Source organism: Glaciimonas immobilis, from assembly GCF_011947285.1.
Lineage (GTDB): Bacteria > Pseudomonadota > Gammaproteobacteria > Burkholderiales > Burkholderiaceae_D > Glaciimonas > Glaciimonas immobilis.
In genome coordinates this window covers 57,672-173,014 of the sequence record NZ_JAAOZT010000002.1, presented here as the reverse complement: position 1 = coordinate 173,014, position 115,343 = coordinate 57,672, and the positions used below count along the sequence as shown (strand labels likewise).

Sequence of the window (115,343 nt, the reverse complement as noted above, 5' to 3'; positions counted from 1 at the left end):
TGCGTGCCAAAACTAAACTGACCGACGTCACAGACACCCATGCAACGATCGCTTTGGGCGGCAACACTCTGGATGCCGTTTTATTACCCTGGTTTGCCGAGTTGCCTTCTGCACCGTATGCCAAAATCGAAAATGACGCTGGCACCCTGATACGCTGCGCCGACGCAAATGGCATCGCCCGGTATCAATGGATCACCACACCGGAGACTGCCATGCGTGCGTGGCCGACGCTATCCCAAGCTTTGCCGGTAGTCCACGCTCGGGTGTGGCGTCTGGGTCAGATTCAAGCGGGCGTTGCGCAAATCACGCTGCCTACGCAAGAGCAGTTTGTGCCGCAAATGATTAATTACGAGGTCGTCGGTGGCGTCAATTTTAAGAAAGGCTGCTATCCCGGACAGGAAATTGTCGCGCGCAGTCAGTATCTGGGTAAGCTCAAGCGCCGTGCGGTATTGGCGAACGTGGACGCGCTTGATGTAGTTGCGGGAACCGAGGTCTTTTCCAGCATCGACCCGTTGCAACCGTGCGGCATGATCGTCAATGCAGAGCGACTTAATGACGGCGAGAGCACTACCTCTTGCTTGCTGGAGATTAAACTGGCTGCATTGGAAAATGGCACGGTACATCTTGGCTCGGCCAGCGGACCGCAATTGCATTTTTTACCGCTGCCCTACGACATGCCGGACCCGGTAGAGCCTATCGCCAGGATTAAATAACCGTCGCTCTGACACCCCGTATTTATTGAACTCAACCACGCCAGCGATGAAGGTGTATGGATCTTTATATTTATTATCGCGTCGCCACTGAACGTGCTCCGCAACTGGCGCACACCGTGACGGCGATGCAAGCTGAACTATCGCGTCGACATCAGGTTGCCAGCGCGTTAAAACGACGCCCGGAAGTCAAGGACGGACATCACACCTGGATGGAAGTCTATCTGGACATTCCTGATGATTTTACGACGCACGTCGCGCAAGCGGCGCTGAAAAGTGGCGCAGATACCTTGATCGAAGGGCAGCGTCACGCCGAGCTTTTTATCTCTGAATCTTCTACTAGTGGTTCATCATGTGCTTAATCGTTTTTTCCTGGAAAGTAGTCCCCGGCCTGCCGTTTATTGCCGCCGCTAACCGTGACGAATTTTATGCGCGTCCCAGCGCCCCTGCCGATTGGTGGGAGGACCATCCGGATATTTATGCCGGACGCGATCTTCAGGATGGCGGGACCTGGATTGGGATCAGTAGAACCGGGCGCTTTGCCGCGATTACAAATGTGCGTGCACCTTCTGAACGAAATGAAAATGCGCCCAGTCGTGGCGCTCTGGTCGCAAACTTCTTGAGCGACAAAACAACGTCGGCAGAATATATCGCAAAGATCAGCGCAGACGCCGATGCATACAATGGCTTTAACTTGCTTATTCACGATGGCCGCGATTTGATTTGGTACTCCAACAAAGGTCAGGCCGACCCACGTAACGGGCTACCGTTGGTACCTGGGATTTACGGCCTGTCAAACGCGTTGCTAGATGTCTGTTGGCCGAAGGTGGTCAGGACCAAAGCACAGTTTGCGAGCTTGTTGTGCCAAAGCGCACCGGATGAAACTTACTTCGATATGCTGACAGATACGACGACCGCTGGAGATTGCCGGTTACCATCAACCGGCGTCGGAATAGAAAGAGAGCGCCTGCTGTCGTCGGTGTTCATCTCGTCGCCAGATTACGGCACCCGTACTTCCACACTGGTCAAGTTACACGCCTGCGGAACCGCGGTGCTGGACGAGCGCGCTGTGCGTTAACCGAATCAGGCGCATTATCCGAACCTTATCCGAACCCATTGCCTTGGTTTTATGCGTCTGAAATGATGCGGACACCTCATAAATAGCTTTAGCAAGTAAGCCGTCCTAACGGTCAGCGACGGTCAGCGACGGTCAACGCGCCAACCCACAACACAATCAGGCATCCGCCGCGCTATCGGAGACGCTCTGAGCCTTGCGACTTGCTGGCGTACTTTTCATATACTTGAAAGTACCGAGCGACTTGGCGACTAATTTATCACCGTTCCATAGCTCGGCTTCGCAAAAACACATGGTCGCAGAACGATGAAAGGCCTTCCCTTTCGCAATGATATGACCGCCGAGTTGGCCGCCCGGTTGCAAAAAACTGGTTTTCATTTCGACGGTAACAGCACCGGTCGCTTGCGGGTTAAGAGTACGTCCGGCTAAGGCCATCACGACATCGAGCATGGTCATTGACACCCCGCCATGCGTTACCTGACCGCCGTTCATGTGGTGCGCCTGCAACTCGAGGGAGAGAGTAGCCGCGCCCTCGCCCATTTCTACAAACTCTACGCCTAGATACTTCAAGAAGGGATTATCCAGCGGAAAAACGTGTGTTGGAAACATAGGTACTAACTATAAAATAAGCAAACGCAGGCATGCCGCGTAGGATAATGCCTGCAATAAGATGCGTCGCGCATATTGATGCAGGGTCCATAATACAGGGTCTTTAATACAGGGTCTTTAAACAGGGTTTGTTCAGCAGGATTTTAAAGCTGCGCCGCTATCAGCTTTGGTAATCAAAGCATTGTCGTGCTTCACGGACTGCACCGACAAATGGTTTGATCGCAATGTGCGTGGGATGATTTTGGTAGGCTTCCAATACTGCGAGTGAAGCAAACTCTGCATTGAGCAACACATCGTAGCTCGCCTCCAGACCGGTCTGTGCAATCACGGCTTCAAACTTGATAATGCCCGGAACAACTGTCGCGCAACTATCGAGCAATGCTTTTAGCTTTACGGCATTAGTCGCCTTGTCTGCCCCTTCTGCGTACTCTTTAAGCTTCCAGATAACGATATGTTTAAGGGTAACTGTCATGATGACTTTTCCAAAATAAAAATACAGAATCAATAATTTACAAATTCACAAATTCAAGAAGTTTACAAAATCAGTGTAATTTTTCGACCGCTACCAAGACGCCATCTCCGTCTGCATAAATCCAGTTGCCGGGCCCGACCGCGACACCTGCAATCGTGACGCGAATACCCTGTTCGCCCAGACCCTTTCGAATGCTGCGTTGAGGGTGCAAGGCCAATGCACGAATACCTACGTCGCACGCATTCAACTCGCTCACGTCACGCGCGCAACCGTTAACCACTATACCTGCCCAGCCGTTTTTCTCTGCCAGCTTACCAAGATTTCCACCGACTAACGCGCACCGCAAGCTACCACCGCCATCGACTACTAATACCTGACCGTTACCGGGGGTTTCCAGTGCTGCGCGAACGAGCACGTTATCCTCGAAAACTTTAAGTGTCCGGGCCTGACCAAAAAAACTGGTTTGTTTTCCGAACGCCAAAAACACTGGCGGTAAGACGTGCAGTTGACCATTGCCAAGCTTGTCCTCATTGGCATCACAAATATCGCAGGTTGAAAACTTCATAGTATTCTCCGTGCACAGGGGGATAAAAAGGGGGATAGTAAACCATCAATAGTAGACGATCGACAGGTGGCTATCCATTATGGGACTTACCCTATCGCATACATGAAAATCGCATTATCTCGGATGAATCGGCTTAAAGCAGCAAATCCTGACCAGATTCGCCCACTAAATTACGCGCAGCGCCGACAAAAACAGCGCTCAAAGCTGCGCGATCATCATACATGGCAATTGCCATTTGAAGGAACGTGAAGCCGTTTGAATGCATCGCACCCGCCGTTGCTGCGTTAATCGCCCTATGCTAAAGCAAGCATGTCACACCACAAGGCCAATAAAAAAGCCACTCGGTTCCCCTTGTGGCTTTTTAATATAACTGAAATAAACAAAAATACGAACAAGCGGCAGGCGCTGCTTGATCGCTTGATCAGGCTTCTTTATCAAAAGCTAATTCGTTATTATTGACCGTAATATGTACCACATCTTTCGGACCAAACTTTCCTTCTAAAATCAGCCGGGATAACGGATTCTCTATCTGCTGCTGAATCGCGCGTTTTAGTGGGCGCGCACCGTAGATCGGATCAAATCCGGCTTCCGCGATTTTATGCAAGGCGCTTTCGGAAATCTCAAGATGCATTTCTAACTTGCCGAGACGCTGCTCCAAAATTTTTAACTGAATCTTGGCAATAGCACCGATATTCTTCTCATCCAAACCATGAAAGACCACAATTTCATCGATGCGGTTGATGAATTCGGGGCGGAAATGAATCCTTACCTCCGCCATAACTTCCTGCTTCACCTCTAGCGGATCGCTGCCTTCCATCGCCTGAATCCGATGCGAACCCAGATTTGATGTCATGACGATCACGGTATTTTTGAAATCCACAGTACGACCCTGACCATCCGTCATGCGCCCATCATCCAGCACTTGCAACAAAACATTAAACACGTCTGGATGCGCTTTCTCGATTTCGTCCAGCAATATCACGCTATAGGGTTTGCGTCGCACCGCCTCGGTCAGATAACCGCCTTCTTCGTAACCCACGTAACCAGGAGGCGCACCGATCAAGCGCGAGACGGAATGCTTTTCCATAAACTCGCTCATGTCGATACGTATCATCGCGTCCTGCGTGTCGAACAAAAATCCCGCCAGCGCTTTACACAGCTCCGTCTTTCCTACGCCGGTTGGCCCCAGAAACATAAACGATCCGTATGGCCGGTCAGGGTCGCTCAAACCCGCCCGCGATCGACGAATCGCATCCGAGACGGCGACAATCGCCTCATCCTGCCCCACCACCCGTCGATGCAATTCATCTTCCATCCTGAGCAATTTTTCGCGTTCGCCCTGCATCATTTTAGAAACAGGTATACCGGTAGAGCGAGAAACAATTTCCGCGATTTCTTCCGCGCCGACCTGCGTGCGCACCAATCGTGGCTTGGCGCCGAGATCAGGATGCGCTTCGTTTATATCATCTTGCTGTTGCTGTAATACCAGCGCTTTCTCAAGTTCATTAAGCTTGCCGTATTTTAGCTCTGACACTTTCTGCCAGTCACTATTGCGGGTCGCCTCATCGATTTGCAGGCGTAATTTCTCGATTTCTTCCTTCAGGTGCTGACTTCCCAGAGCGCTGGCTTTTTCCGACTTCCAGATTTCTTCAAGATCGCCATATTCGCGCGCCAGTTTTTGAATTTCCTGCTCTATCAGGCTTAAGCGTTTTTGGGACGCCTCATCTTTTTCTTTTTTTACCGCCTCACGCTCAATCTTGAGTTGAATCAAGCGGCGGTCGAGTTTGTCCATCACTTCCGGCTTAGAATCAATCTCAATCTTGATCTTGGCTGCAGCCTCATCAATCAGATCAATCGCCTTGTCCGGCAAAAAACGATCTGTAATATACCGATGCGACAACTCGGCCGCAGCAACGATAGCGGGATCGGTGATTTGCACGCCGTGGTGGACTTCGTACTTTTCTTGCAGGCCGCGCAAGATGGCAATCGTGGCTTCCACCGATGGCTCATCGACCAGAATTTTTTGAAAACGTCGCTCCAGCGCAGCATCTTTTTCAATGTATTTACGGTATTCGTCCAACGTCGTCGCGCCGACGCAATGCAATTCCCCCCGCGCCAAGGCTGGCTTGAGCATATTGCCGGCATCCATCGCACCTTCTGCTTTGCCAGCCCCTACCATGGTGTGAAGCTCATCAATAAAGACGATTGTTTGCCCTTCATCTTGCGCAATTTCTTTTAAAACTGCTTTGAGCCGCTCTTCAAACTCGCCGCGGAATTTTGCGCCCGCCAGCAAAGACGCCATGTCCAGCGACAATACCCGTTTGGATTTCAGACTATCCGGCACCTCGCCGTTGACAATCCGTTGCGCCAGGCCTTCAACGATTGCCGTTTTCCCCACGCCAGGCTCACCAATTAACACAGGGTTATTTTTGCTGCGACGTTGCAAAACCTGAATCGCTCGCCGGATTTCATCATCGCGGCCAATCACCGGATCAAGTTTGCCCATGCGCGCACGTTCCGTCAGGTCAAGCGTGTATTTTTTTAGCGCTTCACGTTGGCCGTCGCCATCTTGCGATGCGACATTGTCGCCGCCACGCACGGCGCTAATCCCCGCCTCCAAGGCTTTACGGGTCAAACCATGTTGACGCGCAAGCGTGCCGGCCTCGGATTTATCGTCCAGCAAGCCCAGCAGCAACATTTCGCTGGCGATAAATTGGTCGCCATGTTTTTGCGCTTCTTTATCGGCCAGATTAAGCAATCCAAGTAACTCTCGACCAATCTGTACTTCGCCCCCGTGACCAGAGACCTTAGGCAAACGGTCCAACGCGACCTTTAGGGCGCTGGAAAGCGCCGCAATGTTAACCCCCGCCCGCTGTAACAATGACCGGGTGCTGCCATCATCCTGCTTCAGCAAGGCGATCAATGCATGGACCGGATCGATGTATTGATTGTCATTGCCGACGGCCTCACTCTGGGCGTCCGCGATAGCTTCCTGCAATTTTGTTGTGAGTTTATCGAAGCGCATGATTTCTCCTAAATATTCGACTCGTCAATCTTCTACTGTGAAAATTGGGACTTGGCGAAAAATTTCAAGAACATTGAGATCGGATAACATCATTTATCCTGGTTTCTACGTTTCTTCATTTTATTTCCCCGCTATCCCAAAAGGCCTTCCGGCGGCCGAGACTCGGAAGTTTACATCGATTGCAAAATTATTTCCATTGGGAAATTATATGGAATTAGCGTGACGTAAATGCGTCAAAAGTTTGTGCGCCACGGAAAGTCCGCGTCGGTGTATATCTTTGTACAAAATCTACAGGAGCTTATTGTGAAACGAACTATGATTTTATTCTCTCTCTCGGTCAGCTTGCTGGCCGGATTTGCAAACCAGGCACAAGCATGCCGTAGGCAACCGAGTTGTGTCGCAAACTGTACCAAAGCTTATCCCTATGATGATTGGAAGAGTCTAGGCCTGCGCGGCCTGTGTGAAATCGGTACTTCGCAGTATCCTGCTAATGGTCTCGACACCCAGAGGGATGATGGTTCTGAAAAATCGCAGCTAGGCAACATGATGGGTCCGATCACGGCCCGATATTAATAGCGCGCGCGATCAATATTGATAAGGGTCCATTCGCACGTTGATGCTGGGCGCATAGTGTGCGGGACGCATGTTATGGCATATGAATTAATGCAAAGGCTCTTAGCGCCATTTATTTAGTGCGGCATCGTCGCCATCACGCGCGTCAACCCATCGTGCACCGTCGGGCGTTTGCTCTTTTTTCCAGAATGGCGCTTCGGTTTTGAGATAGTCTATGATAAATTCGCACGCGGCAAAAGCCTCACCACGGTGCGCTGAAGCCACCGCGACCAGCACAATTTGATCTAACGGTTGTAAAGGACCGATGCGATGAATCACTAAAGCATCGACAATATTCCAACGTTGTTGCGCCTGTTCGATGATCGCGATTAACGCGCTTTCGGTCATGCCGGGGTAATGCTCGAGCGTCATTTCTGCAACGACACTGCCATCGTTGACGTCGCGTACAGCGCCCACAAAACTGACCACCGCACCAATTTTGGGATTGCTCCGGCGCAAAGCTAATAACTCGGTGGAGAGATCAAAATCGTCGGTTTGAACACGTACAGACATAATGCTATCTTTCAGTACATTGCGTGAGGTTGGCACAATAAGGGTTGCGCAATGAGGTGGCCTCATAAGGTAGAGCAACAGAGTTGCGCAATGCGGTCATTTAGTGCTGTGTTTAACAGTAGCTAACGCCACACCGGCACCAACAAAAACAGATCCTGAAATACGGTTGAACAGGCGTGCTCTTCCCTGCATGCGCAACCATGGTGCGGCTTTAACCGCAAAGCTGGAATAGAACGTCAAACCAATCAATTCGCAGCAAATAAAGGTTATACCTAAAATCAGGAATTGTGGGATTTGTGGCGCTTGTGGATCAAGAAACTGCGGAAACAGCGCGGTAAAGAATATGAGCGCTTTGGGATTACTGGCACCGACCAAAAAACCGTTCAGATATAGGCGCAATAACACGTGCGACGCTGCGGGCTTGGCCTGCGCGATGCCTGTATCGACATCAAAACTGGTTTGCCCGGAACAGAAAGCTTTAATGCCGATATAAATTAAATACGCTGCACCACACCATTTAATCGTCAGGAATATTTTTTCTGAAGATGTTAACACTGCGCCGATTCCAAAGGCCGAGACCGTCATTATCAGGCATACGGCAGTCAGGCTACCGCACGCTCCTATCAGCGCCCGACGCACGCCATGATTGACCGCATTAGTTACCGCGCTCAGCACTGTAGGGCCAGGGGTTGCGACTAATACGGCGACGGCGGCGAGATAAAACAGCCAGGTTTGAAGTTGCATAGCATCCTTTAAATGTCACAGTAAGGGATAGTCGCAGAGTCGCGTCGTTACCGCGCCGTTCCCGTCCCGCACTATCCGCCCGTCACCGGCGGAAAAAATGCGACTTCACAATCAACGCTCAACGGTTGTTCTGGCGTTGTCATGATTTGATTATAGGCCATGCGTAACGCGCGCCCTTCACCTAAAACCTGTTCCCATACACCACCACGGGCGCGCAAATAGGTGCGGACATCGCCAACGGTCAGCACGGTGTCGGGTAACTCCACCGTCTCCTGCGTCAAGTTGAGCGCTTCGCGAACGCTGGCAAAAAAACGTATTTGAATCTTCATAGGACTTCCTGAGCAAGACCATGCAATCCGAAATCTGGAGGGATCGATTTATTGCGTTATTAAATGAGTGCTTTGCGCCGTTAGCAACGCAAGCCGGTTTTGGTAGCAAAGATCGCTATCGTATCAACCCCGAAAATGGGTAAAAACGCACGACATCGCCAGCCGCGATGGTTTTTCCAGCGGGATTGTCGACCAGTCCGTCCCCCCAGACGGTTGAGGTCAGCACGCCAGAACCCTGATGCGGGAACAAATTCAGACCACCGCTCTCATTGATTCTGGCACGTAAAAATTCCTGACGACGGTCAGCTTTGGGCCATTCAAAATCTGCACGCATAGAATAGAAATGCGGACTAACGTTAGTACAACCTTGTAGTCGCAAAAGAAACGGCCGTACAAATAACAAAAAGGTAACCAAACTAGACACCGGATTGCCCGGCAAACCGACAAAAAATGCCGCACCTTCAAGCCCAAAACGATTAACTTCACCGAAGGCTAGCGGCTTACCCGGCTTCATGGCGATTTGCCACATGTTAATGCGGCCCTCTGCCTCTACCGCTGGCTTCACGTGATCTTCCTCACCGACTGACACGCCGCCAGAAGTAATAATCAGATCGTGTTGCCGGGCAGCAAGTCGCAATGTCTCGCGCGTAGCGGCGAGCGAGTCAGGCACAATGCCATAATCGGTAAACTCACACCCGAAATTCTCCATCAATGCGCGCAACACGAATCTATTTGAATTATAAATTGCACCCGCCTTCAGAGATTCCCCGGGCATTGTTAACTCATCACCGGTAAAAAAGATTGCGACGCGCAACTTACGCAATACCGGCAACGTAGCCAATCCCACCGAGGCCGCAAGACCAAGGTGCTGGGCCTGCAATCGAGTGCCCGCGGACAGAATATCCCGGCCAATCTGGATGTCCTCGCCAGCACGTCGAATCCATTCACCAGGTTTAGGCGCATGTCGGATAACTACCGCATCGTCGCCTGCCTCACACATTTCCTGCATCACGACCGCATCCGCACCCGGCGGGATCATTGCCCCGGTAAATATGCGGGCGGCAGTACCGGGGTGCAATGGTTGACCAACGTGACCAGCGGGAATACGTTGCGACACCGGCAAACGCGCGGTGCCACTCATGCAATCAGCTGCACGAACAGCATAACCATCCATCTGCGTATTGTCGGCGGGCGGTACATTCAATTGTGAAATCTGGGCAGTAGCGAGGACGCGCCCATTGGCCGACAGCGTGGGTATTATCTCAATCTCTGTTACGGGCCTGGCAGCCGTTAAAAGAACCTCCAGCGCGTCAGTGACCGATAACATCGGTGAGGATAGTGGTGGTTTTAGCATCTCTCGGCCTCCATCACAAACCAGTATGCCCGGCAATGTAGGCTTTAACCTTCGCCACATCGACTGCCATAACGTCGAACCGCTGCGGCAAGGCTTCAATGTTCTCAAAACCGTCTGGCCGCTCTGCATCGCGGCCTAGTGCTTCCCGGATCGTTTCATTAAACTTTGCCGGCAAAGCCGTCTCCAGCACAATCATCGTTACCCCCGGCGTAACATAATCGCGTGCGACTTTGACCCCATCGGCGGTATGCGTATCGATGGTCACGCCGTAGCGCTTTTCTACATCGCGAATAGTATCCAGACGATCTTGATGCGTCGACCTGCCGGACTGAAAACCATACTCTGCGATTTTGCGGAATTCATCGCCGTCGCTCCCAGGATTGCCCGATAAATCGAAACCACCTGCGGTCTCTACCTTATGGAACAAAGCGCTCAGGCGCGCATCATCGCGGCCTATCAAATCATACACAAACCGCTCAAAATTGGACGCTTTGCTGATATCCATGCTTGGACTGCTGGTATGGTATGTCTCAGCCGATTTCCGTACCCGGTAGATACCAGTCCGAAAAAACTCATCCAAAACGTCATTTTCGTTAGTCGCCGCCACCAGCTTATCGATAGGCAATCCCATCATGCGCGCAATATGTCCGGCGCAAATATTTCCAAAATTACCGGACGGCACGGTAAATGACACCTTTTGATCGTTGCTGGTAGTAGCGCTCAGATAACCCCGGAAGTAATACACCACTTGCGCGACGACACGCGCCCAGTTGATCGAATTGACGGTGCCAATTTTTTGCGCTGCCTTGAAGGCATGGTCGTTCGACACGGCTTTAACCATATCCTGACAGTCATCAAAAACACCTTCAACCGCGATATTAAAGATGTTCGGGTCTTGCAGGCTAAACATTTGCGCCGACTGAAACGCGCTCATTTTCTTATGCGGAGACAACATAAAAACCCGAATACCTTTCTTGCCGCGCATGGCGTACTCTGCCGCACTGCCAGTATCGCCAGATGTCGCGCCAAATATATTCAGCGCTGCATTATTTTTGGCCAAGGTGTATTCAAACAAGTTGCCTAACAATTGCATCGCCATATCTTTGAACGCCAGCGTCGGACCGTTTGACAGCGCCTGCAATACGAGCTTGCAGCCCGCCTTTTCTTCCAATACCCGCAACGGCGTAATTTGTTCGACGTCTTCGCCTGCTCGCCCATTGCGATACACGTCTGCGGTATAGGTTTTGTGCGTTAGCGCCTTCAAGTCGGCATCAGGAATATCGGTGGCAAATTTGCGTAGCACCTCAAATGCCAGATCGGCGTAAGACAGCGCACGCCAACGGTTCAACTCTGCATCGCTGACCTGCGGATATTCTGCTGGCAGATATAAGCCACCATCTGGTGCCAGACCGCCCAGCAAGATGTGCGAAAAGGTTTGTGCCGTAGCGTGGCCGCGCGTAGAAACGTATTGCATAGAGTTATATGTAGGTATAAGTCTGCAAAATGCAGATGGGAGATAAAATTTGGCTTAAATGGCTGGAGCACCCAATAACCAAATGTCCGGGTTAGCAACATTATAGCTGCCGATTACGACATATGGCTTAGCTATACTGAAGAGGGAGGGAATAAGTGGAATTTCCGCGTGCAGAAAAGCGTTAGGATGCGCCTAAGTAATTGCCATTATTAAATAAATGTTAGTAGGAGAGAAAACTTTGCCATGTGACGATTTGAACGTTAAAGATGTGTTCATTCAAAATTGTGGAGTGAATTTTATTGGTTGAGGTCGCCGCTATCATGTCAATCACCTAAGATGCTTTTTTTAGAAGGCTCCTGTTACTTTCAGCAGAATGGCTGGCCCATATCGAAAACGCGGTCAAATGATCGTTTTTTCCGTACAACGCCGCGCGATTTATCACCTTGAGCATGGCTGGAGCCTCGCCTGGAAATATTTTGTTCATTCTCACAAAAGCGATTTCTGCTTCTTTATTGTTTCCAGCCATCGCCCAATAAATACTTTGCCGCACAATTACGTTATTATCAATAAGGCTATTTAATAAGCGCTGGTTAAGAGCCGTATTTACTGACAAATCGCCGCTATTAAACTCACGACCAGTGCTATCGATAAAGTCAACGTACGGCTTCAGGAAGAAATTGCTCGGCATGCGCGCGATTTCGTTCACTTCTTCCACGCGCATGGTGGGCGACGGGAAATTTGATCTTCGGGCGTATAAATCAGTTACATATAAGGCCTCAAAAAACGAATAAAACAATACCGCCATCGCTAGAATCGAAGCCCCTTTAATAATTATGTCGGTCAAAAATCCAGGTACTTTTAATCGAATTCCCTCGGCCTCAAACATTCCTACAAGAACGCCAACGGGGAGTAAAAAATAGGCATACCAAAGTGGATATTCGAACAGACTATGCAGGCCAATTACAATAATTACACTAAATACAAATTGTTTTTCGCGAGATGAAGGAAATTTTATGAATGTTCTTAGCCATAAAAAAAATATCGCAAGAACTATTACCGTACAAAAAATTCCTGTTTCCGCCATTAGTTGTATGACGATGTTATGCAAATGATTGGCAGGCAACGTGGGCAATACATCTGCTTTCAAGAACTGATATGAGGGCAGTCGCCCCCATCCTATTCCAAACACTGGCGCATTCTTAAATAATGACCAACCAATGTGTAGCATATTAAAACGGACATCCCACCCCGTACCTAAACGTTGCGTGGCGGTAACCAGCTGGGCGCCATCGACCCGCGCCAGAATTGGCAGAATATAGCTTAGCAACAGATACGTCGCCGGCATGCACGAAATCCAGAAAGAACGGTGTAGGATGCGATCTGCATGGATTGTCAGCGCAGAACACCAAAACAAGAAACTTAAACTAACTACATAAATAAAGCCACTGCGCTGACCAGACATCACAAGTCCGCAGAATAACAGCAACGAAAAAGGCAGGTAGACTCTTAATTTAATCTTGCCACGCGCTAATAAATAATGCGTTGACGCCCAGCCTATCGCCAAATAGGACACCAAGTGGTTAGTCTGGGCAATATTGCCGTAGGGATTGTATCCAGCCATTTTGGGAGTAATAAAGGGCAGAAACGAAAAACCAGTCCAGTGGAGTTGCAAAAATTGCACTGCCACCGTGTACGCCCCCCCCACAACAAAATATATTGCAACCCATAAAGTGCAGCGCTTAACCAAGTCCATCTGGCGTAACCAAAATCCCAATTGAATCGCGCCGTACAAACTAACGAAATAACATAACGGCAAAACCACTTGCTGCGCGTATTCTGGGGGCTTAAAAGCCACGCTTATTACAACAAAAAAGAAAAGAAAGATTGCAGAGCATCCAATCTTTGGAATTAAGATTTCGCCCCTGCGTTTGCCATGAAAGCAGGCAATAAAGACGGCCGTCCAGAGCAAAAAAAATGCTTGCCATTCGGCGAATAAAGACGAAATTGGCGTTGGATGATAGGGCTGAACGAAGGGTACTAGGCATAACAGCCCTACCAAGGTCAATATCCAGCTCGTGGTGTCAATTTGTTTCAATTATTTATCCCTGTGCTTTTTAGATACGTTCCGTACGGGGAGGGATTAAGAATGGATTTTAGAATAATTTCCAAATAAAGATGTGCCCTACTCATCAACGATCCTAGGACTCAATGTCGAGACTGGTCGAAAACACGGCACCCTCAAGGAAATTGTCATCGCCTTTGCCTCAAACCCGTCCGCTTTGATAGCGGGTGATAGGCACTGACCGGACAAATGCGAAATTGGTACCTACCGCCATAAAATGGAGAGCAAAATCTGGTCGCCATCAAATATGTGAGCGCCGCACAAAAGAAAAACACCTCACTTCTTTTGAAGTAGAGGTGTTGATAATTCAAGTAATAGTTAAGCGTTGTTTAAGAACCATTCAACTTGGTAGATACATAATTGGCTGCGGCGCCTGTCATATTTGTCTGAGTTGCGCCCCAACTAATTGTTGAAGCGCCTGTGGCAGGAGTTGCAGTAAGGATCAAAGTAGCGGTGTTAGGAACGGTAGCGCCCAAGGCAGTAGTGAAGGCGGTTGTAATAATACCGCTCGACGCGGTGCTCGAAATTGTAATAGTTGTATTTGGTGCGGGAACAACGTTGACGCCAATAGACGCAAGCGCAGCGTTAGTCGCGGGGAATGCGCCGGTAGTTTGAAATTGCTCTGCCATCGCTGTCTTAATCGAATCTGTGGCAGTCGCAACTGCTGCAAGCTTCGAACGGACAACATAGTCCTGATATTGCGGAATTGCAATCGCAGCCAAAATACCGATAATCGCGACAACGATCATCAGCTCAATCAGCGTGAAACCCTTTTGCGCTTTTGTCGACATGCGACGGATAGATTTATTCATTTTGGAAAACTCCTGTAAATTCGGTTGGACTTCCCACCCTTTAAAGCAGGGAACGTGCCATGTATAAATTTTGTTACCTGACGGCAAGTCAATAGATTTATCTTAAATAGTTGTTGTCGCAAGCGCGACAAAAAAGGTCTTATCCCACTTAAACATGACCAAAACCGTCACTTAATGCAAATTTGCGTTTGGGTAAGCCACCGCGTCACATCGAGACCGAATAAGGGTGGAAATATGTTTTTGGCATGGCCTAATGCGCTCAGGCCGGTATTCATGCGTGCAGCCTGTCCTTATAAAGCGTTCGCTGTGGGTACCAGGCATCAGGGCTGTGGTACAAATTAAACATTTCACTGCACGCATCGGATCCCTCCGCAGCGCAAGCCCGCCACTGCTACAATGCTGCAATATCTGCCCAGCCATCTTAAGCGTCGCCCAAACGTTGATTGCCGCGCCTCCCCTATTTGCTAAGCACCCGAACCGACATGACACCGCCACTTTCACCATTATCACCAAACGAACTATTAAATGTAGCAGCGATGCCCGACGAACACCCGATGTCCGGAAGCTTATTTATGGTGGTCGCCCCGTCGGGAGCCGGTAAATCGACACTGGTCAACGCGTTACTGGCGCAAGAACCAGAGATTAAACTATCAATTTCTTATACAACGCGACCGCCTCGTACTAAAGAAATGAATGGGCGCGAATATCATTTTACCTCTGTCGAAGATTTCCGCGCGCGGCATAAGCAAGGTGAATTTCTGGAGTGGGCTGAGGTGCATGGCAACTATTACGGCACCTCACGCCTGGCGATTGGTGAGCAGATGCAGGCTGGAACTGACGTGCTGCTCGAGATTGACTGGCAAGGCGCGCAACAGGTCAAAAAACAATTTCCCCATGCAGTCGGTATTTTTATACTCCCACCGTCGATTGCCGCACTGGAAGATCGTCTGAAAAAGCGCGGTCAGGACGAGCCATCCGTGATAACGCGCAGGATTCTGGCCGCTGGTGGGGAAATCGCCCATGCCCCCGAGTCCGAGTATGTTATTATTAACCAAGAATTTGCTGCTGCCTTGTCAGAACTGACGGCCATTGTCAAAGCGACACGTTGTCGTTTTGCGCAACAGGCAGTACGCAACGCATACTTATTTGCGCAACTTGGCATTCATGCCAACCTAAGCTAACAACCAGTTAATCTTGACGGCAACGACGATAAAACGGCATTGCGGCGAGACTGATTTTGACATTGTATGAAACTGTTTTCGGAGAAAATATGGCCCGTATTACCATTGAAGATTGCATTAAGCACATTCCTAATCGCTTTCAATTGACTCTTTCTGCAACTTACCGCGCACGCCAGCTCCTGCAGGGTCATACCCCTAAAGTTGACGCAAAAGACAAGCCAACTGTTATTGCTTTGCGTGAAATCGCAGCTGGCAAAGTCGGTATTGAAATGCTAAAGAAGGTACCGGGTTAATCGTTCACTTCTTGCGGCTGTACCTATAGTATGAACCTGACTCCTCCAGATTCGACCTTACCATCAGCCGCTCCTGTTAAACGAGTCGCTCCATCGCGCCTGAAAAAAACTGTTTCATCTGAAGTTTCTAAAGATCATCCAGCGCCGCCAAATGGCGTTGCATCGATCACGCATCTTACTAATAAGCTCGCAGAATACCTTACCCCTTCGGAATTAAAGAAGGTCAAGGAAGCCTATCGCTTTTCTGATGAAATGCATCTGGGACAGATGCGTAAATCGGGCGAACCGTACATCTCCCACCCAATCGCTGTCGCTGAAATTTGCGCCGAATGGAAGCTTGACGCGCAAGCGATCATGGCGGCGTTGTTGCACGACGTTATGGAAGATCAGGACGTCAAAAAGGATGAGTTAATTGAGCGCTTCGGCGCGCCCGTGGCCAGTTTGGTGGATGGACTGTCTAAGCTAGACAAAATTGAATTCCAGAGTCAAATAGAAGCGCAGGCGGAAAATTTCCGCAAAATGTTATTAGCAATGGCCCGGGACGTGCGCGTAATCTTGATCAAGCTTGCCGATCGATTGCACAATATGCGTACGCTGGGTGTCATGATTCCAGAAAAAAAGCGTCGTATCGCGCGCGAAACGATGGAAGTGTACGTCCCGATCGCGCATCGGCTCGGCCTCAACAATATTTACCGCGAGTTGCAAGAACTATCGTTCTCACATTTGCACCCTATCCGCCATCGCACGCTGCAAAAAGCAGTGCGGGCAGCGCGCGGTAACCGCCGCGAAGTCGTCAGCAAGATTCTTGACTCTGTGAACACCACACTGTCCGCAACCGGAGTACCGACGCAAATCGATGGCCGTGAAAAGACCCTTTACGGCATTTATCGCAAGATGCGGAACAAGCATCTGTCGTTCTCGCAAGTTCTGGATGTATACGGGTTTCGCATCGTAGTAGACACGTTCGCCAACTGCTACGTCACGCTAGGCACGTTGCATGCGCTCTATAAGCCGATGCCGGGCAAATTTAAAGATTACATCGCAATCCCCAAACTCAACGGTTATCAGTCGTTGCACACCACACTGATTGGGCCATACGGTACGCCGGTAGAGTTTCAGATCAGAACGCAAGATATGCATCGCGTTGCCGAATCCGGCGTAGCTGCGCATTGGCTGTATAAAGACGAGGATGGCGACTTGAGCGAACTGCAGCAACGCACGCATGCGTGGCTGCAATCGTTGCTAGACATCCAGAAACAGACTGGCGATTCGGCCGAATTTCTTGAACATGTCAAAGTCGATCTTTTCCCCGACTCTGTATATGTCTTTACGCCCAAATCAAAAATTATCGCCCTGCCGCGCGGTGCAACGGCGCTTGATTTTGCTTACACGATTCATACCGACGTCGGCGACCAAACTGTGGCGGCCAAGATCAATCACGAGCCCGCACCGCTGCGCTCAGAATTACACAATGGCGATATCGTCGAAATCATTACGTCGAGCAGTTCACGACCCAGTCCAAACTGGCTCAGCTTTGTACGCACAGGTAAAGCCCGCTCCGCGATACGTCATCATCTGCGAACGATCAACTTAAATGAGTCGGTTGAGCTTGGTAAGCGCCTGTTGTCGCAAGCACTAGCAATGCTGAATCTGAATCCGGCATTGGCACCGGTCGTCGTCGAGCGTTTGCTCAACGAATCGAGTGCCAATTCGATGGAAGAAATTTACGCAGATATTGGGGTCGGTAAGCGCATGGCTGCTCTCGTGGCACGCCACATTATGGGCTTACTCGAAAATCAGCCGCTTTCCCTGCCTTTGCTGGATATGGAAGGTTCAGCGCTACCGGTTAAAGCGGAACCGGTAACCATTAACGGCAACGAAGGCATTTCAATTCAGTTGTCTCCGTGTTGCTTGCCGATTCCTGGCGATCTGCTGATCGGCCAACTTAAGCGGGATCAGGGTCTGATCGTCCACACTGAAGATTGCAATATTGCAAAAAGGCAACGTAGCAAAGATCCCGAACGCTGGATTGAAGTGCGTTGGGCGCAAGGTTTAAATCGTCGCTTTGATTGCCGCATCAAGGTGCTGGTGCATAACGGTAAAGGCATTCTGGCAAGACTAGCTGCCGACATTGGTGAGTCTGACGCTAACATCACTTACGTTAATATGGATGACGACAAAGACCTGATGATGACGCAACTGGTCTTTACTATTCAGATTGAAGACCGTGTGCATCTGGCCCGGTTAATGCGCAATGTGCGCAGGATTCATGGGGTCACCCGGATCTTGCGAGAGCGTAGTTAGTGCGCGACTGCATTTGAGAAATCGACATAACCGCCATTTGATGGCACCCGTCAGCATGGCCTCATACCTCGTGTAGCGTATTATTTCAAAGAGTGATTCTCAGTACGCCAATGAAGTACTGAAAGTAAAACAAAGCTGGATTTTCAGGGGATCGCTAGTGTCTCGATTCTTTTGCGCTCTAGTCAGCGACACTACTGTAGCGATTGCTTAGACCGTATTGGCAGCGGCAGTTCAACCACGTCAATACCCTCCTCCGTCAATGCTTCGCGCTGGCTGGCACTGGCTGTCCCACGTATGGCGTGATGGGGAACCTCGTTGTAGTGCATCCTTCGTGCTTCTTCCGTAAAACGCTCGCCCACATCTTCGGTATTTTTTAAAACATATTGTGCCATTTTGATGAACGCCGATTCCCGCGTCATCGCCATCTCACTACTTGCCGCAGGGGCCGCCGGTACGCTGGGTCCTCCTTGTGAAAGGTTCAGATGCGGTGCCGATGGCAATTTAGTTATCTGAAGACTTTCACAGGTCGGGCACGCAATCTGAAGTCGCTCGGATTGCGCTAAAAAATCCTGCTCCGAAGAGAACCATCCTTCAAAACAATGATGCTTGTCGCAACCTAAATTATAAACTTTCATCGCTTTGAGGCATCCATAGGAGTACGTGAACCATACCTGATAATGTATGCCAATTAATTGACATTCCCTCATTGAGGGCAATAAGTTAATTTCGACAAAATTGTATTAATCGATAGACTACAGTAAAGGTCTGCAGTAAAGGTCTGCAGAAAGTCAAAAATTTAAAAGTCTTTACGGGTCTATGGACCTAAAACGAACTTGCCTCATTACATTGATTTAGCGGCGAGGGAAAACAATAGCGGGATCAATCGGCTTTCCATTGCGCCGAATCTCAAAATATAATTTAACGGTATTGCTATCGGATTTACCCATTTCAGCGATCTTTTGGCCTTTGCTGACCATCTGCCCTTCTTTTGCAAGAATCACATTATTATGCGCGTAGACGGATAACAGCGAACCTGTGTGCTTTACTATGATTAAATTGCCGTAACCGCGTATCCCTGCGCCGGCATACATCACCTTGCCACTTGCAGTAGCCAATATCGGCTGACCGCTTTTACCAGCAATCTCAATACCTTTTTTGGCTAAAGAATAACTGCTCGTTTTAGTGCCTTCGGTAGGCCAGAGCCAGTCCAGACTGCTTTCGTCGCCATTGGCTGGCGACAGCGTTGCGGGCGGGGATTCTGTGGGCGCTCCCACATTTTGTGAAGCAAAAACAGGCTTTTTTGTCGATGCGGCAGTTACTGCATCCGTTGGGACAACGCGTAGCACTTGACCGATCTCAATGCCGTTTAAGTCTTCCAGCTTGTTCCACTGACCGATCTGTCGATGGTCTTGCTTAAACTTGCGCCCAATACTGTACAAGGTGTCGCCCTTTTGGACGGTGTAATACCCGGGGCCGCTATTAATGTCAGTGCTATTGCTATTACTTGAACTATTGCGTGCGCCGGGGCTGTCGCGCTTACTGCCACTGGTTGTACTACAGGCTGCAATCATTACGATTAGAAATACTAATAACGTCAGGCGAATTTTATGCATTCTCTCGTTTCACTATGTAGATTCGCGCTACCGGAATCCCTTGGGAAACGTGATGTACCGCTTTTCATTAATTTCGATCGTTACGCTTTCCTAAGACGTTCAACCCGACTATAAACTGTACTCTTAATCGCACTTATGACTAATTGACCTTTAACTTTCAGCTTCGTTCACAAGCCGTGGTGCACCTATATTTTTTTATCGCAAGCCACAAAACTTCAGACACATTATTTATCCGATGCTATGCGGTTTGGTAGAACCAACGCTGCGTCGCCCGGGCATAAATGCGCAATCGACGTTGCAGTCCGATCGGACGAGTTTGCGCTTGGGTTCATATTCGCGTGTCCGTCGACCTCGCAGTAAGCATCAACCGAATTGACTGAGGCTGGGGTCGAGGTGATCGCCATCGACTTTACCAGCACATTGAGAACCAGTCCACTAAGGCCCATGAATACGATAGTCCCCATTTGCCAGATCCACTTGCGACGCTGCCACTCGCGATCGGCGGCAATAGCAACGTCGCTAGCAGGAGAGATTTGCTTTGCCTCGGCTCCAGCCCCGGGAACGGCTCTAGCCACGGGAATAAATGCGTGCGCATTAATGCTCCCTTCCAGCCCGACAGCATAGGCTGTACTTTGGCCCTGATTCCCATTTGCGACATTCGTTGTCGTCTCATCTTTTACTCTTTTAACGCCCATATCCGCTCAATTTCTTTTGGCCTGATTATTAATAAAATTGTCAACAGATTCTCAAAACCCGATTACGATCTGCGCAGTCAGATTGTGAACAGATTACTGTTCCAGCGCAGTTATCACGCCATCTAAAAAACCATTCAAACTCGGATTATCAGTACTACTGCGCAGCTCCAGAGCTAATTCATTTAAGTCGGCTAAGGCGGTAAAAAGCTGTGCCTTGCGGTCCGGCTTAAGCGAGAGTCCTACTTCATAGCCGATATCGCGGCAAACCACCACGAACTCGGGATGTAAACTATCGGTCGGTAAAGGTGGGAGTGGCTCCGGTTTGGTGTCATCGGTCATGCTAGTTCCTTCATTAAAGCGGGGAGTTTATCAAACTGGCGCCCGCACAGGGTATTTTGCTGATGGTTTATCCGTGAAACCCATCAATTTAGTCAAACCTGCCACAAGGAGGTAAAACTGATGCGAACCAATACGTTGCGATGAACAAAAATTCGCGCTTAAAAATTCTGCAGGTTCTTGGAGGGATTGTTTCCCAGTAACAACATTGCATTTAGGACGTAATAACCTCGTGAAAATACGCGTTTGGTAAGCCCGTGCTACGATCCCACTCCACGGTAGAGGTACCGTAAAAATAGCCCATAAAGGAGTCCACATGACTAATCGTAGAATATTTTTGAAAAACTTGTCCCATATCGCAGCTGCCTCTGCAATAGGTATCTCTCTTAATGCGCGTGCGGAGCCCGCAAAGTTAGATGAAAAAGATCCCCAGGCCGTCGGGCTCGGTTATGTCCATGACTCTAGCAAAGCCGATAAAGCCAAGTATCCAAATCATACCGCGGCGCAGCAATGTAAAAACTGCCAGTTGTTTCAGGGTAAAGCCACCGACCCAATGGGCGGTTGCCCGCTGTTTGCTGGAAAACTAGTCGCTGCAGGCGGCTGGTGCAGTGCCTATAGCAAGAAGGCGGCATAATCGGATTAAAAAAATTAGTTCCATGATCGATGCATAAAGCCCAGCCCGCGCGCTGGGCTTTTGCGTTGCGTCGTTGATAGTGCCAACTGAGGGCTGGTCAAACCTCCATCAAGTGCGGGTCTGTCCCATTTTTCCCCGAGGAGGTACTAAGTAATAATGGACCCTCTATAAATGAGCGCCAGAAAATTATTCAAATCTGCTATTGTTACTACGGATATTTAATCCACGACCACTAGGAGACTTCCATGGATTTGGTAGATAAATTCGACGCCAAAGGCGCATCCGGTAACAGCTATCACGTGCACGTGTATCACGATCCGATTACAGCATCGTCCACAAGCGGTGAAGTGAGCGAATTACCCGGTCCCAAAAGTTATCAACTTTCTGATGGGAGAGCGCTACACCAATTGTCCGATACGAAATTTGAAATCGTACACACCAACGAAAAAATCTTCAGGGTTTGACTTCACCCTTACCTCAACACAGTCGTAATTCAGCACTGATACAGGGTAACAACGGCAGCACATAATGTGCAGGTAACGTGGATCCAATTCAAAAAAGCCCGCATGCTTTCTGTGCGGGCTAATTATTTTATCCAATGACTCTACCGAAGTTATAGTGCCTGATATCAAAGCGATTAGAGTGGGCAAAAACCGATGGACTTTCGACCCATCAACGTGTGCGCATCAAGCAGTGATATTCGCCCCCAGGGAGCGAATAGAGCCGCCTCTACCTTTTATTTAGTATAAAAAGGCGGTTACGGAACAGATAATTCCTACCGCTGCCGAAAGCACCGAGCCCCAAATCAGCCAGCGCCTTCTGGTCAACACCGTTATCGCAGCCAGGGCGACGGCAATCTGAATGAATGTCATGCCAAGGGCCAGACGCTCGTGCGGTCGCAGCTTGGCGTCTGACTCTTCGCCAAGTTTGCGCGACTCCGCCTGAAGGCCTTCGGCTACCGCTTTGATCTCTAGCTTCTGGCGCTCCTGTTTGTCTCTGTCCGCAAGATAGCGGGCCTTCTGTTCCGGCTTTTCGACCAGAGTCGCGACTGCTTCGTCGAGGTGGCTTTTAGTCGACTTTGATTGATAAAATGCCCACTGATCACTAGCTTCCGCTTGTTTTAAAATACTTTGATTTTTTAAAAACATGGCTTCGTTTTGCGCGGCACCGCTTTGGTAACTCACTAGGGCGCCTATCGTTGCCAAAATCGCCGTCATCAGCGCCACTTTTTGCGCTAATCCATCCCGCTCTTTTTCCACTGCCTCTTCAAGTGCGTGCTCGTGAGGACTAGGCACTTCGAATTCTTCTTCCATTATTTTCTCTTGGTTGAGGCTAACATTTGCAAAGGTTTTAAGGCTTCTTCGAGCGATGCGCCGCTTCGTGGCTTTTATACATCATTACCATGATCAAGTGAGAAAAATAAACAAATAATTTATCTGTAGGCTTTTTCTGGAAAAGGGCACGGTTGCCGAAAGGAAATATCACCCGTTTTTCTTGGATTTTATTTGATTTTTTTATCTATATTTAGCATATTCTGAAGCCCATTACAGATGGTAAAAGCAGCTTGCCCCCGCCCTGAACTTCTTCTTACTGGCGACGTCTGTCATTTTCAGGCATTATTAAATTATCAATAAAATATTTCAGCCAAACGCACAGTCTTTTTTCAACGATGCGCAAACCCGGAGAAACCAATGAAAAAAATTTCAGCGATCATCGTCCTGAATTATTTTCTGCTGGCATCGGCTTTTGCGCAAACATCCTCCGAGCCAGTCCTGACCGCGCGCTCCTGGCTATTGCTCGACACTAACAGCGATCAAATACTGACGGCGCACGATCAGGATAAGCGCGTCGAGCCAGCGTCGTTAGTAAAATTGATGACCGGTTATTTAGCCTGTGCGGCGATTGCGGAAAAAAAAATTAGCATGCTGCAGATGGTCAATGTATCCAACCGCGCCTGGAAGGTCGATCACGCCGGTTCGCGGATGTTTTTAGAACCCGACAAACCGGTAAGCGTTCAGGATTTGCTGTATGGTTTGATCGTGCAGTCCGGCAACGACGCTGCGGTCGCGTTGGCCGAGGCTATTTCCGGGACCGAAGAGACTTTTGTTGCGCAAATGAATAGCACAGCTAAAATCTGGGGCTTGAAGGACACGCATTTCGCCAATTCACATGGACTGCCAGACCCTGGTAACTATTCCACCGCCCGCGACTTGGGAAATTTAGCCACACACGTGGTTCAAGACTATCCCGAATGCTACAAAATTTACGCAACCAAATCTTTTACATACAATAAAATCACGCAACCCAACCGCAATCAGTTGTTGTCTGCTGATGGCGAAATTGATGGGATTAAAACCGGACATACTGCCGCCTCCGGCTATAGCCTTATAGCCTCTGCCAATCGATCCAACGGAAGCAGCGGGACCCGACGTCTGATCGCAGTCGTCCTCGGGGCCACGTCAGGGAGCGCCCGAGCACAAGAAAGCCACAAGTTATTGCAGTGGGGCTACCAGAATTTTGATACCGTCAAATTGTATGGACATGATGCGGCTCTGGTCACGCCAAAAGTCTGGAAAGGCAAACAAAACGAGGTGAAAGCAGGCTTCAATGAAGATATTTACGTCACCGTGCGGAAAGGCCAGTCAAAGAAAATAAAACAGACGATTGCGATTAATAATCCCCTGCTTGCGCCCATTGCTGAAGGTAGCAGAATCGGACAACTCAAAGTGTTGGTGGGCGATACTGTGATTCTATCAGTGCCGATTATTGCGCTGGCGAACGTTGAGCAGGCGAATCTATTTTCACGACTGATAGATAGTGGACGGCTCTGGGTGGGCGCTACTATTGATCATTTTATTAAGCACTAATTAAAGACTAGTCAAGCCCTAACTTCTCAGCAGCTGGTCGCTAATCACGTACTAAAGGAACGCGAGTCGAGGTTACTAAGGTTCTGCCCCTTGCCGCTAAAGTTTAAGATACGTTTATTATTTACAGATACCTTGATGGGGTCCTGAATCGCCTGTCATGCATGCTGATCGCATGCATGACACTGTTTAACGCTACAGGTTTTCAGCTAAGAAGGTCAATGTGCGTCCTTCTGCCAACGCAGCGGCACGCTGGTTATACATGGCGGGGCGACCCCAGCAATTGAACCCATGATCCGTATTGGGATAATCTCGGAAGGTGGCGTTATCCTTACCAGAAAACGCTGCCTTTACCGCTGCCACTTTGTCTTGCGAGATATGACTATCCTGAGCGGCGTAATGAAATAAGATCGGCTGCGTGATCTGGTCAGCGATATCCAGATGCTGTTCAATACCGCCGCCGTAAAAGCACACTGCAGCGTCTGCATGGCTCAGCGCCGCAGCCCGGTAGGCCAGTTGCCCCCCAAAACAAAAGCCGAGGGTCGCGACCTTACCGTTTAACTCAGGGAGTGTCCGCAAGGTTGCCACGGCATCGGCCACATCTTTTGCAGCTTGCGCGGTATCCATTTTTTGATAGAAACTAAACGCTTGCGCATTTCCCTCGTCGTCGTAATTCAAATCCAACCGAGGCGACATGCGCCAGAAGACGTCCGGGGCAAGCACAACGTAACCTGCCAGAGCGTATTGATCCGCGACAGTGCGGATATGCGAGTTCACGCCCCAAATTTCTTGCAACATTACAATGCCGGGGCCTTTGCCGGCCGGTGGTAAAGATAAATAACCACTAAAACCGGTTGCACCAGCGGTCGGGATGTCAATCCAATGTCCATTCATCGTGTAAACCTTTCAAATCGCGATCAGTTAATTTTGGAAATAACGCATAAATTAACGCTAATTTATGCGAGCACCAACGAAGGCACTTACCACTATTCATATTAGCAGATGTCCGATTTGCTAGCTTCACGGTCGCAAAAATCGCAAAAATACCCGGCTTACTTTGTTTGCAATCAAGCCGCTCACAGCTTTATCGTAAGCTTGAAACAAACTTCACCGTCCGGGTACGAACCAGGAACGGCCTCTATTGGATAGATTTCCATCGGGGAAGTATCACGGTAAATACGGTACCTGACGTTTCGTTCGACTCCACCGTTATCGTACCACCGTGCGCCTCCGTGATTTGACGCGCTATGAATAAACCCAGTCCCAAGCTCGTGGACGGACGACTGTGCGTTTGCCCCTCTACTGTCAGTTGGACCAGCGGCGTAAAAATCGCCGCCAATGATTTAGGCGGAATAACAGGACCAAGGTTCATCACCGTAACAACGATTGCATCGGAGCCCCCTTCTGCAAAAACAGTCACAGGCTGAGCAACGGTACGATATTGCGCAGCATTATTCAACAAATTAGAAAAAACCTGTTGCAATCGATCGCGATCAAAACAATCGACCAGATTGCCAGAGGTCGCCAGTTTGAACACGCAATCAGGGTGTGCAGCGCCAGCGTCCTCAAGAGCCGACTTACAAATTTCTTCAATACTCACCGCCGCACGCATCATCGGCATTTTTCCGCCAAGCTGGGTTCTTGCGTACTCAAGCAAATCGTTCACCATCGCATTCATAGTGGCCGCGCTCCGGACCACGCGGGCACCGATCTGTCGCACGCTATCTTTGGGTTGCCCCAATCGCGATAAAGAATCCCCTGCCATCGCCATTGTAGCTAAAGGACTTCTTAGATCGTGTCCAAGAATTGCCAGAAAAGTATCCCGTGTACGCGTTTCCTGATCTGAAAACGTAGTCACTGACTCGGCTAACGCGTGATCAATCGCCTCATTGAAACGCACCATATCGTAAGTAGTTTCCTCAGTAACCCGGCCAATTTTCGGCAACCACAAACGTAACACAATCGCTCTCAAAGCGCGGTATTCCGCAGTCAGTTGCGCTAGAGAAAAACCGCTAAGTTGGCGCAAAACACCATGCGTTGCAGCTGCGCTTCCGTCATCTGCCACCATCCCGGCAGCGCCTTCAATCTTGTCATTTTGTTGCTTTACACTTTGAACAGTCACAATATCAAGCGCTATTTCTTGTAATATTATTTTCACATGGTCACGCAGCGCGGTAGTCGAAAGCTGGTTCGCAGGGGCGCCGAGTGTGCGTGCAACAGATTCCCATTCTTTGATAATCTGCTCGGTGTGGCTGTTGATAAAACCAGATAGTTTCATAATGAGCGTTGTACCCTGAAGGTACAGTCCTTTATCGAAAACACCAAAAATCCCATAATATTTACAGGTGGCAACGCGATCAGGCGTACTACCAATCAAGTAAATAAAATACAACGAGTCGTTATAAAATAGATAATAATCTTAAAAGTAGAGACGCGCGAGATACGTTTAAAATATACGGCGCCGTGCCGCAAATGCGCACATCGCCCGCACATTAATATGAAGTCCCCATTTATGTGCAATCGCTGTGCTTAATTACCAGAACACAAGAACGCGCGTGCATGCGTATCTCGGAGTGAATTATATAAAATTCGCCACAGGTAAGCTATAAACGTGTGCAAGGAAAATTGGGAGACGCTAGTAGAATAAGGCTTCGCTACTGGCTATACACGCCAGCTTTGAAGAGCGCGTTCATGGCCGCAGCATTGCTTATCCAGGGGCCTGTAATGTGCCAGCAGCTTTTTGCAACGCGCCAATTAGTTGCGCTTCATCCTCTGCACTGGTCAGACCTATAAAGACAATTAATGAGAATTGATCCGCTAACCCGGCAAAGGGAATGAGCATAATGCGCAACCCAACCATGTTCAGCTCATAAGGTGACTTATCGTGCGTGAGCCAGACGATCCCTTTGGCACGCAGTATTTTTCCCGAGAAGGTCGAGAGTATTTCTTTTAGTTTTTTCTTCTCGAAACGACAGTCGAATTTAAAATTAAAACTACGTATTTCTACACCGTGAGCAGTATTTTTATGCATCACCGAAGCCGACTTGCCGTCGCAGCCCGAACCAATCACGGCGTCTATTGAAGAGTCAAACAGCAGCGCCAGCGCAATCTTTCCCTTTTTCGCGTCAACGATGGGTATCGCCCTGGTGATAAGGGAAATCTGGCGATGGACAACAGCTTTCTTCTGTTCCGAAATCAAATCGACCTTAGTCATTATTAACACGCTGGCCCCCATAATTTGACGTCGGGAAATATCCCCGACATAGGGGTCACGCAGGGTATTATGGATATGCTCCGCGTCGATTAAAACAGCGATCGCACATAATCGAAACGCTTTATCCAACAGGCCAATTTGCGCAATCCTTGCCGGGTCCGAAACACCACTGGCTTCGATCAGCAGGATATCGGGCCGCGTTTCGCGCGCGCTTATGTTGATCAACGCCTCAGTCAAACTGTCGCCAATAGAGCAACAGATACAGCCATTTTCTAAAAGTATGACATCGTCTGTTTTTGAGCGAATAAGCGCACCATCAACGTTGATACTGCCGAAGTCATTGACCAGCACGGCGATTGTTTTGCCTGTCCGTGCAGATAAAACCGCATTGAGCAAAGTGGTCTTACCCGCCCCTAGATAACCGCCAATTACCACCAGATCGATGGGTTTACGTCTATCGGGGGCGGCGGATAGCCTGTCTAAGTGTGATAAGGCGGTGGGCGTCATTTTGGAGATTTGAATATCTTGCCACCTAACACTGTGCCCCACACGGGAATATCTTTTAAGTGGTCTGGATCAATCTGCGTCGGGTCTTGTTCCAGCACTGCAAAATCAGCAAACTTTCCCACTTCAATGCTGCCCACCAAATGGTCCATCTTCAATGTATAAGCCGCACCCAGCGTGATCGCATGTAAAGCCTGCGCGACCGAAATACGCTCGTTTTCACCCAGTACGTGACCGGAAGATGTTTTTCGCTGCACCGCACACCAGGCTGTGAAAAGCGGGCTGAGTTGCGTAATCGGCGCGTCAGAATGGAACGCAATCGGGATGCCCAGGCGAAGTGCTGAAGCTGCCGCGTTCATTCTGTGGGCGCGGTCCGGTCCCATGGTTTGGGTGTAATGGGCATCGCCCCAATAGTAAATATGATTGGAGAAAAAGTTGATACAAAGTCCGAGGGCGGCAATGCGGCGCAATTGCGCCGCGTCGGCCATCTGGCAATGCTGCAGTGTATGACGATGATCCCTACGCGGATGCTTTGCCAATATTTTTTCAAATGCATTGAGGACCAGTTCTACGGCCTCATCGCCATTGGTATGAATATGAAGTTGCAGGCCATGGATATGAAATGGTGTAAACAACTCTACGAATTGACTGGGTGGGATAATCCATAAGCCATTCTCCTTTCCGTTAAAATAGCCGGGCCATTTCACGCGTGCGGTGAACCCTTGTATCGAGCCATCGACGATTACTTTTACCGCGCCATAATGTAGTTTTTGGCTATTTTCTGCGATGGCATCCTGCAATCTTTTTAGTCCATTTTCCGCGCTTCGTTGCGGTCCATAGGCGGGAACAATCCGCACGGGATAATTTTCATCCGAGGTTATCTTACGCAAATTTTCTGTGCCAGTTGCGGATAAATCATTAAGCAGATCAGTGGCCGTAGTCACCCCGGCCAGCTGCGCAACTTTTCCAAAATTCCAGATTGTATTTTCTTTTTCGCTGGAAGAAATCGCCAATTGTTTTCCAATGAGTCTGTAGACCGGAAACATTGCGGCGAATTCCTGCAGTTCACCGGATGGCCGACCATCTGCATCTTTATGAATACCGTCAATCTCGCTATCTTCGTCGATACCGGCTAGCGATAACATGGCCGAGTTTACGTTCATCAGATGGACGCTGGCATGCAAGATAGCAATTGGGCGGACCGCAGATACAGTATCCAATTCTTTCGCCGAGAGCCGTGCGGTGCCAAAGAAAATTGGATCAAATCCCCATCCCAGCAATTCGGCACAAGCGTCGGTCATTACCTTTTCGGCTTCTGTCAAACGTTGGATGACTTGATCTAAGGTAGTCAGTCCTTTCCAGCATTTTCCATCCGGTCCGCGTCTGTCGTAAAAGCCGACGTAGACGGCGTCCCACATCGCTCCTTCCATCAAGTGGCTATGTCCTTCCACTAATCCGGGCATTAAAATCTTGTCCCGGAAAGTAATATCAACGTCAACCTCACCCCATAGACTGACTTCTTCCAGCGACCCGACCGAAAGAATTTTTCCTTCGCGCACGGCAACACAGGTTGCCTCCGGCTGACTGCTATTCATAGTAAGAATTTTGCTCGCAACGAAAACTTGAATAACCGGATTTTTTATACCAGGAAAACTCACACGGACTCCACAAAATTAAGTAATGGCTGACAACGCTTCACGACAACACCGGCTGGATTTTTTTAGAAAATAATTTCATCAAAAAATTAGCGACAAAAAGGACGATGATGTTGCACACCAAACAAATCAGACCAATATTGATACCGCCCAAATCAACTTTATTGACATACATCACTATCGCCATGACTTGCCCGACGATTATTCCTAATGCCACGGCATTGGCTTTCACGCCTCTAAAAAACAGGATGATCATCATTCCCGGAAAAAATTGCGTGATCCCATAATAGGCGGTGTTAATAATCGTCAGCATCAAGTTAGGCGTAAACAACGTCAGGACGATGGAGGTGGCAAGGTACAGGACGATCACAAACATGGTGCTGGTCTTCTGCTTGCTTTCAGGAATATGCGGTGCCAGATTCCGCGTCACCAACGGCCCGATCGAAAGGCAGATACCCGCTAACACCAATAATCCCGATAGCGCGGCACCGGCGGTTACCAGGCCCAGTAACCATCCGGGCAACAAATTCACCGCAGCGGCGAAGAAGGCTTCATTTGGATTTTCAAGTTTTAAATTTGCACTGATGGCATAGTACGAGGCGACAATCAGAAACGGATACATCAACATATATAGTGGCATCGCAATTTGGGTTTTGCGTATCGTGTTGGCACTTTTTGCGGTGAAGAAATTTTGTACCGCAAAAGGAAACACGTAAAAACCTAGCGATTGGAAGAACATGGTGCTCATCGAAAACGTGAGCTGCTCCGTATCCATAGTGTTGCTGACATGTGCGCTGGCCGCACGAAAAACTTCAGTTACGCCGAACTCCCAAGAGACGGCCACCCCGACGATCACTATCGCTGCAACCATCAAAATATCTTTGAGGATAGCGATGTAAGCCGTGGCTCTTACCCCAGAAATAGCGATGTAAATAAATGCTAAAACCGCGGAAATGAAAATGAGATAAATTGGCTCCAGATTCCACCCTAAACTTTTTAAGGCGGCGACCAAACCGGTAAATTGCAACTGCCCCCAAGGAATCAAAAATAGAATCGCTGAGACGGCAACCACAACTTCCAGAAAGCGACTCTGGTAGTATCCCTTGAACAAATCAGGGAGCGTAATGGCGTTATATTTTTTGCCCGCCTCCCATATTTTTGGACCGATAAAGTAGCCTATCGGATAGGCTAATAAAATATAGCCCAGGAACCATACACCATAGGTTGCACCCTTGGCGTAAATCCCGCCCGGCAGACCGACCATGGTGCCGATGCTATAAATCTCTCCGGCAGCCAGAAAAAATACAAGGTAGACGCCAAACTGGCGCGAGGCGACAAAAAAATCATGAACGCTTTGGCCGCTATGGCCCTTTTTTGAACGAATTGCTAAATAGATTGAAAAGGCGATGAAGCCTAGAAAGACGACGGTGGACATAACAGCTTTCTGGTGGTTTGGTGGTTACCGAACGGGTGAACTTTAATCGTCGGCGTCGACGTTCTTACTGTCAAAAAAAATCCAGCAAGCGAGCATGCAAACCGATGTCAATATCATCCATATAAATATCCAGAAATAAATAAATGGAACGCCAAACACATTGGTATTAACGGCATTAACCCAAGGGAGCAATGCGATTACAGCGATATAAGGTATCCCTATACCGATCAAAAATTTCACCATTTTGCCTCCAGACATTTGATATTTTTTTCCAATATGCTGCAAAATTATGGGTCTTGCAAAATAATTATTCTTATCCCAATTACTTTTAGTTATACCGAGAGCGCGGGACGCATCTGATTCTGTGAGCGCACTCCTGCCCGACCGATGCCGAATCCGCTCAACTGATTTGGTAAAAATTGCTCCTTGCCTGAAATATCGGCAATAAGTCACAAGAGTGCGGGCGAACCTTTGAGCTGCACCGGGATGCGTTAGGGGGTAGTGTTGCAAAGATTGGGGAGCAACTACAACCTGCCACTCATCACTACACCACCGCGCTAAACCAGCCAGACGCTGGCGGTGCAAGCGGCGGCTTAACTATTTTCGGATCGAAAAAGTTGAACCTAGCCGACCAGCAATGGTTGCAGTTTTAACGCGGCGACCTTTAAGTTTGGAATGTATTCCATCAGTTGATCCAGCGATTGGCGGGCTGTCAGCGCATGACAGGCAACCGCCGCTATAGTGCGACCGTCAGGTGCGCAAACCGGTACGGCAATCGCGACCATCCCGTGTATAAATTCTTCATTATCAATGCCGATTCCGCGTACATCGAGACGCGTCAATTCGACGGCCAGAAGATCCACATCCACGATAGTTTTAAGTGTTAGTGGGTTTAAGACCATCATGGAAAGCATTTTTCTTTGATCGATTAATGGCAAACGCGACATAAATAATTTACCGCTCGCAGTGCAATGCATCGGTGCGAGCGTGCCCACCGGCAAATGCAGCCTTAAGGGTTCGGGCGTATCCACCCGATCAACATATAACACCTTACTGCCTGCCGGAATCGTCAGATTGCATGTCTCTCCAATCGCGGCGACAAGATCAACAAGTATGGCGCGGCAGCCCCGCATCAATGCATTATTTTTTAATGTAGACAGTGCCAGATCGGCTGCAGCGGGGCCTAATAAATAGCCGCGATCAATAGGCAGGCGGAGTACATATCCCAATTGTGCCAACCCTTCAAGGGTTCGCATCATCGTCGCTTTTGGAATCCCGGTGCGATGGGAAAGCTGTGACAGCGTTTGCGGATGTTGTGCTGCGGCGAGATGCTCAATCAGGCGCAGAACGCGTAAAACCCGCATGTCTCCGGGTTTACCCAGAGCACCATCCGATCGTGCAGAGTTTCGAAACAGTTTTGTCATTTTTTGTTCCACTTATCACCTATTTGTAAAATTCTGATTGTGAGCATGCTCTTAATAACATATTTTGGACCATTATGTTCCGGATAAAAGAATAACTGCAAAATAGAAAGCAGCTCGTTCGCCATGCCGATCGCAAAACCGCCTCACAACCATCATGAATCCCAACGATCCGGTTCTACAAGGAGACCACCGCATGTCCCGTAGTTTTGATTACATCATCGTGGGCGCTGGATCGGCGGGTTGCGTGTTAGCAAACCGCTTATCGGAAAATCCTGCCAAAAGTGTTTTGTTGCTCGAAGCGGGAGGACCGGACCATAACCTCTGGATTCATATCCCCGTCGGCTATTTCAAGACCATGCATGACCCGAAGCTGGACTGGTGTTACGTCACACAGCCTGACCAAGGCATAAACGGACGTCGCTTGCAGTGGCCCCGCGGCAAAGTGCTCGGCGGCTCCAGTTCCCTGAATGGCTTACTGTACGTGCGGGGGCAAAAAGAAGATTACGACCATTGGGCGGCACTCGGCAACAAGGGCTGGAGTTACGCCGAAGTATTGCCTTATTTTAAAAAGTCCGAGGATCAGGAGCGCGGGGCCGATGCTTACCACGGGGTTGGTGGTCAATTAAAAGTATCGGATTTGCGTCTGCGTCGACCCATTGCGGAACACTTCATTGCGGGTGCCAAAGACATCGGTATCCCTTATAACGACGATTACAACGGGCGCACGCAGGAAGGCGTCGGCTATTTTCAACAAACCGCGCACAAAGGTCTGCGCTGGAGTACAGCCAAGGGATTTTTACGCCCGGCCAAAAGAAGACCGAACCTCCACGTAGAAACGAAAGCGCACATTACGCGCGTTCTGCTCAAGGACCGCCGGGCCGTTGGAGTCGAATACCGCATGGACGGTCTGTTGCATCAGGTGAGCGCGAATGCAGAGGTAATTTTGTGCGCTGGCGCAATCGGCTCTCCCCAGATCCTGCAATGTTCCGGCATTGGTCCCGCAAAATTATTGCGCCGCGTGGGTGTTCCGGTCGTACACGATCTACCGGGTGTTGGACAGAATTTGCAAGACCATCTTCAAACCCGACTGGTGTTCAAAACGCGATTAAAGACACTCAACGATGAGGTCAATAATCCGCTTAATAAAATTAAGGTGGGGCTGCAATACCTGCTCTCACGCTCCGGCCCGCTAACCTTGGCAGCAAGCCAGGTAGCGATATTTACCAAGTCCGATCCATCAGTGGCGCGCCCGGATATACAGTTTCACATGCAGCCCCTTAGCGCCGATAAACCTGGCGAAGGCGCACATAAATTTTCTGCTTTCACGATGTCCGTCTGTCAGCTAAGGCCCAACAGCCGCGGGTATATTGCCATTCAGTCCAACGATCCTTTGCAATATCCCGAGATTCATCCCAATTACTTATCCGACGAACGCGACCATCCGGTAGTTATCGGCGCGCTTCGGGCGGCACGAAACATTGCAGGCGCGCCGTCTCTGGCCCCGCACATCTTGTCCGAATTTATTCCCGGATCAGCGTATCAGACCGATGCCGAGTTACTCCAGGCAGCGCGACAATTTAGCCAGTCGATCTACCATCCTGCGGGCACCTGCAAGATGGGCAGCGGTCCGATGGCGGTCGTAGATGACCGGCTGCGGGTGCATGGTATTAAAGGATTACGGGTGGCCGATGCTTCGATCATGCCTGAACTGGTTTCCGGTAACACCAATGCACCGACCATCATGATTGCAGAAAAAGCCGCTGATATGATCGTTGCAGATTCTGAAAAGCGGCAATCAGGCAACCTCTATCTGACCGGCACCGCAAGAGATCACGCGGAGCAAGCCGTATAACGGCCGTCGAAATCATCTTAAAAATCCTTAAAAAACGTTTTTTTCACACCTGAAATAAAAAACACTGCATCAAAAAGGGGGATTTGTTTAATCGCTCAATCGGTAAATATCTCCGAAAATGTGGTGCAGAACCACCACTATTTATCAAATAAATTTGAAGACATCATGCAAAATAGCGACAGTAAAAAAAAGGAATTACGGCGCGTGGTGTTAGCGAGCGTGGTCGGCGCCACCATCGAGTGGTACGATTTTTTTCTGTACGGCGTCGTCGCTGGCATCGTCTTGAATAAATTATATTTTCCTGGCAGCGATCCCTTGGTATCAACCATGCTGGCGTATGGCACATTTGCGGTCGGCTTTTTAAGTCGTCCGATTGGCGGCGTTATCTTTGGACACTTTCAAGACAAAATCGGTCGCAAGAGCATGCTGGTAATGACGCTGATGATCATGGGTGTTTCTACTTTCTTGATTGGCCTGCTCCCATCCTATGCGCAAATCGGCGTCGCTGCCCCGGTTATGCTGTTAATTTTACGCGTTGTGCAAGGGATAGGTCTGGGTGGCGAATGGGGTGGCGCGGTGCTCATGGTATACGAATACGCACCCGTAAAGGAGCGAGGATTTTACGCAAGCTTGCCGCAATTGGGTCTTGCCATCGGGCTATGTATGGCGTCGGGTGTGGTGGCATTGCTGTCTTATGTATTGACGGATGCGCAATTTATTTCCTGGGGTTGGCGCCTTGCCTTTATCCTGTCCGCAGCACTGGTATTCATTGGTATGTGGATACGTTTGACCGTGATGGAAACCCCGGAATTTCTAAAAATCAAACGCCATAGCGCCGAAACACAGATTCCCTTTTTTGACATGATAAAGCGTTATCCGGGCAACGTTCTGAAAGGGATGGCAGCACGTTATATCGACGGCGTATTTTTTAATATATTTGGCGTTTTTTCGATCAGCTATCTGACCAATTCGATTAATATCAGTCGCACCGATGCATTGATTGGCGTTATGGCATCGGCAGTTGTGATGTGCTTTTTTATTCCCGTTTTTGGTCATTTGTCGGATCGAATTGGGCGCACTAAAGTATTTTTCTGGGGCGCGCTGATCACCAGCTTTTCTGCCATTCCTGCATTCTGGTTTATGTTGCATAACGCTGACAATGTATTGGTATTATGGCTGGCGATTGTAATACCTTTTGGTATATTGTACGCATCGATCTACGGACCCGAGGCGGCGTTATTTTGCGATCTGTTCGACGCAAAAGTGCGCTATACGGGAATCTCGTTTGTGTACCAATTTTCGGGAATCTTTGCCAGCGGACTGACGCCGCTTATCGCCACTTATCTGCTTAAAACAGGCGGTGGGCAGCCATGGCACATTGTCGGGTATATCCTGTTTGCAGGACTGGTATCTGCGCTCGCTGCGCTGTCAATCGGCAAAGTTAAGCGCACTGAATTACAGTGTCGGACATTACGGGAAGCACGCTAATCGGCTGGAAAGTGACGTCGATCTTTAGCGTCACTTTATCGCCAATGACGGATAGTTTGCAGAACCCTTCCGCTCCGCTTCTCATCCGGTACGCTAAAGTTTCAACTCCAGCGTACCGTCTCATCATTCGCTTTGGTGCCGTTTTGTGGGCTACCTCAACGTGAATTCATTTGGTTAATTTTGGCGTGGCGATTTGTATGGACGCACGGCGCGGCATGCCAGTAAATGCAAAATCAACGTCGGGCTGACGGTCGCAAATGATATCCGCAATCGCACGTCCGGAGCCACACCCCATCGTCCAGCCCAGTGTTCCATGTCCAGTGTTAAGGTACAAGTTGGATATTTTTGACTTGCCGATATAAGGGACATTGGATGGCGTCAGCGGACGCAAGCCGGCCCAATACACTGGATTACCGTAGTCACACGCGTCGGGAAACAAAAACCGGACTCGCTGTGTGATGGCATCGCAGCGTGCTTGATTTAACTCGCGCGTGTAGCCGTTTAACTCACAGGTTCCTGCGACACGCAGGCGATCGCCTAGCCGCGACAATACCAGTTTGTGACTGTCATCCGTTAAAGATACTGTTGGCGCCGCGTCGGGATTAATAATCTGGTAAGTCGCCGAATAACCTTTGCCGGGGTAAATCATCAGGTCAATCCCAAGCGGCTTCAACAGCGGTGCCGAGAAGCTGCCAAGTGCCACCACAAAGGCATCAGCATGGATCGTCTCATGATGGCCGCTGGGGGCGATGACTTCGATCTTTTTAATCTGCTTATCTGCGCCACTTCCTTCTGCAAGCAAGCGCGTGACCATAGTATTAAATCGAAACTGAACACCGCGTTGCGCGGCCTTTGCCGCCAGTGCGCAGGTAAATTTATAGATATCTCCGGACTCGTCGGTGGCAGTGAAATCACCGCCAACAATCTTGTCGCGCAGCCCGGCTAACGCTGGCTCCAACCGAATAATTTCCTCTACGGTAACGGTATTGCGCGGACAACCCAGTTCACGCATCAGGGCAGCGGCGGCCAGCGACTTGTCGAACTCTTTGTGGTCGGTATAAAAATGCAGAATACCGCGCGTCAGCGCATCGTAATCCATGCCAATTTCGGCGCGCACTGCTTGTAACGTTTGTCGGCTATATTCTGCAATTGCGACAATCTGCCGAATATTGTGATGGATACGATGGGGCATGCATTCACGCAGAAAGTGCGCGCACCACTTCCATTGCAATAACTCTGGCCGCAGTCTGAACAACAGCGGTGCATCCTCTCTGCCAAGCCATTTGATGACCTTAAGCAAGGTATGCGGATTTGCCCACGGTTGGGCGTGCGATACGGAAATCTGACAGCCATTGGCAAAGCTGGTCTCTTGCGCAGGACCGGGCTGCCGATCAATGACTGTTACTTCATGCCCCGCTTTGCTCAGGAACCAGGCAGACGCGACGCCTGCAATACCAGCGCCCAAAACGACGACTTTCATGCTAATTCCACTTTCTGTTGTCCATTTTATTGCTTTGCCCGGCTCCTGCGCCGATGCGCTGAAGCCATGCGATCGGCAGTAACGGGTGATTTTGCCGGGAGCTTTCTTGTATTAGTACGCGCCCTCGCGCTCGCCCTCGCCTAAGTTGCGACATTTAGCGGCGGGGCGGTCTCGGATTCAATTGCCGCCAGCGCTTTGGCTGCGCGCTGCAATGCGGGCAGGAAATGCAACGCTTTTTCATGCGTCAGGCGCATGATCGGCGCTTGTATCGCGACCGCGAGGTTTGAGCGTCCTTCTGCGGCAGGTACCAACACCGCGACGCAAAGCAAACCCGGCAGAAATTCTTCATTGTCGATTGCGTAGCCATTGCGTCGCACCACCTCCAGCTCCTGCTCTAGCTTGACTGGGTCGGTTTGCGTATTGCTGGTGTATTTGGTCATCGGCATATGCGCCAGCAACCGGCGACGTTGCATGGGCGTCATTTGCGCCAAAAACAATTTTCCGGTGGAGGAGCAATGCGCTGGAACCCGTGATCCGGGCTGCAAATAGAAGCGCAACGGCGCAACGGTCTCCATCCGATCCAGATAAACGACCTCACTACCGGTGAACGCCGTCAGGTTGCAACTTTCCCCCACCTCTTCCATCAATTGACGCAACACGGTATGGCGTGCGCCGTGATAAGTGTTGTTGATCAGCAGATTCGACGCGAGCTTCCGCAGCCGAACACCAGTGCTGTAATGACGACCATCGCTCTCTCGCTGCAATACGCCAACGCCCTCAAGCTGCTGCAACATCCGGTGCACAGTCGGTTTTGGCAGGCCGGTCTCTTCGACCATGCCTTGAAGCGAGAAAGGTTGATCTTTTTCTGCAATAACCTCGAGCAAAGCAAATAAACGCATCGTTGGTGTATCGCCGTCTATTTTCTCGTGCTCCGGCTTTTCTGCAGGATGACTATTCATATGGCTAATTTATAGAATTATTATGATTTTAGGCACAAAACGTCTCAATTTTTGTAAAAAATAGTTTGACGACCTGATTTATACCTCTTACAGTACTATAAATATGAACAAATTGGAACAATTTGTACTATTTTTTGCATAATGCTACTTAAGGATAATGATTATTAAGGATACACGGTCATTCATCCTGATACTTTCCGAGGCCGAAATCAAGGGGTCGGATGATGGGGTTACCCAGTTTTGGCCAAGAGCAGGATGAGATGAAATGACACGAGTACTAACATTAATCCAACCCTTTAAGGAGGCCAAAATATAAAAATTGAATAGGTCACTCTAAAAATTCGTTTCGCCCTCATTGCCCCCACTCTAGCGGCGCAAGCATCCCTTAAATTTTACTTACTCAGCACTACTTAGCGCACTCGTGCATTTGTATTACTACTGAACGGAGAAACATGAAAAATACTACGAAGAAATATAAGAATTTGCTGTGCGGCATCGTCACCGCGGCATTGTTTGTCATTACTTGCGGCGCAATGGCGCAGCAAAAAGAAATCACAATTGCCTACCAGCAAATCAATGGACCATTTTTGGACGTAGTCGCCAGTGGGGCCATTGAAAAAGCCACTGGCTACAAAGTTGACTGGCGTAAATTTGATTCAGGCGCAAAGGTGGCGATCGCTCTGGCGTCGGGAGATGTGCAGATCGGCGTGATTGGCTCCAGTCCACTGACGGCCGCTGTGAGCCGGGGCGTGGATGTGCAGTTGTTCTGGATTCAGGACGACATCAATCAGGCCGAGGCGATGGTCGCGCGTAATGGTTCCGGCATCAATACGCCCGCCGATCTGAAGGGGAAAAAAATCGGCGTGCCGTTTGCCTCGACCACGCATTTTCACACCATGTTTGCACTCGAACTATGGGGCATTAAGTCTGCCGACGTACAACTGCTGAACATGCAGCCCAATCAAATTGCCGCAGCCTGGGAACGGGGTGATATCGATGCTGCTTATGTGTGGGATCCAGCTCTTACCAGAATCAAACAAAGTGGCAAGGTATTGGTGACCTCTGGCGAACTAAGCAAAAAGGGTAAGGCAACTTTTGACGGTATGGCCGTTGACAGAAAATGGGGCGAAGCCAACGCCGACTTTATGGCCCGCTTCGTAAAAATTGCGGCGGCAGCAGATGCGGCCTACCGTAGCAGTCCAGATAGCTGGACCATTGACTCGAAAGAAGTGCAGGCCAACGTAAAGCTCACTGGCGCTGAACCAAAGAACGTAGCTGCATCGGTTGCCTTGTACGCTTATCCCGACATTCAGGAGCAAGCATCGTCGGTGTGGCTGGGAGGCGGTGCGAATGGCGGCGTGGCCAAAGCACTCCTGGCGACGGCAGAATTTTTGAAAGGGGAAGGCAAAATTGACACTCTCGACAAGGATTACAGTCGATACGTTACTTCCAGATATGCGGATGCAGCGATGAAGTTAAATTGAGGTGATGTGAACTTCAGTAAATAGTAGCCCGTGCACCCAATCCCTTTGCCCGCATCTACCTGATCAAATAACGGTAGGTGCGAGGCTAGGTAAAGGCGCACCGTATAAGGAATGAACATGGAAAATCTACGTGTCAAGGATGTCAGCGTGATCTACCCCGGCAAAACCGCCGGGGAGAGAACACACGCGTTAGACAATATTAATCTGGATATAAATTGTGGCGATTTTATGGTCGCTCTGGGCGCTTCGGGATGCGGTAAAACAACGCTGCTGAACTTGCTTGCCGGGTTCATTTCACCGTCGCAAGGCAAAATTTTGCTTGGTGAGCGTTCAATTAACGGTCCGGGTTCGGAGCGCGGCGTCGTATTTCAAAAACACGCCCTTTTGCCTTGGCTCAACGTCATCGAAAATGCGGAGTTCGGTCTCAAACTACAGGGCGTCCGAAAACAGGAGCGCCGTACGATTGCGACCAAAAATCTGGCACTGGTCGGATTGCAAGAATTTCACGAACGCATGATTTACCAGCTTTCGGGCGGTATGCAGCAACGTGTCGGTATCGCCCGGGCGTTATCTTGCAAACCCGCCATGTTGCTGATGGATGAGCCAATGGCGGCGCTGGACGCGCTAAGCCGGGAGACGATTCAGGAGTTATTACTCGACCTCTGGAAAAACACCCAAACCATGTTCTTTTTCATTACCCACAGCGTTGATGAGGCCTTGTTTCTAGCCAGTCGCCTGATTGTCATGTCGCCCCGTCCGGGACGTATTACGCATAGCTATGACCTCGATTTTAACCAGCGCTTTTTTGAATGTCGGGATGCGCGGGCAGTCAAGTCCAGTCCTGATTTCATCCACATGCGAGAAACCGTTTTAGATATTATTTATAAAGATGAGCGCGCTTCAGCAAGGTCTGGGGTGTCCGGGCATGCATGATCCCGATGTGACGCAGATATCGTCCCTACCCTCAAACAACATTGTGCAGCCCACCGGACCAATGGCGAGAGGCAACGAAAGCGATAGCAATACCGGTAACCGGAGAACAAGAAAGGCAGGGCTATTGTCACGACTGTTTCCACATAAAGCGGCAAAACCCGGGGAAGCTTTTGGTGCGCCGGGCCAAGGAAGTTCGCGCACGATAGGCACTGTCACCGTAGTCACCCTATTTCTGCTGTGGTACGCGATTACTGCAACAGGTCTGGTCAAGCCGTTGTTTCTGCCATCGCCCAAGGCAGTCTGGGATAAGTTCATCCTGGTGTCCGCCGTAGGCTTTTCCGGGTCCACCTTGTTGCAGCATACCCTGGCAAGTCTGGCACGCGTGTTCGGCGCGTTCTCTCTCGCGTGTATTTTCGCGATTCCGATAGGCATCATGATGGGCGTCAGCCGGGTTGCACGCGGCTTATTCGATCCCCCGATCGAATTCTATCGTCCCTTGCCGCCTTTAGCGTATTTGCCGCTGGTGATCATCTGGTTCGGGATCGGTGAGTTTTCCAAGGTCTATCTGATCTTCCTTGCGATTTTTGCACCCTTGGCGATCGCCGCCCGGTCCGGCGTGCGGTCGGTATCGATTGAGCAAATACATGCAGCCTATTCCATGGGCGCGTCGCGTGTACAAGTCATCCTTCACGTGATTCTTAAAGCTGCGATCCCTGAAATTTTTACCGGAATGCGTATCGGTATAGGCGTCGGCTGGACCACTTTGGTCGCTGGCGAAATGGTCGCGTCGACGCGCGGTTTGGGCTTCATGGTGTTAAGCGCTTCGGAGTTTCTGGCTAGCGATGTTGCCATTATGGGCATCATCGTGATCGGCTTCTTTGCCTTTATTTTCGATCTGTTAATGCGTTATCTTGAGCGCATTATTGTGCCCTGGAAGGGAATGATATAAACAAGGCCAGCAATCGATAAGTAAAGTTGTTTGTGACCGCCACTGCTGAACCAGCACCGTGCTGGCCGCAAAGAGACCTCCTTCATAATCGTACGTCGCGATATTTTGAATCGATGGTCCATGCTTGTCGCCAATCTGTAGTTACTATAAAAATGCAGGCACGCTGTCGATTTTTTGCGGCGCAGACCGTGACCTGCTGCTTGGCCGGGCCGCCATTAAGTTCTGCTGGATCATGGGCCATTTTCCGCGCCTTTCAAGTCTCCTTTTACTTCCGCCTATAGGCGTATCAAGCCAGTTTAGACAATACCTAATAGTTTAATTAATCCCAGGCTGGCAATCGACAATACCAACAGTGATAAGACCACAACTATCGTTACACGACCGCCCGCTGTTAACACCGAACGGACATCGACCCCAAGCCCCAGCGCTGCCATCGAGACAATGGTGAGGAAATTTGCAGAAAAATGTGCTGGCGCGATCGCAATTTGCGGAATCAGGTTGAAAGAACGTAGCGCCATTAATAGCAGGAAGCCAATAATAAACCATGGCACCATATGAGAAATTGGCGTGCGGTAGACACGATCCTTACGACCACTTAAAGACAAGACCAGCACCACCGGCCCCAGCATCAGAACCCGAACCAGCTTGACCAGCGTGCCGATTTGCGCACTGGTTTGCGAGACCGCCGCAGTTGCCGCAAGCACCTGTGGCACGGCGTAGACGGTCATCCCGGCGAAGATGCCATACTGCGTCAGCGATAGCGAGAGTACCGGCACCAGCAATGGCAATATCAGCACTACCGCGACACCGAACACGGCGGTAAAAGCGATCGACGCGGCGACATCTTTACTGCTGGCGTGTATGACCGGCGCTACCGCGGCGATGGCCGAGTTACCGCAAATTGAATTGCCACAAGCTATCAGGACCGCCATTTTCGACGGTAAGCCAGCGACGCGGCCAATGCCATAACTGCCTAAAATCACCATTAACACCACGACTGCAATACCCCCGATGAGGTCAGGTCCTTTTTCTAAAATGGCGCTGGCGCTAATTGACGCGCCCAACAATACAACCGCGATTTCGAGTACTGTTTTGGCACCGAAGCAGATACCGGCCTCAAAACGTCCTTCAAATTTATAAAAAGTCCGCACAATAATGCCGATCACAATGGCTAGTACCAGACTTTCCAGCCATGCACGACCGAACAGGCGCTCCTCTACCGCTTCCAGCGCATAAGCGATACCTGTCACGACTCCACATAAAGCCAACCCGGGAATGATTTCTGTTACCGCTGTTATTGTAATTTTGCTCACGACTTCCGGCCTTTTGTTAATACGTTGAATCCATGTATTAATTATCGGGTGGACAAATAGTTCAGTCCATCTTATAGTTTTGCATAAATCGTTAACTAAAATCGAACAATACAATGACACTGGAACAACTACGGATTTTTGTAGAGGTCGCTGAACGCCAACATTTGACGCAAGCAGCCAACGCGCTTGCTCTGACGCCTTCAGCGGTAAGTTCGTCCATAAAGGTGCTGGAAAACCGCTATGGCATTCCATTGTTCAACCGGGTGGGACGACGCATCGAGACTAGCGAGGCAGGCCGGATATTTTTGACGGAGGCGCGATCCACGCTGGCTAGCGCCAGGGCGGCGGAGTTAACGTTATCGGAATTGGGCGGACTGCAGCGCGGTGCGCTGAGCATTCAGGCCAGTCAAACGATCGCCAGTTATTGGTTACCAGAACTACTCGTACGCTTCCATCAGCAATATCCTCAAATTGAACTCAGCCTGACCATCGGTAATACGCAGCAAGTGGCCCGGGCCGTGGTTGACGGCACTGCTGACCTGGGCTTCATTGAAGGAACCATAGACGAAGCCGCGTTGACGGTCGAAACCGTCGACCATGACCGCATTGTCGCCGTCGTCGGGCCACATCATCCTTGGGCAAATGGTAAGGGGCTAAAACCGGCAGATTTGCGCGCGGGCAAGTGGATCCTGCGTGAACCTGGATCGGGTACCCGGTCCGCCCTCGAAGAAATGCTTAAGGCAATCGGCGTTGACGTGCGCACTTTACAGATCGCGCTCACGTTGCCCTCGAACGAAGCAATACGCTCTGCGGTGATGTCCGGTCCTTATGTAACGGTTGTTTCAGAACTGGTGGTGACCTCGCATCTTCAGACTGGATTACTTTGCAAAGCCAACATTGACCTGCCGCTACGCGCGTTTTACCTGTTGCATCACAAAGCACGCTATAAAACCAAGGCTGCATTAGCGCTTCAGGAAATGATTCAGCGCCGGCAACGCTAGCAGAGAAAGGTTTCGAAACCTGTGCCGGTGCTAGATTAACTGCATCGGCCGCTTTTGGAAATGGGGTTTGGTTATCTATATGGAGCGTTAGGCCGGTTTGCAAACGGCCCATTACGACCACTAATATACATACATGGACCGGCAACCCAACAGGTCAAAGTTGTGTGACAATTTCAGAGTAAATAACTAATCTACCATCATCAAAAGGGCGAAAAAATGGCAAAAGTAACATTTATTGGTTTAGGCGTCATGGGTTCTCCAATGGCAGGACATCTTGCCAGGCACGGCCATGAAGTGACGGTGTTCAATCGTACCCAGTCACGTGCAGAATTATGGGCGACGCAGAACAAAGGGCAATTCGCTCCGACCATTGCCGCCGCTTGCAAGGATGCCGAATTTGTTTTTACCTGCGTTGGTAATGACAATGACCTGTTTCAAATAACCTTAGGCGATGAAGGTATATTGGCCAACATGAAGGCCGGTGGCATTTTGATCGACAATTCAACCTGCTCTGCAGATGCAGCGCGGAAGTTAAGCCAAGCGGCGAGTACACTCGGCATTAGCTTTCTTGATGCGCCGGTTTCTGGCGGCCAGGCCGGTGCGGAAAATGGCGCATTGACAGTCATGGTCGGAGGTACTGCAGAAGCTTTCAAGCGTGCAGAACCGGTTATAGCGTCCTACGCACGTGCGGTGGTCCATATGGGTCCGGCAGGCTCTGGGCAGTTAACCAAAATGGTCAATCAAATCTGCATAGCCGGACTAGTTCAGGCATTAGCGGAGGGTCTGGCCTTTGCCGAGCGCGCGGGCCTGGACGGTGAGCGCGTTATCGATGCCATCTCCAAAGGCGCAGCACAATCCTGGCAGATGGAAAACCGAGGCAAAACGATGTTGGCCTCAACATTCGATTTCGGCTTTGCTGTCGATCTGATGCGTAAAGATTTAGGGATATGTTTTGACGAAGCACAACATAACGGAAGTCAACTGCCAGTTACGCGTCTGGTAGATCAATTTTATGCGGAGGTTCAAAATCGGGGTGGTAATAGACTGGATACCTCCAGTCTGATGATGATTGCACGTACTGAAGAAAAAAAGCAATAAAACGATATCCCGGTATGCATGACGTTCAAAATTCTGTGAATTTTGAACGGACAATTTTATGGGTCCCGCTGAAGGAAAAACATTGTTTTTGCATTCCCCCAAGATCACTGAACCTTCTCCCAAAACGTCCTCCCACCGCAGGGCGCTATTTAATGGATAGAGACGCGCTGACACCCGCCGATTCTTTACAAAGTACCTTAATCAATTCTGCAAATTCGATAACGATATCAGTCAGCAGAGATTCTTTTTTATACGCCAGGCCGACATACATCATTGGTAGTTCCTCTTTCAGTTTAAGCGGTGTTATCGCTCCCTTGAAACCGGGCCAGGTCATGGCCGGGTCCGTTAGCACGCAAACATAATCTTCCTGCGCTGCCAGTTGTGAGTAGAGAACGGTTGAGGAACAGCGAATAATTTTTTCAGGCAACTTAGCATTACAATGATTAAAAATTTCAGAGAACATGCAGCCCGGGCTCTCCAATTTATCCCAGACCAGCCAGGTGTAATCGTATAAATCGGTTATCGAACGCAGGTTCGGCGGGCGGTTGTTATTCCGCATGCAAATCTGCACATTAATTCTATACAAAGTCTCCCACTGGAAGCGTGGCGAATTAGGTATTCCTATTCGGGAAACAACCCCTAAATCAAGCGTGCCATCGCGTAAACCTTCGGTGATTTGTGCCGGGCGCATCTCGTTAATATGGATATTGATTTCCCGATAGCGGCGATTGAACGCACTGATGGCTTTAGCTATAGGCCCCGAAGCGACGACTGGGGTCACACCAATAAAAACGTTTCCTTTTTTCAGCCCCGACAACCGGTCGATGTTTTCTTTTGCATGTCTGATCTCCTGATCAATCACGCGAGCGTGCCTTACCAATACTTTTCCAGACGGTGAAAGTTGTGCGCCCTGAGACGACCGCACTAGCAAACTTACCCCTAAAGCGGACTCAAGCTCCTGAATCGCCTTGGTGACCGCAGGCTGCGTAATATGCAAAGACTGTGCGGCCATACTGAGGCTACCGTGAGCATCAATCGCCATTAAGACCCTCAGTTGTTGTAGCTTCAAGAACTCTCCAAAGTCAGCTGAATATTTTTCCTTTATTACTAAAGCATTTCAAAAAAAACAATAGCATTTTCAGTGCTCGCCTGACTATCAAAAAAGACGCATGCCGCCTCGATCTCAACTTAGAGGCAAGGTGACCTTCCGCGCCAGCGATTGCAACAAGAGCGCAAGATCCGCCTTTAATAAGATGGGCCACGTCTATTCCATTAGCCGGGCGCCCTTCCCTTTCTAACCGAATTCACCCATTAACTTCAACAACTCACATAGAAATTTCATTTTATAATGCATTTTGTATCAATATTTTGATAAATTGATTGACAAGAAATAGTTGCCCCCTTAAAGTTTATTTAATTTTAAATATTGAAACAATTAGTACCATTTGTAAACAAATAACAGTAAAGGCACTACTAATGATCGATCACGTATCCCCTGCGAACCGCAAGCTCACGGTGGGGTTGCAAAAGATGACCCCTTCCGAAGCAATGGTTGAGACGCTGGTCGCCAATAGTGTGACGGACATGTTCGGCATCATGGGCTCGGCTTTCATGGATGCGATGGATATTTTCGCACCGGCGGGTATTCGCCTTATTTCCGTCGTCCACGAGCAAGGCGGCGGTCATATGGCCGATGGGTACGCCCGCGTCTCGGGTCGCCACGGTGTTGTGATTGGTCAGAACGGCCCCGGCATCAGTAATTGCGTGACAGCGATTGCGGCCGCGTTTTGGGCGCATAGTCCGGTGGTGATCATCACGCCGGAAACCGGCACCATGGGCATGGGACTGGGCGGATTTCAGGAAGCCAACCAGTTGCCGATGTTTGAAGAATTCACCAAATATCAGGGCCACGTGACCAACCCGGCGCGGATGGCGGAGTTCACCGGACGCTGCTTTGACCGCGCCATGTCCGAGATGGGACCGACCCAGCTGAATATCCCACGCGATTATTTCTACGGTGAAATTCAGGCCGAGATTCCGCAACCGCGTCGTCTGGACCGCGGTCCCGGCGGCGACAAGAGTCTCGATGAAGCCGCAGCATTGCTCACGAACGCCAAATTTCCGGTCATCATTTCCGGTGGTGGCGTCGTCATGGGCGATGCAATTGAAGAATGTAAGGCGCTGGCCGAGCGACTGGGCGCACCGGTCGTCAACAGTTATTTGCATAACGATTCGTTCCCCGCCAGCCATCCCCTGTGGACCGGCCCGCTCGGTTATCAGGGCTCAAAGGCGGCCATGAAGTTGATAGCGCAAGCTGATGTCGTAATTGCCCTCGGTTCGCGCTTGGGGCCTTTCGGCACATTGCCGCAGCATGGCATGGATTACTGGCCAAAAACAGCCAAGATCATTCAGATCGATGCCGACCACAAAATGCTGGGGCTGGTCAAGAAAATCTCGGTCGGTATCTGCGGTGACGCCAAGGCCACTGCGGTTGCGTTGATTCAGCGTCTGGCCGGCAAAATCCTGGTGTGTGACGCCACCGTAACCGCACGCGCTGCCACGATCAAGGCCGAAAAGGATGCGTGGGAAACCGAACTCAATAACTGGACCCATGAAAGAGACGCGTTCAGTCTGGCTATGATCGCCGAACAAAAGCAAGAAAAAACCCCGTTCGGCGGTACCTATCTGCACCCACGTCAGGTGTTGCGCGAGCTGGAAAAAGCGATGCCGGAAGACGTCATGGTATCCACCGATGTCGGCAACATCAACGCGGTGGCAAATAGCTATCTGCGCTTCGAAAAGCCACGCAGTTTCTTTGCTGCGATGAGCTTTGGAAATTGCGGTTACGCCTTTCCGACCATCATCGGGGCCAAGGTCGCCGCGCCGCACCGTCCCGCAGTATCGTATGCTGGCGACGGCGCCTGGGGCATGAGTCTCATCGAGACCATGACCTGTGTACGCCATAATATTCCGGTCACGGCCGTGGTGTTTCACAATCGCCAATGGGGCGCAGAAAAGAAAAATCAGGTCGACTTCTATAACCGCCGTTTTGTCGCTGGTGAGTTGGATAACCAGAGCTTTGCAGCCATTGCGATCGCGATGGGTGCCGAAGGTATTGTCGTCGACAATCTGGAAGACGTCGGGCCGGCGCTCAAAGAAGCCATCGATATGCAGATGAACGAAGGCAAGACCACGATCATTGAAATCATGTGTACGCGTGAACTGGGTGACCCGTTCCGCCGCGATGCGCTCAGCAGCCCGGTACGGTTGCTGGACAAATATAAAGACTACGTTTGATCAGTGCTTAAACCCGCACCACGGGGAAGATAAAAAGTCTCGCCGACTCTCCGCTCCTTATCTTCTGCGTTGTGATTTGACGGTGCGCAAATTAGGACCGCCTTGAGGTTATTGACGTGTAATTTATTTTCAATATTAATTGTGGAAAAACATGAGCGCTAAAGCAAACGAGCAAGCAGAAAAAGTGAAGCAAGAAGTATCGGAAGAATTTTTGATGGCGTTCAGCCAAGCATGGAACAGTCATGATATCGATGCGCTGATGAACTTTATGGCAGCAGACTGCACCTTTCATGCTGCAGCGGGACCTGAGTTACAGGGCAAAACTTTTACAGGACATCAAGCCGTCCGCGCCGGTTTTCAGCTGGCGTGGCAAACATTTCCAGATGCGGCATGGCTTGATGGGAAGCATTTTGTGGCAGGCGACCATGGCGTGTCCGAATCCACCTTTTGCGGCACCAAGGCCGACGGTACGCGGATCGAAGCCCGGATGGTCGATGTTTTCACCTTCCGCGACGGCAAGATTGCGGTGAAGAATGCGTACCGTAAGGACCGTCCACCGATTGTAGTGGTCTGAGGATGTCATCCTCACCCGCACCATTCGTGCCGCATCAAGGAGGTATTTTGGATACCGGTGTTGACACCACAGTTAAACCCAAGGCTGCGGATGCTGGCACCAGCACTACTCCCCAAAAATCATATGATCCGACGTACGATCCGCTAAAAGCCAGCGATCCTGCCGAAGGTCAGGAATATGCACCAACTTACTGGATCGGTACTGCCGGCGAGCCACCACCGGATGACGGCCCGATCACACACGATATTGATGTCGACGTTGCCATCATCGGCTCCGGGTTCACGGGACTGACCTGCGCGATTTTTCTGGCGCAAGAGCACGGCATCAAAGCGACGGTACTGGAAGCCAACCGGGTAAGCTGGGGTTGCAGCACCCGCAATGGCGGGCAGGCACAATGCAATGCGGGTCGCCTGAAGCGCTCCCAGTGGCTTCAGCGTTATGGCCTGGACACCGCGCTGAAGTTACATGAAGAAATGTGCGATGCGATGGAAACTTTTAAAGGATTAATCCGGGACATCGATTGCGATCCACAGCCAGGCGGTCATTTGTATATCGCGCATCGATCAAAAGTTATGCCAGCCTTGGAGAAAGAAGCCAAACTGCTGCGTGAAGTATTCAATTACGACGCCCGCATTGTTGATACCGATACCGTCAAGCGCGAATTTGTAGACGATAAAGAAGCGATGGGAGCGATGCATGAGCCGGAAGGAATCGGTATTCATGCGGGCAAACTCGCCTTTGGCTATCTCAAAAAAGCCCGTGCACTGGGTGCCAAAGTCCATCCGTCCAGCCCGGTACTCGGCTGGGTAACGCGCAATGGCGTGCATTATCTCAGAACGCCGGGCGGGATCGTGCGCGCCCGCGCCGTCGCAGTAGCGACAGGTGGATACACTTTGCAAGGGCTACACCCGAAACTGAAAAACCGTTTGCTACCGATCCTGTCGAACTCAATCGTGACACGGCCGCTGAGCGCTGCTGAGATTGATGCCTGTAATTTCCGCACCACGCAGATACTCACGGATACCCGTATCCTCAGGCATTACTATCGCCTGATGCCAGATAACCGCGTACAGTTGGGTAGCCGCAGCGCCATTACAGGCGCGGACGCACCGCAACAGAAATATAAAAATCTGTTGATCAGTAATCTGCATCGCAAATTTCCTGCATTGACCGGGATTGAGATCGATTATTCGTGGTGGGGATGGGTCGATGTCAGTCACGATATGATGCCCCGTATCGTTCAGCCCAACCCAAAAGAGACCATCTATTACGCTATCGGCTACGGTGGAAATGGCGTGATGTATTCGGCTCAGGCAGGACGCCGCATGGCCGAACAGATCGCGGGTAAAAAGGTGTCTGCACTTCCGATCTTCAACTCTGAATTACCCTTCCCGAATGTGATGGAAAAACTCGAATCGCAAGCCTTTGCACCGTTTCGGCGCCTCGGACAAAGTATCCTTTATCGCTGGTATTACCTGAAAGACGAAGTACTGTAAGTCCGACATTAAGGGGGTCGCGTTCGTCATATTTTTGACCTTGCGCGTTTTTTGACGGGGATACTGCACCTGACTCCGGTAGTCAGGGCTCTTTCTGTGAAAGCAGGGTGAAAAACCTGGATCAATTTGCTTTCGTCTACGCTAGTGGGATGCTTAAGCGACCTGTTGACGCACTCATGCAAACAATTTTATTCGCATCCGGCAGATATCAAGCATCCTGGCTGCCATCGCTTCGCCTACCAGACCATAGTCTGGCAGCTTCGGCAGTGCAACCTTGTCAGCAGCCTGCTTCATACGGGCGATCATGTCGTCGATCGCGAGATCAGCATCGCCAGCCCGTAAGCCCATTGTGCTGGCCAGCGTCCGAAAGTCTGCCCGGTTTAGCCGGTCGTCCTTGCCGTTCAGCTTGAGCGCCATTCGATCCCGTTCCAGGTGGGCAAAAACTCGCGTCGTCACCGCATCGTAAAGTGGTGCCATGCGCACGCTGCTGAACTGTTTGTCTCCTGGTTCGACAGTCTTCAGAAGTGCCATGTTCTTGAGATGCATGTCGCCGTCTGCGATCAACCAGGCAAAGAGAGCACGACGCAGGATGATGAAAAGATCCTCCTCCGATGCGGTCGATAATGACCGGACGGCCCGGGCGACACGTTCTATCGTCCCATCGTATTTTGCTGCGGTCGGCAGATCGAGCACGGAGCAAAGGTCTTCCAATGCAAACATCCGCTTGTCTTTGACGCTTTCGCGGATATCGAAGCGCTCGACAAGCAAGGCTGGTGGCATGCCATCCGGCATGGCGATCAACGCCGTTGCCGGAACCACAAATCCGGCTGCCCGGCCAAGAGCAAGGGCCATCCATTCGATCACCGGCAAAGCCTCAAACCCGCCGGTACCGGCAGGTTTCAGGATATGGGTGAATGGTGTGCCGGTGCTCGGCGAAAGCGTTCCGTTAGCATCAAGGTGCATCGGTGCCTTGATCTGGATGCCCGAGAGCCGGGGGGTGTCGGCGTGCTCGTAAATCTGCGCCAGATTGCGCTCGAAGCTTTGCTCGATAACGCTACGTCCTGGTCCGGCATAGGTGCCGGTGAATACGTCGTCTGCTGTGTACCGGTCGAGACGCGTCAGCAGTACATCCGGCGGCAGCGTTGCAAGTTCGCTCTGCTGCTCGACGATTGTGATGTTTGACATATATCGCTTGCCCGAGCGCAGCATCGCCCGCTCGTCGCGATCATGCAGAACCGCTTCAAGCCAGCCTTCCGGCAGCAAAGAGATAATGAACGGCGGCAGCTTTCCGGGTGTGGTCTGGCGTACTAGCGCCGGTCCACCAGCCTCACTCGGAAGCCAGCGCCATTCGAATCCGTCATGAGCCAGATGACCGATGGGTGCACCGTGCCAGGCCACGATCAGGTTGAGTGCTGCTTTATTGTGTACTGGCGACGTTGCCGGACGGCGCAAAAGGAAGCGCTCGGATTGCTCACCTTCACGGTACCATTCATTTTCACGGGCCAGAGCCCAAACAGCATCGGCTGCGGCCTTCGCGTCCTTGTATTCTTCGATCAAACGCGCGGCGATCGACTCCCGCACCATCTCGTCGATTGAGGCTGCATGCTCACTACGCAAGCGAAACGCCTCAAGAAAGCGCTGGCGGATCGATGACACATCGACCCGGAATTCCCCCATGCCGTCGTCCACGACAGCCGAACCGATCGAGGGATGGTGGGGGGCTTCGTTCTGAATGATCTCCAGCGCGCGAATGCGGGTCCGCTGGCTGCGGCGACCGCTCAGGAAAAGCCTGCCGTCCCGTGTTGGCCCCATAAAAATGGCGCTCGCTGCGGACAAGTATGCTTTGGGATACAGGTATCGAGCGATGCGGACCGCATGCCTGAGCACCATGGCATCTGCGTCGTCATCTGCGTCTACGTAGATACCGCGCATGAGTTGGACCAGCTTTCCCGTCTCTGCCCGATAGTAGCTGCGCGCCTTGTCAATGTTTTCGCCTACAAGATGGAGAGCCATTTTCTAACTTTCGCGTGTTTTATCTACGAGAAAGTTAGCATTCTTAGCAGGGTAGTGCAAGCGAATTATAACTTTTGCGTGTTTCATCTACGAGAAAGTTAGAATTTTTAAACGGTCGCGATCAAGGCAGGCATTACTTCGCCTGTTTCAAAAAACGCTCATTCTCAACTTCGATTTGGTCCGAAGCTTTCTCGGCCAGTAACGACGCGGACGTTATCGCCATTCTTAAGGCGTGCCCGGTAGTTATCGTTGAACATGGGCTTTTCCTGGTGCTCATGGGCCGCTAACCCGATCTCTATTATTTCGAGAATAGTTGCAATGCCTTTTCCTATATCCAAGGCTGCGGTTTGCAATGAATGGTCGTGTTCGTATTTTCCGTACTGCCATTGAAATGCCTTGAACGGTTTGACTACGGCTTTGGCAGGTGCAGGTGTGGTGGTCTTAGCCATTATTGTGCGCCCTCCCCAATGCGGCGTGCGAAGACGGTCAGGTCAGGCACCAAGTAAGACACCTCACAGATTGCCGCGTGTTGGTACTCCGGCGCACTGGCAATTAGTTGGCATATACCTGCTATTCTGGACAGCAAAATTGGGGGATTCGAATCATCTGCGAAATGTTTTTTGAATGCTGTTGGGTTGGCAGTCATGCTGCACCGCCGATCAAGGCGGACTGTTCGATGGAAACATCCGTTGTAAGTTCATGGCAATCTATCAGGGCATTCTTCTGACCATCCGAAGTGAGCACATCGAACACAGACAGCAACGTTGTTAAGGCGTTGGATTGACTCGTAAGACGTTGGATTATATGCAAACGGGATTGGATAGGCGTGGCGGTGCTAATTGACATGGATACTCCGTATTGAGACATGACCTCGTTTTGAAGCGAGGTGGGCAGGATGTTCAAAACCGTAATACGACGGCGGACAGTATTTCCCTTACGGGTCTTGTATTGCTGCCCCATCCCGCCCATAGGAATAAAACCATTGGACGAAAAAAGAGCCGTTGACTGTCGGGAAGGCATACCGCGTATTAAGGTGTTTTGAAGCACCGGATGCTTAGTGTACCTCAGCATATTGGCTGTGCAAAGACTTGCAGTGCAAAACATATCGGATTGGGCTGGCGATAAACTATACGAAATGTCTTCGCGCTAGTCGGCGCTACTTTTGGATACATGGTGTCGCCACCAGCAAGCATATAAGTCTTGTGGCAACAAGGATGGATGTAAAAAGGTGGTATCAACGGGCAACCGTGGGCGCAACAGGCGTTAAAAAACCCCTAAGCGTTTGATTTCTTAGGGGTCTTTAGGCAAACGTGGTGAACGTTTGCGATAGTTCTGGTGCCGAGACCGGAACCGCGTTTACCTATTAAAATCGTCTATTTTTTCCATAAGTACCGTCAAAAGTACCGTCAAGAATGAAAGTGTAACCTTGTATCGGGTTTACAACAGGACAGCGAGCTAGTCAGATTGCGGCAATAAGCGCGAGAAACGTTAGACTAGGTGCACCTGCTTTACCTTCGGTCTTATCGCATAAGCCAAGCCTTGCGAGCAATCCCAGGTCAAGCACGCACATACATCCAAGGACCACAAGCCTATTGCACCCCGTGGTCGACAGTCACTGCCGTTATCATTTTGTCGCATAGCTTTGGCCTCAGGCTTCTAAGCCGGGTTTGCACTTAGTGACGCTCCACGGCAAATAGCGGATGACTAAGATCACCCGCAGCATACTTTTTAGGTCGACTAAATAGACTTGATCGAGTCTCGATTCAATATTATGAGACCAAAATCTTCGCCAGTGATATCAGTCCGTACCTTAGCCAAAAATAGCTCACGAGCTTGCTGTTCTGACACTGCATCAACCGAGTAGAATTGCATGTTGTGTGGCAATGCTTCTGTAAGTTTATCGCTAAGACCTACCAAATACTGGTTCATCAAATTTTCCGATCAGTGACGTAATTTATATAAAAAGGCAAAGAAAAAGTTAGTATTCCTGCCCGACAAGAGCCGTATAGTTGACGGTCTTTTCCTTAGTGAAATTCATTAGGCTACCGCAAACTCAAGGGCAGAATTGAGTGGGGCGTTATGGCTATCACTAGAACTCTATGATACCTCGAATAGCCTATAAAGTCAATTAAATCAAAGAGTTATAATTTTTATTTGATAAATAAATAGCTATATAATTCCATATATTTTCTACTTTTCAACACAGGTTTAGGAGGAACAAATACTTGGCTATCGATGGCTTAAAATTTCTCTATCGATAAAGTCCAGGTACATATCCGGACCAAGTATTTTGCTGGCCACCTTCCGCAATAAAGTTAGCGCGCGGCCCGGTTTCCAAGTGACGGGTACACTTCCTGACGACCAGTTTTTCCATTTCGCTTACCTGTCAGCTCAAAAATTCGGCCCAAGTTTTTAAACTTTTCGTTCGCCTAAATGAATGGCGAATGGCGAGTAACCAGACCCCTGACGATATCTCTATCGTGCATCATTAATTAATAATAACCGGCTCCCCCGCACCAGTTACAATTCTCATTTGTGCCTAAGCATTTACAGCCCACCGTGACCGTCTTGCTGGAGATTGTTTTTTCTGGGATTTTAGCTAGTACTATCCGCGATAGATTGGAGGCGGCAATCTTCGGTGCCTCTATCTGAGCAGGTTGGATTTCTAAGCGAATTGGGGTTCTAACTTTTTGTGTTTGCAGCCTGTAATGCGCTTCTTGGTTTTTAACAACAAATTTAGATTTAGATTTGCGCTTTTTACTCGTCATTATCCAAATGGGTGCTATCGGTATCGGGGGCTCCTTAGGCAAAGCAACTTTGAGCGATAGGTGCGGGAACCTAGCTAAGTCGTCAATATATTGCCGAGTGACGTTATTTTTGGCCTTTTGTATATTGCTGCGAATCAAAGCATTTTTTTTAGCCCACCTTACAGCGCTCTCAATCTTTTTGTCGAATATGGGCTTTACGAGATTATCTGCTTGTTCTTCGCCTTGCTTCCCCCAATTGTTCCTCTTATTAGCGGGCGTTTTTCCTGCAGCCGAAAATCTTTCCTGACTCTGGATTTTTTTTTTGTTTTTTACAGAGTTACCTGACGCCTCCTTAGGGTCGGCATGCTGTTGCCTTTTCTTTGGCAATTCCAGTGGCTCTACTTTGCTTTGCCGCGGCGTGTGCTTTACCTGTAATGGCGAGGAAGCCAAAACCGGAGACATATGGGCATTTGCATGGTTACGCAACAGTTTTTCAATGACATTAACGTCGGAAATAACACCGTCACGCGTTCTAATTCGCATTCCTGACCCCTGTATGTAACGGTGCATGGAACAGTCGCTTACACATTAGGGGGACCGCTATAAAATTACGAGGAAACAACAATTTTATCTTTATCTTCCCCCACCAGCTACGCCTATCAGATATGTTGAAACTATAACAATAGAATTCATAAGATACACCGTGGGGGAATTTAGGTATACCACCTTTCAACGTTTATTATTAGATCGAGACTCATGCGTAGCTAATAGTTGCAGTAGCTAAACAAAGTAATATATTTCACTTCTATCAACTATCCAACCACCGTGATAGTCCTGTCACACACGTTGCTTGTCCAGCGCCGCTGCATTGATCAGACATTGTGCAGCCTGCCTCTGAGCCGTCAAAGCCAGCTTGATAGATTGTGCAGAGATGTGAGAATTCTTCTGCCCCTCCGCACGCGTCATCATTTTAATAGCCACCACTCCTAGCCATTGCGCCTGACCGATCAAGCTATCCCTCACGAACGTAACGTCCCCTACAGCCATCTGAGCCGAAGCGACTTGGTTAGACAACGCCAAGGCACCTGCTAGCTCCCCATTCCCGCAGGCTTCTTTAGTCACAGCCATAGCCCAGAATGCGGCAGGGTTACTTAGGAGCCTTCCGATATCCTGATCAGCGAGTTTGTCAGGATCTATTCGGTCTAATTTATCGGTGCGCTCCGCAAGTCGATTCCCCGCAGAGTAAGCCTTCGATGCTGCGATCTGCGCCGCGATCAGTTCCGAGTTATCCATTTTATGATCCTTTCACAATGCTTTAAATTTAGGGAAGGTAGTTCAGTTTAGGGAGGCTTTCCGGGAGGGTCAAAATATGGGGCGAAACCCTGCAAACCCAGCACTCATAAGGGTTTGCAAACGATTAGGGAGGGTTGGAGGGTCAATTACGCGTTCCGCTTTATATACATAAATTAGGGTATAGCACTGCTACCCTTTTTTCTTCTCTTAAAGCTGCCACGGGTTAGGGTATCCTCGAACACCAAAAGCCTAAGCCCAGCCTTGTTCGCAAGCGGTTTCTGACGTTTCCAGACCCTCCCGCTGTCAATGCACTGAAAACCTCTCAGGATCAAGCCCAGCCTAGCTCTAAGAGGTAGGGAGGGTCAAACCCAGACCCTCCACCAGATACAGCCCTTACCCTCCCTACCACCCGTGCTGCCGGGGCTTGCTTATCGCTTCAGTTTCGGCTTGGCTTTCGCCACCACACCGAGCTTCAGGTAAAGCTCATCCAACTTTTCCGGCGCAATGCCCCATCGCATCAGTCCATCTATCTTTTTCGATTCCCATCCCGCCAGCTTCAGGCCAGTTACCGTTTGCAGCCAAGCATTGCCTTCGAACTTGGCGGCACCTTCAGCGCTACCGCCACCCAGCCAAAATCGAACTTGGTCGCCACTAAACCTGCGGGTACAGTTTGCTACGCCACAGCCATCGGACAAATTCAGCCTGCCTCCGACCAGACTGTCGGCGACTTCTGCTGCCCGCTCGTGCCATGCGTTATGCCCTAGCCTTCGATCCTGCTCGCCAAAGGCAAGGCGGAGTGCCTTCGCATCTTTCGGGTCATCATCATCCATCCACCAGTGATGCCCCGCACGGTACATTGCAACAGCCTCGCCCCACAATTGTCCGGCATCAGCCCGTAATCGCTCTATCTGAACTTTGGTTACCTTCACTGGCCAGAATCTACGCCCACCCGTGGGATCAGTAAGATATTGCCTTTCATTCGTCGAACCAATGAAAACACAACTTCGTTTCCACGTAGTTTCCGTAATGCCATACACGCTACGGTAACTATCCTCTGTCTTGGTTATGAAGGTCTTGATGTCATTAAGATCGCGCCTGCCCAAACCAGCCAGCTCAGCCCAGTCTATTATCAAATGATTACGTAATGCGATCTGAGATTCTTTCCCAGCCTCCAAAGAAAAGCTCTGACGCATATAGCCTTCGCCTAAAGCTTCAGCAAGAACACGTATCGCAGTGCTTTTACGGGCACCTTGCTTTCCCTCCAAAATTAGCATGCAATCTGCCTGACATCCCGGTTTCATCGCCCGGGCCACGGCTGAAATAACCCACCGTGGTCCGACGGCCTGAAGGTATTCAGTGATATCCGTCCCTTCGTCAGTAAGGGTTTGTGCACCGAGGTAAGTCGATAGCCATCCCAATAGCCGGGGTTTGCCGTCCCAACCCGTGTGTAAATTATTAAGGCGTTCCAGGAGAGGGTTATAGGATATTTTTCTGGCCCAGCCGATCGCTATGCTTAGCGTCTGGTCTTGACGGACGTTTATATTCCATTGACGGCCTAGCCATCTGGATACCCCCAAATAGTGTATGTCTGAGAGCTGGCCTATGGCGTCGGGCATAGATGGGTCGTCAAACGCATCACGTAGCGAACGCGAGAGAACTGGCATGTTTGAGAACTCGTTAAAAAAGACTGTGCCCAATAAACGCGAGTCCCGAATCAATAGCTCAGTAATCGACCAGATATCCGTTTTCCAGCCCTTACCTTTACGCAAGTCCTCGAAACCCAGAACAAGAACCGATTTCGCAATTTCTATCTCTGCCGATATCGCCGCTTTTTCGATAGCTTTAGCTTCTACTTTTTCAGCCTGCTCCGCATCATAGAATTTAGTCTGTTTTTTTAGCGCGCTTCGGATCGTGTGCTGAATTAAAGTTCCTTTGCCTCGCTTTCCGTTCCATTTGTCCCTGAGTAGTCCGGAACCACGCATTACGGTTTCTAGGGCCGCTATCGACCGGCTGTAGTAGCTGGCCTCAATCGCCAAAGCAAAATCACCCTCACTGGGACCAGCATAGTCTAGATAATTTCCTTCAAGTAACTTTGTTATTCGGCCTGCTTTGTTGTTCTGTTTGAGCAACGCGAGAACTTCTTCAGCACTGCGCGATTCTGCGATTGATCCGAACTCCCCCAAATCGAGTGCGTCAGCTTCCGGTTCCTTGTCGCACCATTTAAAAGTGAAAACTTCCAGTTCTTTTTCTCTAGACGCAATGCTGATCGGCTTAGAGTCCGGCGGATAGGCGTTACCCGTTACAGTAAGGTATCTGGAGTCTCCTTCATCGTATATTTCGAGATGATGTTTCGGGGTAATTTGACGGTGCGTTTCATAAAACCGCCATCCGCGAATGAACATGCGCAATCCAGACCCAGATGGAGATTTTTCGCAGTAGCCCCCGATAGCAAGAAAATCTGCCACTATTTTCTCTCTGCCCTGAAGTACTTCGCCCGACACCGCGTCCAGGCAGCGGTCCAAGTCTAAGCCGACTAAGCCCTCTATATCGGAAGTGCCCATTAGCACTCCAACCCCAGCGTAGCCGCCCCGCTTGTACATTTCAGATGCTTTATCGAACGAAAGCCACGAATCTGGTTTCGCTACTGAAAGTACTCCGTCAACACCCCAAGGCACCTTTGCTGGTTTACCTTTGACCTGGTGCACCAATTTCCAGACGCACCATCCCTCAGCCCTTTCTGGCAATCCAGTTAATGCAATCGCGGCCAGATCCGGGGGCGTAACTTTATACGCGGGCGCTGACAAAGCAATATTTGTGCCAGCTACTATCTTATCGCCTGGCGACATCATGCTTTGACCTTTTTGACAGGTTGCTTTGATGCCAGCGCACGCACCTGCGCATGCATCAACTCAGCATACTTTACCCCTTGTGCCAGGGCGGTAAAAGCGTCAGGAATCTCCGGCGACCCTATCCCGTTTACTTGCAGTGCTGAGTAATCCCATACTTTTTTGAGATTAACGTTTGCGTCATCCGGACAAAGCGCCAAACTTTCCCCGCTGTCAATTTGCCGTCGTGTTAGAGCTACCATCGCCTGATCGGATATGTAGCCAGACTTCACTGCCACATGCATAAATATCGTCCAAATAAGGACCATGCTTTGCATCTCCTGACCCGTGATGCCTAGCGCTGGCCCTGCATCCAGCGACTTGTGATTAAACAAGTTGTGGTTTTGTAGTTTCGTATTCATTTTGTAACCTTTGTCTATAATTGACAAAAGCCGAGTACTGCCTCAATATTAGGCACACGCCATCTCAGCGTGACTAAAATCAAGCGATCAGTCCACGGCATATTGCCGTGGATTTATTTTTTAATTTGTGGGTTTGTGCACGCATCAAGATATGCGTTTATGTCAGAACTGCGCCAAGCGACACGGCGCGCAGATATCTGGATTTGCTTAGGGAAAAGTCCTTGATCGATACGACGAAAAATCGTACTTCTTGATAGGCTAGTTTCCGCGATCACGTCACGGAGCTGCAGCATTGAGTTGGTATGGTTTGCCATAAAATCCCTGTAATAGCAATAATTACACGCGGCACAATGCCTTGCATAATTATCAGGGATCGCCGGGGGCAGCCAGCTGGCTAGTATTTAGGACGCTTTCAATATTCCTCGGGGCTTCCCCCATGCGCAGTCTTGAAAGGAATGTGCTTCATTCCAGCTTCCGTAAGATTGCCAGGACCTGAAGCCTGTCAACTTAGTTTCCACGAGGCCCCCGCGTTGTTTACGGTTTTTTATTGCACCTCTAGCAAGCGTTTTTGAAAGCAGGTCTTAACTTTCTCGCACTCAATTGATATGCTACGGATATGCCAAGAACCTGTCAAGCAGTTCCACCACAGCGCAAACGCTACAATGCAAAAACATTTTTTATAAACTAAAGTTCATGCGCCAACTTCGCGCAACTGAATGGCATCCGCCCCAATGCGTAGCTTGTCCAGATAGTCCGACCATCGCTGCATCATTTCCCGACGCGCTGGTAAGTGTGCTGTCCTGTTATACGCGCGCCCGTTCGGATCTTTCACCGCATGTGCCAACTGGTGCTCTATCAGGTCTACGCGCTCATTCAAAACCTCATCCATGATCGTGCGCGCCATCGCGCGAAACCCATGACCAGTCATTACTTGTTTACTGAATCCCATGCCACGCAAGGCACCCGTGATCGTGTTTTCGCTCATACATCTCTTTTCATCCCGAATGCTAGGAAATACATACTTTCCATGGCCGGTTATAGCTTGTAAGTTTCGAAGAATTTCTACGGCTTGCGTCGATAACGGAACAAGATGGTCATTTCGCATTTTCATCTTTTCGCCGGGTATGCGCCATTCAGCTGTGCCAAGATCAATTTCGACCCATTCTGCAGAGCGAAGCTCACCTGGCCGTACAAACACCAGCGGTGCCAGCTTAAGTGCCGCTACGGCGTATGGATAACCTGAGTAAGAAAATATCGCCCTCATTAATACCCCGACCTGCCTAGGCTCAGTAATAGCCGCATAATTCTTTTTTGAGGCAACGGAAAGCGCACCTTTTAGGTCAGCAGTTACATCGCGCTCGATTAGCCCAGTGGCCACGCAGTAGCGTAAAACTTGCCCGCATAGCTGCTTTACTCGGTGGGCGGAATCGAGAACGCCGCGAGTTTCCATTTTTCTCACTGTCTCCAACACATCAATTGATTTGATATCGGAGACTGGTTTTTTCCCGATGAAGGGGAACACATCCTTTTTCATCCAGTTAGTTATCTTTTCCTGAGTACTGGTTGCGCGGCTTGCAGCCGTTTTTTCTAGCCAGATGCCCGCCACGACTTCAAAAGTGTTCGCGGCCGTTACCGCCTTCGCCTGCCTATTGTCAATTTTAACTTGACCAGGGTCTTTTTCATCGACTGCCAGAGACTTCCGCGCAGCTTCGCGCTTTGTCCTTGCATCAGCGAGAGATACATCAGGATAGACACCGAGCGCCAGCGTTTTGCGCTTGCCCCCGAACCGGTAATCAAAGCGCCAATATTTTCCGGGAACCTTGACCAGTAGATACATGCCTTCGCCATCGGCATATTTGTCGCCACTGGGTTTGCCAGTCGGCTTTACTGTCCTAATGAAGATATCAGTCAATGCCATGTTTTTCTCCCTGACGGTATCTGCTGTAACCGGTAACGCGCATACCGTCAGACATACCGCTGTTTGTGTGAGCTTTCATGCTACCTCTTGATACTCTCTGGCACAACAAAAAACCCGCTAGCCTATGAAGGTAGCGGGTTCTGAAACTTCTTGGTACTTCGTGATACGTGTACTTGGTGCCCGAGACCGGAATTGAACCGGTACGACGATTAAGTCGAGGGATTTTCTTACCACTTCGGCTTTAGCCGCCAGCGCATGCGCTGTTCGTGGTCTGGAGCACGCCTTCACCATGGTCTTGCGACTTTAGGTGCTCGCCGTCTGCTCTCTACACCTTCCCCCAAACTTTCGTCGGAGGGCTTGGCTCGGTATTAGCTCGGACTTTCGTCCAGGGCCTTCGCCGAGTTTGACGAGTTTCACCTCAAGAATTTCTTCAAGAGGGCTCAAATTAGTTTAAGTCCCTTGTGTCTACCAATTTCACCACTCGGGCATTGTGAATATCCGTGTTCTGGATCTTCGCTATGCTCTTTGCTTTTTTACGTTTTAGCTTAACGTCTGAACTTTTTTAACGCTTTTACTACCTGAGACTTTAAGTAAAATTTTTACTCTACCGGCTCGTTGCGTAAAATCGCGAAGTCCGCATTCTACCTAACGTTATAGTGAAAAGTCAAATGTAGAATAGCCGTCGAATTTAATTCATAAGCAAATTAAAACCAGACATCTAAAAACATTAACTTATCCCGAAAAGTTGGGACAACAAAACATTCTTGACAAGACAGGGCAGAATTTTATCAGGTTCTCATCGTAACGACTATCTTGTTGTCAAGATTTAGTAGCGGACATATTTTTTACGGTAGAAATAACCGCCCCGCTGATAAACGACGAAGAAAACATTGCGCCGCAGTATGACAGACTACAAAGTTCCGTGCAACGCGGCAGCAAACTGGTGGAATAACACGTTACATTAGGCAGTTCTTCCGTGCAAGATAGGTTTTGCAGGCACCGCGGTTTAAGAAGATTATTTAAGGACAAAAAAAAACCCACTAAATAATTAGTGGGTTAAATCCAAACCTTTGAGGTGTTGGAGGAGACAAATGAACTATACCGCAGTGCAGCAAAGCAAGTCTGCTTTATTATCGTGATAACAGATATATAGTTTATGTATACCATATCCTTTTGACTACTTAATAACTTCCAGGTAGGCCCGAGTATGGGGCTCACGATAGAAAAAATCATTGAGAATGCTTTTGCCGCACTAAGTTATCAACAGATTGTGTGAATAACCCTGTTAACAACTATCGCCTAATTCACCTAACTACCTGATTCCCAACACTTTAATTCTATCGCACAGATTTAGGCAAAACCACTTAAATATCACCATCGATTCTATTATATGAAATATCCTTCAGACTCCCCGCGCTGAGATTTGTGCACCGCGTGTTCACCCCATGATCCAGTCTGCTGTATGCCATGTGCGCAGAGGGTTAAGAGTCTGCATTTGTGTGACGTATATAAAACGTATCCCAGTCATCCTGATCCGTTTCTATAAAATGATGGTGCAAGTAAAAACCGTTTGATCAACTTCCCGTCAACGCCTTGACCTTAATCGGCACGCCGAGCGCGTCTGCCTGCGCAATTATACTTTGCATGACTTCGGCACCGATGCCGCGAGCTTGATAGTCCGGATGGATATATAAATGTTCCAGCGATAGTGCCTGTTCGACTGGCCTCAGGACAAAAAACCCGGCGTGCACGCCATTAACGAGGATGTGACGGGCATGTTCGGCTTTGAAACCGTTTTTAAGACGTTCTCTGGCGCGTGCCGGATCAAACTTTCCCGCCCGCTCCAGACTCTCGCGCATGGCTGCAATTCGCAGCGCGACCAGACTCTCAAAATCCTGCTTGGTCACGATAGCGAACACGATGTGCAAATTATCTTCAACCTGCGTTTTATAGATGGAATTCATACGTTGACTGGTATCCCCACCGGGAAATAACTGGATGTTAACTAAATGCGCGATGTGATCACACGACATCGCGACTAAACCATTTTTAGACGTTAAAAGAAACCGATGATCAGTGCTGCAATTGAGAAAACTTTGAAGAACTTAAGCTTTTAGATCAGATAGTGAATGCATCTTGCATCACAATTTAGCGCGCAGAATAGCATAAACGTAACGTTTCGGACACCTAAGGAAACCAGCCGGTGCCCGGTACAAATGCGATACAGCGCACCTAAAAACAAGTGGCTCGGAGAGCGTCGCCGTTAGCATCTCCCCGTCCATCTGAAGCCCATATAAGGGCGGATACTCATCGACGCCACATATGAAAAAGCCCCTGACGAATCAGGGGCTTATCATTCTTGGAGGAGGCGGTGGGAGTCGAACCCACGATACAGGTTTAAGCCCATATGCTTCCTTAGCAGGGAAGTGCCTTCGACCACTCGGCCACGCCTCCAAACTTGCTGCTACATCATGATATCGCTGCAGCAAGGCTACGCATGATATCTTTTCAAACGAACTTGGTCAATAAAAAGTCTGTCTTTTTTGCCATAAAAGGCAAAATTAAATTCTATTGGACTTTTTCCAGCTCAAACGCTTTGTGCAATGCACGTACGGCCAACTCCATGTACTTTTCGTTGATCAATACAGATATCTTGATTTCGGAGGTAGAGATCATTTGGATATTGATACCCTCTTCCGATAAGGTACGAAACATTTGCGACGCGATTCCCACGTGGCTGCGCATACCGACACCGACTACCGAGACCTTGGATACTTTATTATCGCCTACGATGTTGCCCGAACCAACATGTGCTTTTACTTTGCTGTCGAGCACACCCATGGTTTTATCGTAATCACTACGCGAGACGGTGAAGGTGAAATCGGTTTTGCCGTCCATCGACTGGTTCTGAATAATCATATCGACTTCAATATTGGCTTCGGCAACTGCACCCAGGATCTGATAGGCAATTCCTGGACGATCAGGCACGCCGATCACGGTAATTTTTGCTTCATCGCGACTAAATGCGATGCCGGTAATCGTAGCTTGTTCCATCTTTGTATCTTCCTCAAACGAAATCAGTGTGCCAGAAATCATTTCCTGTTCCAGCGGCATTAAGGGGTCAGTTAGCGAGGACAGCACGCGGGTTGGCATCTTGTAATTTCCGGCAAATTCGACCGAGCGAATTTGCAGAATTTTGGAGCCTAGCGAGGCCATCTCAAGCATCTCTTCGAAAGTCACCGTATTCAAACGGCGGGCATCGGATACCACGCGTGGATCAGTGGTATAGACACCATCAACATCGGTATAAATCAGACATTCGGCTGCGCCCATTGCCGCAGCGACGGCTACGGCTGAGGTATCAGACCCGCCGCGACCTAACGTAGTGATATTGCCGTTTTCATCGACACCCTGAAAACCGGTAATAATCACGACTTTACCGGCATCCAGATCACGTCGTACTTTAACGTCGTCGATGGAGTGTATGCGTGCTTTGGTATGTGCCGAATCGGTCTTGATTACGACTTGCCAGCCCGCGTACGACACGGCGGGTTGACCAATCGCCTGCAACGCCATCGCTAATAGTGCGACTGACGTTTGCTCACCGGTTGCGGCCAGCATGTCTAGCTCGCGCGGGTCGGGATTGGTATTAATTTCCTTTGCCAACCCTAACAGGCGGTTAGTTTCACCTGACATTGCCGACGGAACGACGACGATCTGGTGGCCCGCGTTATGCCATTTGGCAACGCGCTTAGCGACATTTTTGATACGCTCAGGAGAGCCCATCGAAGTGCCGCCGTATTTGTGGACGATTAAAGCCATAAGGTAGAGAGAGTGGGCAATAAAGTGCTAAGAGATAATGGCAGGATGCTAAAAATTCCAACCCTCAACTTTACCTGTTAAGCCTTAATGTGACAAGCCAAACATGGGTAAAGTGGTCATCAACCCTGCCAAGTGAACTATTTCACCCCATTTTTGCAGTTTTTGACTGTGAGGCGCACACTATTGCGGCAACAAGCCGCCTTCAGGGCTGTCTACAACTGCTCCGCCAGGCGCAGCTCCGGAAATACCTTACGCAACGATAAATTGTCGGCCTTCCAACGTAACGTGACATTGCCCCCGCCCTCTTCTGCCAATAAGTGGCAATCAAAGCCAATCCCTGCGGCAAACAGCAACTTTGCTCCGGCACGCACCAAAGGCAAACATTCGCGCTCCCAAGCCGGTATATCGGCAGCCTGATAGAGATATTTCAAGGCTTTAGTTGGCCGGTTAAAGGCCAACTTCATACGTTCGCCGCCGCTACGATATTGTAATTGCAGCGGTTGCTGGCTTAGCCAGTCGGCCGCCACACCTTGTTCCGATGCGTCAAAATGCAGAACGCCGCCGTAAATGGGAAAAGCCAGTTCTGCCTCACCGTTCCAGCGGAAAGGGATTGGATCGATCTCTTCCCGATCAAGATCATCGCGCGGCGTCAGAAAAACCCGGTTCCGATGGCGTCTGATATGGCATTCCGGATGCGTGACACAAAGTTGCGCATCGGCTTTTGCCGATAACAGTTGATCCCGCATTTCACTAAGCCATGCGCTAGAGGGCATGCGCAGATCGTGCAGACCAAACCAATAACGTAATAAATTATCGATACGTGCCGCACTTAGCTGCCGCACTTTTTCAAGCGCTAACCAATTGTCGCCAGCGCACTCACGCATGTCTTGCGCCGCCAACTCCACCAATAATTTTTGACTAGATTGCATGTGGCCGGCGGTGCGCGTTAAACGTTCCTGAAAGCCGACGAAATACTGGCTTAATACCGGCATCAGTTGATGACGCAGCGCGTTTCTGGCATAGCGTGGATCGTGATTCGACTCATCCTCAACGTACGTAATATCATGCGTGGTCGCATAATCTTCAAGTTGCGCCCGCGATATTGTCAGCAGGGGTCGCGCCATTAATAAGGTTGGATCGCCCAACAAAGTGGGCGCTGCATTGACGGCATCCATGCCCGACAATCCAGCAACGCCAGAACCCCGCAACAATTGCAGCAAGACGGTTTCTGCCTGATCGTCGATATGATGGGCGGCTAATAATAACGGCACCTGATGCTGACGGCACATCTCGCCTAATGCAGCATAACGACTATTGCGAGCGGCCTCTTCGACGCCGGTTTTATCGGCGTTACGCAACGCGATACGCCGCTGATCAAAATTGACGCCCAGCCGTTCGCACTCAGCAGCGCAATGGGCCAGCCAATGATCTGCGTTGGGACTAATCCCGTGATGTACATGAAAAGCGCTTAACTTGACCTGATGGTCAGCAGCATACTGGGCTGCCAACGCCAGCAACACGGACGAATCCAGACCACCGCTATACGCGATTGCCAATGAAGATGGGACCGGCGCATCGACAGATGACTGGCTTTCCGTGTCACCGTTAAAAGAAATAGAAAAAGCGCGCTGAATAATACTTTTCAGCGCGCTCTCAAACTGTGCGGTCATACTGACCGTTTGCGGATTTGCCACCGGATTTGCCTTCGAATTTATATCTACTCTGCCGCTGAAATTTCTTTAAATTTGCCGTAGCCCATCAATTTTTCATGCCGGGCAATTAGCAAATCCTTGGTTTTAACACCTTGGAATTGACGCAATGTATCAGCCAACGCACGTTTCAACAATCCCGCCATTTGCTTGGGATCGCGATGCGCGCCACCGAGAGGTTCATTGACGATCTTGTCGATCAGGCCCATTGCTTTAAGGCGGTGCGCGGTCAAACCCAATGCGTCTGCGGCATCTGCTGCGCGCTCGGCGCTTTTCCACAAAATTGATGCACAACCTTCTGGTGAGATCACTGCGTAAGTCGAGTATTGCAACATCAATACTGCGTCGCCGACCGCAATCGCCAACGCGCCACCGGAGCCGCCTTCGCCGATGATAGTCGCAATTAGCGGCACTTTCAGTTCCGCCATCGCATACAGATTATGTCCAATTGCTTCCGACTGACCGCGCTCTTCAGCATCGATACCGGGGAATGCACCGGGCGTATCGACAAAGGTAAAAATCGGCAAGCCAAATTTTTCAGCTACTTTCATCAAACGTAATGCTTTGCGGTAACCTTCAGGCTTTGGCATGCCGAAGTTACGTAGCGCCCGCTCTTTGGTATCACGGCCTTTTTGATGCCCGATCACCATGCAAGCCTGACCGTTAAAACGGGCCAGTCCACCGACAATGGACTGATCATCGGCGTAGGTGCGATCGCCGTGCAGCTCATGAAAGTCCGTAAACATCTCGTTGACGTAGTCCATCGTGTACGGACGTTGCGGGTGACGTGCAATTTGTGACACTTGCCATGGCGTCAGCTTGGCGTAGATGTCTTTTGTCAGTTGTTGGCTTTTTTTGGATAAACGGTCGATTTCTTCGGAGATATCGACTGCAGAATCGTCCTGTACAAAGCGCAACTCTTCTATTTTTCCATCAAGTTCAGCAATCGACTGTTCAAAGCCAAGAAATGTGGTCTTACTCATGGTGTTCCTTTGTTTTTGCACAGCGCCGGAGAGGCATTTACCTGAAAGGTACATTACTGCGCCGAATCTTTATTTTTCTGTGTCCCTCACCAATGCCCTTAAACCAAGCATTGGTACGCATTACTTCGCCCGACATCCCGAATGTTAATATTCTACCGGTAATGGTTCCAGGCTACGCCATAAATACCACGTGGCAACAGTACGCCACGGCTCCCAGTTGGCCGAAACTTCACGCGCATCGCTACGCGACACCGGTTCGCCCGAGAAGTAATTCACGCTAATTCCTTTTAATAACCCCACGTCGTCCAAGGGCAAAATATTCGGGCGAAGCAGATTGAATATCAGAAACATCTCCGCAGTCCAGCGACCAATACCGCGAATCTGAATCAACTCTGCGATAACGTCTTCGTCATCCATGCTGGCCCACTTGTCCGCATGGACCCGTTTTGCTTTGAAATGTTCAGCCAGATCGAGGATATATTCTGCCTTGCGCTTAGACAAGCCACAGGCAGCCAGTTGTTCGTGGCCCGCCTTCAACACTTGGGAAGGCGAGCATTTGGGGCAGATTAACAGAAATCTCTGCCAAACGGCTTCTGCCGATTTAATCGAAATTTGTTGTCCGATGACCGAGCGCGCCAAAGTGGTGAACGGTTCACTGCGTCCGGTCAGGTGCAAATCGCCAAATTGCGGTATCAATTTGCGCATGATACGGTCGCGCTTCATCAACTCTACTTTAGCGTCTTCCCAATAGGCGGCCACGTGCAGTTTGTTATCGGCAGTAATTATATTTTGCATGCGACCTAAGTCCTCCGCCATTCAGTTAGACCACTCGGCTTGTCTTCCAGCAGGACCCCTGCCGCTAGCAGTTCGGCGCGAATGCCGTCTGCAGCAGAAAAATCTTTGGCTTTCTTCGCTGCCAGACGCGCTTCGATCTTCAACTGAATGCTTTCTTCAGATAAACCGACAGCCCCCTCAACAGCGTATTCCCCTGTAGCACGTCCCTTTAGAAAATCGTCTGGCTCACGGCCCAGAAATCCCAAATTAGCGCCCAGCGCCTTCAATTGTCTTGCCAACGTCGCCGACTTCGTTTTATTAACCTCATTGGCAAGATCGAACAGTATAGCGATTGCAGCGGGCGTATTGAAGTCATCATTCATCGCCTCTACCGTTTGCACCGCGTGCGCCTCGTTCGCGTCGAATAACGCATCGTCGGGCGGCACCTCTTTCAACGCGGTGTAGAGACGCGTCAACGCGTTTTTGGCGTCATCCAGATTGCTATCTGCATAATTAAGCTGACTGCGGTAATGGGCACGCAAAATAAAAAATCGAACAACTTCGGCATCGTATTTTTTGAGTACCTCGCGTATCGTAAAAAAGTTGCCAAGAGATTTGGACATTTTTTCGTTATCGACACGAATGAAGCCGTTATGCATCCAGTAATTGACGAATTGATGGCCAGATGCGCCTTCAGATTGGGCGATTTCGTTCTCATGGTGAGGAAACTGCAAATCCTGACCACCGCCGTGGATATCAAATTGTTCGCCCATTAAATGTTCGGCCATCGCCGAGCACTCTATATGCCAACCCGGGCGACCTGACCCCCAGGGCGAAGCCCATTTTACCTCTGCCGGTTCGGACTCCTTAGAGGCCTTCCATAGGACAAAATCCAACGGATCGCGCTTGCCGGTATTCACCTCAACCCGCTCCCCTGCCCGCAAATCGTCCAACGATTTACCCGACAGCTTGCCATATCCCGGAAAATCCCTCACCGAATAATTGACATCACCATCGGTCGCCTTATAGGCCAGACCGTTGCTTTCAAGCTTGCCGATTAAAGAAAGCATTTGCGGTACATATTCGGTGGCACGTGGCTCATGATCGGGCTTTTGTACGCCCAGCGCCTTTGCGTCCTGATCCATAGCGGCGATAAAACGGGTCGTCAATTGCGAGATAGTCTCGCCATTCTCGACCGCCCGGCGAATAATCTTGTCATCGATATCGGTGATGTTACGCACATACGTTACGTCAAAACCGGTGTGCCGCAACCAGCGTTGCACCATGTCAAATACCACCATCACCCGCGCGTGACCGAGATGACAGTAGTCATACACGGTCATGCCACACACGTACATGCGCACCTTGCCCGGCACAATAGGGGAAAACGGCTGCTTCGCGCGCGCCAACGTGTTATATATTTTCAGGTTACTCATGGAATCTACTGGTTCAGACACAGAATCTGTTGTGCGACAGTAGCGGTCTTTGCATATTCCATCCTTGAAATACGCCTCGTTGCGCCGACATCATCGCCAAATCTCTTCTGCGTTGCTTAGTTTGATAAAATGCTTCTTTTCGCCGCAGTATATCAAACAACCAGACAACCACGCATTGCGGAAAAGCAAAATCGCAACTCTTACCTTAAACTCGCGAGCAAATACCCGTATTGTCACCAGAGCGCGACGCTCAAGCTCTGGTATATTGCACACAGGACACAGATTGACGCATTATAAATGTCGCATTACCTCATTACTCACCCCCAAGGGATATTTTATGCAAAGCTCCAAGCACGGCAAGCCACCAGGCGCAACATCGATTTCACGCCGCAGTTTTTCTCGCGCGCTGGTATCGTCAGTCGCCGCTATCTCGCTGACTTTCGCATTTTCTACGGCACACGCTGCTGACATGCCGCACGTCATGCTAAAAACCAATATGGGCGATATTGTCCTTGAGCTAAATGCAGAAAAAGCGCCAAAGACTGTCAAAAATTTTCTAAGTTACGTTAATACCGGCCACTACAATGGCACCATTTTCCATCGTGTGATTGATGGTTTCATGATTCAGGGCGGCGGCTTTGACAAAAAAATGAACGAAAAGGCAGCACCGAACAAGGTAGAAAACGAAGGCAAGAACGGCTTAAAAAATGCGCAATACACTGTCGCGATGGCACGTACTTCCGATCCACAGTCTGCCGGTGCCCAATTCTTTATTAATACCAATGACAATCAGTTCCTGAATTATCCGGGACAAGATGGTTACGGTTACGCAGTATTCGGCAAAGTCATTCAGGGCATGGATGTCGTCGACAAGATCAAAAAGGTAAAAACCGGCGCACAAGATGTGCCGGTGCAACAAGTCGTCATTGAGTCTGCGACCATCACCAAGTAAACTAGACGCTCCGGGTTATTATAGGAGGTTAGCGACCACAATTCCGAAGGTAGCCCGATTTCGGCCAATTGGCATTCTCGCGGCAGTCGCGAAAAGCAGCGCACGCTAAAGTTTCAAATAGACCGGATACGAACATGTGTATCTGGTCAGCGTTTTAAATTTTCAAATAACAATCCTCAAATAACAATTCTCAAATAGCAATTTTTACCTGTTAACCCATAAGGAACATCATGACAGTCATTCTGACCACAAACTACGGCAACATTACCATCGAACTAGAGGCAGAAAAAGCACCGAAGTCCGTTGAGAACTTTCTTGCTTATGTCAATTCCGGTCATTACAACGGTACCATCTTCCATCGCGTAATTGACGGTTTCATGGTGCAGGGCGGCGGTTTTGAGCCTGGCATGAAACAAAAGCCAACCAACGATACAGTGGAGAACGAAGCTAAAAACGGCCTGAAAAATTTGCCGTACACATTGGCAATGGCGCGTACTTCAGACCCGCATTCTGCGTCTGCCCAGTTTTTCATCAACATTCAGAACAACAGCTTTCTCGACTACCCAGGTCAAGACGGTTGGGGTTACTGCGTTTTCGGCAAAGTTACTGAAGGCATGGAAGTTGTTGACGCCATCAAGGCTGTCAAGACTAGTCGTACAGGTATGTTTGCAGACGTCCCGGTCAAGGACGTCATCATCGAAAAAGCCGAAGTAATTTAATTCCGAATCATCATCCCATCGCCAGCCTTATGTCCGAAGCAATTTTTTTTACGCCAGCACAAGCATCAGCGGTTGCGCTATTCATTTCTGACCTGCATTTACAGGAAGCGAATCCCCGCACCACGCAAGCGTTCTATGATTTTTTAGACACGCATGCACGCCACGCAGCGCAACTGTATTTACTGGGAGATTTGTTCGAATATTGGGCCGGGGATGATGATCTGGAGACGCCCTACAATCTTCAGATTGCCACCGCCATTCGTCAAATTAGCGACGCAGGTGTTTCGGTTTTCTGGATTGCTGGTAACCGGGATTTTTTAGTGGGTGAATCGTTCGCGCAAGTTGCTGGACTGACCTTACTGCAGGATCCATTTGTTGCCCTTATCGGCGGTCGGCGCGTGGCGTTAGCGCATGGCGACGCTCAATGCACTGATGATCTCGACTACATGGCATTTCGTGCCCAAGTGCGCAATCCGCAATGGCAACAACAGTTTCTCGCCTTACCGCTGACGCAACGCAAGGCTATCATCGCTGGCGCGCGCACAGAAAGCCGTAAAGAACAACAACACAAATCTATGGAAATCATGGATGTCAATCCACAGGCCATCGCAACGCTTTTTGCTGAGACCGGGACGGATACACTCATTCATGGACACACGCATCGCCCGGCACTACACAGTTATGCCGGGACTGACGTAACGCTAAGCAGGTACGTGTTGCCAGACTGGGAATACGACGTTGTGCGACAACGCGGCGGTTGGATTTCGATCGATACTGAAGGCCGCATTCGACGCTTTGGGTATACCGGCCAGGAATTGAGGTAACGGATACGCCTCTGTCCAGTCGCGGATTTACGAAAGAGACCCTGCGCGCAACATTTCTTACCCGCCCTTCCAATGCGGATGCCGACTCGTAACTCTCCATTCGGCAACTGGACACCGTTCCGCCATCTGCATACTCACGATTAAAGGATTCACCTTCTCGGGCGCCCTAATTAACAGGGGCATCCTTATAGCCGCATAGTTGACGGAGAGGATGAGGAGGCTAGTACTTTAATACCGGTATGCAGCGTTTTGTCGCAATCTTCCTGCGCGACATCATTCAACAACCAGTCGATTATCTCTTCAGAATGTAGACTTGGGTCATTGCGCGCAACAACTCCACCCGGCTTTACTAATCGCCCCATTTCTGTATCTTGCAATTGAATTAAATTCATCTAAAATTATTCAATACGATGCAAATTAAACAATTTCAAATTAGCTACTTTTTGTGATGATGGTCTCAACGCTCAACAAGAGACGCTAGGCGCAGGCGTCACGCCCATCGTCACGATGAGCATGGTCATAAAATGCCAGCAATAAATTAATAACGCAGGTTTTGATTAACGCAATGGAGGCATCATGGTTAGGCGAGATTTCATACTGAGAGCCACTGGAGTACTTGCAGTGACTGGATTGACTATTACCGGTTGCACCACCACATCACCATCCGATGCGAATGCCGATCCCGGCAAGCGCCGTCGCGAAATAGACACCGGCATCGACACCACGTTATCCCGCTTATATACCGCCGCTCCACATGCCCGCGAACTGGTCGCCAAAGCGAGCGGTGTGCTGGTCTTTCCATCTGTACTTGCGGCTGGACTATGGATAGGTGGCCAATATGGTGAAGGCGCATTGCGCATCGCCAATCGGACAGAGGCTTACTACAGCACCGCCTCTGCCTCAATAGGATTGCAAATCGGTGCGCAGTCCAAGGCCCTGATCTTCTTATTTATGACGCAGGACGCGCTAAACAAATTCCGCAATAGCAAAGGCTGGGCGGTAGGTGCCGACGCATCGGTCGCGGTGCTGAAAATCGGTGCAAACGGGGACATTGACACCACGTCTCTCACGTCCTCAGTCCTTGCATTTGTACTGACCAATAGTGGTCTGATGGCAAATCTGACGCTAGAAGGGACTAAGGTTACACGCCTTAATCTGTGAGGTAAAATCACCTTAAATTGATGCAGCCGAGGCCGCGGGCGGAGATTAAATAGTCATGGCGCATTTAAAAACCGCCGGGCGGGCGGCGGCCTATTACACCAGAATGGGTCAGGATTGCGTTACGGAATGTCGCCGCCATCGCAATCTTTAACTGCTGTATAAACAAGCACTTACGAACCAGCCCTTGCAGCATGTTTTCACTGCGTACCTTGTTGTAAACTTACTTAGTCATGGGGGTGATCGTCAGCAAAGTTAACAAGTAAACTGAGCGCTAAGTTAGCAATAGATGTCGCCACATCATTTAGTGGTAGTCGACATAAAATGGTCTATTTTTGTTGCCGCACTCACACCCTTCACCAACTCGACTTTTCCGCTCGCCAGTTTGTAAACGCCACCGACGATCATGAGTTTTTTCTGCTCGACGGCTTCGCTCAGTATCGTCGAAGATAGACTGAGCTTCTTGACGTTATCAATCACGTTCTGCCGGATCGCAATGTCCAGCAAGTTACCTTTTTGTCCCAACACCTTGCGTACCGAAGGCGTGAGAATTTTGGCTAACATTTGAATGTTCCCAGGATAACTAGCATTGTCCTTGTGCATTTTGACAGCCGCACCTATTGCACCGCCACGGCGGGTGATACCATCCGGCGAGGAAGTGCGTAGTCAGAATAACGCCGCCAGGCAAAAATAAATATGGGAGAGCTCCCACAAATGCACGGCAAATTCCTGCGTTGACATGGACAATTCTGCTTGTAGTCAAATACGGTCGATATAGACACGGTCCGTACAGAGCCACCGTCATCGCAAAAATTCAGTTTTAGCGAACATGATGGACAGTCATAGTCCGTACGCTGGGCACAGTATCGGGAATGCGGTTCGCACGGGCGCTCCGAGTAATTCAGCTAGGAGGATGGATCGCGGCATGCAAGACGATCCCAACATTGATCAGGGCAGCGACCACCTCACTGCATCCATGCGTTGCGCGCAGAAAAAAACCCACAATCCGGAGAGGACTGTGGGTTTTTACAAATAGGGCAGCGTCTATACTTTTTTAAGCATTGACGATCTTAATAAGCAATGAGATTAGGGATTTTGGATATTCGCAGCCTGCTTGCCTTTTGGGCCTTGCATGATATCGAATTGGACCTTCTGGCCTTCTTTTAAAGTCTTGAATCCGCCCATCTGGATTGCTGAAAAATGTGCGAACAAGTCTTCACTGCCGTCATCCGGAGTAATAAAACCGAAGCCCTTGGAGTCGTTAAACCACTTTACGATACCTGTTGTCATAATACTTCTTTCAAAAATTTCACACGATATAAGCTGGACACGCCAGAAGCCGTATAGCACCAACGCTATGCTCGTCCTGAATGAACCGCTCACTTTGCATTAAAAATATCAAACGTGAATGCCAACGCCATCGATATAAGCACGTCGTTAATTTGAAGCGACGCACGCTATCAACAGTAACTAACAAGACCGAAAACTTTCGTGATTCAGTCCTCGACACGTAATGACGCCGATAATGTGTTGCACTGCGTAAGCGCAACCCATAACAGCATCATCTACAATAAAGTGGGTAGCTGCTATCGGGCTTTGCCGTTTTTTGGATAGGGGAAAACCTGATTTCTGCGATTCTTCGAATTAAAAGCACGCCGTAGTGGGTTAGGCTGGCGCAAAAAACGATCCATTTATCTTGATCTCGTTCTCTTCAATATGCTGAAATAAGGAGAAATTTTTTAGGAACTTTGTTGCTGCAACAAAGGTACCAAAACGTGCCGAACAGCGTCACTCAAACTGTCGCTTAAATTCATTAAACTGGCTGGCTAAAGCATCAATCTGAGTGCGTAAATTAACAACCTGTTCCTCCAGCATCGCCACCCGATCCTGGCGGTCACTGCGTTGGACGGTCGTACTGGCATTATTTGAGAGCGCGTCAGCGACCAGCTGTTGTTCCAACATCTCATCACCCGCCAATAATTGTACATAGCGCGGCTCTTTAGTACCCGGGCCTTTCGCGAGGCGCGCTACTAAAGGAGGATATTTATCGATGAGAAATTGCAACGCCGTCTCGACTTCAGTGACCGTCGCAAACTCATGCTGACGGCTACCCCGCATCCGCAACTCCCCAGCGGTTTGAATACCACGCAACATCAGCGTCGTCAGGACTGCCAGTTTGTCGGACTCCAACGTCCATTTAAGACGCATGCGGTGCTCGTATTTGGCAACCCGGGCACCCGCCTGATTGACCTCCAGGACCAACTTACGCTGCATCAGACGCTGCAAAACGTCCAGTACCGTCGATTCCGAAATAGCCATCACCGGATCCCGACTTGATAACTGATTGCACCCATTGACCAGCGTATTTAACGACAGGGGATAATTATCCGGCGTCAATGCTTCTTTTTCGGCCAACACCGCTAGCACGCGAATTTCAAATGCGTCGAGGATGGACGCATCATCGTGGCCGGAAGAGATTGTTTCAGCTGTCATTATTGACTCCTGTAAGTTACTTTTGGTGACATATTTTGCTAGCCTCTGTGGGCAGTTGGCGATCAGTTACTTCATATCCGATTACGTCCGACACTTGACCCAGTCAGCTTTGCAGGCGGAATGATTCATACAATTATTCGACCAGTTTATTGAGTTCATCGGGATCAAATTTATCCAGAGGAGGTAAGCTATCGCAAGCGATACCCGCAGCCTTTAGCAGCGCGACAATACGCGCAATCTGGAGTTCTTGTGCAGCCGCATTGTCAATCAATCCATGCAAGGCTTTAGATAACGGATCATCGCCGTTCGGGGTCACCCCATACGCAGCAAACATGCGTGCCGCTGCGTCTTCTTGCGGGTTGTGGGTTTCTTTCTGGATGATGCGCGCAGGGTTACCTACCGCCGTGGCACCTGCAGGCACTGGCTTTACCACTACCGCGTTGGAACCGACTTTTGCGCCCTCACCTACGGTAAAACTACCCAATATTTTTGCCCCCGCACCGATGATTACGCCCCGGGCCAAAGTAGGATGGCGTTTGATGCCTTTACCGAGCGAAGTACCACCTAAAGTAACGCCCTGATAAATCGTGCAATCATCACCCACATCCGCAGTCTCGCCGATGACTACACCAAAGCCATGATCGATAAATACACGCCGACCGATGGTGGCACCGGGATGAATTTCAATACCGGTAAGAATTCTGGCGATCAGGGAAATAAACCGTCCGAGCAGCTTGAGATTGTGCTCCCAGCAGAATGCGGCCCACCGATGCATAACAATCGCATGCAATCCCGGATAGCAACACACCACTTCCAGGGCAGTACGGGCGGCGGGGTCTCTGGCCATGATACTGGCAATGTCTTCACGAATGCGACTGAGCATAGAAACTAAATTAATGTACTGTAAAGAATGGAAAATATTGCAAAGCAATAACGAGGCCTAATCTTATGCTAAAACCGCGTAAGCGTCTTCCGAAGTCCAGAATTGCTGACGATGATGGTGCGAGCCTCGGATGCAATATTTTGGTTAACAGCGGCTGGCATTACGGGAAACATGCTTCGATAAGCAATGTGGAAATTCGCGGTTACCAATGCAAATATCTCGCTTTACATTTTTTACTATTTTGCGGGAGTATTTATTTTAGTTATTACGTCAGTTTCAATGCTTATTCATAAGTTTGTTCATAAGTTACGTAACCGTTCACATCAACGAACAAGCGCCTAAGTTAACCACACACGCATCAGCAAAATGCATTTGCTGATGCGCACTGCGGTTTTCAAGATGAAACGCTTACACGCCTTTTATAATACGCTGGCGCCGGGCTTCGTAAAGGCAAACCCCAGACGCAACCGACACGTTCAGACTTTCCACCGAACCGAACATTGGCACGTGAACCAGAACGTCACAGGTTTCACGAGTTAGACGACGCATGCCTTCACCCTCGGAACCCATTATTAATGCTGCGGGACCGGAGAAATCAGCTTCGTACAAGCTTTTTTCACCGTCTTCGGTAGTACCGATCAACAAAATGTTGCGCTCTTTAAGCTCACGCAAGGTACGCGCTAGATTGGTGACCGTAATGTACGGGATCGTTTCGGCAGCACCGCTGGCAACCTTGGCCGCAGTGGCGTTCAATCCGACTGCACGGTCTTTCGGTGCAATAACCGCATGCGCACCCACACCATCAGCAACGCGCAAACAAGCGCCCAGATTATGCGGATCGGTAATACCATCCAAAATTAACAGTAGCGGCGGACCGTCAATCGCATCCAGCAGTTCATCCAAATTGCGCGCCAGCGATAACTCGCCGGCTTTTGCAACCACACCTTGATGGCGACGGGTGCCGACCATATTGGACAAGCGCTGATCATCGACGGGAAGCACCCGCACGTTAGCAGCTTTGGCTGTACCAATCAGGTCTTTCATACGACCGTCGACACGACTGGCATCGACGTAAATTTCTTCGACCGAAGAGGCTTCGTGACGCAGACGGGAAGTGACGGCGTGAAAACCGAATATCATTTTACTTTTCATGTTCTATCTTTTTTTCTTGCTTGGTTTTGCAAAAGCTTTTGGTTCGCGCGTGGTTTTTTCCGGACTGATGGCGACCTTGGCTTTTTTGCTTTTGGTTACTTTGGTTTTGGTAGCGCTTACATTGACTTTGCCGGATTTGTTTGCTTTAGTAGCGGGTATTCTATTTGCAGGCGTCGTATCGACTTTTGCCTTCGGTTTTCTGCTGCGCGATTTATCATGCTCAGTGTCAGCACGTCGCGCTTCATTTTTTAAAACCGTCTTGATGCCCGGTTCAGTGACCAGACGCAAATCGATCTTGCGGGCATCCAGATCAACGCGACTAACCTGCACCGTGACGCGGTCGGTCAACTGATATCGCTTACCCGTGCGCTCACCACGCAGTTCATGCCGCGCCTCGTCGTACTGAAAATAATCCGCGCCGAGTTCGGTGACATGGACCAATCCTTCGATGTACAACGCGTCAAGCTGAACAAAAATACCGAACGTCGCAACGCTTGAAATGGTCCCGGTAAATTCTTCGCCGAGCTTGTCGCGGATGAAGTAGCACTTCAGCCACGCCTCAACATCACGGGATGCTTCGTCGGCACGTCGTTCATTGGCAGAGCAATGGACGCCGAGTGCTTCCCAGATAGCGAGACTGCCTTCGTTTTTCTTTTTGCCGGCGGCTTTATCTTCCGCTTGCTTGCGCCGACCTGCAGGCGACAGCATGGTATTGAGAGCGCTGGTATCCATCCCCTTCGGCTCATAGCGCTTGCCCAACAAAATCGCCTTGATGGCCCGATGCGTCAACAGGTCTGGATAGCGGCGAATCGGGCTGGTGAAATGCGCGTAATGCGCATACGACAAACCAAAGTGACCGATATTTTCCGGATTATAAACCGCTTGCTGCATTGATCGCAACAGCATGGTTTGGAGCAATAACGCATCCGGACGTGCCTTAATCGCTGGCATCAATGCAGCATAATCCGAGGCCGAAGGCGTATCGCCGCCAGCCAGTGTCAAACCGACTTGTTTCAAAAATGTGCGTAAAACGGCGAGCTTTTCTTTGGTCGGACTGGCATGAATGCGATACAGGCCGTGATGCTTATGACGCTCAAGCAAATCTGCAGCGCACACGTTAGCGGCCAGCATGCACTCTTCGATCAGTCTGTGCGCATCGTTACGGGTGCGTGGCAGTATCTTTTCAATCTTGCCCGCTGCATTGCAGACGATGTACGTTTCGGTGGTTTCAAAATCAATCGCACCGCGTGCCTGACGCGCTTGCAACAAGGCATGAAACACGTCATACAGATGCGACAAATGCGGAACCAGTTCCGGGCGCTTGGCTGCTTCCGGCCCTTTGGTATTACCAAGGACTGCTGCCACTTCCGTGTAGGTCAGACGTGCGGCGGAATGGATCACCGCTGGATAAAATTGATAGGCCTTGATTTCGCCTTTGGCGGTAATCACGGCATCGCACACCAGCGTCAGACGATCGACATGCGGATTGAGCGAACACAAGCCGTTGGAAAGTTTTTCTGGCAGCATCGGAATCACGCGCCGCGGGAAATACACTGACGTGCTGCGCTCTAACGCATCGACATCCAATGCATCGTTCGGTTTGACGTAATGGCTGACATCGGCAATGGCAACAATCAGGCGATAACCAGTCGTGCGACCGATCTTGACCGGCTCACAATACACTGCATCATCGAAATCGCGGGCATCTTCGCCGTCAATGGTGACCAATGGAACATCGCGCAAATCGACGCGCTCCGACAGATCACTATCCACCACCACGTTCGGCAGCTTAGATGCCGCTTTGGTTGCCGCGGCCGAGAATTCATGCGGGACGCCAAATTTGCGCACGGCGATCTCGATTTCCATACCGGGATCATCAATATCCCCTAAAACTTCAGAAATCTTGCCGACCGGTTGCGTAAAGCGGGACGGTTGTACAGTCAACTCAACGCTGACCACCTGTCCGACTTTAGCGTTGCCAGGCGAACCAGCCAGAATAATGTCCTGACTGATGCGCTTGTCCTCGGGAGCAATCACCCAGGCGCCGTTTTCGTTGAGCAGGCGTCCGATCACGTGCGTGTTAGCGCGCGTGACGACTTCTACAATAGTGCCTTCCGGGCGACCCCGACGGTCAGTGCCAATGACGCGCGCCTTAACGCGATCGCCATTGAGGACTTTTTGCATTTCTTTTTCTGGCAAAAAGACATCACCGCCACCATCGTCCGGAATCAGAAAACCGAAACCGTCACGATGACTGCTCACGCGGCCTTCGATAAACTCCGAAGAATTGTTCAGTTTATAGATGCCCGCGCGATCCGGTTTGATTTGCCCGTCTCGGTCCATCGCATTTAGCCGTCGCGCAAACACTTCCATTGCGTCGGGGTTAACGCCAAGGGCAGCGGCAAGCGCATCGATATTTTGCGGTTCGGATGAAGTCCGCAGAAGGCCGAGAATTTCCTCCCGGCTAGGGATGGTGTAGGAGTATTGGCTCAAGAGGCGTGTTGGGGGTAGTTGATGATGGGTAGGATAGTCGGATCGGGAAAAGGTCGATCGGGAGTTTAATTAAGATAGAGCATAAAAGGTTTTGATATAGTTCCCAGTGTAACGGAGGAAAGGGCCATTGTCCTAACCAGCAACTTTTAATCACTATAAATCTTGCCTTCTACCGGCGTCAAGTTGACTTATGTTTAATTTCATCTATAATCCCTGTCTTCGCTGGATTTAGGCTAGACCTAAACTTACGAAAACAGCTTGAATAGTGTCACATTTCAAGCCCACGTGGCGGAATTGGTAGACGCGCATGGTTCAGGTCCATGTGCCTTCGGGTGTGGGGGTTCGAGTCCCTCCGTGGGCACCAGATGGTTGGTGCAATAGGTAGTGCATATTAAGTAATGCCTATTAGAAAAACCGCATAAGCATCAATGTTTATGCGGTTTTTTTATTTTTTGTTCGGATTAACATTCTCTGGGCAGGGCGCCAGGAGGGCATAGATCAACCCGGCGTAGCATCGCAACGCGTCGCGGTCTGCTGTCCTCTCTTCCAGCATAACTCTGCAGCACCTGCTGCTGGATGCGGAATGCCTTCGTGATCTATATGCGCGGTAAAGGTCCGCCATGCGCGTGCGCCCTGACGATCAAGCTCAAGACGTAACAGCCAGCCCGTAATGTTGGCCGGCTCCGTAAATCCATTAAATACAAAGTTGCCCAAGCTGTAAATAATCGGCTTGCCCCGATATTGTTCAACGTTCTGCGTTACGTGAGGATGACCACCAACAACCGCGTCCGCGCCAGCATCAATCATGGCCCGTGCTAGTTGTCGCTGGCGAGCGCTGGCCTCAGGCTCATCTTCCCAACCCCAATGCATGACCGGAATAACAAGATCAGCGTGAAATACTGTACGCGCCCGAACGATGTCAAGCTTCACCTGCTCATCTTCACTCCAGGCGATTCCCGGCTTATCAACATCGGCCTCAAAACTTCTTGGCAAAAATTCGTCGTAACCCAACAGTGCAATCCGCAAACCATGACGCTCGATAAGGAGGGGGCGATGCGCCTGCTGAAGATCGCGACCACCACCAAAGTAACCAATACTGCGGCTATCTAACAGGTCAAGCATTTGAGCAAAGGCGATGGGACCGTAGTCGCCGGAATGGTTATTCGCTAAACCCACTGCGTCAAAATGACGCTTCAGAACATCTAACGTACGAGGACTCGCACGGAATGTGAACGGTTTATCAGGCTCAGGGGTGCCTTTCGTAGCCACAACACATTCTAGATTCCCCACCCGAATATCGGCGGTATTCAAGATAGCCGAAAAGGGTGCGAAAGGGTCGCGCCCGCTCTTCACAACCTTACCCGGCCCCTCAGCAAGCATGATATCGCCAACGAACGCAATGGATACCGAAGGTCCGGCATTTTGCGCCGAAACCACTTGTATTTCGCTCATCGTGCTTAGCCCGACTAACACTGCCAACCAGTGCGCTGGCTTCATGGCGCAACCTCTAATAACGCGCATCCATATTGCAGATTCCGTTGCATCGGCAAAGAATATACGTCATTCACCCCTGTCAGCGCAGCGGGTCCAGCATCACGCAACGCCACCGGTGCCAGATATTTCACCTCATGCAATAGCATTGGTTTGGGTTCCGCATGATCATAAATGTACAATTTGATATATGCGATTTGTCGCGCGTCCCCAATCACAACCGCCTTAAAGCGAAAGCGACCATTAATATCTATCGCCTTAACTTGATATGGATCACTTCCCGCTAAAAAATCAATTATTTGTGTACTCCCACTTTGCATTATATGGCAACGCAAAACAGGTGCAGAAATGGCCATTTGAGGTACCAAAGCGCCGATCAGCCCACTGAGGACTAAAGTAATCTGAAATGTGTGAGCAAACTGAATGCCGCGAATCAAACGTCTGTGAAGTTTATGGATCATTTGTTGATATATAACAATGAAATGTCGATTAATGGAAGTTCTTGATAATGGTTAAAAAAAGACTTTCTATTCCAACACGACTTTAAGCACATCAAGTGCATTCAGATAATTTATTATTACACTCTTTCGTTGACCAAACCCTATGAATGCACGTATTATTCGTGCTTCGCAATTGCGAGAAACCTTAATTGGTGACTGCAAATGCCCACGTGGCGGAATTGGTAGACGCGCATGGTTCAGGTCCATGTGCCTTCGGGTGTGGGGGTTCGAGTCCCTCCGTGGGCACCAGAGTTTTTTGGTGCAAATGTACAAAAGTAGTACAAAATATACAAAAGTAGTACAAATAGAGAAACCGCATAAACAACAATGTTTATGCGGTTTTTTTGTTGGTGCGTCTTCTACCTTATTTTATGGATTGCGCAGGTTCTAGCGCGGCATCAGCCAGTCGTGGGCCGGATCATTTTTAAAATGCCAGGACCGCTTCGGACCTGCCATCACATTCAGGTAATAGCAGTCGTAGCCGTGAGGGGCGACTACCGGGTGGTAGCCTCTGGGAACCATCACCACATCGTGGTTTTCAACCGCCATCGACTCATCTAAAGAGCGATCATCGGTATAGACCCGCTGGAAGGCAAAACCTTGCGCCGGATTAATGCGGTGATAATAGGTTTCTTCCAATGCACTTTCTTCAGGCAGGTTGTCGGTGTCATGCTTATGCGGCGGATAACTGGAAGAATGTCCAGCTGGCGTAACGACCTCTACCACCAGCAAATGATCGGCAGGTGCGCTTTGCGGCAATATATCGCACACATAGCGAGTATTGCTGCCCTGCCCTCTTACTGATCGATTGGCGCTGGCAGGTTCGATCAATCGGGCCGCAAAATCGCCATGCCCTGGCGCGCTGCACACTGCAATTTCGGCGTCACCGTGCGCCGTAACATTCACCTTCTGCCCATGCGGTACATACACGGAATAAGGCGAGATAGGGTCAAACACGCTTTGGCGCTCACCAATCTCTGACCAGAATGCATCGCCTGCCCGGACGCTTACAATACCCCGCAGAATGACAATACAGATTTCACGCGCGCCTGTATTGAAGTCAAGTCGCTGATTCTGTGCCAATCGATATGCCGCAAAACCCACGTAATGCCATCGTGCCGATTGCGGGGTAACGTTGACGATCTCTTGACCATCCGGTTTGCCTTTGACTAGTAAGTGCATGCAGCCTCCGCAATGGCATGCACACTGCCGGTTTCAATCCCCTGCACCAGCGCCGCTAAATGTTGATAACCCATTTCGGCATATTGATAGCTGGGCGCAACCGCGGGGTCTTGCTCGGCTTCAACTACCAACCATCCTTGATAATTATTCTGGTACAACGTCAGTAACAATGCCGCAAAATCAATCGCGCCATCGCCAGGAACAGTAAAAGCCCCGTTAATCACGCTTTGCAGAAAGCTCCAGTTACCATTGCGCGCTAACTTCATGACCGCCGGGCGCACATCTTTGCAATGAACATGCGCTACGCGGGCGATGTGCTTTTTTAACACAGCCAACGCGTCGTCCCCAGCGAAGGTAATGTGACCGCTATCGAACAATAACCCCACCGAATCGCCCGTCAGCGCCATCAACCGGTCAATATCCGCGGCGGTTTCAACATACGCGCCCATGTGATGATGGTAGGACAGGCGCACACCATGCGACAGCGTGTAAGTGGCAAAAGCGGTCAACTTGTCGGCATATTCCTGCCATTCTTTAGCGCTGTTAAACTGTGGCCGTTTATACAACGGCTCTGGTTGCCCCTGAATCGCATCGGCCACTTCGCCATACACCATCACCTTGGCACCATTTTCTGCTAATAACCGCAAGTGCGGTCCGACGGCGACAATCTCATCGGCCACCGAATTAATCGCCAATCGCCCTGAATACCATCCAGAGACGCATTCCAGCGCGTACTTACCGAGGACAGCGGCCAACGCCGCGGGTTCTTTAGGGAACTTATTGCCCAGCTCGAATCCGCGATAACCTATTTGCGCACCTTCTGCGAGCGCGACTTCCAGCGGCGTCTCACCGCCTAATGAAGGTAAATCGTCGTTCATCCAGGAGATTGGATTGATGCCGATTTTTACATTAAATTGTTTGGTCACGATGATTTCCAATCAGAGTTTTTGGTTCAACTGGGCGTGTTCATATTGCTCACGCGCCACCTGCACTGAGTGTCGCGACGAGACTTCAGGTACCGCGACCTCCCACCAGCAACCGCCATCCTCGGTGGTGCGCTTAGCATCCGTATCGATACAGATCAAATAGGTACGATCAGCGGCACGGGCACGCAGCATCGCGGCTTCCAATGCTGCAATCGTCTGGACATTTTCCGCCAATGCGCCTAACGCTCTGGCATGCATCGCAAAGTCGATGTGCGGCGCACCCAGCCCACCTTGCAGGCAATCTTCCAGCATGTTGTTGAATGGCGCGCCACCGCATGCCTGTTGCAGCCGGTTAATGCAGCCATAACCACGATTGTCCAGAACGACAATAATCAGCTTTTTGTCCAGCATGACCGAAGTAGCGATTTCAGAGTTCATCATCAAATAACTGCCGTCGCCGATCATCACGATCACGTCGCGATCCGGCCGGGCCAGCTTAACGCCCAACCCGCCAGCAATCTCATAGCCCATGCAGGAATAACCGTATTCGACGTGATACCCGCCCGGCGTCGTTGTGCGCCAGAGTTTATGCAGCTCTGCCGGTAAGGTTCCTGCGGCGCACACCACAATGTCAGTCAAAGGCGAAGTATTACTCGAACGCTGTACCGCACCGATGACTTCGCCATCGTAAGGTAACGCGGGCAATGCTACTTCACGCCTGTTGGTGATGCCGCTGACGGTCGAACGCCATAGTTCTGCCTGCTCGGTTGCCTCGACTGTCCACGCGTCGCTAGCGCGCCAGTCTTTCAGTCCATCGGACAAAGCGGTCAATCCCAATCTGGCATCGGCAATAATTCCGGTCGCATGCCATTTCATCGCATCGCACGGATTAACATTGACGCTAATCAGCTGCGCCTGCGCAAATAAAGAATGCGAGCCGGTGGTGAAATCCTGCAGCCGACTGCCGACTGCAATCACAACATCGGCATGATCCGCCAAGGCGTTCGCCGCCGGCGACCCGGTCACACCTAACGCGCCCAGTTGCAATGGATGGTCCCAGGACAGAGCGCCCTTCCCGGCCTGCGTTTCAGCCACCGGCACACCATGTTTCTCTGCGAATTTACGCAAAGCTTCGGTGGCGTTGCCGTACAAAACGCCACCACCGGCGACGATAAGCGGTTGTCTGGCATTTTTCAGTAAGGTCAAGGCTTGCTGCAAATCTTCCTTAGCAGGAGGCTGAGCGCGAAACGACACCAGTTTCGGTTTAAAAAAAGCGAGCGGATAATCGTAAGCCATGGTTTGCACATCTTGCGGTAACGCCAGCGTGACGGGACCACATTGCGCTGCATCGGTCAGGACCTGAATCGCGCGTGGTAATGCCGTCAATAACTGCTCGGGATAATAGATGCGGTCAAAATAACGCGACAATGGCTTGAACGCATCATTCACGGAAACACTGCCATCCTGAAAGTCTTCAAGCTGCTGTAGCACTGGGTCAGGTCGTCTCGAGACAAAAATATCGCCCGGCAATAACAACACCGGTAACCGATTTACATGCGCCAGCGCAGCCGCGGTCAGTAAATTGGTTGCGCCCGGACCAATTGAACTGGTCACCGCCATCATACGACGGCGCATATTGGTCTTGGCATAGGCAATCGCGGCGTGTGCCATCGCCTGTTCGTTATGCGCCCGATAGGTTGGCAGTTCTTCGCGATATTGAAATAGGGCCTCGCCCAGACCAGCGACGTTGCCATGGCCAAAGATGGCAAACACGCCGCCAAATAGAGGCTCATCACCTGTCACCCGATCATCGGCATCATAGGTCGCCACGCGCAATGCGGCCAGATAACGTACCAGCGCCTGCGCCATCGTCAGCCGAATAGTTCCACAACCGTTGCTCATGCTAAGTGCTCCAGATTCTGCTCTGCCACCAGACCTGTCAGGACTGTTCGGGGTGATTGCTGCGCACTTCCGCGACTCTCCCGCCATACCCCAATCAGTCGCTCAAAGATCGTCCGCACCTCAGCAATTAAGGAAGCATCGTCGATCTCCCCTTGCAGCCATCGTCTTGCAGGCGCATGAAAAATGGTACGACCAACCATAAAACCACGACAGGTCTTGCTGTCTTTTGAAGCGAGAAATCCATGCGCCAGTTCCGCGACCGACGCATTCAATCCCAGCAACACAACACCGCGACAATAGGGATCACGCTCGGCAATCAAAAAATCAATTTCGGCCCATTGCGCTGGCGACATTGACGCCAACTTCCACCATTCGGGGTAGATACCGAGGTTGTACAATCGCTTGATGGCGCGCATTACCGTGTTGTCTGCGATTGGCATTGATTTGGGTGGAATGATTTCTAGCAGCAACTCATGTCCGCTTATCTGCACCGCGTCATAGAGTGCCCGGATTTGCGCCTCTTGTTCCAGCCGATTTTCCACCGTATCATCGGGGTGGAACTGCACCAGGCATTTGACCACATGCTCCTTGGGCCAACTGATAAGGTGAGAACCAATTGAACGACCATAATCGAACTGAAGCGGGTTCGACAGCGGCATTTCAACTGTGCGCCCGACCCACCAGCCGCGACCGGTGGCAGCATTCAACGCATCCTGTCCATAGCGATCATCAATCAAAACGCCGATCTTGCCTTGTAGTCCCAGCGCCTGTTCCGTCTCTGCTACGGCCTCGACAAGCAAGCACTTTAATGCAGACAAGCGCGACTCTGCTGCACCGCTTTCACGCGCCAATTCAAAAAACTGGTTCCGATGGTCGAACGCAAAGACGTTGACTTCGTTCCACGCGCGGCGCGGCGTCGTCACGCGATGCAAACGTGTCAAGTGAGCATCCAGATCTGGTCGTTGCAAGCGATCACTATTAGCGAGAAAATACGCTAGCTCAACCGGTGTCGGCATCGCCGGTGCGCAAGCGTGCCGGGACACGACCAATGCGCCACAAGCGTTGGCGTAACGGCAGCAAGTCTCATCATCGTCACCGTTGAGCCAACCTTTTAAAAAACCTGACAAAAATGCGTCACCGGCTCCCAATACGTTTAGTACTTCAACGCGCGCACCCTGATAGTTGAAAGCAACATCCAGACTGGCCGGAATCGGTCCCCGGATCACCGCGCAACCGAGCGGACCGCGCTTGACAACTAAGGTCGCGTGACTGACGGCGCGCACCGCTTGCAGCGAGGCGATAATATCGCTACCGCCACCGGCGATCATGAATTCCTCTTCTGTACCAGCGACCAGATCAAACTTCGGCAAGATGGCCTGCAGATGGGCCGTTACGCTCTGGTCTGCAATGAAGCGCGTCTCGCCATCGCCTTTGTCAGTCAGTCCCCACAACACCGGGCGATAATCAATATCGAGCACCGTGCGCACGTTGTGCCGATGGGCATAATCTAGCGCAAGACTACTGGTGCGATGAACATTCGCGGTCGAAAAATGCGTACCTGTAATTAACAATGCCTTGCTTGACGCAATAAAGGACTCATCAATGTCTTCTTGCGCAAGCGCCATATCGGCGCAATTTTCTCGATAGAAAATTAATGGGAAGGTTTCCTTATCCTTGAGCCCCAGCATGACCATCGCCGTCAGTCGATCAGGATCAATCTTAATGTGGCTGACATCACACCCTTCTGCGGCCAGTGCATTGGTCAAAAATTGCCCGTTGTGTTCATTGCCGACGCGCGCCAGCATTGCTGACTTCAAGCCTAAACGCGCGCAACCAAACGCAATGTTAGCCGAGGAGCCACCAAGATATTTGGCAAAGCTGGTAACATCTTCAAGGCGCGCCCCAATTTGTTGGGCGTATAGATCCACCCCCAAACGTCCCAGGCAAATGATATCGCGTGCGCGATCTGGTTCAAAAAGGGTTGCCGATGCAACTGATGATGTAGTCATGAATAATTCCTCTTAAATCCTGATACCTTCGAGTTGATTCATCAGCGTCTGCATTTCTGCGCCACCCGCCATCATGTCCAGCACCGCCTCTTTGGACACGTTATCTTTGGTAAAAGTACCCATAGATTTACCGCGATTGAGTAACGTAAATGCGTCTCCAATCGGGTAGGCGTGATGTACATTGTGAGTAATAAAAATTACCGAAATCCCACGTTCGCGTGCTTTATGAATCAGCTTGAGTACGTTAAACGATTGCTTGACGCCCAGCGCAGCGGTAGGCTCATCCAAAATCAGCACCCGTGCGCCAAAGTGAATCGCCCGCGCAATGGCGAGGCACTGCTTTTCTCCGCCCGACATGGTGCCAATTGCGTGATGCGGATCGCGCACCATGATGCCCATTTCGGCAAGCTTTTCAGTGGCGGTCCGCGCTGCGTATTGCATATCCATGACCGTAATGCCAAATACTTTTTTAGTCGGTTCGCGACCCATGAAGAAATTACGCGCGACCGACAATAACGGCACTAACGCTAAATCCTGGTATACCGTGGCGACGCCGACATCCAGCGCCTCTTTTGGCGAGTTAAAAGAAACCGGCTTGCCGTCAACCAGGTACTGTCCTTCGGAGGGTTTATGCACCCCGGCTAAGGTCTTGATCAAGGTTGATTTTCCTGCGCCGTTATCGCCAAGCAGGCAATGCACTTCGCCTTTTTTCAAGCGCAGAGTGACGTTTTGCAATGCAATCACGGAGCCAAAAAATTTACTGACATTTTCCAAAGCAAGAATTGTTTCACGCATCATTACCTCGCCTCCGTCACACGGCGACGGACATAGTTATTGAATAAAACAGCAACCAGCAACATCACGCCCAGAAAGACGCGAAACCAATCCGAATTAAGATTGGTATAAGAAATCCCAATCTGAACCACACCAAATATCAGTGCCCCAAAGCAAGCGCCGATCACCGAACCGTAACCACCGGTAAGCAAGGCACCACCGATGACGGCTGCGATGATGGCTTCAAATTCTTTTTGTAATCCGCGATCTGCGGCAGCGGAGCCTACATCGGCGACTTGTAATACAGCAAAAAGACACGCGCAAAATGCAGTGAATACAAACAAGGTGATTTTTACGCGGCGCACCGGCACGCCGACATTCTTGGCCGCATTGGCATCACCCCCGACTGCAAATATCCAGTTACCAAAACGGGTCCGCGCCAAAACAAAGCTGGCCACGATGGCCAATACAATCCACCAGACAATCACTTTGGGTATTCCACCCACTAGCGGCGCGCCTGAATCGGTGGTCGCGATCCAGTGTTGTTGCGCCATCCAGCGGAACAAACCATGGCCGACGGTACCTGAAAAGAACGCGTTACCAAGCCAGTCTTTCGCAGCATATTCACCGACGCCGCTGACAATGGTGCGATTGGCAAACATAATGGAAAGCGCCAACGTTAACCCGCGCAGAATAAACAGGAAAGCCAATGTGACGATAAACGATGGCAAGCGGGTCTTGATCACCAGATAGCCATTTAACCAGCCCAATGCCATCGATCCGGCAAAAGCAAACACGACCGCGAGCCAAAATGGCCAGTGAAAATACACCGTTGGAATCGCCACCATCATGCCGGCAAAACCAATCATTGATCCTATTGATAAATCGAATTCGCCTGCGATCATTAGCGTACAGGCACCGACGGCGATCAGACCCAGATAGGCAGCAACTTGCATCCAGTTAACGATACCGTCGAGATTAAACATGCCGGAATCGCCAGCGGTTACCCCAAAAATCACGAACACCAGAATGACACCAGCGAGCGAGGCAAATTCCGGGCGGCCCAAAAACCGTTTTAAGCCGCCCTCTGAGCGCACCCGTTCATCCTGAGCACTCTGCATTTTTTCCGTCGGTTCGTTGATTACAGGCGCGACTCTCTCAGCATGTGCGCTATGTGAACTCATACAATGTCTCCTACTTAGTTTTTTGACTTTTGCTGATAGTAACCAGTGATCTGTAATCTGTGATTTGATCGGTGATCCTTGATCCTTGATTCATGCCCGTGTCCGGCTTCCTGAGAGCAGCCCGGTGCTTTTTAAAACGACATCAAACTCGCCAATTAAGCGCCCGATCGGAGTCAGAATATTCTTCGCGTTATTCTTTTGTAGTCTCCATATCGGGCGACAAACAAACACCTGATAGATCGCTATGAAGAAAAACCCTTAACGATACTGCCCTGCGTATTTTAGAACTTTAGCGATATTATCTTTAGTAATATAGCCCGGGCCGGAGCTGATATGGCGTGGCCCATAAATCGGGGCCAGACCATACTCGGCAAGACGCGCCTGAAACTTTGGATTACCCTTCAATTGGGCTTGTATCGTGGCGACGTCGGAAGTCTTGGACTGCTTCATAATTGCCAGCACGGCGACCGGAATATAGCCTTGCAAATAGGGTTGCTGATCAATCGCAAATTGCACTGAGCCGTCCTGAATACCTTTCGCAATTTCATCAGATAAGTCAAAAGTAGCAAACCACATTTTTCCTTTCAGACCCATTTTTTGCAAAGCGCGCAAGCTTGGCCCAGCAGAATCCGGGCCCAGTGCCAACACCGCTTGCGTCCCTGGATTGTTGCGTAAATAGGCGGACACTTTACTCTCTATACCAGTCGGATCCTGGCCTGCGTCCAATGTTGATTTTTTGTAGTCAACGCCAAGCGCGTCAGCAAAACCGCGGCAACGCTCGAACGAAGATGGATTGGTAGCGTAATGATTGACGCACAAGAACGATTTGATACCGGCGGCTTTAGCCTTTTCTCCCGCACCCTTGCCAGCGTCATATTCTGGCTGACCAACGTGCATAATCGCCCCTAATTCTTCGCTTTGTTTCTGCGTACCGGAATTAATGGTGACTAACGGAATTTTTTTCGCCGTGACGTTGAGCATGGCTTTTTTCAGCACGCTGTAATCGGCAATACTAACAATCACGCCATCGTAATTGCGCGCCGCCGCTTGTTCAATTAAGCGCGACATGTCGGCCAGATCACCATTTGGAGGATTACGATAATCGACAGTGACACTAAAATCTTCACCGGCTTGCTTGATAGCATTTTTTATGGTATTCCACCAGGAATCAGAATCTGGCGCGTGGCTGATAAGAACAAATTTTTCGTTCATGGCATACGCTACGTTGACCGATACGGCCGACACGACCATGGCCGCGACCATTAAGACCTTCAAGAGCCATCTCGATCTATATTGTTGCATTTTTATCTCCAATTTTATTTTGTCCGAACTATAAGGTGCGGTACTTTGATGCCGACGACTAGCTTTTAGCTAATCGGCACTAAACAATAGAACAAGCGGAGACATAATGCAACTTTTTTTTCATTTAATTTTAATTTTAGAATTTAATTTTCAAATATAAAATATTCCTTATAATCAGTACATAGATAGTGTCCCACCAACGGATTTGCGCAACCTGCAGCCGAAGACAATATGCTAATGCCGAACCGCGTAGGTGGCCAAGAGAGCACAATGCCGCCAGAGCGATTTTGCGTAGGTCCAAAAAATACTAAAGAGGAACAACATGGCGGAAACTGCTACAGTCGATCAATTAATGCTGCAAATAGCGGATAAATATCCCACTCTTTCCAAGCAACTTAAAATCATTGCCAAATATATTGAGCAGCATCGCACCAGTTTAATGCTGGAACGCATCAGTGACATCGCTGAGCATTGTGATGTGCAACCCTCAGCTATCGTGCGCTTTGCAAAACAATTTGGGTTTACAGGCTTTAGTGAAATGCAGGCCGTGTTCAGGGATGCCTACACTGCGCAGACCGGCCCCTCACCAAATTATCAACAACGCATTCGCAAGCTGATAGAAACTAAAGCCTCTCCGCTACAAAGCGGCGCCATGGCGCGCGAATTTATCGATGCCAGTCGTAGCGGCCTGGATGAATTATTGAGCGGACTGGACGAGACCCGTTTCGAAGAAGCGGTCAAGCTTTTGCATAAAGCTGAGAACATCTATGTGATCGGTGTGCGCCGCTCGTTTCCTATCGCCACTTATATCGTGTATGCGTTGCAGCACACCAACAAGCGCGTGCATATATTATCTGGACTTGGTGGCATGTTCCGGGAGCAAATCCGCAGTATCGGCAAAAATGATGTTTTGATTGCTATTAGCTTTACCCCGTATGGTAAAGAAACGCAGGCTTGTGTGCGGTTAGCGCATCATCATCAGGCGAAGACATTAGTTATCACAGACAGTCAGCTCAGTCCATTAGCAAAACACGCAACTGTGTCGTTGACGGTAAAGGAAGGCAGCGCCTTCGCATTCAGATCGCTCACCAACGCCATGTGTTTATGTCAGGCATTGTTCATTGCGCTGGCGTACCGGCTGGAATTGAATGTTGAAGAGGCCAACGCAATCGACGGTTATGATGAATAACTGACCCACGGCGGACATGAGCGGTGGGTCAATAGGGCCTGGCGCGTGTGAAAGAGACCATCTTAACGTGCCAGCCCCCTCGGGCGTACTGACACGTACTGACACGTACTGACATTTGATGTGACGCCTTTCAACGTCAATTCACGTTATTTTCACAACATCACAGGCAATTTCGACACTAACGATTCGCGCATTGCTATCCCAATCCTGGTCGCCTCGGTCGCATCGTCCAGTGTCAGACTTAACGGCTCCTGCTTGCGTATGGCGTTAACAAAATAAGTCGCCTCACTCAGAAAAGCATCTTCAAAGCGGTCGAAGAAAGTAGGCGTGCATTCATTCCGGATTCCGGTCGCATCTGCAATTTCGACACGATGTTGGCGGGGATTGCGTCCTATCGTGAGTCGCCCTGCCGTACCTGTTACCTCTGTCACTGTTTCATGCCCATGTGGCATTGTGCGCGAGGCATAAAATGTCGCAATGCGGCCGTTCTCAAACTCACAAATCGCCACCCCATTATCGACGTCACCGCAGGCTTCTAATCCCTGATGTATTGCAATCGTGCCGCTGGCATAAACCCGTACCGGCTTGGGATTGCCCAGCATCCATCGCGCAAGATCAATATCATGCACGCTGCAATCAAGGAAAATACCGCCGCTGGTAGGGGCGAAATTGACAAAGAACCCCTCTGGATCAAATTGATCGCAGGTTTGCGAGTACACCATGAACGGCTGCCCAATGCTGCCGGACTGGATCTTTTTATAAGCATCCTGATAGCTAGCATCAAAACGTCGCACGAAGCCAATCATCACGTTCAAGTGCGGATGCAGCGTTGCCTCGGCATTTACACGACGACAATCATCCAGGTCCAGCGATAACGGTTTCTCACAAAATACGTGCTTACCAGCCCGTAACGCCTGAATGATTTGCTGCGGATGCATTGAGGTCGGCGTCACCAGAAACACCGCATCAAGCCCCTCGTGCGCTAGTAGCGCCTCGTAGTCCAGATACAGATTACTGATACCAAGCGTCTGTTTAGCCCACGTTAACTCGCTTTCAAGCGGACTACAGGCGGCCACAAGCGTCGCACCCGGAACGTGCTGTAGCAAGTTTTCTGCATGTCGCCGACCTAAACGACCTAGTCCGACTATGCCAATTTTTAAAGTCTGATGTGCGTTCATTAGGATCTCATTGGGATAGTTCTATCGTGCGATTTTCACGCCATGACAAGGTTGCTGCCTCGGCCAACGCTAACGCCGCAACACCGTCATCGATTGTGGTGCGAACCGCGCCGCCATTCACCAGTACATCAAAAAAATGCGCAATTTCACGGGCATAAGCGGCGCGATAGCGCTCAAGAAAGAAGTGTTCAGGTTTGTCCTGGCTGACGTTTTGGGCAGTCGAAGCCACTACCTCGGTTGGCTTGTGATTGCCAGCCTGAAGCATGCCTTTGCTACCCAGTACTTCAAAGCGCTGATCGTAACCATAGGCTGCGCGGCGGCTGGTATTGATCTGGCATAAGCGACCGCGGCGGGTACGGATGGTCACTACAGCGGAATCGATGTCTCCGGACTCTGCAATCGCGGGATCACTCAGGCAACTGCCGGTGGCGGATATGCTGACCGCCTCATCATCGAGTATCCAGCGGAAAATATCAAAGTCATGAATCAACATATCCTTGAATATTCCTCCCGAACTTTTTAAGTATGACACCGGCGGAGCGCCTGGATCGCGGCTGGTCACAATTAACATCTCCGGTTCACCTATTTCACCGGCTACCAAACGCATCTTTAATGCCTCAAAGGTTGGATCGAAGCGGCGCTGGAATCCCATCATGCAGGTCACGTTAGCCGCACCAACCGCTAACGCGCATTCCTTCGCACGCGCCAAAGCCAGGTCCACTGGCTTCTCGCAAAAAATGGCTTTGCCAGCAGCCACGGCGCGCAAGATGAGGTCAGCATGCGTATCAGTACTAGACGCGATCAATACGGCACCGACTGCGGGGTCTGCGAGCGCGATATCGATATCGACTACTTGTGCGCCATTTTTCCCCGCCAGTTCCCGGGCAGCCTGGACGTTGACATCGCTGATATATTTAAGTTTTACACCTGGCTGCAGTACCAAATTGGCCGCATGAATTTTGCCGATTCGCCCCGCGCCAAACACCGCTACATTGATCATTTGCGTTCTCCCTGATTGTTATTGTGGTGATGCCTATTGTAAGGAAAAACGCGTGACAGTAGAAATAATTTTCCATGTTTTTAAATAATAGAAATTATATTTCACATTCAATAACAAGAAGCGCATCCCTTCCTGTGAATTAATAGTTTCAAATTAGCAACGTAAATGGTTGGAATGTGAGTTATTTCCACAGAGCTAAAAAATAATTTGTAAATTTAACAATTATTTTCTGGTCGCCGGGACTTAATGATATAAGGAAGAGTATGCAATTTTATACAGATCATTACACTGGATTGGCCCCGATCACTTACCTTTGATTCATAGCATCTTCAACAGCACCAACCGGATATCTGACATGACGCCGCGACCACTGGTAATATTCTTTAGCGCTACAATCTTGCTACCGTTAATCGGGTGCACAACGGGTGAAGGCGTCGTCGACCCCGTTAGCGCCAAAGCGCCGATCACTACGCTTACGCCGACAAAAGTAATTCAAATGCGAACGCTGGCGACCCGCGTTACCCTGACGCTCGATGACGGCTATTCAATTATGTTGATGGAGGGCACACGCTGGCAGTACCTAGGGAAGGTAGCCCCGGGTAGCGTCTATAAACCTAAAAAAGGGACGCTAATGACTAACGATGAAACGCCAAAAACTTTTGACATAGTCACGTCAGAGAAACAGCTATTGGGCCTCTACTTCCCCGCAGAACGTCGATATGAGGCACTACCGCAACCGCTTTATATGGTATTTCAGGAATAGCAGAATTTAAGGCAGGATTGCAGTACAGGGAAACGTCACCTGATGACATAACAAGTACTCCAGAAGCCGAGCTCACCTTTCGGTCGCTGTTCTCTTCTCTTCGGTAGGACAAGGTGTCCCCTAACGCACCGCCTAAAATCGAACTTCCCCAAAAAAAAAGCCCCGGCGGGTGGCTGGGGCATTTCATTTATCGCTTTGAGGCTGGCTTAACGCGCCATCCCCCTCTTGGTCCACGCCTCTAGCTGGTGGGGACGCAAACTATCGTAATCTTCGAACGGCTGATGTATCCAGGGATTAGTAGGAAGGTGATCAACATAAAAATCCGGCTTGATTGTCGAGCAATCCTTCCACCAGATGACGGCCGATTTGACTTCCGTCACCGGCGCATAATTCTCACGCAGGTGGCGTTGTACCCGATCAAGCGTCACACCGGAATCAACCAGATCGTCGACCAGCAAGATGCGGCCAGCCAGTGAACCACGACTCATCGTGATGTGCGCAGCAATATCAAGTTCACTTTGCACTGTCCCAGCAGCCTCACGGTACGAGCTGGTGGACAGAATAGCCAACGGCACATCAAAAATACGGGAGCACACATCGCCTGGCCGCAAGCCGCCGCGCGCCAGACACAGAACCTGATCGAATTTCCAGCCAGAATTATGTACAGTGAGTGCTAGCTTTTCTATCGCCCGGTTATAGTCGTCCCATGAAACCCATAGGTGTTGGTCGTTAGAGACATTCATCGTGCTTATCTTCTTTTTAATTATTTAAAAGGATGGCGCAAAACAATGGTTTCTTCACGATCAGGACCAGTGGAGACCATGTCGATCGGCACGCCGACCAGTTCTTCGATACGCTTAACATAAGCACGGGCATTGGCTGGCAGCGCATCCATCGATTTCGCACCGACGGTGACTTCCGTCCAACCTGGCATTTCCTCATAAATTGGCACGCAACGCGCCGCTTCTTCCGCGCCTACCGGGAATATATCGACGACCTTGCCGTCAATGGTATAGCCAGTGCAAAGCTTCAATGACTCAAGGCCGTCGAGCACGTCGAGCTTGGTCAGGCACATCCCCGACACCCCGTTAATCTGTACCGAGCGCTTCAATAATGCCGCATCAAACCAACCGCAACGACGGGCGCGGCCTGTAACGGTACCGAATTCATGGCCGACGCTTGAAAGATGCAGACCGATACTTTCATCAGTAGGCAGTTCGGATGGGAACGGACCAGAACCAACACGCGTCGTGTAGGCTTTAGTGATCCCGAGTATATAGTGCAACATGTTTGGTCCGACACCCGAACCTGCAGCGGCATTACCGGCGACGCAATTGCTCGATGTTACAAATGGATAAGTCCCATGATCCACGTCTAGCAAACTTCCTTGCGCACCTTCAAACAATAGCTTTGCGCCATTATTATAGGCGGCGTATAGCTCGCTCGACACATCGGACACCATCGGTGCCAGACGCGGCACATTGGCCAAAGCATCGTCGAAGGTTTTTTGAAAATCGACCGGATCTGCCTTCAAATAGTTAGTCAGCACGAAGTTGTGATAATCAAGATTTTCGCGCAGCTTTTCAGCGAAGCGCGTTTCATTCAATAAATCGGCAACGCGGATTGCACGACGGGCGACTTTATCTTCATACGCTGGACCGATACCTTTACCCGTAGTACCAATCTTGGCGGCACCGCGCGCTACTTCACGCGCTGCATCAAGTGCAGTGTGGTAGGGCAAAATGATGGGGCAGGCTTCCGACACCTTGAGGCGTGATGCAACTTCCACCCCGGCGGCTTGCAGCTTATCGATTTCACGCAATAAGTCCGGAACTGACAAAACAACGCCGTTACCGATATAACATGCGACGCCCGGACGCATGATCCCTGACGGAATCAGTTGCAGCGCGGTTTTTTTACCGCCGATAACTAGCGTATGGCCTGCATTGTGTCCGCCCTGAAAACGCACAACACCCTGTGCGTGGTCCGTCAGCCAGTCAACAATCTTACCCTTACCTTCATCGCCCCACTGGGTTCCGATGACGACGACGTTTTTTTGATTACTTTTCTGTAACATCACTTAGTCCAAATTTTTGATAATCCAGTTGCCATTTTCGAGTACAACCACGCGGTCGCAATCGAACTCATCTTGATCGTTTTCGTGCCCTGGCAAACTCTGAATCACTATTTCGCCAGCGTTACGCAACGCAACAATCTTTTCCTTTAATCCTGCTTCGGTACTCCAAGGTGCCAGAATTGCAGCTTTACGCGCTGCACTCGGCATCAGGCGCGCTAACTCACGCAGATCCATCGAGAATCCGGTCGCAGGGCGCGAGCGTCCAAAGGTTTCGCCGACATGATCGTAACGCCCTCCACGTACCAGCGCGTTCGGCAAACCGCTAACGTAAGCCCCGAATATTGCACCACTTTCGTAATGATAACCTCGAAGATCGGCCAGATCGACAGTGACACATTCTTCACCTGCAGCGTGTGCCAGTGCCAGCAATTCATCTAATGCCTTGGCTATCGCAGGTAATTTTGGCAATATTTCACGCGCACGTTCAATTACGGTAATATCGCCATACAAATGCGGTAACGCTAATAACGCTGCGCGTGTTGGCGCACCGTAATCTACACTTATTTTAAGTAATCCCGGCGTGTCCTTTGCTTCGAGCAACTTTACCAAAGCCGTCTCGTCTTTGGTCGCCGCGGCATCTTCAGCAATAATGGCACGCAATATGCCTACATGGCACAAATCGAGACGCACCTTCGTAATACCCGCTAAAGCCAACGAAGCCAGCGCCAGATGCTGAATCTCTGCATCGGCCTCAAGCCCGGCATGACCGTAAATCTCGGCACCAATCTGGAATGGCTCACGGGTCGCATGGAGGCCAGAGGGACGCGTCCGCAATACGCTACCAGCGTAACAAAGTCGTGTTAGCGATGGACGATTTAATAAGTGTGCATCAATTCGGGCCACTTGGGTTGTCATATCCGCCCGGACACCAAGTGTCCGACCAGTAATCTGGTCCACCAGCTTGAATGTCATCGATTCGGTATCTTGGCCAGCACCAGCCAACAGGGACTCTATGTATTCCAGCATGGGCGGCATGACGAGCTCGTAACCGTATACGCGAAAATTATCAAGAATTAACCGTCGCAGGTCCTCGATCTTGCGTGCTTCGGATGGCAAGACATCGGCGATATTTTCAGGAAGAAGCCAATTAGGCATAGAAAGTAAACCAAAAGAAATTCAGCGCCGGTCAAAACCGGCGCGAGAGTACATCATGATCGAACGCGACCAAAAACACACCAACAATCAACACCCTAAATCCAGATGCCTTTGTTGTCCGACATAACTGGATAGCATAACTGCCTGAATTGCACTAGTGGCGCCAGGCTATGCGGAATGTATCAGAGATTTTCGTCGCCGTAAAAAAAAGAAATGGCGTCTGGATTAATGACGCCATCATATTACTGTTTTGCCAACCATTTTAAACACCATGCATCGTCAGAAAAAACGCATTAATGATGGTCGAAAATTGTTAAAATGCAACTAAGTTGCACCAAAAACCATTTGGATGCTTGGAACCTGTCTTTGTACTTTATGCTCTACCTGGCTCTACGGCAGTGCATAAAGTACATCTGTACTGTTGCACCGCCGCACCTGATTCAAACGGCTTTTGTTCACACCTGTTGCGGTCTAGACTTCGTATTACTTCGCAGCACCGACACCCGGATTCTTAAAATACTTAAAGAATTCGGAGCTAGGATCAATCACCATCAAATCCTGTCGGGTCTTAAAGCTGGCACGATAAGCCTCGAGACTACGATAAAACTTATAGAACTCTGGGCTCTTGCTGAAAGCTTGCGCATAAGTCTGCGAAGCCTTTGCATCGCCTTCACCGCGCATATTTTCAGCATCCCGATAGGCTTCCGCCAAAATCACCGTCCGTTGTTTATCTGCATCAGCACGAATCTTCTCCGACTCAGCAAAACCCGTTGAGCGTAATTCATTGGCCACACGCGCACGCTCTGACTTCATACGGTCATATACCGAAGCATTAATTTGATCAACATAATCAACGCGCTTCAAACGCACGTCAACAATATCAACACCGATCTGCCGTGCTTCTTCTGCAACCTTCTTGCGCAACGCGTCCATTACTTTGCCGCGCTCTCCAGAGATTACTTCGCGCACTGTGCGCTTGGTAATTTCTTCGTTCAACGCGGCTTTAACGATTTGAGACATCCGCTCTTGCGCACGTTGTTCATCTACGCCAAAACTCACAAAAAACAATTTAGGATCAGTGATCCGCCATTTAACGAAAGCATCGATCAGGACGTTTTTCTTTTCAGCAGTAATAAATCTGTCGGCCTCAGGTGGATCGATTGTCAATATCCGCTTATCCAAAAATACGACATTTTGAAACGGTGCTGGCAATTTGAAATGCAGCCCCGGCTCACTAATTACTTCTTTGACTTCACCAAAAGCAAACAAGATGCCGTATTGCCGCTGATCCACCACAAATACAGTGGAAAGCAACAATCCCAGTACGATAAACACGCCAACAGCGAGAGATATTAAACGGTTCATTATCTGCTCTCCCGATTACGGTTGTCACGGGAACGCGAGTCAATTACCCCTTGCGCATCACTTTCTTTCAACGGCACTACCGGTGCCGTGGCCGGGCTTATCCCGCTGGCTGCACTTGGCGATGTACCACCAACCGTACCGCTGGCAATTGATTGCGCAATCAATTTTTCCAAAGGCAGGTACAACAAATTATTTCCGCTCTTGGCATCAATCATGACTTTGGTAGTATTCGCGAAGATTTGTTGCATAGTATCCAAATACATACGATCACGCGTGACAGCGGGCGCTTTTTGGTACTCGGTCAACACTTGCCTGAAACGTGATGCATCTCCTTCTGCGTTCGCCGTCACACGGGCACTGTATGCCTCAGCTTCCTGCAACAGGCGCGAAGCTGCGCCACGGGCTTTAGGAATTACATCATTAGCGTAAGCTTGTCCTTCGTTCTTTTGGCGTTCGCGATCCTGGCCTGCTTTCACAGCATCATCAAAGGCCGCCTGAACCTGTTCGGGCGGTTGAACTCCCTGCATGGTCACATTAGTGACCTGTACGCCACTTTTGTAATGATCAAGAATTTGCTGCATCAATTGACCAACATCCAGAGCGACTTTTTCGCGGCCTTCATACAACACAAAGTCCATTTGACTTTTACCGACAACTTCTCGGACAGCGGCTTCAGCGACCTGTCGCACCGTTTCTTCTGGATTGCGAATTTGGTACAGCCAGTCCGCTGCGCTTTTTAATTTGTACTGTACTGCAAACTGAATATCGATGATATTTTCATCCTCAGTCAACATCAGGGCTTCTTTGGGCTGCTTATTTTTTGCGTTACCGCGATAGCCGACTTCAATTGTACGAACGCCGGAGACGTTGACAATTTCATGGCTTTGTATCGGGTAAGGCCAGCGCCAATTAACACCCGCCATTGTAGAGTGGCTATATTTACCGAAAGTCATGACCACGCCGGTCTGCCCTTCCTGTACGGTAAAAAATCCGCTAACCACCCAGAGAAATATCACAATTGCGCCAATAATGCCGACGCCGACGCCAGCGTTTTTGCCGGAAGGAAAGCCACTGCTGCCGCTATTGGAGTCGCCGCTGCCACCGCCGCCGTTATTTTTGTTACCAAAAAAACGATTCAGACGTTGGTTAAAATCACGCCATAACTGGTCGAGATCCGGTGGGCCATTATTCGGCTTTTTGCCGTCATTGTTTTGTTGGTTATCATTTTGCGGTTTACGGCCCCACTGCGGGTCGTTAAGCGAAAATTTGACACCAATTTTTTTGAATATAGAACCAAGCATTCGATCGTGATCCGGTATAAAAATAGGTTGGAATGCTCTTTAGAGGCGTTTTATCTGCGAGTCCTCGATACTTTGGGTATTTTCATTTTGCTGTTGATCGACCCTCGCCGCGTTGTTATCTGTTACAAATTCTGTAATTGCCTGACGCATCAGTCCAAGACCAGCACCAGTTTGAGCGCTTATAAAAACACGCTGAATTTTATCATACTCGTTACGCTCAATGCCCGGAGACAACTCCGCAGCATCGATCTTGTTCCATACAAGGATCTGTGGAATATGATCGGCACCGATTTCTTTGAGCACCAGATTGACCTGCTCAATTTGCTCCAGTCGCGCAGGACTAGCCGCATCGACTACATGCAGCAACAAATCTGCATGGATGGTTTCTTCCAGTGTTGCTCTAAAGGCGGCGACTAGTTGATGCGGTAGTTCCCGAATGAAACCGACGGTATCGGAAATCACGACATTGGCACCTTCGCCAAGATAGATTTTTCGCGATGTCGTGTCTAGCGTGGCAAACAATTGATCCGCTGCGTACACACCGGCCTTAGACAATGCATTAAACAACGTCGATTTGCCAGCGTTGGTATAGCCTACAAGCGAAATCGAAGGAATGTTGCTACGTCCACGTGCGCGCCGTTGCGTTGCGTGCTGGCGATGCAGTTTTTCCAGACGACCGCGTAAAGCCTTCACCCGATCCCCCAACAATCGACGGTCGGTTTCTAGCTGCGTTTCACCCGGACCGCGCAAACCTATGCCGCCCTTTTGCCGCTCCAGATGGGTCCAGCCACGAATAAGGCGGGTTGCCAAATGCTGAAGTTGCGCCAACTCTACCTGAACCTTACCTTCGTGACTTTTCGCACGTTGGGCAAAAATGTCCAAAATCAAGCTCGTGCGGTCAAGGACGCGGACTTTTAATACGCGTTCGAGATTGCGTTGCTGTGCCGGAGACAGGGCGTGGTTGAAAATAATAATCTCAATATCATCATCCAGGACCGCATCGGCGATTTCCTGTGCCTTGCCGGAACCGACAAATAAGGCAGCATCAGGCGCCCCTCGCCGTCCAGTGATGGTAACGATTGGCACCGCACCTGCCGACTTTGCCAGCAGGGATAACTCTTCCAGACTAGCGGCAAAGTCACCTTTGCCGAAGTCCACGCCGACTAATGCGGCGCGCATAGGAGGGGTCGAATAGCTGTCCGGGCGGACAGCAATTGATTACTCTGCGTCTGCTTCAAGATTAAGCGTCACAGCGCGTGCAGGCACAACAGTTGAGATGGCATGCTTATAAACCATTTGTGTCACGGTATTACGCAGCAGCACGACGTATTGGTCAAAAGACTCAATATGGCCTTGAAGCTTAATACCATTTACTAAATATATTGATACCGGGACGTGTTCTTTACGTAAGGCGTTTAGAAACGGGTCTTGTAACAATTGCCCTTTATTACTCATGGCTACTCCACTATGTTGTTGTGATTAGAAGTCAAACCGACTCCGTCAATTTGACGGAGTTTCTATGGTTGACTCGGTGGTGTATAACGAATGTAAACGATTTCTGCTATTCCTGCCAACGGAAATCTATTTTACCGGACGAGCAAACGGGTTCTTCCCTGACTTAAACTCGATACGTAATGGAGTCCCAATAAGCGAAAAAGTTTCACGAAAGTATTTTTCAAGATAACGTCGGTAGTTTGCATCGATCGCTTCGAGCGAATTGCCGTGAATGACGACGATCGGTGGGTTCATTCCGCCTTGATGCGCGTATCGCAATTTAGGGCGAATTGAGCCCTTGCGGCGCGGCTGCTGATGTTCAACAGCTTCCAACAATGCACGGGTCAGTTTCGGCGTCGTCAAGTTAGACATGGCCGCGGCATAAGCAGCATCGACAGACTTCATCAATGGAGCGATGCCAGTCGATTTCAGCGCGGAGATGTAATGCCATTTGGCGAACGATAGAAAATTCAGTTTGCGATCCAGATCGATCTTGATTTCATCACGACGCTCAGTCGTCAGACCATCCCACTTGTTGATGCCGACCACCAGTGCGCGTCCTGTTTCAAGAATAAATCCGGCGATATGCGCATCTTGCTCGGAGATATCCTGTTGCGCATCTAACAGTAATAACACGACGTTGGCTTCAGAGATAGACTGCAGTGTTTTGACCACCGAGAATTTTTCAATCGCCTCAAAAACCTTACCGCGTCGACGGATTCCTGCTGTATCGATTAATGTGTATTGCGTACCGTCGCGCTCAAACGGAATCTCAATCGAGTCACGAGTCGTGCCTGGCATATCAAATGCAATCACGCGCTCTTCGCCTAGCAACGTATTTACCAGCGTCGATTTACCAACGTTTGGGCGGCCTACGATGGCAAGCTTAATACTTCTTTCGTTACTAACCGGCTCTTCTACCTCGGGTGGGCGCTGAGCGAAAGCGAGATCGAGCGATTCCTCAACCAGATCGGCTACACCATCACCGTGCGCGGCAGAGATAACGTACGGATCGCCAAGTCCCAGTTCGTAAAACTCTGCGGTGACTGAGGTGTATTTCATACCCTCGGATTTATTCACGACTAACATCACAGAACGACCTGATTTACGCAGAAAATCTGTGATAGTTTTATCGTGTGGCGTCAGTCCCTGACGGCCGTCTACAATAAAAATCACTACATCGGCCTCTGCGACCGCTTGCTTGGTCTGCTTGGCCATTTCATGCATGATGCCGTCTTTAGCCACCGGCTCGAAACCACCGGTATCGATGACCAAAAATGGCCGCTCGCCCATACGACCCTCGCCATAGTGGCGATCACGGGTCAATCCGGGCATATCCGCCACTAACGCATCGCGCGAGCGCGTCATGCGGTTGAATAAAGTGGATTTGCCGACGTTCGGGCGTCCTACAAGTGCAATTACTGGCTTCATTAAGTTGTTACTCTGTCGCTAAAGCGATCAATGTCCCTGATTTGGTTTGAAAAATTACATTCGATCCCGCCACAACTGAAGTAGGCAAAACCGCGCTTTTATCGGCACGAACACGCGCCACTAACGATCCGTTTTCACGTGACAAGAAATGGATATAGCCTTCGAAATCGCCCACTGCAACAGAAGGGCCAAACGCTACCGGGCTAGACAGTTGGCGGTTGGCCAGCGCATCACTGCGCCAAACGACCGTTCCGTTGTCTATGGTGAAGGCACTCACTGCGCCGTGTTCGTCCGCCGCATACAGATTACGATCATCGCCGCCGACGCCAACAGCACTAGAGAAGTTTTTGACCCAATGGGCTGCACCAGAGCCGCCGTCGAAACAACCTACACGTCCCTGATAGGCTACCGCGCAGACGTCCTTACCTGTTAATAAAGGCATACCGGAAGCATCGGCCACACGTTCTAACTCAGTCGTTCCGCGAGGGTCGCCAATTGCCATTTCCCACCACGGGCCACCGTTAGCCAGATTTAATGCTGACAAACGACCGCCCGGCAATGCAACAAATGCCGCTTGCGCGACGATCAATATGCCCGGTGCAGAACGTAAAGTAAGCGATGGAACACTCCGTTGAGCCGTCCACTTACGCTCGCCTGATTCAGCGTCGTAAGCGGTAATCCGATTGTCCAGACTACGTACGATTACCAAACCTTGTCCCACCGCAGGCGAGGATAATATTTCGCTTGATGCCTGCGCCTTCCAACGCAGCTTTCCTTCTGCATCATAGACTAGTAGTGCACCCTTTTCACCGGCGACGGCGACAAAAAAACCGTCTGTTCCAACACCAGCCGTCAATTTCATTCCAGCATTGATACGCCAGGCGGCGACGCCTTTGGCAGCGTCAATCCGGGTCACTGTGCCATCCGCAGACGCAGCATAAACGCTAGCGCCCGAAACAGCGGGTGAAAAAGTATATTCTCCGGCATTACCGACCGAAGCCGACCAGACCGTACGCACTGTCAGCGCCGGCTTAAATTGCACTAAAGGCGCTGGTGGATTACTCGGCGCTTTACCGGAAAACAGTGAACAACCTGATAATACAATCACCGCACCTGCGCATGCAAATTTCACTGCTGTACGGACTTTTTGCAACTTCTGCATTTGCTTCCCTTTTTGCGAAATTTTCTGAGCGAATCTTTTAAACAGATGGAAAGTTCCGGGGATCAGGCCGCGGCTTTAGCCGGCGCTCCACCAATTGCGTCCAATTTTATTTGTATCAGTTGACGGGCCTGACTTCCTGCTGCCGACTTGTCGATCGCAGACTGATAAGCGACACGCGCCTCCGCTAGCTTGTTCTGGGCGACCAGAATATCGCCTTTACGATCAGCCAATACGCTGGCGAATTCAGGAGATACATCTCCGCTCAACACTTTCAAACCTTCATCATAAGCGTTTTGATCAAGCAGAACGCCAGCCAGACGCACTTTTGCAATGGTTTGGTATGCCTCTTCACGGCCATGTTCGATTACCCATTGCAATTGCGTTTTCGCACCATTCAGGTCGTTTGCATCAAAAGCCGACTTGGCAGCAGTCAGTCCTGCCATCTCCGCATACGCGGTCCTGCCGAATTTTTGTTGCATATCAGTCGCGGCACGCAGTACTTTAGCATTATCTTTAGCACCGACTGCTTTTTGCAGTTCTTCATACAATTGCGAGGCCTGCGCAGCCTGACTATTTTGGTAGAATTTCCAACCACCCCAACCGGCATAACCGGCCAGCGCGATGATCACCACCCATGTCGTGAGGTTACCGTACTTTTTCCACCAGTCGTTTATGGTCGCTAACTGTTCTTGCTCTTCGAGATTGAATGCCATGATAGTTTACTTTAATGGTGATAGTGAACGTGCTGGTGATCATGATCATGCCCATGATCATCGTTGCCAACTATAAGATCTACCAGATAGTCGGGAACGCCATCGAAAGGCACCACGGCCTGATTGCTGCCATCTTCTTTAACGCCTGCTTCGGCACGAAGTACTTTGACTGCAGCGGTATTATTGGCAACCTCATCTTCACCGATAATAACGGCATACGCGGCACCGCTGGCATCTGCCCGTTTCATTTGGGATTTAAAACTGCCACCAGCGTTCGCCGATGCGCAATGTAGCACAACATCCAGTCCCGCACTACGTAATCGCTCTGCTAAAACAAATGATTGCAGTTGCGCGGCCTCGCCTTGATGCACCAGATAGACATCGCATTCATTCCGGGTAACAGGCTCGCCACTGGCGCGCATTAACTCCAGCAAACGCTCTACGCCCATTGCAAAACCGCAGGCTGGCGTTGATTTACCGCCAAACATTTCAACCAGCGGATCATAGCGCCCACCGCCGCAAACTGTGCCTTGAGAACCCAGCTGATCTGTCACCCATTCAAACACCGTACGATTGTAATAATCCATACCGCGCACCAAACGGGGATTGATGGTGAACGGAATATTGTTGTGATGCAGGATTTTCTGCACACCTTCAAAATGGGCGCGCGATTCTTGCCCAAGATAGTCCAGCAATTGCGGCGCGCCATTGACCATCGCTTGCATCGCGGGATTTTTGGTATCCAGAATCCGCAAAGGATTGGAATGCAGGCGACGTTGCGCATCGGCATCCAGTATTTCTTGATGCTGCTCGAAATAGGCGATCAAATCTACGCGATGACGGCTTCTTTCTTCAGCATCACCGATGGAATTTAATTCGAGCTTAATGTTATCCAGTCCAAGGTCGTCCCACAAACGCTGACACAGCATAATTAACTCTGCATCAATGTCTGGGCCGGTGAAGCCGATTGCTTCTGCGCCCACCTGATGGAATTGGCGGTAACGCCCACGCTGTGGACGCTCATGGCGAAACATTGGGCCGCTATACCAAAGCCGTTTAGGACCGTCGTAAGTCAAATTATGTTCAATGGCTGCACGGACAACGCTTGCGGTGCTTTCCGGACGCAAAGTGAGATTATCACCATTCATTGAGTCGACGAACGAGTACATTTCTTTTTCGACGATGTCCGTGACCGCGCCTAAGCCGCGTGAAAATAAAGCGGTTGGCTCAACGATAGGTGTGCGAATCTGCTGGAAGCCGTAACTTTTTAACACGGACTCAACCGTATTTTCAAATAACTCCCATAGCGCTGCATCGGCAGGCAGGATGTCGTTCATCCCTTTGACGCCTACTATTTTTTCGACTTTTTTGATCTCTGACATTCTTCTTGATGCTCACTTAAACAGGCATTAAATTTTGGTGGCTGGTCGCTCTGCCCATCAGCGCGTCCCCAAGGCCAACCACGTTACAAACGTGCACTTTACCAATCTTGCGCTTACAAACTTGATTACCGGCCTTACGCGTTACCTGGCGCCCTCTGCCGGGCATATTCACAACTGGATATTCAATCGTGTATTCTGTTTTGCCTACAACATTGAAGACACTTCGCTCCGACGACTAACCGATAAGTCGTACATCAGAACCTATGCATCAAAATCTACCCAACAGTCTGTCCGGAGTAGCGTTTCTTGACATAGTCGAGCACAATTCCCTGAAATTCCTCGGCGATCCGCTCACCGCGCAAGGTCATCTTTTTTTCACCGTCAATAAAAACTGGTGCAGCGGGCGACTCACCCGTGCCCGGCAGGCTGATGCCTATATTTGCATGTTTGGATTCGCCCGGTCCATTGACGATACAACCCATGACAGCGACGTTCATGCCTTCAACACCGGGATAAGCTTTTTTCCATACCGGCATCTGATCGCGCAGGTAGGTTTGAATTTTATCCGCCAAATCCTGGAATACCGTTGATGTGGTGCGGCCGCATCCTGGGCATGCAATCACCATGGGTGCAAATTTTCGCAAACCCATCGTCTGTAAAATCTCCTGCGCCACCACTATCTCTTTAGTCCGATCGCCGCCCGGTTCAGGGGTGAGCGAGATCCTGATCGTGTCGCCTATACCTTCTTGCAACAGTATCGATAACGCTGCTGTAGAAGCCACGATGCCTTTGCTTCCCATGCCCGCTTCTGTCAATCCCAGGTGCAAAGGATAATCGCAGCGACGCGCCAATTCACGGTACACGGCAATCAAATCCTGTACGCCAGAAACTTTGCAGGACAGAATAATACGGTCTGCTGCCAATCCCAACTCTTCCGCGCGGATGGCGTTTTCTATGGCCGAGGTCACCAAAGCTTCATACATGACCTGCTGCGCGCCCCAAGGTTCATTTCGCAGAGCATTCTGGTCCATAATCCGCGCCAATAATGCCTGATCAAGACTTCCCCAATTTACGCCAATGCGCACCGGTTTGTCGTATTTGCAGGCTGCCTCGATCATTTGTGCAAACTGGGTATCTCGCTTTGCGCCTTTACCCACATTTCCGGGGTTGATTCGATATTTGGACAACGCCTTGGCACAGTCGGGATAATCATTCAGCAGCGTGTGACCGTTATAGTGAAAATCGCCCACTAAAGGCACGTCAATGCCCATTTTATCGAGTTGCTCGCGAATCGCCGGGACTGCCTGTGCCGCTTCCGGTCTATCCACGGTAATGCGCACAAGTTCGGACCCTGCCCGGGCCAGATCCTTAACCTGTATCGCTGTACCAATTGCGTCTGCGGTATCCGTATTGGTCATCGACTGCACTACCACCGGTGCACCGCCACCGATCAAAATCTGACGCGCGCCATAGGCTACCGTCGCAATGCGGCTAACGCGGCGCGCGCCTGGACCAGACGACGTAAAAGGATTGATATCCGACATGGAAAATTCGCTTTCTGACTTATTTCAGATTGAGTCGGGCAATATTACTCTTTGCACCGGCCTTCAGATCAACCGCAGCACCTCGAAACGTAGCCTCTACGCCGGCCAGATTACCCACAACAAGAGAGACGGGTTGATTAATATCAAACGTCTCGGTAGTGCCAGCTTTTCCTACACGTGAGTAGAGGGAAGTTTTATCTGCCCGTCTTATTTCAACCCAGGAGTCCTGCTTGAAGGTTAAGCTCAACTGGTTGACGGCACCCACAGCAGAGACTGCACCAACCGCGGGAACACCCGGTTTGAGCGCTTCAGCGACTACGGCAACGGGTGCCAATGCCGCGCCGTCGGTGATATTTTCCGTGCTTTTTGCTGCCTGCTCCTGCGCTGCATTACCAGTTTCAACCGTTGCCCCGTTCGATGACGTGGCGGCTGCCGATGCAGGTAAAGAAGAGCCAGATGAAACCGGTGCCTGACGCAATATGGATAAGCCGCCAAATTGCGCCAGCACCAGGCCGATCACGATGACCCCGACCACTCCGAAAATCCAGTTATAAGGCACCCTGCTATTACGACCCGCCAGTAACAGTCGGGACTCAGAAAAAATAGTTGCGTTGGGTTGCTTGCCGAATACCTGCACTTTGGCCGCATTGACTGGAACTGTACTCGGCAGAATTGTCGCGGGATCAAGGCCCAACATCTTCGCATAGGAGCGAATGTATCCACGTGTCATGACGATCGTCGGCAACGCATCATAGTCATCGGTTTCGATGGCATAGATTTGGCGCGGTGCAAGTTTTAACTGATTGGCAACGTCGTCGATAGACCAGCCATGCTGCTTCCGCATGTGAGCCAGCTGCTCGCCCACCGACAGCGCGGGCACTGCGGCAGGTTCGTTATTCTGAATTGCTTCCTCGCCGGAGGGTTTAGCAATAAGTTGTTCCGGCTTACTCATTTAAGACTCCGCGCTGATAGGACGCATATTCTGGCGATCCTGGATAAAGCCGACGCAATTGCGTGACCAGATTTGCTTCCGCTACGCGGTCACCAAGCTTACGCTCCACTTTAACGGCGAGCCATAAAACATCTGCCCCTAGCACGTCCACTTTAGTGACCAGGCCCATATAAAACCGTGCCCGCTCAGCATCATTGCGATCGATTGCCAGCATCGCAAGATGCACGTTAGTCAGAGGGTTTCCGGCATTAAACTGAAAAGCCTGCAAAAAATAACGCTCTGCACTGGCGATATCCCTCATCTTTAAACTACAAACTCCGGCGTTAGTAAGCGCCTTGGCAGGAGAAAGATACAATCGACTCTTTAAGGCAGTCTGAAAATAGGCGATCGACTCTTTTTCTCGTCCATTTTTGCAAAGAAACCAGCCGTAATTATTGGCGATATCCGGATTGTTTGGTGCTAACTTGAGCGCGCGCTGGAGATTATCGTCTGCTAGACCGGTTTCGTCCATGTCCATATAAATTAATCCGCGCACGCTGTATGCATCGGCAAGCGTTGGGTCCGCGTTGATGGCCTGCTTTACTTCATCTAACGCGACTTCCAGTTGACCCTGTCCATAATACCCGACCGCCAGTTCAAGCCGGATGCGTGCACGCCGCTGCGCATCGGTTAAGTCCGAATTGGTCGGAAGTTCACGACGTGCGCCGTCGTCGTTATCGATTCGGTTGTTACCGGAAACAGCGGAGCATCCCGCTAACATCGTCAGCACAGTGACGACGATCAGGGTGAAAACTATTGAGCCCCCTCCTTTCACTCGAATACCTCAACGATACGACCAAAGTTTTTACCAAATTTAGTCTGGTACTCAACCATTTTTTGCATGCGTTCCTGCACTTTGGTGCGATCCTGCACCTCACCGGCTAGTTGTCCGCAAGCAGCGTCGATATCATCGCCGCGGGTTTTACGTACCGTCGTGACAATCCCTGCATCCATCAAGATTTGAGCAAAGGCTTTGATGCGCGGATTATGGGACCGTTTGAGGCCCGACTCCGGGAAAGGGTTGAACGGAATCAGGTTGAATTTGCAAGATACCGCCTCACTACCGCTGCGACCCTGCACCAGAGCAATCAACTCGCGGGCGTTGGCGTCACTATCGTTAACGCCGTCGAGCATGCAATATTCAAATGTCACAAAGTCGCGTGGCGCAAATTCAAGATAGCGCTTGCAGGATGCCATCAATTCCCGCAACGGATATTTTTTGTTTAAAGGTACCAGTCCGTCGCGTAACGTATCGTTAGACGCGTGCAAGGAGACCGCCAACGCCACAGCACAATCTTGCGATAATTTGTCGATCATCGGCACTACGCCACTGGTTGACAAGGTGACGCGACGACGTGAAAGACCGTAAGCGTTGTCGTCCAGCATTAATTTCAGCGCAGTGACAGTCGGTTCATAATTGAGCAGAGGCTCGCCCATGCCCATCATAACGACGTTGGTAATCTGACGCTCGCCCTTTGGACCCGGTGCGATATTTTTGGATTTACGTAGTTCAAATTCGGCCATCCATAACTGACCGATAATCTCGCCGACCGTCAAATTCCGACTGAATCCTTGTTTGCCCGTAGAGCAAAAACGACAATTAACGGCGCAACCGGCCTGGGTCGAAATACATAAGGTTCCACGATTTTCTTCAGGAATAAATACCGCTTCTACTGCATTACCCTGGCCCACATCCAGCAGCCACTTGCGGGTGCCGTCGGTGGATGTATGGTCACTAATCACTGCGGGCGCGGCAACCATAGCACGCGTTGCCAGTTTGTCGCGCAACGACTTGGCCAAATCGGTCATTGCTTCAAAATCGTGCGCCCCGAACTGATGTATCCAGCGGAGCAATTGTTTAGCGCGAAACGGCTTCTCACCCAACTCGCCGCAATATTCGACAAGTTGCGCAGGGTCCAGATCCAGCAGGTTGGTGAGAGCTGTCATAACAAATTCCATCTAATTATTGACTCATCGCTGTGCACAGCATGCTTGCAGGCAATCGGATGCGCCAATCTACTACTATCAACTTCAATTAATTACTATCAACTTCAACTAATTAATGCGCATTAAATTATGCGTTTCATAAACTTGGATACACAAAGCTTGATACACAACGCTTGAGAAACAAAGCTTGAGAAACAACGCTTGAGACGCAAAGATTAATACGCATTTAACGCGGGTGTAAGACCCGCGTGCTACTTACCGCTTACTTGCGCCCAACAATTCTTGGGCACGTTGCAAAATTTCGACTTGCGAATTAACGTGAGTATACGTTCAATGCTGGGAAGAAATAAGCGATTTCAACAGCTGCTGTTTCAGCGGCATCGGAACCATGTACCGCGTTAGCATCGATAGAATCAGCGAAATCAGCACGAATCGTACCTTTGTCCGCTTTTTTAGGATCGGTCGCACCCATCAGGTCACGGTGGGTCAGAACAGCGTTTTCGCCTTCTAGTGCTTGCACAATAACAGGACCGGAGATCATGAAATCAACCAGATCTTTGAAGAACGGGCGTGCAGCGTGTACTGCGTAGAAGCCTTCTGCTTCAGCGCGGGACAAATGTATCATGCGCGCAGCAATGATCTTCAGGCCAGCTGTTTCGAAACGGCTGTAAATTTGGCCGATGACGTTTTTAGCGACTGCGTCTGGTTTGATAATCGATAGTGTGCGTTCAATTGCCATTTAAAAAAACTCCAATAAGTAAAAAGGGTCAAACTAATATGTATAAATCAATAAAACAATCACTAAAACAATCACTAAAACGCAATAACGCAATAATAATTCAGCCACAATCTGGCGCACACTTGCTCGTATGCGACCTTTGCAAAGCCTCACAAAATTGCGTGAAGTAAAACAGATTGCGAAACCCACCGCCAGGGTGATGTTTTAGATTGATTTATTATTCAATCAACCTTTGATTTTACCACGAAACCCAAGTGCCAAAGAAAAACCCATTAGCGAGGCAGACGTTTTCGTAGAACCTATCAAGAAGTTTGCTGTCTACGTTCTGTCGACGTTTCGGGGCGCGGATGACGGATGAATCGGTGCTTGTAACGATACCCGTCCACCAACGTGTTATGCTAGTCAGAGCTTACATTAAGGCATTTAAAGGGGCAATTATGAATCCAAATTTACAACATCGTTATGCCACAACAGGTACGACCGCAAGCGTCAGCGGCGTTCGCAATCGGGTGTTACGTAATACTTACTGGTTGTTAGCCTTGTCTATGATCCCGACAATTGGGGGTGCCTGGCTAGGCGTGCAAATGAACTTCAATCTGTTTGCCGGAAGTCCGATGATAGGGTTCATCGCTTTTATGGCGATCGCATTCGGTTTTTTTTACGCAATCGAAAAAACCAAAGATACCGGATGGGGTGTTGTCGTTCTGCTAGGTTTCACATTCTTTATGGGACTAATGCTCACCCGATTGATTGAGCACACGCTCCGGTTCTCGAATGGCGGAACACTAATTATGTTGGCTTTTGGCGGTACCGGTATCGTATTCGCTGTGATGGCGACGATTGCAACGGTCTCTAAACGTGATTTTTCAGGCTTGGGAAAATGGCTGTTTGCAGGTCTGATTGTTATCGTACTAGCGAGCGTAGCCAATATGTTTATGCAAATTCCAGCGCTTTATTTTGCAATTTCAGTCATCGCTATCGCCATTTTTTCCGCTTATATTTTGTATGATGTGCAACAAATTATTAACGGTGGCGAGACAAACTACGTTCGTGCAACATTAAGTATTTATCTGGATGTCTACAACATCTTCGTTAATCTTTTATCGCTCTTGGGTATTTTTGGCGGCAATCGCAACTGACTTAAGCGCGAATCGGTTAATTAATAACCGGTTGATTAAAACAGGAAGCCGACTGAAACAAGTCGGCTTTTTTGTATGGCAATGAGGGTCGAGCAGACAGACAAACAGTCATGGTTATTGCGGCTGAACCAAATCAAATACTGCTATCGATTCCACGTGTGCCGTATGCGGAAACATATTCACTACGCCCGCCTGCGACAATCGATACCCGCCTTGCGCCAGTGTTCCCGCGTCCCGGGCCAGCGTTGAAGGACTGCAGGACACATACACGATTCGGGTGGGCATCAGGTCTCGGCGACCGATATCAGACAACCCTACCAAAGCGGCGCATACCGTAGCGGCACCATCGCGCGGAGGATCAATCAGCATTCGGTTAAATTGACCAAGTGCAATAA

104 protein-coding genes, 3 tRNA genes and 1 pseudogene (2 of these 108 cut by a window edge) are annotated in these 115,343 nt (G+C 50.0%); 29 read left to right on the top strand and 79 right to left on the bottom strand.

The window, feature by feature from the left end:
- The 3 genes in view from ygfZ to HAV38_RS02985 are tightly spaced (at most 56 nt apart) and all read left to right on the top strand, a layout consistent with a single transcriptional unit that may run on beyond the window.
- Positions 1–713 carry the 3' portion of a CAF17-like 4Fe-4S cluster assembly/insertion protein YgfZ gene (gene ygfZ, locus HAV38_RS02995; RefSeq protein ID WP_168052284.1) on the top strand. The gene continues 349 nt to the left of window position 1, outside the view, so 713 of the gene's 1,062 nt are visible here — the last part of the coding sequence; its start codon lies beyond the left edge, outside the window; the stop codon is at positions 711–713.
- 56 nt (positions 714–769) lie between these two features.
- A complete protein-coding gene (locus HAV38_RS02990) occupies positions 770–1,072 on the top strand; it encodes a DUF4936 family protein (RefSeq protein ID WP_168052282.1) in 303 nt (100 codons plus the stop codon).
- Entirely contained in the window at positions 1,063–1,788 is a 726-nt protein-coding gene (locus tag HAV38_RS02985) for an NRDE family protein (protein WP_168052280.1), read from the top strand. Before HAV38_RS02990 ends, HAV38_RS02985 begins: the two co-directional genes overlap by 10 nt.
- 156 nt (positions 1,789–1,944) lie before the next feature.
- Here the strand turns inward: HAV38_RS02985 and HAV38_RS02980 are convergent, their stop codons facing one another.
- The 4 genes from HAV38_RS02980 to clpB all read right to left on the bottom strand — a co-directional run bounded on the left by HAV38_RS02980 (position 1,945) and on the right by clpB (position 6,456).
- Complete coding sequence (locus tag HAV38_RS02980; RefSeq protein ID WP_168052278.1) at positions 1,945–2,394, bottom strand: PaaI family thioesterase; 450 nt, start codon at positions 2,392–2,394, stop codon at positions 1,945–1,947.
- A 160-nt stretch (positions 2,395–2,554) separates the two neighbouring features.
- The gene (locus HAV38_RS02975) at positions 2,555–2,866 is read right to left on the bottom strand and encodes a Dabb family protein (protein WP_168052276.1); all 312 of its coding nucleotides are present in this window, start codon (positions 2,864–2,866) and stop codon (positions 2,555–2,557) included.
- Positions 2,867–2,936: 70 nt separating this feature from the next.
- Positions 2,937–3,431 (bottom strand): ribonuclease E activity regulator RraA, encoded by a 495-nt coding sequence (gene rraA, locus HAV38_RS02970; protein ID WP_168052274.1) that lies wholly within the window; start codon positions 3,429–3,431, stop codon positions 2,937–2,939.
- A 421-nt stretch (positions 3,432–3,852) separates the two neighbouring features.
- Positions 3,853–6,456 carry an ATP-dependent chaperone ClpB gene (clpB, locus tag HAV38_RS02965; protein ID WP_168052272.1) on the bottom strand — a complete coding sequence of 868 codons (2,604 nt, stop codon included), beginning with the start codon at positions 6,454–6,456 and terminating at the stop codon, positions 3,853–3,855.
- A 303-nt stretch (positions 6,457–6,759) separates the two neighbouring features.
- Between clpB and HAV38_RS02960 the strand changes: the two genes are divergently transcribed.
- Positions 6,760–7,029 carry a hypothetical protein gene (locus HAV38_RS02960; RefSeq protein ID WP_168052270.1) on the top strand — a complete coding sequence of 90 codons (270 nt, stop codon included), beginning with the start codon at positions 6,760–6,762 and terminating at the stop codon, positions 7,027–7,029.
- 102 nt (positions 7,030–7,131) lie between these two features.
- Here HAV38_RS02960 and HAV38_RS02955 read toward each other — a convergent pair whose 3' ends face one another.
- The 7 genes from HAV38_RS02955 to HAV38_RS21790 form a co-directional block, all read right to left on the bottom strand.
- The gene (locus tag HAV38_RS02955) at positions 7,132–7,581 is read right to left on the bottom strand and encodes a molybdenum cofactor biosynthesis protein MoaE (protein ID WP_168052268.1); all 450 of its coding nucleotides are present in this window, start codon (positions 7,579–7,581) and stop codon (positions 7,132–7,134) included.
- A 96-nt stretch (positions 7,582–7,677) separates the two neighbouring features.
- Positions 7,678–8,325, bottom strand: coding sequence for a LysE family translocator (locus HAV38_RS02950; RefSeq protein ID WP_168052266.1), 648 nt, complete (start codon positions 8,323–8,325; stop codon positions 7,678–7,680).
- A gap of 71 nt (positions 8,326–8,396) precedes the next feature.
- Positions 8,397–8,654: a molybdopterin converting factor subunit 1 gene (gene moaD, locus HAV38_RS02945; protein ID WP_168052264.1), complete on the bottom strand. Its 258-nt coding sequence runs from the start codon at positions 8,652–8,654 to the stop codon at positions 8,397–8,399.
- A gap of 115 nt (positions 8,655–8,769) precedes the next feature.
- Entirely contained in the window at positions 8,770–10,008 is a 1,239-nt protein-coding gene (locus tag HAV38_RS02940; protein WP_168052262.1) for a molybdopterin molybdotransferase MoeA, read from the bottom strand.
- 13 nt (positions 10,009–10,021) lie between these two features.
- On the bottom strand, positions 10,022–11,482 hold the full coding sequence (gene thrC, locus HAV38_RS02935) for a threonine synthase (RefSeq protein WP_168052260.1): 1,461 nt from the start codon (positions 11,480–11,482) through the stop codon (positions 10,022–10,024).
- A 331-nt stretch (positions 11,483–11,813) separates the two neighbouring features.
- Positions 11,814–13,577 (bottom strand): PglL family O-oligosaccharyltransferase, encoded by a 1,764-nt coding sequence (locus HAV38_RS02930; RefSeq protein WP_168052258.1) that lies wholly within the window; start codon positions 13,575–13,577, stop codon positions 11,814–11,816.
- 356 nt (positions 13,578–13,933) lie between these two features.
- On the bottom strand, positions 13,934–14,395 hold the full coding sequence (locus tag HAV38_RS21790; protein ID WP_311734803.1) for a pilin: 462 nt from the start codon (positions 14,393–14,395) through the stop codon (positions 13,934–13,936).
- A gap of 557 nt (positions 14,396–14,952) precedes the next feature.
- Here HAV38_RS21790 and gmk point away from each other — a divergent pair.
- From gmk to HAV38_RS02910, 3 genes are all read left to right on the top strand, one after another.
- Positions 14,953–15,597 (top strand): guanylate kinase, encoded by a 645-nt coding sequence (gmk, locus tag HAV38_RS02920; protein WP_168053482.1) that lies wholly within the window; start codon positions 14,953–14,955, stop codon positions 15,595–15,597.
- An 89-nt stretch (positions 15,598–15,686) separates the two neighbouring features.
- Positions 15,687–15,890, top strand: coding sequence for a DNA-directed RNA polymerase subunit omega (rpoZ, locus tag HAV38_RS02915; protein ID WP_168052254.1), 204 nt, complete (start codon positions 15,687–15,689; stop codon positions 15,888–15,890).
- A gap of 30 nt (positions 15,891–15,920) precedes the next feature.
- Positions 15,921–18,194, top strand: coding sequence for a RelA/SpoT family protein (locus tag HAV38_RS02910; RefSeq protein WP_168052252.1), 2,274 nt, complete (start codon positions 15,921–15,923; stop codon positions 18,192–18,194).
- 191 nt (positions 18,195–18,385) lie between these two features.
- Here HAV38_RS02910 and HAV38_RS02905 read toward each other — a convergent pair whose 3' ends face one another.
- The 4 genes from HAV38_RS02905 to HAV38_RS02890 all read right to left on the bottom strand — a co-directional run bounded on the left by HAV38_RS02905 (position 18,386) and on the right by HAV38_RS02890 (position 20,841).
- Positions 18,386–18,829, bottom strand: coding sequence for a DUF1178 family protein (locus HAV38_RS02905; protein ID WP_168052250.1), 444 nt, complete (start codon positions 18,827–18,829; stop codon positions 18,386–18,388).
- 216 nt (positions 18,830–19,045) lie between these two features.
- On the bottom strand, positions 19,046–19,807 hold the full coding sequence (locus tag HAV38_RS02900; protein WP_168052248.1) for a peptidoglycan DD-metalloendopeptidase family protein: 762 nt from the start codon (positions 19,805–19,807) through the stop codon (positions 19,046–19,048).
- Between the two features lie 224 nt (positions 19,808–20,031).
- A complete protein-coding gene (locus HAV38_RS02895; protein WP_168052246.1) occupies positions 20,032–20,502 on the bottom strand; it encodes a hypothetical protein in 471 nt (156 codons plus the stop codon).
- Between the two features lie 93 nt (positions 20,503–20,595).
- Positions 20,596–20,841: a hypothetical protein gene (locus tag HAV38_RS02890; RefSeq protein ID WP_168052244.1), complete on the bottom strand. Its 246-nt coding sequence runs from the start codon at positions 20,839–20,841 to the stop codon at positions 20,596–20,598.
- A 313-nt stretch (positions 20,842–21,154) separates the two neighbouring features.
- Between HAV38_RS02890 and HAV38_RS02885 the strand changes: the two genes are divergently transcribed.
- Positions 21,155–21,472 carry a high-potential iron-sulfur protein gene (locus HAV38_RS02885; protein WP_168052242.1) on the top strand — a complete coding sequence of 106 codons (318 nt, stop codon included), beginning with the start codon at positions 21,155–21,157 and terminating at the stop codon, positions 21,470–21,472.
- A 245-nt stretch (positions 21,473–21,717) separates the two neighbouring features.
- Positions 21,718–21,936, top strand: coding sequence for a hypothetical protein (locus HAV38_RS02880; protein WP_168052240.1), 219 nt, complete (start codon positions 21,718–21,720; stop codon positions 21,934–21,936).
- Positions 21,937–22,212: 276 nt separating this feature from the next.
- Here the strand turns inward: HAV38_RS02880 and HAV38_RS02875 are convergent, their stop codons facing one another.
- Positions 22,213–22,785: a DUF4337 domain-containing protein gene (locus tag HAV38_RS02875; RefSeq protein ID WP_168052238.1), complete on the bottom strand. Its 573-nt coding sequence runs from the start codon at positions 22,783–22,785 to the stop codon at positions 22,213–22,215.
- 378 nt (positions 22,786–23,163) lie between these two features.
- Between HAV38_RS02875 and HAV38_RS02870 the strand changes: the two genes are divergently transcribed.
- A complete protein-coding gene (locus HAV38_RS02870) occupies positions 23,164–24,339 on the top strand; it encodes a D-alanyl-D-alanine carboxypeptidase family protein (RefSeq protein ID WP_168052237.1) in 1,176 nt (391 codons plus the stop codon).
- Between the two features lie 192 nt (positions 24,340–24,531).
- Here HAV38_RS02870 and HAV38_RS02865 read toward each other — a convergent pair whose 3' ends face one another.
- The 7 genes from HAV38_RS02865 to HAV38_RS02835 all read right to left on the bottom strand — a co-directional run bounded on the left by HAV38_RS02865 (position 24,532) and on the right by HAV38_RS02835 (position 32,568).
- A complete protein-coding gene (locus HAV38_RS02865) occupies positions 24,532–25,230 on the bottom strand; it encodes a dienelactone hydrolase family protein (RefSeq protein WP_168052236.1) in 699 nt (232 codons plus the stop codon).
- Positions 25,231–25,474: 244 nt separating this feature from the next.
- Complete coding sequence (locus HAV38_RS02860; protein ID WP_168052235.1) at positions 25,475–26,614, bottom strand: sensor histidine kinase; 1,140 nt, start codon at positions 26,612–26,614, stop codon at positions 25,475–25,477.
- A 429-nt stretch (positions 26,615–27,043) separates the two neighbouring features.
- Positions 27,044–28,057, bottom strand: coding sequence for a CobW family GTP-binding protein (locus tag HAV38_RS02855; RefSeq protein ID WP_168052234.1), 1,014 nt, complete (start codon positions 28,055–28,057; stop codon positions 27,044–27,046).
- Entirely contained in the window at positions 28,054–29,649 is a 1,596-nt protein-coding gene (locus HAV38_RS02850; protein ID WP_168052233.1) for an amidohydrolase, read from the bottom strand. Before HAV38_RS02850 ends, HAV38_RS02855 begins: the two co-directional genes overlap by 4 nt.
- Before the next feature lie 100 nt (positions 29,650–29,749).
- Positions 29,750–31,144 (bottom strand): sodium:solute symporter family protein, encoded by a 1,395-nt coding sequence (locus tag HAV38_RS02845; RefSeq protein WP_168052232.1) that lies wholly within the window; start codon positions 31,142–31,144, stop codon positions 29,750–29,752.
- Positions 31,145–31,186: 42 nt separating this feature from the next.
- Complete coding sequence (locus tag HAV38_RS02840; RefSeq protein ID WP_168052231.1) at positions 31,187–31,387, bottom strand: DUF3311 domain-containing protein; 201 nt, start codon at positions 31,385–31,387, stop codon at positions 31,187–31,189.
- A 380-nt stretch (positions 31,388–31,767) separates the two neighbouring features.
- On the bottom strand, positions 31,768–32,568 hold the full coding sequence (locus tag HAV38_RS02835) for an IclR family transcriptional regulator (protein ID WP_168052230.1): 801 nt from the start codon (positions 32,566–32,568) through the stop codon (positions 31,768–31,770).
- A 193-nt stretch (positions 32,569–32,761) separates the two neighbouring features.
- On the opposite strand from HAV38_RS02835, the gene HAV38_RS02830 reads away from it, so the two are divergent.
- Entirely contained in the window at positions 32,762–34,420 is a 1,659-nt protein-coding gene (locus HAV38_RS02830) for a GMC family oxidoreductase (RefSeq protein WP_168052229.1), read from the top strand.
- Positions 34,421–34,585: 165 nt separating this feature from the next.
- Complete coding sequence (locus HAV38_RS02825) at positions 34,586–35,908, top strand: MFS transporter (protein WP_168052228.1); 1,323 nt, start codon at positions 34,586–34,588, stop codon at positions 35,906–35,908.
- A gap of 166 nt (positions 35,909–36,074) precedes the next feature.
- On the opposite strand, the gene HAV38_RS02820 is transcribed toward HAV38_RS02825, so the two are convergent.
- Both HAV38_RS02820 and HAV38_RS02815 read right to left on the bottom strand, forming a co-directional pair.
- Positions 36,075–37,478, bottom strand: coding sequence for a D-amino acid dehydrogenase (locus HAV38_RS02820; protein WP_342448151.1), 1,404 nt, complete (start codon positions 37,476–37,478; stop codon positions 36,075–36,077).
- 50 nt (positions 37,479–37,528) lie between these two features.
- Positions 37,529–38,347, bottom strand: coding sequence for an IclR family transcriptional regulator (locus HAV38_RS02815; RefSeq protein WP_168052226.1), 819 nt, complete (start codon positions 38,345–38,347; stop codon positions 37,529–37,531).
- 452 nt (positions 38,348–38,799) lie between these two features.
- Between HAV38_RS02815 and tauA the strand changes: the two genes are divergently transcribed.
- The 3 genes from tauA to HAV38_RS02800 all read left to right on the top strand — a co-directional run bounded on the left by tauA (position 38,800) and on the right by HAV38_RS02800 (position 41,713).
- Complete coding sequence (gene tauA / locus HAV38_RS02810; RefSeq protein WP_168052225.1) at positions 38,800–39,831, top strand: taurine ABC transporter substrate-binding protein; 1,032 nt, start codon at positions 38,800–38,802, stop codon at positions 39,829–39,831.
- Positions 39,832–39,948: 117 nt separating this feature from the next.
- Positions 39,949–40,764, top strand: a complete 816-nt coding sequence (locus tag HAV38_RS02805; protein WP_168052224.1) for a taurine ABC transporter ATP-binding protein — start codon at positions 39,949–39,951, stop codon at positions 40,762–40,764.
- Positions 40,757–41,713 carry an ABC transporter permease subunit gene (locus HAV38_RS02800; protein ID WP_245182164.1) on the top strand — a complete coding sequence of 319 codons (957 nt, stop codon included), beginning with the start codon at positions 40,757–40,759 and terminating at the stop codon, positions 41,711–41,713. The genes HAV38_RS02805 and HAV38_RS02800 overlap by 8 nt, the downstream gene beginning before the upstream one ends.
- A gap of 296 nt (positions 41,714–42,009) precedes the next feature.
- On the opposite strand, the gene HAV38_RS02795 is transcribed toward HAV38_RS02800, so the two are convergent.
- Positions 42,010–43,026, bottom strand: a complete 1,017-nt coding sequence (locus HAV38_RS02795) for a YeiH family protein (protein ID WP_168052223.1) — start codon at positions 43,024–43,026, stop codon at positions 42,010–42,012.
- Between the two features lie 113 nt (positions 43,027–43,139).
- Between HAV38_RS02795 and HAV38_RS02790 the strand changes: the two genes are divergently transcribed.
- Both HAV38_RS02790 and HAV38_RS02785 read left to right on the top strand, forming a co-directional pair.
- On the top strand, positions 43,140–44,027 hold the full coding sequence (locus HAV38_RS02790; RefSeq protein ID WP_168052222.1) for a LysR substrate-binding domain-containing protein: 888 nt from the start codon (positions 43,140–43,142) through the stop codon (positions 44,025–44,027).
- Positions 44,028–44,243: 216 nt separating this feature from the next.
- Positions 44,244–45,125, top strand: coding sequence for an NAD(P)-dependent oxidoreductase (locus HAV38_RS02785; RefSeq protein WP_168052221.1), 882 nt, complete (start codon positions 44,244–44,246; stop codon positions 45,123–45,125).
- A 145-nt stretch (positions 45,126–45,270) separates the two neighbouring features.
- On the opposite strand, the gene HAV38_RS02780 is transcribed toward HAV38_RS02785, so the two are convergent.
- Together HAV38_RS02780 and HAV38_RS22230 are read right to left on the bottom strand one after the other, a co-directional pair.
- Complete coding sequence (locus tag HAV38_RS02780) at positions 45,271–45,987, bottom strand: LysR family transcriptional regulator substrate-binding protein (protein ID WP_245182163.1); 717 nt, start codon at positions 45,985–45,987, stop codon at positions 45,271–45,273.
- A gap of 36 nt (positions 45,988–46,023) precedes the next feature.
- A pseudogene (locus HAV38_RS22230) lies at positions 46,024–46,194 on the bottom strand (LysR family transcriptional regulator); the annotation flags it as partial.
- Between the two features lie 407 nt (positions 46,195–46,601).
- Between HAV38_RS22230 and xsc the strand changes: the two are divergent.
- The 3 genes from xsc to HAV38_RS02765 all read left to right on the top strand — a co-directional run bounded on the left by xsc (position 46,602) and on the right by HAV38_RS02765 (position 50,492).
- A complete protein-coding gene (xsc, locus tag HAV38_RS02775; protein WP_245182161.1) occupies positions 46,602–48,422 on the top strand; it encodes a sulfoacetaldehyde acetyltransferase in 1,821 nt (606 codons plus the stop codon).
- Positions 48,423–48,573: 151 nt separating this feature from the next.
- Complete coding sequence (locus tag HAV38_RS02770) at positions 48,574–48,996, top strand: nuclear transport factor 2 family protein (RefSeq protein ID WP_168052218.1); 423 nt, start codon at positions 48,574–48,576, stop codon at positions 48,994–48,996.
- A 2-nt stretch (positions 48,997–48,998) separates the two neighbouring features.
- Positions 48,999–50,492: an NAD(P)/FAD-dependent oxidoreductase gene (locus tag HAV38_RS02765; RefSeq protein WP_168052215.1), complete on the top strand. Its 1,494-nt coding sequence runs from the start codon at positions 48,999–49,001 to the stop codon at positions 50,490–50,492.
- A 174-nt stretch (positions 50,493–50,666) separates the two neighbouring features.
- Here the strand turns inward: HAV38_RS02765 and HAV38_RS02760 are convergent, their stop codons facing one another.
- The 16 genes from HAV38_RS02760 to cysS all read right to left on the bottom strand — a co-directional run bounded on the left by HAV38_RS02760 (position 50,667) and on the right by cysS (position 70,434).
- Positions 50,667–52,505, bottom strand: a complete 1,839-nt coding sequence (locus HAV38_RS02760; RefSeq protein WP_168052213.1) for a type II toxin-antitoxin system HipA family toxin — start codon at positions 52,503–52,505, stop codon at positions 50,667–50,669.
- Positions 52,506–52,669: 164 nt separating this feature from the next.
- Positions 52,670–52,954, bottom strand: coding sequence for a hypothetical protein (locus HAV38_RS02755; RefSeq protein WP_168052211.1), 285 nt, complete (start codon positions 52,952–52,954; stop codon positions 52,670–52,672).
- Between the two features lie 193 nt (positions 52,955–53,147).
- Entirely contained in the window at positions 53,148–53,351 is a 204-nt protein-coding gene (locus tag HAV38_RS02750) for a hypothetical protein (protein WP_168052209.1), read from the bottom strand.
- Positions 53,352–54,997: 1,646 nt separating this feature from the next.
- Positions 54,998–55,795 carry a hypothetical protein gene (locus HAV38_RS02745; protein WP_168052207.1) on the bottom strand — a complete coding sequence of 266 codons (798 nt, stop codon included), beginning with the start codon at positions 55,793–55,795 and terminating at the stop codon, positions 54,998–55,000.
- Positions 55,796–56,089: 294 nt separating this feature from the next.
- Positions 56,090–56,545 carry a hypothetical protein gene (locus tag HAV38_RS02740; RefSeq protein WP_168052205.1) on the bottom strand — a complete coding sequence of 152 codons (456 nt, stop codon included), beginning with the start codon at positions 56,543–56,545 and terminating at the stop codon, positions 56,090–56,092.
- A gap of 428 nt (positions 56,546–56,973) precedes the next feature.
- Entirely contained in the window at positions 56,974–59,394 is a 2,421-nt protein-coding gene (locus HAV38_RS02735) for a phage NrS-1 polymerase family protein (protein ID WP_168052203.1), read from the bottom strand.
- A complete protein-coding gene (locus HAV38_RS02730) occupies positions 59,391–59,792 on the bottom strand; it encodes a hypothetical protein (RefSeq protein WP_168052201.1) in 402 nt (133 codons plus the stop codon). Before HAV38_RS02730 ends, HAV38_RS02735 begins: the two co-directional genes overlap by 4 nt.
- 113 nt (positions 59,793–59,905) lie before the next feature.
- Entirely contained in the window at positions 59,906–60,085 is a 180-nt protein-coding gene (locus tag HAV38_RS22225) for a helix-turn-helix transcriptional regulator (RefSeq protein ID WP_375791655.1), read from the bottom strand.
- Positions 60,086–60,483: 398 nt separating this feature from the next.
- A complete protein-coding gene (locus tag HAV38_RS02720) occupies positions 60,484–61,710 on the bottom strand; it encodes a tyrosine-type recombinase/integrase (protein ID WP_168052197.1) in 1,227 nt (408 codons plus the stop codon).
- Positions 61,711–63,284: 1,574 nt separating this feature from the next.
- Complete coding sequence (locus tag HAV38_RS02715) at positions 63,285–63,674, bottom strand: GNAT family N-acetyltransferase (protein WP_245182159.1); 390 nt, start codon at positions 63,672–63,674, stop codon at positions 63,285–63,287.
- A 396-nt stretch (positions 63,675–64,070) separates the two neighbouring features.
- A tRNA-Ser gene (locus HAV38_RS02710) sits at positions 64,071–64,164 on the bottom strand.
- A gap of 114 nt (positions 64,165–64,278) precedes the next feature.
- Entirely contained in the window at positions 64,279–65,532 is a 1,254-nt protein-coding gene (locus tag HAV38_RS02705; protein WP_168052195.1) for an aspartate kinase, read from the bottom strand.
- A gap of 212 nt (positions 65,533–65,744) precedes the next feature.
- Positions 65,745–67,226, bottom strand: a complete 1,482-nt coding sequence (tilS, locus tag HAV38_RS02700; protein WP_245182158.1) for a tRNA lysidine(34) synthetase TilS — start codon at positions 67,224–67,226, stop codon at positions 65,745–65,747.
- 23 nt (positions 67,227–67,249) lie between these two features.
- On the bottom strand, positions 67,250–68,224 hold the full coding sequence (locus tag HAV38_RS02695; protein WP_168052193.1) for an acetyl-CoA carboxylase carboxyltransferase subunit alpha: 975 nt from the start codon (positions 68,222–68,224) through the stop codon (positions 67,250–67,252).
- A 144-nt stretch (positions 68,225–68,368) separates the two neighbouring features.
- A complete protein-coding gene (locus tag HAV38_RS02690; protein ID WP_168052191.1) occupies positions 68,369–69,019 on the bottom strand; it encodes a DNA-3-methyladenine glycosylase family protein in 651 nt (216 codons plus the stop codon).
- Between the two features lie 5 nt (positions 69,020–69,024).
- Positions 69,025–70,434, bottom strand: a complete 1,410-nt coding sequence (cysS, locus tag HAV38_RS02685) for a cysteine--tRNA ligase (RefSeq protein WP_168052189.1) — start codon at positions 70,432–70,434, stop codon at positions 69,025–69,027.
- A 337-nt stretch (positions 70,435–70,771) separates the two neighbouring features.
- On the opposite strand from cysS, the gene HAV38_RS02680 reads away from it, so the two are divergent.
- The 3 genes from HAV38_RS02680 (at position 70,772) to HAV38_RS02670 (ending at position 72,929) form a co-directional block, all read left to right on the top strand.
- On the top strand, positions 70,772–71,386 hold the full coding sequence (locus HAV38_RS02680; protein WP_168052187.1) for a peptidylprolyl isomerase: 615 nt from the start codon (positions 70,772–70,774) through the stop codon (positions 71,384–71,386).
- A gap of 230 nt (positions 71,387–71,616) precedes the next feature.
- Complete coding sequence (locus HAV38_RS02675) at positions 71,617–72,105, top strand: peptidylprolyl isomerase (protein ID WP_168052185.1); 489 nt, start codon at positions 71,617–71,619, stop codon at positions 72,103–72,105.
- A gap of 29 nt (positions 72,106–72,134) precedes the next feature.
- Positions 72,135–72,929 (top strand): UDP-2,3-diacylglucosamine diphosphatase, encoded by a 795-nt coding sequence (locus tag HAV38_RS02670; protein WP_168052183.1) that lies wholly within the window; start codon positions 72,135–72,137, stop codon positions 72,927–72,929.
- 185 nt (positions 72,930–73,114) lie between these two features.
- On the opposite strand, the gene HAV38_RS02665 is transcribed toward HAV38_RS02670, so the two are convergent.
- Positions 73,115–73,321 (bottom strand): hypothetical protein, encoded by a 207-nt coding sequence (locus HAV38_RS02665; RefSeq protein WP_168052181.1) that lies wholly within the window; start codon positions 73,319–73,321, stop codon positions 73,115–73,117.
- A 184-nt stretch (positions 73,322–73,505) separates the two neighbouring features.
- Here HAV38_RS02665 and HAV38_RS02660 point away from each other — a divergent pair, with 184 nt between their 5' ends.
- On the top strand, positions 73,506–74,090 hold the full coding sequence (locus HAV38_RS02660) for a BPSL1445 family SYLF domain-containing lipoprotein (protein ID WP_168052179.1): 585 nt from the start codon (positions 73,506–73,508) through the stop codon (positions 74,088–74,090).
- 297 nt (positions 74,091–74,387) lie between these two features.
- Here HAV38_RS02660 and HAV38_RS02655 read toward each other — a convergent pair whose 3' ends face one another.
- The 6 genes from HAV38_RS02655 to rnr all read right to left on the bottom strand — a co-directional run bounded on the left by HAV38_RS02655 (position 74,388) and on the right by rnr (position 81,108).
- Positions 74,388–74,708: a carbonic anhydrase gene (locus HAV38_RS02655; protein WP_280730142.1), complete on the bottom strand. Its 321-nt coding sequence runs from the start codon at positions 74,706–74,708 to the stop codon at positions 74,388–74,390.
- 465 nt (positions 74,709–75,173) lie between these two features.
- Entirely contained in the window at positions 75,174–75,377 is a 204-nt protein-coding gene (locus HAV38_RS02650) for a cold-shock protein (protein WP_168052175.1), read from the bottom strand.
- Between the two features lie 498 nt (positions 75,378–75,875).
- Positions 75,876–76,580, bottom strand: a complete 705-nt coding sequence (locus HAV38_RS02645; protein ID WP_168052173.1) for a YceH family protein — start codon at positions 76,578–76,580, stop codon at positions 75,876–75,878.
- A gap of 133 nt (positions 76,581–76,713) precedes the next feature.
- The gene (gene cysE, locus HAV38_RS02640; protein ID WP_168052171.1) at positions 76,714–77,463 is read right to left on the bottom strand and encodes a serine O-acetyltransferase; all 750 of its coding nucleotides are present in this window, start codon (positions 77,461–77,463) and stop codon (positions 76,714–76,716) included.
- A gap of 408 nt (positions 77,464–77,871) precedes the next feature.
- Positions 77,872–78,615: a 23S rRNA (guanosine(2251)-2'-O)-methyltransferase RlmB gene (gene rlmB, locus HAV38_RS02635; RefSeq protein ID WP_168052169.1), complete on the bottom strand. Its 744-nt coding sequence runs from the start codon at positions 78,613–78,615 to the stop codon at positions 77,872–77,874.
- 3 nt (positions 78,616–78,618) lie between these two features.
- Positions 78,619–81,108 (bottom strand): ribonuclease R, encoded by a 2,490-nt coding sequence (rnr, locus tag HAV38_RS02630; RefSeq protein ID WP_168052167.1) that lies wholly within the window; start codon positions 81,106–81,108, stop codon positions 78,619–78,621.
- Between the two features lie 279 nt (positions 81,109–81,387).
- Here rnr and HAV38_RS02625 point away from each other — a divergent pair.
- Positions 81,388–81,472 (top strand) — tRNA-Leu (locus tag HAV38_RS02625).
- A 134-nt stretch (positions 81,473–81,606) separates the two neighbouring features.
- Here HAV38_RS02625 and HAV38_RS02620 read toward each other — a convergent pair.
- Positions 81,607–82,560, bottom strand: a complete 954-nt coding sequence (locus HAV38_RS02620) for a CapA family protein (protein ID WP_425338686.1) — start codon at positions 82,558–82,560, stop codon at positions 81,607–81,609.
- A 41-nt stretch (positions 82,561–82,601) separates the two neighbouring features.
- The gene (locus HAV38_RS02615; protein ID WP_209216596.1) at positions 82,602–83,060 is read right to left on the bottom strand and encodes a hypothetical protein; all 459 of its coding nucleotides are present in this window, start codon (positions 83,058–83,060) and stop codon (positions 82,602–82,604) included.
- Between the two features lie 203 nt (positions 83,061–83,263).
- Between HAV38_RS02615 and HAV38_RS02610 the strand changes: the two genes are divergently transcribed.
- Positions 83,264–83,348, top strand: a tRNA-Leu gene (locus HAV38_RS02610).
- Positions 83,349–83,486: 138 nt separating this feature from the next.
- Here the strand turns inward: HAV38_RS02610 and iolB are convergent.
- The 7 genes from iolB to HAV38_RS02575 all read right to left on the bottom strand — a co-directional run bounded on the left by iolB (position 83,487) and on the right by HAV38_RS02575 (position 92,339).
- A complete protein-coding gene (gene iolB / locus HAV38_RS02605; RefSeq protein WP_168052163.1) occupies positions 83,487–84,281 on the bottom strand; it encodes a 5-deoxy-glucuronate isomerase in 795 nt (264 codons plus the stop codon).
- Positions 84,269–85,207: a myo-inosose-2 dehydratase gene (gene iolE / locus HAV38_RS02600; RefSeq protein WP_168052161.1), complete on the bottom strand. Its 939-nt coding sequence runs from the start codon at positions 85,205–85,207 to the stop codon at positions 84,269–84,271. Before iolE ends, iolB begins: the two co-directional genes overlap by 13 nt.
- 12 nt (positions 85,208–85,219) lie before the next feature.
- Positions 85,220–87,109, bottom strand: a complete 1,890-nt coding sequence (gene iolD / locus HAV38_RS02595) for a 3D-(3,5/4)-trihydroxycyclohexane-1,2-dione acylhydrolase (decyclizing) (protein ID WP_168052159.1) — start codon at positions 87,107–87,109, stop codon at positions 85,220–85,222.
- A complete protein-coding gene (locus HAV38_RS02590; protein ID WP_168052157.1) occupies positions 87,106–89,118 on the bottom strand; it encodes a bifunctional 5-dehydro-2-deoxygluconokinase/5-dehydro-2-deoxyphosphogluconate aldolase in 2,013 nt (670 codons plus the stop codon). Before HAV38_RS02590 ends, iolD begins: the two co-directional genes overlap by 4 nt.
- A 12-nt stretch (positions 89,119–89,130) precedes the next feature.
- Positions 89,131–89,913, bottom strand: a complete 783-nt coding sequence (locus tag HAV38_RS02585; protein ID WP_375791654.1) for an ATP-binding cassette domain-containing protein — start codon at positions 89,911–89,913, stop codon at positions 89,131–89,133.
- A 2-nt stretch (positions 89,914–89,915) separates the two neighbouring features.
- Positions 89,916–91,013: an ABC transporter permease gene (locus HAV38_RS02580; protein ID WP_245182222.1), complete on the bottom strand. Its 1,098-nt coding sequence runs from the start codon at positions 91,011–91,013 to the stop codon at positions 89,916–89,918.
- Positions 91,014–91,334: 321 nt separating this feature from the next.
- Positions 91,335–92,339: a sugar ABC transporter substrate-binding protein gene (locus tag HAV38_RS02575; RefSeq protein WP_375791653.1), complete on the bottom strand. Its 1,005-nt coding sequence runs from the start codon at positions 92,337–92,339 to the stop codon at positions 91,335–91,337.
- A gap of 361 nt (positions 92,340–92,700) precedes the next feature.
- On the opposite strand from HAV38_RS02575, the gene HAV38_RS02570 reads away from it, so the two are divergent.
- A complete protein-coding gene (locus tag HAV38_RS02570) occupies positions 92,701–93,567 on the top strand; it encodes a MurR/RpiR family transcriptional regulator (RefSeq protein WP_168052149.1) in 867 nt (288 codons plus the stop codon).
- Between the two features lie 152 nt (positions 93,568–93,719).
- Here the strand turns inward: HAV38_RS02570 and HAV38_RS02565 are convergent, their stop codons facing one another.
- A complete protein-coding gene (locus HAV38_RS02565) occupies positions 93,720–94,745 on the bottom strand; it encodes a Gfo/Idh/MocA family oxidoreductase (RefSeq protein WP_168052147.1) in 1,026 nt (341 codons plus the stop codon).
- Between the two features lie 7 nt (positions 94,746–94,752).
- Complete coding sequence (iolG, locus tag HAV38_RS02560) at positions 94,753–95,745, bottom strand: inositol 2-dehydrogenase (protein ID WP_168052145.1); 993 nt, start codon at positions 95,743–95,745, stop codon at positions 94,753–94,755.
- A gap of 355 nt (positions 95,746–96,100) precedes the next feature.
- On the opposite strand from iolG, the gene HAV38_RS02555 reads away from it, so the two are divergent.
- A complete protein-coding gene (locus HAV38_RS02555) occupies positions 96,101–96,508 on the top strand; it encodes a hypothetical protein (RefSeq protein ID WP_168052143.1) in 408 nt (135 codons plus the stop codon).
- Between the two features lie 206 nt (positions 96,509–96,714).
- Here the strand turns inward: HAV38_RS02555 and HAV38_RS02550 are convergent, their stop codons facing one another.
- The 16 genes from HAV38_RS02550 to ndk form a co-directional block, all read right to left on the bottom strand.
- Complete coding sequence (locus tag HAV38_RS02550) at positions 96,715–97,251, bottom strand: phosphoribosyltransferase (RefSeq protein ID WP_168052141.1); 537 nt, start codon at positions 97,249–97,251, stop codon at positions 96,715–96,717.
- Between the two features lie 20 nt (positions 97,252–97,271).
- Complete coding sequence (locus HAV38_RS02545; RefSeq protein WP_168052139.1) at positions 97,272–98,585, bottom strand: adenylosuccinate synthase; 1,314 nt, start codon at positions 98,583–98,585, stop codon at positions 97,272–97,274.
- Positions 98,586–98,588: 3 nt separating this feature from the next.
- Positions 98,589–99,740 carry an ATP phosphoribosyltransferase regulatory subunit gene (locus tag HAV38_RS02540; RefSeq protein ID WP_168052137.1) on the bottom strand — a complete coding sequence of 384 codons (1,152 nt, stop codon included), beginning with the start codon at positions 99,738–99,740 and terminating at the stop codon, positions 98,589–98,591.
- Between the two features lie 483 nt (positions 99,741–100,223).
- Positions 100,224–101,105 (bottom strand): protease modulator HflC, encoded by an 882-nt coding sequence (gene hflC / locus HAV38_RS02535; protein ID WP_168052135.1) that lies wholly within the window; start codon positions 101,103–101,105, stop codon positions 100,224–100,226.
- Complete coding sequence (gene hflK / locus HAV38_RS02530; RefSeq protein WP_168052133.1) at positions 101,105–102,406, bottom strand: FtsH protease activity modulator HflK; 1,302 nt, start codon at positions 102,404–102,406, stop codon at positions 101,105–101,107. The genes hflC and hflK overlap by 1 nt, the downstream gene beginning before the upstream one ends.
- A 39-nt stretch (positions 102,407–102,445) precedes the next feature.
- Positions 102,446–103,585 (bottom strand): GTPase HflX, encoded by a 1,140-nt coding sequence (hflX, locus tag HAV38_RS02525; protein WP_168052131.1) that lies wholly within the window; start codon positions 103,583–103,585, stop codon positions 102,446–102,448.
- A 39-nt stretch (positions 103,586–103,624) separates the two neighbouring features.
- Positions 103,625–103,861 (bottom strand): RNA chaperone Hfq, encoded by a 237-nt coding sequence (hfq, locus tag HAV38_RS02520; protein ID WP_108439546.1) that lies wholly within the window; start codon positions 103,859–103,861, stop codon positions 103,625–103,627.
- Positions 103,862–103,987: 126 nt separating this feature from the next.
- A complete protein-coding gene (der, locus tag HAV38_RS02515) occupies positions 103,988–105,331 on the bottom strand; it encodes a ribosome biogenesis GTPase Der (RefSeq protein WP_168052129.1) in 1,344 nt (447 codons plus the stop codon).
- 7 nt (positions 105,332–105,338) lie between these two features.
- On the bottom strand, positions 105,339–106,493 hold the full coding sequence (bamB, locus tag HAV38_RS02510) for an outer membrane protein assembly factor BamB (protein WP_168052127.1): 1,155 nt from the start codon (positions 106,491–106,493) through the stop codon (positions 105,339–105,341).
- Between the two features lie 62 nt (positions 106,494–106,555).
- On the bottom strand, positions 106,556–107,206 hold the full coding sequence (locus HAV38_RS02505; protein WP_168052125.1) for a YfgM family protein: 651 nt from the start codon (positions 107,204–107,206) through the stop codon (positions 106,556–106,558).
- 11 nt (positions 107,207–107,217) lie between these two features.
- Entirely contained in the window at positions 107,218–108,588 is a 1,371-nt protein-coding gene (gene hisS / locus HAV38_RS02500; RefSeq protein ID WP_168052123.1) for a histidine--tRNA ligase, read from the bottom strand.
- A 275-nt stretch (positions 108,589–108,863) separates the two neighbouring features.
- Positions 108,864–110,132 (bottom strand): flavodoxin-dependent (E)-4-hydroxy-3-methylbut-2-enyl-diphosphate synthase, encoded by a 1,269-nt coding sequence (gene ispG, locus HAV38_RS02495; RefSeq protein ID WP_221313751.1) that lies wholly within the window; start codon positions 110,130–110,132, stop codon positions 108,864–108,866.
- Positions 110,133–110,151: 19 nt separating this feature from the next.
- The gene (locus HAV38_RS02490) at positions 110,152–111,084 is read right to left on the bottom strand and encodes a helix-turn-helix domain-containing protein (RefSeq protein ID WP_168052121.1); all 933 of its coding nucleotides are present in this window, start codon (positions 111,082–111,084) and stop codon (positions 110,152–110,154) included.
- Positions 111,077–111,898 (bottom strand): type IV pilus biogenesis/stability protein PilW, encoded by an 822-nt coding sequence (pilW, locus tag HAV38_RS02485; protein ID WP_245182157.1) that lies wholly within the window; start codon positions 111,896–111,898, stop codon positions 111,077–111,079. The genes HAV38_RS02490 and pilW overlap by 8 nt, the downstream gene beginning before the upstream one ends.
- Positions 111,895–113,070 carry a dual-specificity RNA methyltransferase RlmN gene (gene rlmN, locus HAV38_RS02480; protein WP_184013361.1) on the bottom strand — a complete coding sequence of 392 codons (1,176 nt, stop codon included), beginning with the start codon at positions 113,068–113,070 and terminating at the stop codon, positions 111,895–111,897. The genes pilW and rlmN overlap by 4 nt, the downstream gene beginning before the upstream one ends.
- 313 nt (positions 113,071–113,383) lie before the next feature.
- Positions 113,384–113,809 carry a nucleoside-diphosphate kinase gene (gene ndk / locus HAV38_RS02475; protein ID WP_168052117.1) on the bottom strand — a complete coding sequence of 142 codons (426 nt, stop codon included), beginning with the start codon at positions 113,807–113,809 and terminating at the stop codon, positions 113,384–113,386.
- A gap of 437 nt (positions 113,810–114,246) precedes the next feature.
- Here ndk and HAV38_RS02470 point away from each other — a divergent pair, with 437 nt between their 5' ends.
- The gene (locus HAV38_RS02470; protein WP_168052115.1) at positions 114,247–114,948 is read left to right on the top strand and encodes a Bax inhibitor-1/YccA family protein; all 702 of its coding nucleotides are present in this window, start codon (positions 114,247–114,249) and stop codon (positions 114,946–114,948) included.
- 114 nt (positions 114,949–115,062) lie between these two features.
- Here HAV38_RS02470 and rlmD read toward each other — a convergent pair whose 3' ends face one another.
- Positions 115,063–115,343 carry the 3' end of a 23S rRNA (uracil(1939)-C(5))-methyltransferase RlmD gene (gene rlmD / locus HAV38_RS02465; RefSeq protein ID WP_168052113.1) on the bottom strand. It continues 1,084 nt past the right edge of the window, so only the last 281 of its 1,365 coding nucleotides appear in the window; the start codon falls outside the window, past its right edge — the gene reads right to left on this strand; its stop codon occupies positions 115,063–115,065.

Bases quoted from the DNA above. Each gene is read 5' to 3' on its own strand.
- HAV38_RS02990 (WP_168052282.1), top strand. From the start codon at position 770: ATGGATCTTTATATTTATTATCGCGTCGCCACTGAACGTGCTCCGCAA.
- HAV38_RS02985 (WP_168052280.1), top strand. From the start codon at position 1,063: ATGTGCTTAATCGTTTTTTCCTGGAAAGTAGTCCCCGGCCTGCCGTTT.
- HAV38_RS02980 (WP_168052278.1), bottom strand. From the start codon at position 2,394: ATGTTTCCAACACACGTTTTTCCGCTGGATAATCCCTTCTTGAAGTAT.
- HAV38_RS02975 (WP_168052276.1), bottom strand. From the start codon at position 2,866: ATGACAGTTACCCTTAAACATATCGTTATCTGGAAGCTTAAAGAGTAC.
- rraA (WP_168052274.1), bottom strand. From the start codon at position 3,431: ATGAAGTTTTCAACCTGCGATATTTGTGATGCCAATGAGGACAAGCTT.
- clpB (WP_168052272.1), bottom strand. From the start codon at position 6,456: ATGCGCTTCGATAAACTCACAACAAAATTGCAGGAAGCTATCGCGGAC.
- HAV38_RS02955 (WP_168052268.1), bottom strand. From the start codon at position 7,581: ATGTCTGTACGTGTTCAAACCGACGATTTTGATCTCTCCACCGAGTTA.
- HAV38_RS02950 (WP_168052266.1), bottom strand. From the start codon at position 8,325: ATGCAACTTCAAACCTGGCTGTTTTATCTCGCCGCCGTCGCCGTATTA.
- moaD (WP_168052264.1), bottom strand. From the start codon at position 8,654: ATGAAGATTCAAATACGTTTTTTTGCCAGCGTTCGCGAAGCGCTCAAC.
- HAV38_RS02940 (WP_168052262.1), bottom strand. From the start codon at position 10,008: ATGCTAAAACCACCACTATCCTCACCGATGTTATCGGTCACTGACGCG.
- thrC (WP_168052260.1), bottom strand. From the start codon at position 11,482: ATGCAATACGTTTCTACGCGCGGCCACGCTACGGCACAAACCTTTTCG.
- HAV38_RS21790 (WP_311734803.1), bottom strand. From the start codon at position 14,395: ATGTCGACAAAAGCGCAAAAGGGTTTCACGCTGATTGAGCTGATGATC.
- gmk (WP_168053482.1), top strand. From the start codon at position 14,953: ATGCCCGACGAACACCCGATGTCCGGAAGCTTATTTATGGTGGTCGCC.
- rpoZ (WP_168052254.1), top strand. From the start codon at position 15,687: ATGGCCCGTATTACCATTGAAGATTGCATTAAGCACATTCCTAATCGC.
- HAV38_RS02910 (WP_168052252.1), top strand. From the start codon at position 15,921: ATGAACCTGACTCCTCCAGATTCGACCTTACCATCAGCCGCTCCTGTT.
- HAV38_RS02905 (WP_168052250.1), bottom strand. From the start codon at position 18,829: ATGAAAGTTTATAATTTAGGTTGCGACAAGCATCATTGTTTTGAAGGA.
- HAV38_RS02900 (WP_168052248.1), bottom strand. From the start codon at position 19,807: ATGCATAAAATTCGCCTGACGTTATTAGTATTTCTAATCGTAATGATT.
- HAV38_RS02895 (WP_168052246.1), bottom strand. From the start codon at position 20,502: ATGGGCGTTAAAAGAGTAAAAGATGAGACGACAACGAATGTCGCAAAT.
- HAV38_RS02890 (WP_168052244.1), bottom strand. From the start codon at position 20,841: ATGACCGATGACACCAAACCGGAGCCACTCCCACCTTTACCGACCGAT.
- HAV38_RS02885 (WP_168052242.1), top strand. From the start codon at position 21,155: ATGACTAATCGTAGAATATTTTTGAAAAACTTGTCCCATATCGCAGCT.
- HAV38_RS02880 (WP_168052240.1), top strand. From the start codon at position 21,718: ATGGATTTGGTAGATAAATTCGACGCCAAAGGCGCATCCGGTAACAGC.
- HAV38_RS02875 (WP_168052238.1), bottom strand. From the start codon at position 22,785: ATGGAAGAAGAATTCGAAGTGCCTAGTCCTCACGAGCACGCACTTGAA.
- HAV38_RS02870 (WP_168052237.1), top strand. From the start codon at position 23,164: ATGAAAAAAATTTCAGCGATCATCGTCCTGAATTATTTTCTGCTGGCA.
- HAV38_RS02865 (WP_168052236.1), bottom strand. From the start codon at position 25,230: ATGAATGGACATTGGATTGACATCCCGACCGCTGGTGCAACCGGTTTT.
- HAV38_RS02860 (WP_168052235.1), bottom strand. From the start codon at position 26,614: ATGAAACTATCTGGTTTTATCAACAGCCACACCGAGCAGATTATCAAA.
- HAV38_RS02855 (WP_168052234.1), bottom strand. From the start codon at position 28,057: ATGACGCCCACCGCCTTATCACACTTAGACAGGCTATCCGCCGCCCCC.
- HAV38_RS02850 (WP_168052233.1), bottom strand. From the start codon at position 29,649: ATGAATAGCAGTCAGCCGGAGGCAACCTGTGTTGCCGTGCGCGAAGGA.
- HAV38_RS02845 (WP_168052232.1), bottom strand. From the start codon at position 31,144: ATGTCCACCGTCGTCTTTCTAGGCTTCATCGCCTTTTCAATCTATTTA.
- HAV38_RS02840 (WP_168052231.1), bottom strand. From the start codon at position 31,387: ATGGTGAAATTTTTGATCGGTATAGGGATACCTTATATCGCTGTAATC.
- HAV38_RS02835 (WP_168052230.1), bottom strand. From the start codon at position 32,568: ATGACAAAACTGTTTCGAAACTCTGCACGATCGGATGGTGCTCTGGGT.
- HAV38_RS02830 (WP_168052229.1), top strand. From the start codon at position 32,762: ATGTCCCGTAGTTTTGATTACATCATCGTGGGCGCTGGATCGGCGGGT.
- HAV38_RS02825 (WP_168052228.1), top strand. From the start codon at position 34,586: ATGCAAAATAGCGACAGTAAAAAAAAGGAATTACGGCGCGTGGTGTTA.
- HAV38_RS02815 (WP_168052226.1), bottom strand. From the start codon at position 38,347: ATGAATAGTCATCCTGCAGAAAAGCCGGAGCACGAGAAAATAGACGGC.
- tauA (WP_168052225.1), top strand. From the start codon at position 38,800: ATGAAAAATACTACGAAGAAATATAAGAATTTGCTGTGCGGCATCGTC.
- HAV38_RS02805 (WP_168052224.1), top strand. From the start codon at position 39,949: ATGGAAAATCTACGTGTCAAGGATGTCAGCGTGATCTACCCCGGCAAA.
- HAV38_RS02800 (WP_245182164.1), top strand. From the start codon at position 40,757: ATGCATGATCCCGATGTGACGCAGATATCGTCCCTACCCTCAAACAAC.
- HAV38_RS02790 (WP_168052222.1), top strand. From the start codon at position 43,140: ATGACACTGGAACAACTACGGATTTTTGTAGAGGTCGCTGAACGCCAA.
- HAV38_RS02785 (WP_168052221.1), top strand. From the start codon at position 44,244: ATGGCAAAAGTAACATTTATTGGTTTAGGCGTCATGGGTTCTCCAATG.
- xsc (WP_245182161.1), top strand. From the start codon at position 46,602: ATGATCGATCACGTATCCCCTGCGAACCGCAAGCTCACGGTGGGGTTG.
- HAV38_RS02770 (WP_168052218.1), top strand. From the start codon at position 48,574: ATGAGCGCTAAAGCAAACGAGCAAGCAGAAAAAGTGAAGCAAGAAGTA.
- HAV38_RS02765 (WP_168052215.1), top strand. From the start codon at position 48,999: ATGTCATCCTCACCCGCACCATTCGTGCCGCATCAAGGAGGTATTTTG.
- HAV38_RS02760 (WP_168052213.1), bottom strand. From the start codon at position 52,505: ATGGCTCTCCATCTTGTAGGCGAAAACATTGACAAGGCGCGCAGCTAC.
- HAV38_RS02755 (WP_168052211.1), bottom strand. From the start codon at position 52,954: ATGGCTAAGACCACCACACCTGCACCTGCCAAAGCCGTAGTCAAACCG.
- HAV38_RS02750 (WP_168052209.1), bottom strand. From the start codon at position 53,351: ATGTCAATTAGCACCGCCACGCCTATCCAATCCCGTTTGCATATAATC.
- HAV38_RS02745 (WP_168052207.1), bottom strand. From the start codon at position 55,795: ATGCGAATTAGAACGCGTGACGGTGTTATTTCCGACGTTAATGTCATT.
- HAV38_RS02740 (WP_168052205.1), bottom strand. From the start codon at position 56,545: ATGGATAACTCGGAACTGATCGCGGCGCAGATCGCAGCATCGAAGGCT.
- HAV38_RS02735 (WP_168052203.1), bottom strand. From the start codon at position 59,394: ATGATGTCGCCAGGCGATAAGATAGTAGCTGGCACAAATATTGCTTTG.
- HAV38_RS02730 (WP_168052201.1), bottom strand. From the start codon at position 59,792: ATGAATACGAAACTACAAAACCACAACTTGTTTAATCACAAGTCGCTG.
- HAV38_RS22225 (WP_375791655.1), bottom strand. From the start codon at position 60,085: ATGCTGCAGCTCCGTGACGTGATCGCGGAAACTAGCCTATCAAGAAGT.
- HAV38_RS02720 (WP_168052197.1), bottom strand. From the start codon at position 61,710: ATGGCATTGACTGATATCTTCATTAGGACAGTAAAGCCGACTGGCAAA.
- HAV38_RS02715 (WP_245182159.1), bottom strand. From the start codon at position 63,674: ATGAATTCCATCTATAAAACGCAGGTTGAAGATAATTTGCACATCGTG.
- HAV38_RS02705 (WP_168052195.1), bottom strand. From the start codon at position 65,532: ATGGCTTTAATCGTCCACAAATACGGCGGCACTTCGATGGGCTCTCCT.
- HAV38_RS02695 (WP_168052193.1), bottom strand. From the start codon at position 68,224: ATGAGTAAGACCACATTTCTTGGCTTTGAACAGTCGATTGCTGAACTT.
- HAV38_RS02690 (WP_168052191.1), bottom strand. From the start codon at position 69,019: ATGCAAAATATAATTACTGCCGATAACAAACTGCACGTGGCCGCCTAT.
- cysS (WP_168052189.1), bottom strand. From the start codon at position 70,434: ATGAGTAACCTGAAAATATATAACACGTTGGCGCGCGCGAAGCAGCCG.
- HAV38_RS02680 (WP_168052187.1), top strand. From the start codon at position 70,772: ATGCAAAGCTCCAAGCACGGCAAGCCACCAGGCGCAACATCGATTTCA.
- HAV38_RS02675 (WP_168052185.1), top strand. From the start codon at position 71,617: ATGACAGTCATTCTGACCACAAACTACGGCAACATTACCATCGAACTA.
- HAV38_RS02670 (WP_168052183.1), top strand. From the start codon at position 72,135: ATGTCCGAAGCAATTTTTTTTACGCCAGCACAAGCATCAGCGGTTGCG.
- HAV38_RS02665 (WP_168052181.1), bottom strand. From the start codon at position 73,321: ATGAATTTAATTCAATTGCAAGATACAGAAATGGGGCGATTAGTAAAG.
- HAV38_RS02660 (WP_168052179.1), top strand. From the start codon at position 73,506: ATGGTTAGGCGAGATTTCATACTGAGAGCCACTGGAGTACTTGCAGTG.
- HAV38_RS02650 (WP_168052175.1), bottom strand. From the start codon at position 75,377: ATGACAACAGGTATCGTAAAGTGGTTTAACGACTCCAAGGGCTTCGGT.
- HAV38_RS02645 (WP_168052173.1), bottom strand. From the start codon at position 76,580: ATGACAGCTGAAACAATCTCTTCCGGCCACGATGATGCGTCCATCCTC.
- cysE (WP_168052171.1), bottom strand. From the start codon at position 77,463: ATGCTCAGTCGCATTCGTGAAGACATTGCCAGTATCATGGCCAGAGAC.
- rlmB (WP_168052169.1), bottom strand. From the start codon at position 78,615: ATGAAAAGTAAAATGATATTCGGTTTTCACGCCGTCACTTCCCGTCTG.
- HAV38_RS02620 (WP_425338686.1), bottom strand. From the start codon at position 82,560: ATGAGCGAAATACAAGTGGTTTCGGCGCAAAATGCCGGACCTTCGGTA.
- HAV38_RS02615 (WP_209216596.1), bottom strand. From the start codon at position 83,060: ATGATCCATAAACTTCACAGACGTTTGATTCGCGGCATTCAGTTTGCT.
- iolB (WP_168052163.1), bottom strand. From the start codon at position 84,281: ATGCACTTACTAGTCAAAGGCAAACCGGATGGTCAAGAGATCGTCAAC.
- iolD (WP_168052159.1), bottom strand. From the start codon at position 87,109: ATGAGCAACGGTTGTGGAACTATTCGGCTGACGATGGCGCAGGCGCTG.
- HAV38_RS02590 (WP_168052157.1), bottom strand. From the start codon at position 89,118: ATGACTACATCATCAGTTGCATCGGCAACCCTTTTTGAACCAGATCGC.
- HAV38_RS02585 (WP_375791654.1), bottom strand. From the start codon at position 89,913: ATGCGTGAAACAATTCTTGCTTTGGAAAATGTCAGTAAATTTTTTGGC.
- HAV38_RS02580 (WP_245182222.1), bottom strand. From the start codon at position 91,013: ATGCAGAGTGCTCAGGATGAACGGGTGCGCTCAGAGGGCGGCTTAAAA.
- HAV38_RS02575 (WP_375791653.1), bottom strand. From the start codon at position 92,339: ATGGTCGCGGCCATGGTCGTGTCGGCCGTATCGGTCAACGTAGCGTAT.
- HAV38_RS02570 (WP_168052149.1), top strand. From the start codon at position 92,701: ATGGCGGAAACTGCTACAGTCGATCAATTAATGCTGCAAATAGCGGAT.
- HAV38_RS02565 (WP_168052147.1), bottom strand. From the start codon at position 94,745: ATGAACGCACATCAGACTTTAAAAATTGGCATAGTCGGACTAGGTCGT.
- iolG (WP_168052145.1), bottom strand. From the start codon at position 95,745: ATGATCAATGTAGCGGTGTTTGGCGCGGGGCGAATCGGCAAAATTCAT.
- HAV38_RS02555 (WP_168052143.1), top strand. From the start codon at position 96,101: ATGACGCCGCGACCACTGGTAATATTCTTTAGCGCTACAATCTTGCTA.
- HAV38_RS02550 (WP_168052141.1), bottom strand. From the start codon at position 97,251: ATGAATGTCTCTAACGACCAACACCTATGGGTTTCATGGGACGACTAT.
- HAV38_RS02545 (WP_168052139.1), bottom strand. From the start codon at position 98,585: ATGTTACAGAAAAGTAATCAAAAAAACGTCGTCGTCATCGGAACCCAG.
- HAV38_RS02540 (WP_168052137.1), bottom strand. From the start codon at position 99,740: ATGCCTAATTGGCTTCTTCCTGAAAATATCGCCGATGTCTTGCCATCC.
- hflC (WP_168052135.1), bottom strand. From the start codon at position 101,105: ATGAACCGTTTAATATCTCTCGCTGTTGGCGTGTTTATCGTACTGGGA.
- hflK (WP_168052133.1), bottom strand. From the start codon at position 102,406: ATGCTTGGTTCTATATTCAAAAAAATTGGTGTCAAATTTTCGCTTAAC.
- hflX (WP_168052131.1), bottom strand. From the start codon at position 103,585: ATGCGCGCCGCATTAGTCGGCGTGGACTTCGGCAAAGGTGACTTTGCC.
- hfq (WP_108439546.1), bottom strand. From the start codon at position 103,861: ATGAGTAATAAAGGGCAATTGTTACAAGACCCGTTTCTAAACGCCTTA.
- der (WP_168052129.1), bottom strand. From the start codon at position 105,331: ATGAAGCCAGTAATTGCACTTGTAGGACGCCCGAACGTCGGCAAATCC.
- bamB (WP_168052127.1), bottom strand. From the start codon at position 106,493: ATGCAGAAGTTGCAAAAAGTCCGTACAGCAGTGAAATTTGCATGCGCA.
- HAV38_RS02505 (WP_168052125.1), bottom strand. From the start codon at position 107,206: ATGGCATTCAATCTCGAAGAGCAAGAACAGTTAGCGACCATAAACGAC.
- hisS (WP_168052123.1), bottom strand. From the start codon at position 108,588: ATGTCAGAGATCAAAAAAGTCGAAAAAATAGTAGGCGTCAAAGGGATG.
- ispG (WP_221313751.1), bottom strand. From the start codon at position 110,132: ATGTCGGATATCAATCCTTTTACGTCGTCTGGTCCAGGCGCGCGCCGC.
- HAV38_RS02490 (WP_168052121.1), bottom strand. From the start codon at position 111,084: ATGAGTAAGCCGGAACAACTTATTGCTAAACCCTCCGGCGAGGAAGCA.
- rlmN (WP_184013361.1), bottom strand. From the start codon at position 113,070: ATGACAGCTCTCACCAACCTGCTGGATCTGGACCCTGCGCAACTTGTC.
- ndk (WP_168052117.1), bottom strand. From the start codon at position 113,809: ATGGCAATTGAACGCACACTATCGATTATCAAACCAGACGCAGTCGCT.
- HAV38_RS02470 (WP_168052115.1), top strand. From the start codon at position 114,247: ATGAATCCAAATTTACAACATCGTTATGCCACAACAGGTACGACCGCA.